The 115,343-nt window shown below is 40.7% G+C and carries 101 protein-coding genes and 5 tRNA genes (2 of these 106 cut by a window edge); 40 read left to right on the forward strand and 66 right to left on the reverse strand.

Features of this window, described 5'->3' with window-relative positions:
* Positions 1–167, reverse strand: the start of a protein-coding gene (locus ACOFKR_RS12940; RefSeq protein WP_419801227.1) for a response regulator transcription factor. The gene continues 511 nt to the left of window position 1, outside the view; 167 of the gene's 678 nt are visible here — the first part of the coding sequence; it begins with the start codon at positions 165–167; the stop codon falls past the left edge of the window.
* A gap of 363 nt (positions 168–530) precedes the next feature.
* Here ACOFKR_RS12940 and ACOFKR_RS12945 point away from each other — a divergent pair, with 363 nt between their 5' ends.
* A complete protein-coding gene (locus ACOFKR_RS12945) occupies positions 531–959 on the forward strand; it encodes a PepSY-like domain-containing protein (protein WP_419801228.1) in 429 nt (142 codons plus the stop codon).
* Between the two features lie 1,319 nt (positions 960–2,278).
* Here the strand turns inward: ACOFKR_RS12945 and ACOFKR_RS12950 are convergent.
* Positions 2,279–4,039 (reverse strand): glycoside hydrolase family 9 protein, encoded by a 1,761-nt coding sequence (locus ACOFKR_RS12950; protein WP_419801229.1) that lies wholly within the window; start codon positions 4,037–4,039, stop codon positions 2,279–2,281.
* A gap of 81 nt (positions 4,040–4,120) precedes the next feature.
* Here ACOFKR_RS12950 and ACOFKR_RS12955 point away from each other — a divergent pair, with 81 nt between their 5' ends.
* Complete coding sequence (locus ACOFKR_RS12955; RefSeq protein ID WP_419801230.1) at positions 4,121–4,453, forward strand: cupin domain-containing protein; 333 nt, start codon at positions 4,121–4,123, stop codon at positions 4,451–4,453.
* A 252-nt stretch (positions 4,454–4,705) separates the two neighbouring features.
* On the opposite strand, the gene glf is transcribed toward ACOFKR_RS12955, so the two are convergent.
* The 19 genes from glf to ACOFKR_RS13050 all read right to left on the reverse strand — a co-directional run bounded on the left by glf (position 4,706) and on the right by ACOFKR_RS13050 (position 22,214).
* Positions 4,706–5,803: a UDP-galactopyranose mutase gene (glf, locus tag ACOFKR_RS12960; RefSeq protein ID WP_419801231.1), complete on the reverse strand. Its 1,098-nt coding sequence runs from the start codon at positions 5,801–5,803 to the stop codon at positions 4,706–4,708.
* A gap of 377 nt (positions 5,804–6,180) precedes the next feature.
* Positions 6,181–10,467, reverse strand: a complete 4,287-nt coding sequence (gene rpoC, locus ACOFKR_RS12965) for a DNA-directed RNA polymerase subunit beta' (RefSeq protein ID WP_419801232.1) — start codon at positions 10,465–10,467, stop codon at positions 6,181–6,183.
* Positions 10,468–10,637: 170 nt separating this feature from the next.
* Positions 10,638–14,441 carry a DNA-directed RNA polymerase subunit beta gene (gene rpoB, locus ACOFKR_RS12970; RefSeq protein WP_419801233.1) on the reverse strand — a complete coding sequence of 1,268 codons (3,804 nt, stop codon included), beginning with the start codon at positions 14,439–14,441 and terminating at the stop codon, positions 10,638–10,640.
* 310 nt (positions 14,442–14,751) lie between these two features.
* Complete coding sequence (rplL, locus tag ACOFKR_RS12975; RefSeq protein ID WP_419801234.1) at positions 14,752–15,132, reverse strand: 50S ribosomal protein L7/L12; 381 nt, start codon at positions 15,130–15,132, stop codon at positions 14,752–14,754.
* 68 nt (positions 15,133–15,200) lie between these two features.
* Positions 15,201–15,719 carry a 50S ribosomal protein L10 gene (gene rplJ / locus ACOFKR_RS12980; protein WP_419801235.1) on the reverse strand — a complete coding sequence of 173 codons (519 nt, stop codon included), beginning with the start codon at positions 15,717–15,719 and terminating at the stop codon, positions 15,201–15,203.
* Between the two features lie 2 nt (positions 15,720–15,721).
* Positions 15,722–16,420, reverse strand: a complete 699-nt coding sequence (rplA, locus tag ACOFKR_RS12985) for a 50S ribosomal protein L1 (protein ID WP_419801236.1) — start codon at positions 16,418–16,420, stop codon at positions 15,722–15,724.
* A 22-nt stretch (positions 16,421–16,442) separates the two neighbouring features.
* Positions 16,443–16,886 carry a 50S ribosomal protein L11 gene (gene rplK, locus ACOFKR_RS12990; RefSeq protein WP_419801237.1) on the reverse strand — a complete coding sequence of 148 codons (444 nt, stop codon included), beginning with the start codon at positions 16,884–16,886 and terminating at the stop codon, positions 16,443–16,445.
* 100 nt (positions 16,887–16,986) lie between these two features.
* Positions 16,987–17,529, reverse strand: coding sequence for a transcription termination/antitermination protein NusG (gene nusG, locus ACOFKR_RS12995; protein WP_419801238.1), 543 nt, complete (start codon positions 17,527–17,529; stop codon positions 16,987–16,989).
* A gap of 9 nt (positions 17,530–17,538) precedes the next feature.
* Positions 17,539–17,733, reverse strand: coding sequence for a preprotein translocase subunit SecE (secE, locus tag ACOFKR_RS13000; protein WP_419801239.1), 195 nt, complete (start codon positions 17,731–17,733; stop codon positions 17,539–17,541).
* A 22-nt stretch (positions 17,734–17,755) separates the two neighbouring features.
* Positions 17,756–17,826, reverse strand: a tRNA-Trp gene (locus ACOFKR_RS13005).
* Positions 17,827–17,894: 68 nt separating this feature from the next.
* Positions 17,895–19,082, reverse strand: coding sequence for an elongation factor Tu (gene tuf, locus ACOFKR_RS13010; RefSeq protein ID WP_419801240.1), 1,188 nt, complete (start codon positions 19,080–19,082; stop codon positions 17,895–17,897).
* A 53-nt stretch (positions 19,083–19,135) separates the two neighbouring features.
* A tRNA-Thr gene (locus tag ACOFKR_RS13015) sits at positions 19,136–19,207 on the reverse strand.
* Between the two features lie 70 nt (positions 19,208–19,277).
* A tRNA-Gly gene (locus ACOFKR_RS13020) sits at positions 19,278–19,350 on the reverse strand.
* A gap of 8 nt (positions 19,351–19,358) precedes the next feature.
* Positions 19,359–19,439 (reverse strand) — tRNA-Tyr (locus ACOFKR_RS13025).
* 30 nt (positions 19,440–19,469) lie between these two features.
* Positions 19,470–19,542 (reverse strand) — tRNA-Thr (locus ACOFKR_RS13030).
* Positions 19,543–19,708: 166 nt separating this feature from the next.
* Positions 19,709–20,047, reverse strand: coding sequence for a ribosome hibernation-promoting factor, HPF/YfiA family (hpf, locus tag ACOFKR_RS13035; protein WP_419801241.1), 339 nt, complete (start codon positions 20,045–20,047; stop codon positions 19,709–19,711).
* A 13-nt stretch (positions 20,048–20,060) separates the two neighbouring features.
* Positions 20,061–20,939: a tyrosine-type recombinase/integrase gene (locus ACOFKR_RS13040; RefSeq protein WP_419801242.1), complete on the reverse strand. Its 879-nt coding sequence runs from the start codon at positions 20,937–20,939 to the stop codon at positions 20,061–20,063.
* Between the two features lie 77 nt (positions 20,940–21,016).
* Positions 21,017–21,208, reverse strand: coding sequence for a 30S ribosomal protein S21 (gene rpsU / locus ACOFKR_RS13045; protein WP_419803640.1), 192 nt, complete (start codon positions 21,206–21,208; stop codon positions 21,017–21,019).
* 127 nt (positions 21,209–21,335) lie between these two features.
* On the reverse strand, positions 21,336–22,214 hold the full coding sequence (locus ACOFKR_RS13050; protein WP_419801243.1) for a ComEA family DNA-binding protein: 879 nt from the start codon (positions 22,212–22,214) through the stop codon (positions 21,336–21,338).
* An 84-nt stretch (positions 22,215–22,298) separates the two neighbouring features.
* Here ACOFKR_RS13050 and ACOFKR_RS13055 point away from each other — a divergent pair, with 84 nt between their 5' ends.
* Entirely contained in the window at positions 22,299–24,053 is a 1,755-nt protein-coding gene (locus ACOFKR_RS13055; protein ID WP_419801244.1) for a lysophospholipid acyltransferase family protein, read from the forward strand.
* Positions 24,054–24,120: 67 nt separating this feature from the next.
* Here the strand turns inward: ACOFKR_RS13055 and ACOFKR_RS13060 are convergent, their stop codons facing one another.
* From ACOFKR_RS13060 to rpsT, 7 genes are all read right to left on the reverse strand, one after another.
* Complete coding sequence (locus ACOFKR_RS13060; protein WP_419801245.1) at positions 24,121–24,621, reverse strand: hypothetical protein; 501 nt, start codon at positions 24,619–24,621, stop codon at positions 24,121–24,123.
* Between the two features lie 71 nt (positions 24,622–24,692).
* A complete protein-coding gene (gene rny / locus ACOFKR_RS13065) occupies positions 24,693–26,255 on the reverse strand; it encodes a ribonuclease Y (RefSeq protein WP_419801246.1) in 1,563 nt (520 codons plus the stop codon).
* A 178-nt stretch (positions 26,256–26,433) separates the two neighbouring features.
* Positions 26,434–26,727: a cell division protein ZapA gene (locus ACOFKR_RS13070; protein ID WP_419801247.1), complete on the reverse strand. Its 294-nt coding sequence runs from the start codon at positions 26,725–26,727 to the stop codon at positions 26,434–26,436.
* Between the two features lie 22 nt (positions 26,728–26,749).
* The gene (locus ACOFKR_RS13075; protein WP_419801248.1) at positions 26,750–27,040 is read right to left on the reverse strand and encodes a hypothetical protein; all 291 of its coding nucleotides are present in this window, start codon (positions 27,038–27,040) and stop codon (positions 26,750–26,752) included.
* An 84-nt stretch (positions 27,041–27,124) separates the two neighbouring features.
* Positions 27,125–29,521: a phenylalanine--tRNA ligase subunit beta gene (gene pheT / locus ACOFKR_RS13080; protein WP_419801249.1), complete on the reverse strand. Its 2,397-nt coding sequence runs from the start codon at positions 29,519–29,521 to the stop codon at positions 27,125–27,127.
* Positions 29,522–29,848: 327 nt separating this feature from the next.
* Complete coding sequence (radC, locus tag ACOFKR_RS13085) at positions 29,849–30,547, reverse strand: RadC family protein (protein WP_419801250.1); 699 nt, start codon at positions 30,545–30,547, stop codon at positions 29,849–29,851.
* Positions 30,548–30,649: 102 nt separating this feature from the next.
* Positions 30,650–30,904: a 30S ribosomal protein S20 gene (gene rpsT / locus ACOFKR_RS13090; RefSeq protein ID WP_419801251.1), complete on the reverse strand. Its 255-nt coding sequence runs from the start codon at positions 30,902–30,904 to the stop codon at positions 30,650–30,652.
* A 170-nt stretch (positions 30,905–31,074) separates the two neighbouring features.
* On the opposite strand from rpsT, the gene ACOFKR_RS13095 reads away from it, so the two are divergent.
* Positions 31,075–32,046, forward strand: coding sequence for a zinc dependent phospholipase C family protein (locus tag ACOFKR_RS13095; protein ID WP_419801252.1), 972 nt, complete (start codon positions 31,075–31,077; stop codon positions 32,044–32,046).
* A gap of 26 nt (positions 32,047–32,072) precedes the next feature.
* Here ACOFKR_RS13095 and ACOFKR_RS13100 read toward each other — a convergent pair whose 3' ends face one another.
* The 10 genes from ACOFKR_RS13100 to ACOFKR_RS13145 all read right to left on the reverse strand — a co-directional run bounded on the left by ACOFKR_RS13100 (position 32,073) and on the right by ACOFKR_RS13145 (position 40,157).
* Complete coding sequence (locus ACOFKR_RS13100; protein ID WP_419801253.1) at positions 32,073–32,729, reverse strand: DedA family protein; 657 nt, start codon at positions 32,727–32,729, stop codon at positions 32,073–32,075.
* 62 nt (positions 32,730–32,791) lie between these two features.
* Positions 32,792–33,508: a DUF4397 domain-containing protein gene (locus tag ACOFKR_RS13105; protein ID WP_419801254.1), complete on the reverse strand. Its 717-nt coding sequence runs from the start codon at positions 33,506–33,508 to the stop codon at positions 32,792–32,794.
* 53 nt (positions 33,509–33,561) lie between these two features.
* A complete protein-coding gene (locus tag ACOFKR_RS13110) occupies positions 33,562–34,257 on the reverse strand; it encodes a DUF4397 domain-containing protein (protein WP_419801255.1) in 696 nt (231 codons plus the stop codon).
* Positions 34,258–34,347: 90 nt separating this feature from the next.
* A complete protein-coding gene (gene dnaN, locus ACOFKR_RS13115) occupies positions 34,348–35,472 on the reverse strand; it encodes a DNA polymerase III subunit beta (RefSeq protein WP_419801256.1) in 1,125 nt (374 codons plus the stop codon).
* Between the two features lie 36 nt (positions 35,473–35,508).
* On the reverse strand, positions 35,509–37,200 hold the full coding sequence (gene gldG, locus ACOFKR_RS13120) for a gliding motility-associated ABC transporter substrate-binding protein GldG (protein ID WP_419801257.1): 1,692 nt from the start codon (positions 37,198–37,200) through the stop codon (positions 35,509–35,511).
* Positions 37,194–37,916: a gliding motility-associated ABC transporter permease subunit GldF gene (gene gldF / locus ACOFKR_RS13125; protein ID WP_419801258.1), complete on the reverse strand. Its 723-nt coding sequence runs from the start codon at positions 37,914–37,916 to the stop codon at positions 37,194–37,196. The genes gldG and gldF overlap by 7 nt, the downstream gene beginning before the upstream one ends.
* Positions 37,917–38,024: 108 nt before the next feature.
* A complete protein-coding gene (locus tag ACOFKR_RS13130; protein WP_419801259.1) occupies positions 38,025–38,732 on the reverse strand; it encodes an ATP-binding cassette domain-containing protein in 708 nt (235 codons plus the stop codon).
* Positions 38,733–38,768: 36 nt separating this feature from the next.
* On the reverse strand, positions 38,769–39,119 hold the full coding sequence (locus ACOFKR_RS13135) for a DUF5615 family PIN-like protein (protein ID WP_419801260.1): 351 nt from the start codon (positions 39,117–39,119) through the stop codon (positions 38,769–38,771).
* Positions 39,116–39,355, reverse strand: a complete 240-nt coding sequence (locus ACOFKR_RS13140) for a DUF433 domain-containing protein (protein ID WP_299284521.1) — start codon at positions 39,353–39,355, stop codon at positions 39,116–39,118. Before ACOFKR_RS13140 ends, ACOFKR_RS13135 begins: the two co-directional genes overlap by 4 nt.
* A gap of 79 nt (positions 39,356–39,434) precedes the next feature.
* Positions 39,435–40,157: a hypothetical protein gene (locus ACOFKR_RS13145; RefSeq protein WP_419801261.1), complete on the reverse strand. Its 723-nt coding sequence runs from the start codon at positions 40,155–40,157 to the stop codon at positions 39,435–39,437.
* Between the two features lie 70 nt (positions 40,158–40,227).
* On the opposite strand from ACOFKR_RS13145, the gene ACOFKR_RS13150 reads away from it, so the two are divergent.
* From ACOFKR_RS13150 to ACOFKR_RS13170, 5 genes are all read left to right on the forward strand, one after another.
* Complete coding sequence (locus ACOFKR_RS13150) at positions 40,228–41,964, forward strand: glycine--tRNA ligase (protein WP_419801262.1); 1,737 nt, start codon at positions 40,228–40,230, stop codon at positions 41,962–41,964.
* Between the two features lie 66 nt (positions 41,965–42,030).
* Complete coding sequence (locus tag ACOFKR_RS13155) at positions 42,031–42,336, forward strand: Dabb family protein (RefSeq protein ID WP_419801263.1); 306 nt, start codon at positions 42,031–42,033, stop codon at positions 42,334–42,336.
* Between the two features lie 207 nt (positions 42,337–42,543).
* A complete protein-coding gene (locus tag ACOFKR_RS13160) occupies positions 42,544–42,825 on the forward strand; it encodes a hypothetical protein (protein WP_419801264.1) in 282 nt (93 codons plus the stop codon).
* A gap of 220 nt (positions 42,826–43,045) precedes the next feature.
* The gene (locus ACOFKR_RS13165; RefSeq protein WP_419801265.1) at positions 43,046–43,750 is read left to right on the forward strand and encodes an exonuclease domain-containing protein; all 705 of its coding nucleotides are present in this window, start codon (positions 43,046–43,048) and stop codon (positions 43,748–43,750) included.
* Entirely contained in the window at positions 43,737–45,641 is a 1,905-nt protein-coding gene (locus tag ACOFKR_RS13170) for a DUF294 nucleotidyltransferase-like domain-containing protein (RefSeq protein WP_419801266.1), read from the forward strand. The genes ACOFKR_RS13165 and ACOFKR_RS13170 overlap by 14 nt, the downstream gene beginning before the upstream one ends.
* Positions 45,642–45,794: 153 nt before the next feature.
* On the opposite strand, the gene ACOFKR_RS13175 is transcribed toward ACOFKR_RS13170, so the two are convergent.
* From ACOFKR_RS13175 to ACOFKR_RS13185, 3 genes are all read right to left on the reverse strand, one after another.
* Positions 45,795–46,496: a T9SS type A sorting domain-containing protein gene (locus ACOFKR_RS13175; protein ID WP_419801267.1), complete on the reverse strand. Its 702-nt coding sequence runs from the start codon at positions 46,494–46,496 to the stop codon at positions 45,795–45,797.
* 174 nt (positions 46,497–46,670) lie between these two features.
* Complete coding sequence (locus ACOFKR_RS13180) at positions 46,671–48,992, reverse strand: esterase/lipase family protein (protein ID WP_419801268.1); 2,322 nt, start codon at positions 48,990–48,992, stop codon at positions 46,671–46,673.
* A 42-nt stretch (positions 48,993–49,034) separates the two neighbouring features.
* The gene (locus ACOFKR_RS13185) at positions 49,035–49,610 is read right to left on the reverse strand and encodes a DUF6252 family protein (protein WP_419801269.1); all 576 of its coding nucleotides are present in this window, start codon (positions 49,608–49,610) and stop codon (positions 49,035–49,037) included.
* Between the two features lie 157 nt (positions 49,611–49,767).
* Here ACOFKR_RS13185 and ACOFKR_RS13190 point away from each other — a divergent pair, with 157 nt between their 5' ends.
* The 3 genes from ACOFKR_RS13190 (at position 49,768) to ACOFKR_RS13200 (ending at position 51,512) form a co-directional block, all read left to right on the forward strand.
* On the forward strand, positions 49,768–50,970 hold the full coding sequence (locus ACOFKR_RS13190) for an MFS transporter (protein ID WP_419801270.1): 1,203 nt from the start codon (positions 49,768–49,770) through the stop codon (positions 50,968–50,970).
* Positions 50,971–51,163: 193 nt separating this feature from the next.
* The gene (locus tag ACOFKR_RS13195; RefSeq protein WP_419801271.1) at positions 51,164–51,346 is read left to right on the forward strand and encodes a hypothetical protein; all 183 of its coding nucleotides are present in this window, start codon (positions 51,164–51,166) and stop codon (positions 51,344–51,346) included.
* 10 nt (positions 51,347–51,356) lie between these two features.
* Positions 51,357–51,512 (forward strand): hypothetical protein, encoded by a 156-nt coding sequence (locus ACOFKR_RS13200; RefSeq protein ID WP_419801272.1) that lies wholly within the window; start codon positions 51,357–51,359, stop codon positions 51,510–51,512.
* Between the two features lie 232 nt (positions 51,513–51,744).
* Here the strand turns inward: ACOFKR_RS13200 and ACOFKR_RS13205 are convergent, their stop codons facing one another.
* The 3 genes from ACOFKR_RS13205 to ACOFKR_RS13215 all read right to left on the reverse strand — a co-directional run bounded on the left by ACOFKR_RS13205 (position 51,745) and on the right by ACOFKR_RS13215 (position 56,000).
* On the reverse strand, positions 51,745–54,465 hold the full coding sequence (locus tag ACOFKR_RS13205; RefSeq protein WP_419801273.1) for a TonB-dependent receptor: 2,721 nt from the start codon (positions 54,463–54,465) through the stop codon (positions 51,745–51,747).
* A gap of 156 nt (positions 54,466–54,621) precedes the next feature.
* The gene (gene lpxB, locus ACOFKR_RS13210; protein WP_419801274.1) at positions 54,622–55,740 is read right to left on the reverse strand and encodes a lipid-A-disaccharide synthase; all 1,119 of its coding nucleotides are present in this window, start codon (positions 55,738–55,740) and stop codon (positions 54,622–54,624) included.
* Positions 55,737–56,000, reverse strand: a complete 264-nt coding sequence (locus ACOFKR_RS13215) for a hypothetical protein (RefSeq protein WP_419801275.1) — start codon at positions 55,998–56,000, stop codon at positions 55,737–55,739. The genes lpxB and ACOFKR_RS13215 overlap by 4 nt, the downstream gene beginning before the upstream one ends.
* A 75-nt stretch (positions 56,001–56,075) precedes the next feature.
* Here ACOFKR_RS13215 and ACOFKR_RS13220 point away from each other — a divergent pair, with 75 nt between their 5' ends.
* Positions 56,076–56,642 (forward strand): hypothetical protein, encoded by a 567-nt coding sequence (locus ACOFKR_RS13220; protein ID WP_419801276.1) that lies wholly within the window; start codon positions 56,076–56,078, stop codon positions 56,640–56,642.
* Position 56,643: 1 nt separating this feature from the next.
* Here ACOFKR_RS13220 and surE read toward each other — a convergent pair whose 3' ends face one another.
* Entirely contained in the window at positions 56,644–57,420 is a 777-nt protein-coding gene (surE, locus tag ACOFKR_RS13225) for a 5'/3'-nucleotidase SurE (RefSeq protein WP_419801277.1), read from the reverse strand.
* Between the two features lie 38 nt (positions 57,421–57,458).
* Between surE and ACOFKR_RS13230 the strand changes: the two genes are divergently transcribed.
* Positions 57,459–58,016 (forward strand): Uma2 family endonuclease, encoded by a 558-nt coding sequence (locus ACOFKR_RS13230; protein ID WP_419801278.1) that lies wholly within the window; start codon positions 57,459–57,461, stop codon positions 58,014–58,016.
* A gap of 52 nt (positions 58,017–58,068) precedes the next feature.
* Here ACOFKR_RS13230 and ACOFKR_RS13235 read toward each other — a convergent pair whose 3' ends face one another.
* The 6 genes from ACOFKR_RS13235 to ACOFKR_RS13260 all read right to left on the reverse strand — a co-directional run bounded on the left by ACOFKR_RS13235 (position 58,069) and on the right by ACOFKR_RS13260 (position 61,846).
* A complete protein-coding gene (locus tag ACOFKR_RS13235) occupies positions 58,069–58,251 on the reverse strand; it encodes a CsbD family protein (RefSeq protein WP_419801279.1) in 183 nt (60 codons plus the stop codon).
* A gap of 492 nt (positions 58,252–58,743) precedes the next feature.
* Positions 58,744–58,851 carry a type II toxin-antitoxin system YoeB family toxin gene (locus ACOFKR_RS13240; RefSeq protein ID WP_419803641.1) on the reverse strand — a complete coding sequence of 36 codons (108 nt, stop codon included), beginning with the start codon at positions 58,849–58,851 and terminating at the stop codon, positions 58,744–58,746.
* Positions 58,811–59,002 (reverse strand): type II toxin-antitoxin system YoeB family toxin, encoded by a 192-nt coding sequence (locus tag ACOFKR_RS13245; protein WP_419801280.1) that lies wholly within the window; start codon positions 59,000–59,002, stop codon positions 58,811–58,813. Before ACOFKR_RS13245 ends, ACOFKR_RS13240 begins: the two co-directional genes overlap by 41 nt.
* Entirely contained in the window at positions 58,993–59,205 is a 213-nt protein-coding gene (locus ACOFKR_RS13250; protein WP_419801281.1) for a hypothetical protein, read from the reverse strand. The genes ACOFKR_RS13245 and ACOFKR_RS13250 overlap by 10 nt, the downstream gene beginning before the upstream one ends.
* A gap of 66 nt (positions 59,206–59,271) precedes the next feature.
* Complete coding sequence (gene acs, locus ACOFKR_RS13255) at positions 59,272–61,179, reverse strand: acetate--CoA ligase (protein WP_419801282.1); 1,908 nt, start codon at positions 61,177–61,179, stop codon at positions 59,272–59,274.
* Positions 61,180–61,252: 73 nt separating this feature from the next.
* Positions 61,253–61,846, reverse strand: coding sequence for an acetate uptake transporter (locus ACOFKR_RS13260; protein ID WP_419801283.1), 594 nt, complete (start codon positions 61,844–61,846; stop codon positions 61,253–61,255).
* A 233-nt stretch (positions 61,847–62,079) separates the two neighbouring features.
* Between ACOFKR_RS13260 and rpmB the strand changes: the two genes are divergently transcribed.
* The 11 genes from rpmB (at position 62,080) to ACOFKR_RS13315 (ending at position 69,481) form a co-directional block, all read left to right on the forward strand.
* Positions 62,080–62,313 carry a 50S ribosomal protein L28 gene (gene rpmB, locus ACOFKR_RS13265; RefSeq protein WP_419801284.1) on the forward strand — a complete coding sequence of 78 codons (234 nt, stop codon included), beginning with the start codon at positions 62,080–62,082 and terminating at the stop codon, positions 62,311–62,313.
* Positions 62,314–62,397: 84 nt separating this feature from the next.
* Positions 62,398–62,580: a 50S ribosomal protein L33 gene (gene rpmG / locus ACOFKR_RS13270; RefSeq protein WP_157567070.1), complete on the forward strand. Its 183-nt coding sequence runs from the start codon at positions 62,398–62,400 to the stop codon at positions 62,578–62,580.
* A gap of 88 nt (positions 62,581–62,668) precedes the next feature.
* Positions 62,669–62,839: a DUF4295 domain-containing protein gene (locus ACOFKR_RS13275; RefSeq protein WP_419801285.1), complete on the forward strand. Its 171-nt coding sequence runs from the start codon at positions 62,669–62,671 to the stop codon at positions 62,837–62,839.
* A gap of 120 nt (positions 62,840–62,959) precedes the next feature.
* Positions 62,960–63,928, forward strand: coding sequence for a signal recognition particle-docking protein FtsY (gene ftsY / locus ACOFKR_RS13280; protein WP_419801286.1), 969 nt, complete (start codon positions 62,960–62,962; stop codon positions 63,926–63,928).
* Between the two features lie 65 nt (positions 63,929–63,993).
* Entirely contained in the window at positions 63,994–64,206 is a 213-nt protein-coding gene (locus ACOFKR_RS13285; RefSeq protein WP_419801287.1) for a hypothetical protein, read from the forward strand.
* A gap of 1 nt (position 64,207) precedes the next feature.
* The gene (locus ACOFKR_RS13290; protein WP_419801288.1) at positions 64,208–64,474 is read left to right on the forward strand and encodes a type II toxin-antitoxin system RelE family toxin; all 267 of its coding nucleotides are present in this window, start codon (positions 64,208–64,210) and stop codon (positions 64,472–64,474) included.
* Between the two features lie 11 nt (positions 64,475–64,485).
* Entirely contained in the window at positions 64,486–65,856 is a 1,371-nt protein-coding gene (rimO, locus tag ACOFKR_RS13295) for a 30S ribosomal protein S12 methylthiotransferase RimO (RefSeq protein WP_419801289.1), read from the forward strand.
* A 2-nt stretch (positions 65,857–65,858) separates the two neighbouring features.
* Positions 65,859–67,454 (forward strand): bacillithiol biosynthesis cysteine-adding enzyme BshC, encoded by a 1,596-nt coding sequence (bshC, locus tag ACOFKR_RS13300; RefSeq protein ID WP_419801290.1) that lies wholly within the window; start codon positions 65,859–65,861, stop codon positions 67,452–67,454.
* Between the two features lie 132 nt (positions 67,455–67,586).
* Positions 67,587–68,669: an Ldh family oxidoreductase gene (locus ACOFKR_RS13305; RefSeq protein WP_419801291.1), complete on the forward strand. Its 1,083-nt coding sequence runs from the start codon at positions 67,587–67,589 to the stop codon at positions 68,667–68,669.
* Positions 68,670–68,799: 130 nt separating this feature from the next.
* On the forward strand, positions 68,800–69,036 hold the full coding sequence (locus ACOFKR_RS13310; protein WP_419801292.1) for a UPF0175 family protein: 237 nt from the start codon (positions 68,800–68,802) through the stop codon (positions 69,034–69,036).
* Positions 69,026–69,481: a DUF3368 domain-containing protein gene (locus ACOFKR_RS13315; RefSeq protein WP_419801293.1), complete on the forward strand. Its 456-nt coding sequence runs from the start codon at positions 69,026–69,028 to the stop codon at positions 69,479–69,481. The genes ACOFKR_RS13310 and ACOFKR_RS13315 overlap by 11 nt, the downstream gene beginning before the upstream one ends.
* 373 nt (positions 69,482–69,854) lie before the next feature.
* On the opposite strand, the gene ACOFKR_RS13320 is transcribed toward ACOFKR_RS13315, so the two are convergent.
* The 6 genes from ACOFKR_RS13320 to ACOFKR_RS13345 form a co-directional block, all read right to left on the reverse strand.
* Complete coding sequence (locus ACOFKR_RS13320; RefSeq protein WP_419801294.1) at positions 69,855–70,514, reverse strand: hypothetical protein; 660 nt, start codon at positions 70,512–70,514, stop codon at positions 69,855–69,857.
* A gap of 217 nt (positions 70,515–70,731) precedes the next feature.
* Entirely contained in the window at positions 70,732–71,844 is a 1,113-nt protein-coding gene (lepB, locus tag ACOFKR_RS13325; protein ID WP_419801295.1) for a signal peptidase I, read from the reverse strand.
* A 34-nt stretch (positions 71,845–71,878) separates the two neighbouring features.
* Complete coding sequence (gene dapB, locus ACOFKR_RS13330; RefSeq protein WP_419801296.1) at positions 71,879–72,628, reverse strand: 4-hydroxy-tetrahydrodipicolinate reductase; 750 nt, start codon at positions 72,626–72,628, stop codon at positions 71,879–71,881.
* Positions 72,629–72,863: 235 nt separating this feature from the next.
* A complete protein-coding gene (locus ACOFKR_RS13335; protein WP_419801297.1) occupies positions 72,864–73,511 on the reverse strand; it encodes a DUF5683 domain-containing protein in 648 nt (215 codons plus the stop codon).
* On the reverse strand, positions 73,512–74,426 hold the full coding sequence (locus ACOFKR_RS13340; protein WP_419801298.1) for a ParB/RepB/Spo0J family partition protein: 915 nt from the start codon (positions 74,424–74,426) through the stop codon (positions 73,512–73,514).
* Complete coding sequence (locus tag ACOFKR_RS13345; protein WP_419801299.1) at positions 74,423–75,232, reverse strand: ParA family protein; 810 nt, start codon at positions 75,230–75,232, stop codon at positions 74,423–74,425. The genes ACOFKR_RS13340 and ACOFKR_RS13345 overlap by 4 nt, the downstream gene beginning before the upstream one ends.
* A 323-nt stretch (positions 75,233–75,555) precedes the next feature.
* On the opposite strand from ACOFKR_RS13345, the gene ACOFKR_RS13350 reads away from it, so the two are divergent.
* The 3 genes from ACOFKR_RS13350 to ACOFKR_RS13360 all read left to right on the forward strand — a co-directional run bounded on the left by ACOFKR_RS13350 (position 75,556) and on the right by ACOFKR_RS13360 (position 76,877).
* Positions 75,556–75,726, forward strand: coding sequence for a hypothetical protein (locus tag ACOFKR_RS13350; RefSeq protein ID WP_419801300.1), 171 nt, complete (start codon positions 75,556–75,558; stop codon positions 75,724–75,726).
* 68 nt (positions 75,727–75,794) lie between these two features.
* On the forward strand, positions 75,795–76,316 hold the full coding sequence (locus ACOFKR_RS13355; protein ID WP_419801301.1) for an NADPH-dependent FMN reductase: 522 nt from the start codon (positions 75,795–75,797) through the stop codon (positions 76,314–76,316).
* Positions 76,317–76,334: 18 nt separating this feature from the next.
* Positions 76,335–76,877, forward strand: coding sequence for a DUF4142 domain-containing protein (locus ACOFKR_RS13360; RefSeq protein ID WP_419801302.1), 543 nt, complete (start codon positions 76,335–76,337; stop codon positions 76,875–76,877).
* Between the two features lie 21 nt (positions 76,878–76,898).
* Here ACOFKR_RS13360 and ACOFKR_RS13365 read toward each other — a convergent pair whose 3' ends face one another.
* The 5 genes from ACOFKR_RS13365 to ACOFKR_RS13385 all read right to left on the reverse strand — a co-directional run bounded on the left by ACOFKR_RS13365 (position 76,899) and on the right by ACOFKR_RS13385 (position 83,281).
* Entirely contained in the window at positions 76,899–77,183 is a 285-nt protein-coding gene (locus ACOFKR_RS13365; RefSeq protein WP_419801303.1) for a hypothetical protein, read from the reverse strand.
* Between the two features lie 42 nt (positions 77,184–77,225).
* On the reverse strand, positions 77,226–77,915 hold the full coding sequence (locus ACOFKR_RS13370) for a lipid-binding SYLF domain-containing protein (RefSeq protein ID WP_419801304.1): 690 nt from the start codon (positions 77,913–77,915) through the stop codon (positions 77,226–77,228).
* A gap of 44 nt (positions 77,916–77,959) precedes the next feature.
* Positions 77,960–78,709: an MBL fold metallo-hydrolase gene (locus ACOFKR_RS13375; RefSeq protein WP_419801305.1), complete on the reverse strand. Its 750-nt coding sequence runs from the start codon at positions 78,707–78,709 to the stop codon at positions 77,960–77,962.
* Between the two features lie 113 nt (positions 78,710–78,822).
* On the reverse strand, positions 78,823–79,089 hold the full coding sequence (locus ACOFKR_RS13380; protein WP_419801306.1) for a hypothetical protein: 267 nt from the start codon (positions 79,087–79,089) through the stop codon (positions 78,823–78,825).
* A gap of 193 nt (positions 79,090–79,282) precedes the next feature.
* Positions 79,283–83,281, reverse strand: a complete 3,999-nt coding sequence (locus ACOFKR_RS13385) for a two-component regulator propeller domain-containing protein (RefSeq protein ID WP_419801307.1) — start codon at positions 83,279–83,281, stop codon at positions 79,283–79,285.
* 155 nt (positions 83,282–83,436) lie between these two features.
* Here ACOFKR_RS13385 and ACOFKR_RS13390 point away from each other — a divergent pair, with 155 nt between their 5' ends.
* From ACOFKR_RS13390 to ACOFKR_RS13440, 11 genes are all read left to right on the forward strand, one after another.
* A complete protein-coding gene (locus tag ACOFKR_RS13390) occupies positions 83,437–86,685 on the forward strand; it encodes a SusC/RagA family TonB-linked outer membrane protein (protein ID WP_419801308.1) in 3,249 nt (1,082 codons plus the stop codon).
* A gap of 22 nt (positions 86,686–86,707) precedes the next feature.
* Positions 86,708–88,615 carry a RagB/SusD family nutrient uptake outer membrane protein gene (locus tag ACOFKR_RS13395; RefSeq protein ID WP_419801309.1) on the forward strand — a complete coding sequence of 636 codons (1,908 nt, stop codon included), beginning with the start codon at positions 86,708–86,710 and terminating at the stop codon, positions 88,613–88,615.
* A gap of 24 nt (positions 88,616–88,639) precedes the next feature.
* Positions 88,640–89,341, forward strand: a complete 702-nt coding sequence (locus ACOFKR_RS13400; protein WP_419801310.1) for a DUF3823 domain-containing protein — start codon at positions 88,640–88,642, stop codon at positions 89,339–89,341.
* Positions 89,342–89,798: 457 nt separating this feature from the next.
* The gene (locus ACOFKR_RS13405; protein WP_419801311.1) at positions 89,799–91,637 is read left to right on the forward strand and encodes a glycoside hydrolase family 2 protein; all 1,839 of its coding nucleotides are present in this window, start codon (positions 89,799–89,801) and stop codon (positions 91,635–91,637) included.
* A gap of 118 nt (positions 91,638–91,755) precedes the next feature.
* Positions 91,756–93,720: a beta-L-arabinofuranosidase domain-containing protein gene (locus ACOFKR_RS13410; protein ID WP_419801312.1), complete on the forward strand. Its 1,965-nt coding sequence runs from the start codon at positions 91,756–91,758 to the stop codon at positions 93,718–93,720.
* A 153-nt stretch (positions 93,721–93,873) separates the two neighbouring features.
* Entirely contained in the window at positions 93,874–96,333 is a 2,460-nt protein-coding gene (locus ACOFKR_RS13415; RefSeq protein ID WP_419801313.1) for a glutaminase domain-containing protein, read from the forward strand.
* 250 nt (positions 96,334–96,583) lie between these two features.
* Complete coding sequence (locus tag ACOFKR_RS13420) at positions 96,584–97,765, forward strand: sialidase family protein (protein ID WP_419801314.1); 1,182 nt, start codon at positions 96,584–96,586, stop codon at positions 97,763–97,765.
* A gap of 16 nt (positions 97,766–97,781) precedes the next feature.
* A complete protein-coding gene (locus ACOFKR_RS13425) occupies positions 97,782–98,864 on the forward strand; it encodes a cellulase family glycosylhydrolase (protein ID WP_419801315.1) in 1,083 nt (360 codons plus the stop codon).
* A gap of 164 nt (positions 98,865–99,028) precedes the next feature.
* Complete coding sequence (locus ACOFKR_RS13430; protein ID WP_419801316.1) at positions 99,029–100,051, forward strand: glycoside hydrolase family 43 protein; 1,023 nt, start codon at positions 99,029–99,031, stop codon at positions 100,049–100,051.
* 165 nt (positions 100,052–100,216) lie between these two features.
* Positions 100,217–101,383 (forward strand): aldose epimerase family protein, encoded by a 1,167-nt coding sequence (locus ACOFKR_RS13435; RefSeq protein ID WP_419801317.1) that lies wholly within the window; start codon positions 100,217–100,219, stop codon positions 101,381–101,383.
* Positions 101,384–101,581: 198 nt separating this feature from the next.
* Positions 101,582–103,696, forward strand: coding sequence for a hypothetical protein (locus ACOFKR_RS13440; RefSeq protein WP_419801318.1), 2,115 nt, complete (start codon positions 101,582–101,584; stop codon positions 103,694–103,696).
* 195 nt (positions 103,697–103,891) lie between these two features.
* Here ACOFKR_RS13440 and ACOFKR_RS13445 read toward each other — a convergent pair whose 3' ends face one another.
* A complete protein-coding gene (locus ACOFKR_RS13445; protein WP_419801319.1) occupies positions 103,892–107,443 on the reverse strand; it encodes a VCBS repeat-containing protein in 3,552 nt (1,183 codons plus the stop codon).
* A gap of 228 nt (positions 107,444–107,671) precedes the next feature.
* On the opposite strand from ACOFKR_RS13445, the gene ACOFKR_RS13450 reads away from it, so the two are divergent.
* Positions 107,672–108,994: a vanadium-dependent haloperoxidase gene (locus ACOFKR_RS13450; RefSeq protein ID WP_419801320.1), complete on the forward strand. Its 1,323-nt coding sequence runs from the start codon at positions 107,672–107,674 to the stop codon at positions 108,992–108,994.
* Between the two features lie 58 nt (positions 108,995–109,052).
* Here ACOFKR_RS13450 and ACOFKR_RS13455 read toward each other — a convergent pair whose 3' ends face one another.
* The 3 genes from ACOFKR_RS13455 to ACOFKR_RS13465 all read right to left on the reverse strand — a co-directional run.
* A complete protein-coding gene (locus tag ACOFKR_RS13455) occupies positions 109,053–111,293 on the reverse strand; it encodes a glycoside hydrolase family 2 protein (protein ID WP_419801321.1) in 2,241 nt (746 codons plus the stop codon).
* A gap of 235 nt (positions 111,294–111,528) precedes the next feature.
* Positions 111,529–112,968, reverse strand: coding sequence for a SusD/RagB family nutrient-binding outer membrane lipoprotein (locus tag ACOFKR_RS13460; protein WP_419801322.1), 1,440 nt, complete (start codon positions 112,966–112,968; stop codon positions 111,529–111,531).
* Between the two features lie 5 nt (positions 112,969–112,973).
* Positions 112,974–115,343 carry the 3' portion of a SusC/RagA family TonB-linked outer membrane protein gene (locus tag ACOFKR_RS13465; protein WP_419801323.1) on the reverse strand. The gene runs 819 nt beyond the window's last position, so only the last 2,370 of its 3,189 coding nucleotides appear in the window; the start codon falls outside the window, past its right edge; the stop codon is at positions 112,974–112,976.

Genomic DNA, 115,343 nt, shown 5'->3' on the forward strand with positions numbered 1-115,343 from the left:
CCGGGCAAAGTAATATCCAGCAAAATGCAATCATAACGGTACAGGTTTATTTTTTCCTGTGCGATAAAAAAGCTGGCCGCTGTTTCGCAAATGTTTCCGGCTTCGGTAAAGTAAGTTTCTATACTTTCACGCAGCCCTTTTTCATCTTCAATAATCAATAGCTTCACCCCGGTAAGTTATAAATAGAAACTGAAGAAATCCTGTTTAAATAACGATGCTTCTTTTACACCTGTAAAATTGGTGCGGTATTGTTTTAAGTTGTGTTTTTCAGGCAGATCGAAAAACAATAGCGCGTTTAAAATTTATGCCGAAAAAAAACACCATACTTCTTTTATGCCCGTAAATTTTGTTTTTCAGATTTAGGCCGATAAAAGAAACATGGAAAATAAACCGGATAAGATTTTAAACAGGCCCTAAATAAAACAGGATAAATTATTTTTAATTGATAAAGAATCGAAGGATTTATAAACGGTTGCACCAACAGGATTTACACAGAATGTTTATTTACAATTGTTTATAAAATCAAAATCATGAAAAAGATCATTTTAAGTACATTATTGTTTCCGGCCATAACAGGGCTTGCTATGGCGCAAAAAGTAAAAAGTGCCGCTGTTCCCGCTGCTGCAAAAACTGCTTTGATGAAAAAGTATCCGGCAGCCAGCCATATCACCTGGGAAAAGGAGAAAGGAAATTTTGAAGCTAACTGGGGAGGAAAATCCGGCGAAGATATGTCTGTTCAGTTTACGCCAGCCGGTGAGTTTTTAGAGCAGGTTGTGGCAATTTCCCCCAATAAACTGCCCGCCGGTGTTGCTGTTTATGTTAAACAACATTATAAGGGTGCCAAAATAACCGAAGCCGGAAAAGTTACCGATGCCAAAGGTGCTACTATGTACGAAGCCGAAATAAAAGGCAAAGACTTGGTTTTTAACGAAAAAGGAAGTTTTTTGAAAACAGATTAATCAAAAACCGGTATTTGGATAAAAGACCATTCGTGATGAATGGCCTTTTATGTTTTAAGTAGCAAGTTTAATCGCTTGGGGCCTGTTTAAATTTTGTTTAATATATTTTCTATGCTTCTTTTACCACGAGGTTGTTTAAACTTTTGTTTTCTTGTTAATTCTTTTGAGCAAGAATACCGAAAAAAGCCATCCAATGCGTTGCTGTCCGGTTCATAGTCAGCACATCATAACGGACAAGCAGTGCTTTGTAACTGTCCATCCAGGCGTTGCCCTGTTACCGTCCTTCTTTTATACAGCCCTTCATCAAGGTACTGGTCTTCAATATCGTTGCCTTTATGGTCACGTGGGTTTGGTCTAATGTTGGCTTGGATTTCCTTTTTCCACGCAGGCCTTCCTGGGTTCTTGACCATCAAAACCGGCATCGGCGTTTAAAAATTGCCCCTACTGTCTATAGCCGCCTATTTAGTACTACACAAAGCCGTGTAAAGGGAACTTTTTTTTCATACAGGCCATGGTGCTGTCTTTCTTGAGGCTTGGATAAGGCAAGCACCTGGCCAGTACTGTCCTCAAAAAACTGTGCATTACTGGTTTTTAGGGCCTTCCTGCCCTGGCAACCTACTACGCCCGCCCGCCCCATTTTGTAGGCGTGTGGCTGCCATCTAATTGAATCGAAGATAGGTCTAAATGGCATCGGTAAGGATGTAAAGGCCCTGTCCATACTGAACACTATGGACAGTCCATGCACCATTTGATAAAACGACAATAAACGCCAAAGCCCTGCCGGCTTAACGAAGCACCCACTATAAACCGCTTTAATGGCAGCCCGCGCCACTGGCAGCCTGTTCTTGACCTGAACAATATAGCCTGTACTGCCTGGGAAACAGGTGTTTTACACCGAAAACTACGTTCCCCTCTGCTTAAATGAGGCACTAGTATTTTCCCTACCGTGCCTTTGTCCACGTCCCCCCTGAAAGTCTCCTGTTTCATGATCTACCGCCACTAAACCCCAACCCTTTCCCAGAATCCCCTTTTGTTATGCTAAATAAGTTTAAATAACCTCAACTATTAAAACCACAAATTTTGTAGTTTACAAGTTACAAGTGTAAAAATATGTGGGCAATCGACTGCAAGTAAATCAAAAAACTTTTTTGAAAATTTAACTTAAAAAGTTTTTGTTAATATTCTTGAAGGCATTCTATACAATACATTATCACTAATGAAGTTATTTTGAATGATTGCTGTACTTCTTGTTTACAGTGATCATATTTCAGGTGATAAAAGAAGCATCGAAACAAGCTACGAATTAACTCAAACAACTTTTAAAATTTCCACTGCAAAGCTTCCAAAGCATTGATCAGATAAGCAAAAGGCGCATTCCAGTTGATGGCGATTTCGTTGGCAGCATAAGCGCGGTCATCATCAATATAGGCCAAATTTGGCACGGTCGAAGGGTAATTTACACCGTCTTGTCTGCCCGGATTGGCACCACCAACCAGTAATCCCGGCACAGGCTCAACCACGCCATCTGCAACCGAAGGCCGGTGGTGCGGGTGCATAGGCGTTTTGCTACCGAAACCGGTTAAAAAACTATAACCAGTTGCGTTTTGGCCAAGCAAATAATCCAGATTGGTCAATGCAGCATTCAAATATTTTTTGTTTTGGCTAAGTTGATAGGCTTTGATCAGTGCAATTCCCTGGTTTGCAGCGACAGAATTGCTTCCCCAGCCAAAATCATTTTCTGTTTTACCAAAAACGGTGTGATAAGCACTTAAACCTTTCAGTAAACCATCTGCAAAAGCAGTTAAGCGTTTTTTGATTTCCGGCAAATCCGTTTTTGCTTTTCCGGTCAGTTTCTTTTGATTTTGCGTGAGGGCATAAAAACCCAGTAATTTCACCTGCGACCAACCCGGAAGCGGCATCGCTGGATCAGCCAGAACATTTACCGATTGGTAATATTGATCGTTGCCTGTCGAAATCGTCAGTTCGCAGGCCGCCCACAAAAATTCATCGGTAAAAACAGCATCGCCATAACCGCCTGTCGTAATTTTTGGAGCGAAGTTTTTGTTCATCTCATTCTGATCATACACCAGATCCGGATTTTTCTGCGCCCAGGACCAGGCTTTTTTAGAAGCAGCCAAACACGAATCCGCCAAACCCGGAAACTGCTTCGGGAACGCTTTATAAATCCTGGCCGCCTGCGCAGCTACGGCAGCAAAATCCAGCGTGGCCGCAGTGCCTTTTTGCACCACATAGCGCGGCGTTTTATCTTTATCGGGCATTTCCATTGCATCAAAATTGGTATTGGTAACCTTGTTGTACACGCCGCCATCCGCCGGATCCTGCATGGTCAGCAGCCAGCGTAAATTCCATAAAACCTCGTTCAAAATATCCGGAACGCCATTGCCGGTTTCGGGGATATTGGTTTGCACCGAAGCCATGTGCTGCGGAAAATCCTCGTATAAAGAAAGCAGCGTACCGGTGGAAATGCCTGAATTAACCACGTATTTATTATAATCTCCGGCATCATACCAGCCGCGCGTAGCCGAAATTTTGGTTCCGGCCGGTCGGTTTGCGCTTGCTGCGGAAGGATGAACAAGCACCTGATCATCCGGATGACCTTCGGCACGGTGCCATTTTCCGGCATATTTTTCGGGCAAACCGGTAGAAGCACGCTGAAAATAAAACGCTTTGAGGGAAGCTTTTGCTGCATCTGCATAAACATTCGGTTTGATTTTAAACGGATAAGAATCCGGCAAACCCTGCACCGAAACCACAAAATTACCGCTTTGCCGCAACGCACTGAAATTGGCAGATGCTGTTTTTACGCCATTAAAATCAGCAACGCCGGAAGCTTGCAATTTCCCGCTGAAAACCACTTTCCCATTCATGTTTTTTACTAAAAACCTACCACTTACTTTACCGATAACGATAGCTATTTTAGGCGCATCCGGCAAAAAACCTACCTGGTTTACCGCAATGGGAGGTTGGTTTTGTGCCGATGCTTTCATGCAAAACAAACCGGCCAACAACAGCAGGGAAGCGGTTTTCAGGATGCTGTTTTTATCGATATAAAATTTCATTGATTTGGGTAGAATTGATGTTGCTATTAAAGAACAAATCTGCATATTGCTGACTTAATTTACCCTAAAATTAACTTTGTCATGGAAGATATTTTTCAAAACTTTGCCAATATCCCAACCAAAACTATTGCGCCCGGCTACTCGGCCAAACTTATCCACACGGCAACTAATACGTTAAACTTTCTGGAGGTGAAAGCAGGCAGCAGCATCGGCGCGCACCGCCACCACCACGAACAATTGGCTTTTGTGCTTGAAGGTAAATTTGAACTGACCGTAAACGGCGAAAACCGCATTTTAGAACCCGGTATTTTCGCTATTATCCCGCCAGATGCAGAACATAGCGGCACAGCAGTAACAGATTGTAAGCTGCTGGATGTGTTTAGCCCAGTCCGGGAAGATTTTAGGGCGTTATGAAAAATTATGTCGATAAGCTTTTTTGATCCGCAAAGAGCGCGTTTAAACTTTATCCGATTTATTTTCCATGCTTCTTTTATCGGCCTAAAATTGGGAAAGCAAGATTTATGGACATAAAAGAAGCATCGTCAACTTACTGATGAAAAATTTAAACAGGCTTTAACAACTGTACCTTATTTTTAAATTTAACAATACTTCTTTTATCTGCTAAAATTTATCAGCTCCGTTTCAAAAATCAACAATACACTACAACTAACCGAAATGTGTTTCTACTTTTTTCAAAGCTGAGCCGATAATTTGGTGCATGTCATAATAGCGGTACTCGGCCAAACGGCCTCCAAAAATCACATTGCTTTCCTGATCCGCTAATGCTTTATATTTTTTATAAGTATCATTATTTAACTGATCATTAATTGGGTAAAATGGTTCTTTGCCTTCGTCCCATTCTGCCGGAAATTCATGTGTGATAACCGTTTTTGGCTGTGTGCCAAACTCGAAATGTTTATGTTCAATAATACGGGTAAACGGGATTTCGCGTTCTGTATAATTGACCAAAGCACTTCCCTGATAATTGTCCATATCCAGGGTTTGCTGCTCGAACCTTAAACTACGATATTGTAATTTACCAAACTGATAATCATAATACTGATCAATTTTACCTGTAAAAACAATTTGAGGTGCCAAAGAATTATAGTATTCTTTATTGTCGAAATAGTTTTCGTTCAGCCTGACTTCAGTTCCTTCCAGCAAACCTTCTGTTAGTTTGTTATAACCTCCGTTTGGGATACCCTGATACGTATCGTTAAAATAGTTGTTATCAAATGTGAAACGAACGGGCAACCTTTTGATGATAAATGCAGGCAAATCTTTCGCTTCCCGGCCCCACTGTTTTTCGGTGTAGCCTTTAATCAGTTTTTCATAAATATCCGTTCCAACCAAAGATAAAGCCTGTTCTTCCAGGTTCTGCGGATCCGTAATGTTCAAATCTTTAATCTGATCGGCAATCACAGCTTTGGCCTCAGCCGGGGTTTTCACTTTCCATAACTGATAAAAAGTGTTCATGTTGAAAGGTAAGTTGTAAAATTCACCTTTGTAATCAGCAACCGGTGTGTTGGTATAGCGGTTAAATTCAACAAAAGAATTTACATAATCCCATATCCTTTTATCATTTGTATGAAAGATGTGCGCGCCGTATTTGTGCACATTAATCCCTTCTACACTTTCATTATAAATGTTACCGCCTGTATGATCTCTTTTATCTATAATCAGGCATCTTTTACCTCTTTTTTTAGCTTCGTAAGCAAACACAGATCCAAATAACCCGGATCCTACAATCAAATAATCGTACATAAATCAAACATATTTCTATTCTGTAAAAGTGTAAATTTTTTAGCAATTTTTTGTGCCCGGGCAATTATTTTAGTTTTAAGCAGATGCTTCTTTTATCAGTATAATTTCAGGATTTGTTCTGATTTTTAATAAATTTCTTTTATAACGCTTCTTTTATCGCCTAAAAAACAGTGAAGCCTTTTGCTTTTCATAAAGGTTAAAAAATAGTTGCTAAAAGAAGCATTAGGATTGTTTTTGAAACGAGTTTTAAACTGGTTATGAGAATTGTTCCCCTTTAGTTTGAATAGGTAAACAGAACAAATTGCATATGCTTCTTTTAGCACATAAAAAAGCCCGGACACTTTACAATGCCGGGCTTTACTGATTTTTTAGTTTTATTATGCTTCTACTTCTTCTGATTTTGAAGCCATCAAACGATCAAATTCTTCCTGAGAACCAACGCGGACGTTATCATAAGCACGCAAGCCAGTCCCTGAAGGGATCAGGTGGCCAACAATTACGTTTTCTTTTAAACCAAGCATTTTATCGCGTTTGCCTGCAATGGCTGCTTCGTTCAGCACTTTGGTTGTTTCCTGGAAGGATGCAGCCGAAATGAATGATTTTGTACCCAATGAAGCCCGGGTAATGCCCTGCAACATCTGGCTGGAAGTAGCCGCAATGGCATCACGCGCCTCAACCAACTGCAAATCCTTACGTTTAAGCATTGAGTTTTCATCACGCAGCTTCCGGACAGAAATAATCTGGCCAGCTTTCATATTGGTAGAACTTCCAGACTCTACAACAACTTTTTTGTCGTAAATTTCATCGTTTTCCATCATGAAATCCCATCTGTCAACCGCTTCCCTTTCTAAGAAACGCGTATCGCCAGCATCTTCAATCGTAACTTTTTGCATCATCTGGTGCACAATCACTTCAAAGTGTTTATCGTTGATTTTTACACCTTGCAAGCGATAAACTTCCTGGATACCGTTTACCAGATATTCCTGAACCGCAGCCGGCCCTTTAATTGATAAAATGTCAGCAGGCGAGATCGAACCGTCGGACAGCGGCATACCCGCTTTGATAAAGTCATTATCCTGAACCAAAATGTGTTTGGACAATGGCACTAAGTATTTCTTAACCTGTCCGTCTTTTGATTCAATTGTGATTTCCCGGTTTCCCCGTTTAATCCCGCCTAAAGTAACCACACCGTCAATTTCTGTAACAACTGCCGGATTTGAAGGATTACGCGCCTCAAACAACTCGGTTACCCGTGGCAAACCACCTGTAATATCGCGGGTTTTTCCGGTAGAACGCGGAATTTTAGCAATAACCTGTCCGGTTTGTACTTTTTCACCTTCATCAACTGCAATGTGTGCACCAACCGGAATATTATAACCCTTAACAACGTTTTTACTGCTGTCAATGATTTGAATAACCGGGTTTTTGGTTTTGTCGCGGGTATCGATAATTACTTTTTCACGGTGACCGGTTTGTTCGTCAGATTCTTCGCGGAAAGTGATTCCTTCCTGAACAGCTTCAAACTGTGTTTTACCGGCAAACTCAGAAATAATTACTGCGTTGTAAGGATCCCAAGAACAAATACGGTCTCCTTTAGAAATTTGTGTATTATCTTTAATGTACAAGTAAGAACCGTAAGGGATATTATTGGTCATAATTACCTTGTTGGTATCTTTCTCAATAATCCTGAATTCTCCGGAACGACCTAATACCACATCAACTTCGCCTTCTTCAGTTTTGTAATGTACCGTACGAACGTTTTCAAATTCGATAAAACCGTCAAACTTTGCATTGATCTGGGATTCTGCCGCAATGTTAGAGGCAGTACCACCTACGTGAAAGGTACGCAGCGTTAACTGCGTTCCCGGTTCACCGATAGATTGTGCAGCAATTACGCCAACTGCTTCACCACGCTGAACACGTTTGCCGCTTGCTAAATTTCTTCCGTAGCATAAAGCGCAAACACCTCTTTTAGCTTCACAAGTCAAAACGGAACGGATTTCGATACCTTCTAACGGAGAATTTTCTATTCTTCTGGCAATTTCTTCGGTGATGTCATTTCCTGCTTCCAACAATAATTCATTAGTTAAAGGGTCATGAACATCATTTAAAGTAGTACGGCCTAAAATACGATCATATAATGGCTCAACAATGTCTTCGTTGTCTTTCAAGGCAGTAGTATAAATACCTCTTAATGTACCGCAATCTGTTTCGCCAACAATCATGTCTTGTGCAACATCATGTAAACGACGGGTTAGATAACCGGCATCGGCTGTTTTTAAAGCTGTATCTGCCAAACCTTTACGTGCACCGTGAGTGGAAATAAAATATTCCAATACCGATAATCCCTCTTTAAAGTTAGACAAGATCGGATTTTCAATAATTTCACCACCAGAACCAGATTTTTGAGGTTTTGCCATCAAACCACGCATACCGCAGAGCTGACGAATCTGCTCTTTGGAACCACGTGCACCTGAATCCAACATCATATAAACAGAATTAAAGCCCTGATTATCGTTGGACAAAATTTCCATTACATTGGCTGTCAAACGATTGTTGATACGGGTCCAGATATCGATGATTTGGTTGTAACGCTCATTATTGGTAATGAAACCCATATTGTAGTTATTCATTACTTCTTCTACTTCTTTTGAAGCGTGATCAATCAGCGTAACTTTCTCTGCAGGGATATTCAAATCCTGCAGGTTGAAAGACAGACCACCACGGAAAGCCATCTGGAAACCTAATTCCTTAATTTCGTCCAAGAACTGGGCAGCACGTGCCATACCGGTGTTTTTAACAACTTCTCCGATAATATCACGTAATGATTTTTTGGTCAGCAACTCATTGATATAACCTACTTCTTCAGGAACATGCTGATTAAACAACACACGCCCGACCGTAGTATCAATTATCTTACTTGCAATTTGTCCGTCTGCTTCTTTTATTTTTGCTTTTACTTTGATAAAAGCATGTAAATCTAGCTTCTTCTCATTATAAGCAATGATTACTTCTTCTGCAGAATAAAAAGTCAAACCTTCTCCTTTTACAACACGATCAGCATCCGTTTTACGGCCTTTAGTGATGTAATAAAGACCTAAAACCATATCCTGAGATGGAACAGTAATTGGTGTTCCGTTTGCCGGATTCAAAATATTATGCGAAGCCAGCATCAGGATTTGTGCCTCCAGAATTGCTGCGTGTCCAAGCGGGACGTGTACAGCCATCTGGTCACCGTCAAAATCCGCGTTAAATGCAGTACAGGTTAATGGGTGAAGTTGAATTGCTTTTCCTTCAATCAGTTTTGGCTGAAAAGACTGGATACCCAAGCGGTGCAAAGTTGGCGCACGGTTTAGCAATACCGGATGTCCTTTCAATACGTTTTCCAAAATATCCCAAACAATCGGATCTTTCCGGTCAACAATTTTTTTAGCTGATTTTACTGTTTTTACGATACCTCTTTCAATCATCTTGCGGATAATGAACGGTTTAAACAGTTCGGCAGCCATATCTTTAGGCAAACCACACTCGTGGAGTTTCAAGTTCGGCCCAACAACAATTACAGAACGGGCAGAATAATCAACCCGTTTTCCTAATAAGTTCTGGCGGAAACGGCCTTGTTTACCTTTTAAAATATCTGATAATGATTTTAAAGCACGATTACCTTCGGTTTTAACTGCATTTACTTTACGTGAGTTGTCGAATAAAGAGTCAACAGCTTCTTGTAACATGCGTTTTTCGTTACGTAAAATAACTTCAGGAGCTTTAATTTCGATCAGTCTTTTCAAACGATTATTTCGGATAATCACCCGACGATACAGATCATTCAAATCAGAAGTTGCGAAACGGCCACCTTCCAAAGGAACCAACGGACGAAGTTCCGGCGGGATAACCGGAACAATTTTTACGATCATCCACTCAGGATTATTTTCAATCCTTGTTTTAGAATCGCGGAAAGCCTCAACAACCTGTAAACGTTTCAAAGCTTCGTTTTTACGTTGCTGGGAAGTTTCATTAGCAGCCTGGTGACGAAGATCATAAGATAATTGATCCAAATCAAGATTTTTCAGCAACTCTTCCAATGCCTCTGCACCCATTTTGGCTACAAATTTCTGCGGATCTTTATCATCTAAATATTGATTTTCTTTTGGAAGTGTATCTAAAATATCCAGATATTCTTCTTCCGTCAGAAAATCCATTTTTGAAATCCCGTCTGCTTCTTTTATGCCTGGTTTTATTACAACATAACGTTCGTAATAAATAATCAAATCCAGTTTTTTAGTTGGAAGACCCAACAGGTAACCAATTTTATTTGGTAATGAACGAAAATACCAAATGTGCGCAACGGGTACAACCAGGTTGATATGTCCCATACGCTCACGGCGAACCTTTTTCTCTGTAACCTCAACCCCGCAACGATCACAAACGATACCTTTATAACGGATGCGTTTGTATTTACCACAATGGCATTCATAATCTTTTACCGGGCCGAAAATACGCTCACAAAATAAACCGTCTCGTTCTGGTTTATAAGTCCGGTAATTAATTGTTTCCGGCTTTAGCACTTCACCACTTGAACGTTCCAAAATGGATTCTGGAGAGGCCAGACTGATTGTAATTGTGGTAAAATTACTTTTGATTTTATTATCCTTTTTATACGACATAGTTCTTTTTTAAATTTTTTAAGAGCTAAACTTAAATGCTTCTTTTATCAACTAAAATTTGTTCTGATTTTTGTATGGTAAAAGAAGCATTGCAATTGTTAGCTATTGATAACAGAGAAAATTTGTGAGTGATAGATTTTAATAAAACACTCACAAATACCTTTTCGAACTTATTCTAAAGTAATATCCAAACCTAAACCTCTTAATTCGTGAACCAATACGTTAAAAGATTCAGGAACTGATGGTGTAGGCAGGTTTTCACCTTTAACGATAGCTTCGTATGTTTTAGCACGACCGATCACATCATCTGACTTAACTGTGAGGATTTCCTGCAAGATATTAGCTGCACCAAATGCTTCCAATGCCCAAACTTCCATTTCACCAAAACGCTGACCTCCAAACTGGGCTTTACCGCCCAAAGGCTGTTGTGTAATTAAAGAATATGGCCCGATAGAACGCGCGTGCATTTTATCGTCAACCATGTGGCCTAATTTCAGCATATAAATAATCCCAACTGTAGTCTGCTGGTCAAAACGATCTCCGGTTAAACCGTTGTACAAATAAGTTCTGCCAGATGCCGGAACTTTGGCTTTAGATACCCACTCTTCTACTTCTGCATGAGATGCACCATCAAAAATTGGCGTAGCAAATTTCATCCCCAACTCTTTACCGGCCCATCCTAAAACAGTTTCGTAAATCTGTCCTAAGTTCATACGGGAAGGCACCCCAAGCGGGTTTAAAACGATATCAACAGGCGTACCGTCACTTAAAAACGGCATATCTTCATCACGCACAATACGCGCAACAATACCTTTGTTACCATGGCGGCCGGCCATTTTATCACCAACTTTTAGTTTGCGTTTTTTAGCGATATAAACTTTGGCCATTTGAACAATACCGGAAGGCAGCTCATCGCCTACGCTAATGGCAAACTTATCACGACGGTAAGCACCCAATTCTTCATTCACTTTAATATTATAGTTATGAAGAAGCAGTTTGATCATGTCGTTTTTTTCCTCATCAGTAGTCCATTTGGTTGGATTGATATTGTTGAAATCTAATTCTACCAAAATCTTCTGAGTAAACTTGACACCTTTTGCAACTAACAGTTCCTTATAAACATTAAAAACACCTTGTGATGTTTTACCGTTTACAATTTCAAATAATTTTTCAATTAAAGAGTTTTTAAGGTCTTTAATGTTTTTATCGTGTTTGTTATCTAATTTTTCTATTGCAATTTTTTCCTCTGCTTTAGAAGTTTTTTTAGCACGGGAAAATAATTTTGTATCAATAACTACGCCGCTGATTGAAGGAGGTGTTTTTAGAGATGCATCTTTTACATCGCCGGCTTTATCCCCAAAAATAGCACGTAATAATTTTTCTTCCGGTGAAGGGTCAGATTCGCCTTTTGGTGTGATTTTACCAATCAATATATCGCCTTCTTTTACTTCTGCGCCTACACGAATGATTCCGTTTTCGTCCAAATCTTTTGTAGCTTCTTCAGAAACATTTGGAATATCCGGCGTTAATTCTTCTTCACCACGTTTGGTATCACGTACTTCCAATTCAAATTCCTCAATATGAAGAGAAGTAAAAATATCCTGAGAAACCACCCGTTCAGAAATTACAATCGCATCTTCAAAGTTATAACCTTGCCAAGGCATAAAAGCAACTTTCATGTTTCTGCCCAAAGCAAGTTCACCGTCTTGAGTTGCATAACCTTCGCAAAGCACTTGTCCTTTCTCAACCCGCTGACCCTTAGTAACAATAGGTTTTAAATTAATGGTTGTGCTTTGGTTGGTCTTTTTAAATTTGATTAAACGATAAGTTTGTGTATCGCCTTCAAAAGAAACCAAACGATCATCATAATTACGATCATATTTAATTTTGATTTCATTGGCATCAACATATTCAACTAGACCATCACCTTCAGCATTAATCAATGTACGCGAATCTTTTGCCACGCGGCCTTCCAAACCTGTACCAACAATTGGTGCTTCCGGGCGTAACAAAGGAACTGCCTGTCGCTGCATGTTAGAGCCCATTAAAGCACGGTTAGCATCGTCATGCTCTAAAAATGGAATTAATGACGCAGCAATAGAAGTAATTTGATTTGGAGCAATGTCCATATAATCTAATCTTTCCGGTTCAATTACCGGAAAATCACCTTCAAACCGGGCTTTAACACGTGATGTTTCAAAATTTCCTTTGTCATCGTATAGCGCATTTGCCTGGGCGATGGTTTTTCCGTCTTCGTCTTCTGCAGAAAGATAAATAACCGGTTCATCTACAGAAACTTTACCATCAACAACCCGTTTATAAGGCGTTTCAATAAAACCAAGATTATTGATCTTTGCATGAACACAAAGTGAAGAAATCAAACCAATATTTGGCCCTTCAGGAGTTTCAATAGTACATAAACGACCGTAATGGGTATAATGCACATCACGGACTTCAAAGCCTGCACGTTCTCTGGACAAACCGCCGGGTCCAAGCGCAGATAAACGGCGCTTATGTGTAATCTCTGCCAATGGATTGGTTTGATCCATAAATTGAGATAGTTGATTAGTGCCAAAGAAAGAATTAATTACAGATGATAAAGTCCTGGCATTGATCAGATCAGTTGGTGTGAATACTTCGTTGTCACGAATGTTCATCCGCTCACGAATGGTTCGCGCCATGCGGGCCAAACCTACACCAAACTGTGCATATAATTGCTCACCTACTGTACGGACACGCCGGTTGGATAAGTGGTCGATATCATCAACTTCTGCCTTAACATTTATCAACTTGATCAGATACTTTACGATCGCGATAATATCTAGCTTGGTTAAAACTTTAGTTTCATAAGATGTATCCAGTTTTAATTTACGATTGATCCGGTAACGACCGACATCACCTAAATCATATCTTTTATCAGAAAAGAACAAACGGTCAATAATGCCGCGTGCGGTTTCTTCATCAGGTGGTTCCGCATTACGTAATTGTCTGTATATATGTTCAACCGCCTCTTTTTCTGAGTTGGAGGTATCTTTTTGTAAAGTATTGTATATAATGGTATAATCACCGCTGGTTGCAGCATCTTCTTTGTTTAAGATGATACTTTTTACGCCAGCATCAATGATCATGTCAATATGCTCATCTTCTAAAATGGTTTCCCGCTCCAGAATAATTTCGTTTCGGTCAATAGAAACTACTTCACCTGTATCTTCATCCACAAAGTCTTCTACCCATTTTTTTAAAACTCTTGCAGCAAGCTTTCTGCCGATGAATTTTTTCAAACCGGATTTACTGACTTTCACTTCATCTGCCAATTCAAATAATTCTAAAATATCTTTATCAGAATCGTAGCCAATAGCACGCAGTAAAGTAGTAACCGGAAATTTTTTCTTTCTGTCAATGTAAGCATACATCACGTTATTAACGTCTGTAGCAAATTCAATCCAAGAACCTTTGAACGGAATTACACGTGCAGAATATAGTTTTGTTCCGTTAGTATGTCGGCTTTGGCCAAAAAATACTCCCGGGGAGCGGTGTAACTGGGATACAATTACACGCTCGGCACCATTGATTACAAATGTCCCTTTTGGTGTCATATATGGGATTGTCCCCAAATAAACATCCTGGACAATTGTTTCAAAGTCTTCATGTTCTTCATCATTACATGATAAACGAAGCTTCGCTTTTAATGGAACACTGTATGTTAATCCGCGCTCTATACATTCTTGGATATCATAGCGGGGCGGATCAATAAAGTAATCCAAAAACTCTAAAACAAATATGTTCCTGGAATCTGAAATAGGAAAATTTTCTGCAAAAACTTTAAACAAGCCTTCTTTATGGCGATTGTCTGAAGTGGTTTCTAATTGAAAAAATTCCTGAAAAGATTGCAATTGCACATCCAGAAAGTCAGGGTAATCAATTACATGCTTACTTGTTGCAAAGTTTACTCTTTGATTATTTTTGTTTGCCAAGGGATTAATTTTTTAGTTTATGAATAAACTTTCACTTGTTTGAAGAAAGTTGTGTTTTGGAACCTGTTTAAATTTACTTCGAAAAAACACCGTGCTTTTTTTATGCCCATAAATTTTGTTTTCCAATTTTAGGCCGATAAAAGAAGCATGGAAATTTTTGTTTTTTATATGATAAATGAAGCATTAAAAATAGATCGGATAGATTTAAACAGGTTCTTAAACTTCAAACAAAAATGGGTGTGTTATAAACAACAATAGACCCCGGCCAAAACAGGCCGGAGTCTTTAAATAACGAACGGAAAGTCTAAGGTTATTTAACCTCAACTACTGCTCCCGCTTCTTCTAATTGTTTTTTAAGTGTTTCAGCTTCTTCTTTAGTAACACCAGTTTTAACTTCTTTTGGTGCGCCATCAACTAAATCTTTAGCTTCTTTTAAACCCAAACCTGTCAAATCTTTCACCAATTTAACAACCGCTAATTTAGAACCGCCAGCTTCTTTCAATATTACATCAAAGGCTGTTTTTTCTTCTGCAGCAGCAGGGGCATCGCCACCAGCAGCAGGACCTGCAACTGCAACAGCTGCGGCAGCTGGTTCAATACCATATTCATCTTTCAAAATCTGAGCTAACTCGTTAACTTCTTTTACTGTCAAGTTTACCAATTGCTCAGCAAACGCTTTTAAATCTGCCATTTTATTTAAAATTAAATTTTAATAGTTTGTTTTTGTAATAGTTTTTTTCAGAACTTTTTGGTGTCTGATCAACCTCTTTCTTCTAAAGTTTTTAAGATACCGGCTAATTTGTTTCCACTCGATTGCAGGGCAGAAACAACATTTTTAGCAGGAGACTGCAACAATCCAATAATATCACCAATCAATTGTTCCTTCGATTTCAAATTAATTAAAGCGTCTAATTGGTTATCACCAACAAAAAACGATGATTGAATATATGCTGCTTTTAGCAATGGTTTTTCACCAGTTTTCCTGAGTTCCTTGATCAACTTTGCCGGAGCGTTCGTTGATCTGGAAAACATGATAGAAGATGATCCCTTTAAAGCATCGTACATAGGGGTAAAATCCCCGCCAATCGTTTCTACTGCTTTTTTTATCAATGAATTTTTAGCAACTTGAATCTTAATATCACTTTCGAAACATTTTCTGCGAATTGCATTAATTTTTGCAACAGTTAAATTTGAAGTATCAGTAATATAAAAATTACCATATTCTTTTATCTGTTCGGTTAATGCATTAACTACTTCGTATTTTTCTTCCTTCTTCATGATTAAATACCTGCTACTGATTTAGTTTCAATTTCTATACCCTTAGACATTGTAGAAGAAAGGTGGATACTTTTAAAGTATGTTCCTTTTGCTGAAGACGGTTTTAATTTAGAAATAGTTTGGATCACTTCCATCGCATTATCAAAAATCTTATCCGGGGAAAAAGAAACCTTTCCGATTGATGCATGAACGATGCCTGTTTTATCTACTTTAAAATCTATTTTACCACCTTTAACTTCTGTAACTGCTTTCCCGACTTCCGGAGTCACTGTACCTGATTTTGGATTTGGCATTAAATTACGCGGACCTAAGATACGGCCAAGTTTACCAACTTTAGCCATAACACTTGGCATGGTGATGATAATGTCAACATCTGTCCAGCCAGCTTCAATCTTTGTAATATATTCATCCAAACCTACATAATCTGCACCTGCTGCTTTAGCTTCTTCTTCCTTATCAGGCGTACACAAAACCAAAACACGAACAGTTTTACCGGTTCCGTGAGGCAATGTAGCAATACCACGAACCATCTGATTAGCTTTACGTGGATCAACCCCTAAACGAACATCAATATCAACTGATGAATCAAACTTAGTAGTTGTTATGTCCTTCACTAAAGAAGCGGCTTCCTGTAAAGAATATAATTTGTTCGCCTCAACCTTGGAAAGTGCTGCCTTTTGATTTTTTGTTAATTTAGCCACTGTCTTAAATTGAATTTAATTGTTAATTATTCCAGGGTGCATTACCGCTAACGGTAATCCCCATACTGCGTGCTGTGCCTGCAACCATTTTCATTGCTGATTCAACGGTGAAAGCATTTAAGTCAGTCATTTTATCTTGAGCAATGGTTTGAACCTGATCCCAAGAAACACTGGAAACCTTTTTTCGGTTAGGTTCTGCAGAGCCGCCTTTTAATCCGGAAACTTCCAGCAACTGGATAGCAACAGGAGGCGTTTTAATGATAAATTCAAATGACTTGTCAACATATACAGTAATAACCACAGGCAAAACTTTGCCTGCTTTATCTTGTGTGCGAGCATTAAACTGCTTGCAAAACTCCATAATGTTCACTCCTTTTGCACCTAATGCAGGACCAATAGGAGGTGATGGATTTGCAGCACCGCCTTTTACTTGCAACTTGATTAGTGCACCAACCTCTTTTGCCATTTTATTCTATTAATTGATAACAAATGTTATAATGTGGAAGCAATGTAACATTTAAGCTCTTTGTAGTAGTGAGACATTGTTTATACAATGCTTCTTTTACCTATTCTTTTTCTACTTGCATATAGTTAAGTTCTAATGGAGTTCTTCTTCCAAAAATTTTAACCATAACTTTTAATTTCTTCTTTTCTTCGTTGACTTCTTCGATTACACCGTTAAAACCGTTAAAAGGACCGTCCATCACTTTTACATTTTCACCGGCATAATAAGGAACACTCATGGTTTCCGTTTGAACTGTCATTTCATCAACCTTACCTAAAATACGGTTAACTTCTGCTTGCCGTAAAGGAACTGCATTGCCTGCCTTGTCACCGAGAAAACCAATCACACTATTTGTATTTTTGATGATGTGCTCCATTTCTCCATCCAAAGCTGCTTCAATCAAAACATATCCGGGAAAATAGTTGCGTTCTTTAGCTATCTTTTTTCCTTCACGCATTTGATAGTATTTCTCCATGGGGATTAAAACCTGCGGAATTTGATGAGCAATGCCTAAACGATTAACTTCTGCTTCAATATATTGCTTTACTTTTTTCTCTTTTCCACTAATGGCTCTTACTACATACCATTTTAATTGATCGCTCATATTCAAATATTATGCAAGGGATTTGTAAAAATACTTGAGCAAGTTTCCTACAGACTCGTCCATAGCTAAAATAATTAAGGCAATAATGATTGAAGCGATCAAAACTAAAACAGCACTGCTTTGCAACTCACTCCATGTTGGCCAAGTAACTTTTTGAGTTAACTCGATATAAGACTCCTTAACGTATTCAATTACTTTAGCCATTATAATAAAAATTCTTTATTTGCACGGGCACAAGGATTCGAACCCTGATCAAAGGTTTTGGAGACCTCTATTCTACCATTGAACTATGCCCGTGTATTTACAGGAAAACATAAGCCTGAACAAACAAGCTTATGTTTTCGCAATTAACCTTTTTTGAGATTTTATTTTAAAATTTCCGTAACCTGACCGGCACCTACAGTTCTGCCACCTTCACGGATTGCAAAACGAAGACCTTTTTCCATTGCGATAGCATTGATCAATTTTACTGTGATAGTAACGTTATCACCTGGCATAACCATTTCTACACCTTCTGCCAATGAAATTTCACCAGTTACATCAGTAGTACGGAAGTAGAATTGCGGACGGTATTTATTAAAAAATGGTGTATGACGACCGCCCTCTGCTTTCGATAAAACATAAACTTCAGCTTTGAAATCTGTATGAGGCGTAACAGAACCTGGTTTGCAAATAACCATACCACGACGGATAGATTCTTTTTCAATACCACGTAACAATAAACCTACGTTATCGCCAGCTTCGCCTCTATCAAGGATTTTGCGGAACATTTCAACACCAGTAACAGTTGATTTTAAGTTTTCTGCGCCCATACCTAATATATCCACCTGTTCGCCAGAGTTGATAATACCTCTTTCAATACGGCCAGTTGCTACTGTACCACGACCAGTAATTGAGAAAACATCTTCTACAGGCATTAGAAAAGGAAGTTCGGTCAAACGCGGAGGAATAGGGATTTGTGTATCTACAGCATCCATCAACTCCATAATTTTATCAACCCATTTTGGCTCACCATTCAAGCCACCTAAAGCAGAACCTTGAATAACAGCAATATCATCACCTGGGTAATCGTAGAAAGATAACAATTCACGAATCTCCATTTCTACTAATTCAAGTAATTCCGGATCATCAACCATGTCCACTTTGTTCATAAAAACAACCAATGAAGGTACACCTACTTGGCGAGCCAACAAGATGTGTTCACGCGTTTGTGGCATTGGACCATCGGTAGAAGCAACAACGATTATTGCACCATCCATTTGGGCTGCACCTGTAACCATATTTTTTACATAGTCAGCGTGCCCAGGGCAATCAACGTGCGCATAATGACGGTTTGCAGTAGAATATTCTACGTGTGCAGTATTGATTGTAATACCACGTTCTTTTTCTTCAGGAGCGGAGTCAATTGAATCAAAAGAACGAGCTTCTGAAAAGCCTTTATCGGCTAATACTTTTGTAATAGCTGCAGTAAGAGTAGTTTTGCCGTGGTCAACGTGACCAATTGTACCGATGTTTAAGTGCGGTTTACTACGGTCAAATTTTTCTTTTGCCATGATTTTTATATTGTTATTAGGTTAATTTACTATTTTATACACTTTTAAATGCGAGCCAACGATGGGACTTGAACCCATGACCTCTTCCTTACCAAGGAAGTGCTCTACCGCTGAGCTACGTCGGCTGATAATTTACGCTTGCCGATCAGGATTTATAAATTCGCAATCGTCAATCGTAGCTCATAATCAATTAAGAGCGGAAGACGAGGTTCGAACTCGCGACCTATAGCTTGGAAGGCTATCGCTCTACCAACTGAGCTACTTCCGCTTAAAAAGTGGGGGGAGAAGGATTCGAACCTTCGTAGCCGAAGCAACGGATTTACAGTCCGTCCCATTTGACCGCTCTGGTATCCCCCCATCTAAAAAGAACAATCAATATCCTTTTAGAGCCTCCTATCGGGATCGAACCAATGACCTACTGATTACAAGTCAGTCGCTCTACCAGCTGAGCTAAGGAGGCATTTTATACGTATATTAAAAGAACAAACCGGATTGTAAAGCTGTACCTAACACTTCTGAAAACGGAATGCAAATCTACACTTTTTATAGATTCAACAAAACTTTTTTTATAAAAAAAGCCGACAAATATTTTTGTCGGCCTGGTAGCAGGTTTACACCTTTAAAATTTATACTATATTGTTGTTAACAGATTCTTTATAACTGGTTTCATGTGCTCTATTCTTCTGTTTGTGCTTCTCTAATTGCTTACGTAAACTTTCAATTGCCAAATCAGTGGCTTCTTCAAAAGTTTTACACTTTTCTTTTGCAAATAATTGATTTCCGGGGATCAGTAATTTTATTTCAGAAATCTTATTAGCCTCGTCTTCTACTTTTTCTACCTTTAAATAAACTTCTCCGCTGATGATCTGATCAAAAAACTGATCCAGCTTGTTTGCTTTTTTCTGAATAAAATCCACCAATTTACTGTCAGCAGTAAAGTGTATTGCCTGAACCGTAATTTTCATTTTTCCTCCTTTTTTACGCCTTTGGGTGGGCTTGTTTATAAATTAGTTTTAATTTTTCTACCGAATTGTGTGTATAAATCTGCGTTGCACTCAAATTTGCATGGCCTAAAAGTTCTTTGATAGCGTTTAAATCAGCCCCGTTGTTTAATAAACTGGTTGCGAAAGTATGCCGGAGAATATGCGGGCTTTTTTTATTTTGAGTGGTAATATAGCTGAGGTATTTTTGCACAATCCGATAAATTAGCTTCGGGTAAGCATCGCTTCCGGTATGGGTAACGATCAATTTTAAAGAATTGTTATCAAAAATCTCACATTTTTTAACAACAAGATACTGTTTAATCAACAATTGCAATTCTCTGTTAAGCGGTACAATCCGCTCCTTACTTCTTTTACCCAGTATTTTTATAGTGTTTTCATACCAGTTTATATCTGTTTCTTTCAAACTTAATAGTTCGGCTAAACGCAGGCCGGTTCCGAATATAATTTCGATCACTAATTTATCCCGGATACCGGCAAAATTTTTTTCAAAAATATCCTGATTGTTTAAAAGGATGCTCACATTTTCTTCACGGATGATAACCGGAAGTTTCTTGCCCAATTTCGGACTTTGGATTTTGGACATCGGGTTCTCAGAAACCAGATCCTCCCGAACCAGAAATTTAAAGTAAGTTTTAAGTGAAGTGATTTTCCGCTTTACAGAACACGGATCAATTTTTTGATCCATCAACTGTACAATCCAGCTTCTGATCAAAAAAACATCGGTAAAAGAAGCATTGCCATTTGCTTCAACGTAACAAAAATACTGCAGCAAATCTGTTTTATAAGCTGTTAAAGTATTGACAGAGAAGCGTTTTTCGTATCGGATGTAATTATAAAAAAGGTCTAAATGCATAAAAACTATTTGCTTCTTCTTAAAATTGAAGATACAAATAGTTTTCACATCAGCTTCAAAGCAAAAGTTAAAAAAACTTATGCGTTATCTGCAAACATATTTTGCTTGTAAACAGCGTGTTTAACAACGTTTCTGCGGGTTACAGATCTTTTTTCATATGCCTGGCGACTACGTAATTCTCTTAAAACACCGGTTTTTTCAAACTTTTTCTTGAAACGTTTCAGCGCTTTATCTAAAGATTCGCCGTCTTTTACATTAATAATAATCATAATTCCTACAATACCTCCTTTCAGGGAAGGCAAAAATACAATAAAATTTCAGATTGTAAAATTGAATTATAGGCTTTAATGCTTCTTTTAATAGGATAAATATGGTTCTAATTTTAGGATGGTTTCTTCATTCAAAATCAACACGTTTTTTAAATCGCTCGTTGCTTCTAAAATTACCGTGCTGCTTGCGGTATTGAATGATAGCGTTCATCTGCTTAAAACTCAAATAAGGGTTTCGCTTTAAATCATCAAAATCACAAGTGTTTATGTTGATTTTTGTAATTTCAGTGGGATTGATTTCTACTTGTTTATAAATTTCCTCGTACTTGATTGAATCCAAACCATACACTTCCATTAGTTGTGTTTTACGATAAAAACCGCCTAAACGGTTCCGGTACTTCAAAATCCTGTTCGCAAATGCAGGCCCAATGCCTTTAATCTTTGTTAGTTGTGCAGAATCAGCCTGATTTAGCTCAACCATAACAGCAGGCTTTGTATGAAAAGCTATAGCTCTGTCCGGAAAATCTTTATTAAAATTACGCTCCGGTATTACAATATAAGGCGAAAGCCGGGCATAATCTGCTGCCGTTACAGAATATATTTTTTGCAGGTCTTCCTTCTTATAAAACCGTCCGCCTTTTGCTTCATAATTCAGGATTACCTTGATTTGCCGTTCGCTTAAGCCAAGTTTTTCCCACATTTCTTCCGGTAAATGGTTTGGGTTGAACTTGAAATATTCAGCCTTTGATTTTATGCTGCTAAAAGAAGCATTATGTGGATAATTTGCCGGCTTATCCTTTATACCATATTCGGTTTTTTCTATAACTGCCTGATCCAAAATTACTTGTGCTTCTTTTATCCGGGTAAAATCAACCGCATCCGGCTTTTTGATCAATTGATATACATCCGGCGCAAGCAGTACAGCAAGAATCAGTACAACTAAAACAAGCATCCCGTTCCACTCTTTTTTGGTAATTGTAAAGTAGTTTTTAAATACTGATAGCATGTAAAAGCGGTTTAGTTTAGAAAGCTAAGCATAATTATATGATATTTACTTTTTAAATTGAATATTTAATCAGCGTTATATAGGATGAAAGTAATTACCACAGAAGAATTTGCCAAGGCTACCAAAATTGATAAGCTGAAAATGCCCGGTCTTGCTGCTTTTTTGATGGAAATTATGAAGATCAACGATGTGAACAAACTGTTTGCACAAGCGCAGCCTAAACAAGGCCCTGAATTTGTGGATGCCATTTTAGCAGGTATGGGCGTTGAAATAGAATTTGACCCGGCCGAACTGAAAAATATACCAACTTCCGGTGGTTTCGTGGCCATTGCCAACCATCCTTATGGTGGTGTTGAAGGAATGGTTTTGCTGAAAATTTTGTGCATGGTACGGGCTGATGCAAAACTGATGGCCAACTTTTTGCTCAAAAAAATCCCAAACCTAAGTGATTATTTCATAGCGGTAAACCCTTTTGAAAATATTGAGCATTCATCCAGCATCAGCGGAATAAAAAACACGTTGGAATTATTGCGGAACGGCACACCGATCGGAATTTTTCCGGCCGGTGAGGTTTCGACTTATAAAATTGAAAACCAGGGGGTTACCGACAGGCAATGGCATCCGGTTGTTGGCAAGCTGATTGCAAAAGCCAAAGTTCCAGTAGTACCTATTTATTTTCATGGCAACAACGGTTTGCTTTTTAATTTGCTGAGCTTGATCCATCCAACGCTGAGAACGGCATTGCTTCCGGCAGAGTTATTTAACAAAAAAGGGCATAAAATCAAGCTTAGGATCGGGAAGCCAATCCATTTAAGCGAAATTCCGGATGCCGGAAATACAACCAAACTACTTAACTTTCTTCGTGCCAAAACCTACGCTTTAGGAACAGGATTGGAAGGAGAAAGAAAAATTTTCAATCCGCGTAACCTTTTCAAAATCAACAAAACACCCGAACCTATTGCGTTGCCGATCCCTGCAAATTTAATTGAGCAGGAAGTGGAAACACTGCGAGAAAACTATTCGGTTTGGGTAGAAAAAAATTACGAGGTTTACATTGCGCCGCCTTCCCTGCTGCCAAATACACTTAAAGAAATTGGCCGTTTGCGGGAGATTACTTTTCGTGAAGTGGGAGAAGGATCAAACAAAAGCTCTGACCTGGACGAGTACGATATTTATTATAACCATCTGTTTATCTGGGACATAGAAGCTAAACTAATTGTTGGTGCTTACCGGATTGGCAAAGGCGACGAGATTTATTACAGCATGGGCAAAAACGGTTTTTACACTGCCGAACTTTTCAAAATTAAAGGTGGGTTTACGCCGGTCTTGAAAAAAAGCTTAGAGTTAGGCCGGTCTTTTATCCGCAAAGAATACCAGCAAAAACCATTGCCGTTGTTTTTACTTTGGAAAGGGATCCTGAAATATTTGATTGACAATCCGCGCTACCGATATCTGATCGGGCCGGTAAGCATCAGCAATAGTTTTTCAAAATTTTCTAAATCACTGATTGTAGATTATATCAGCAAAAACCATTTTGACCATGAAATGGCGCAGTATGTAAAACCGCGGAAAAAGTTTAAAGTTGATTTTGCCAAAATTGATACAGAGCTTCTTTTAGCAGGTGAAAATTCATTTAAAGTTCTGGATAATTTGATTTCGGAAGTAGAAAGCCGAAATATGAAAATCCCGGTTTTACTTCGCCAGTACATTTCCCTCAATGCCAAAATTATTTGCTTTAACATTGATCCTAAGTTTTCTGATTGTTTGGATGGCTTTTTGGTTTTAGACCTTGAAAAAGTGCCGCAGGAAATGCTCGAAAAATTAGGCAAAAATTTGTAGGATAATCTATTTGCAATGCTTCTTTTATCAGGCAAAATTTAGGTCGATAAAAGAAGCATTGTCCGGCTTAAAACCTGATCTTTAATTTTTTCAGCATTAAACTTAAAATCCAGATCGGGCCAATCCAAATAAAACCAACTTCGATTTTTACAGGATTATTGTTGCTGATTGTTTTATTATACTGATAATGAAGCAGTAAAAATAGCAATAAAATCAACCCGAACACTTCTCCCATCAACAGATGATTTGGAATTTGCCTCTCGATAACGGATATCAGATAAGTAAAAATCAGTGCTAAAAACAGCATTAAATAAGAAAGCAAAGGCGATAAATTAGAATAATAATAAATACCAATGGCGATTATGAACGAAGCCCAATTGAAAAAACTATTGTACTGACCGAGGAAACTTAAATGCGGAAAAGGCAATGCCCAGCTTAATCCCAAAATTGCCAAACTGATACCAAGCGCGCAAAACCCTTGTACAATTTTACCGCTTTGCTTTGGATATTTTTTGTTGTAATAATCCAGGTAAATATCCAACTGCCGTTGCTGGTTTTTTCCGGTCATGGTCAGAATTTGGTTAATAAAAAAAGCGGTGGGCAACCCATCGCTTTAAAGTTATTTATTTAAGCTGTTTTTTATTTTGCAAAAGCCACCGAACGCGTTTCACGGATCACGGTAACTTTGATCTGGCCCGGGTAAGTCATCTCCGTTTGGATACGATTGGAAATATCAGCAGCCAAAACTTCTGATTGTGCATCTGTAATTTTTTCACTTTCAACCACAACCCGTAATTCGCGGCCTGCCTGTATGGCAAAAGTTTTTTCAACTCCAGGATAAGACAAAGCCAAAGCTTCCAAATCTTTTAACCTTTTGATGTAGCTTTCTACCACTTCACGCCTTGCGCCCGGCCTTGCACCAGAAATTGCATCGCAAGCCTGAATGATTGGCGAAATGATTGATGTCATTTCCACTTCATCGTGGTGCGCACCAATAGCGTTGCAAACTTCCGGGTTTTCTTTATATTTTTCTGCCAGTTGCATCCCCAAAATTGCGTGCGGCAACTCTGGGTTATCATCGGGCACTTTACCAATATCGTGCAGTAAACCAGCGCGTTTTGCAAGTTTAACGTTCAATCCTAATTCGGCGGCCATAGTTGCGCAGAAATTGGCCACTTCGCGAGAATGTTGTAGCAAATTCTGGCCGTAAGAAGAACGGTAACGCATCCGGCCAACCATCCGGATCAATTCGGGATGCAAACCATGGATACCTAAATCAATTACGGTACGTTCGCCAATTTCTACAATTTCTTCTTCAATCTGCTTGCGTGTTTTGGCAACCACTTCTTCAATCCTGGCCGGATGTATCCTGCCATCTGTAACCAAACGATGCATGGCCAAACGTGCAATTTCCCTTCTCACGGGATCGAATCCTGAAAGAATAATTGCTTCAGGCGTATCGTCCACAATAATTTCAATACCGGTTGCCGCTTCTAAAGCACGGATATTCCGCCCTTCCCTGCCGATAATCCGTCCTTTGATTTCGTCGTTTTCTATGTTGAAAATAGAAACCGTGTTTTCAATCGCACTTTCTGTAGCTGTGCGCTGAATAGTTTGGATAACTACTTTTTTTGCTTCTTTGGTTGCTGTTAGTTTAGCTTCATCCACAATATCTTTAATCTGGCTCATGGCCTTGGTGCGTGCTTCTTCACGCAAATTATCCACAAGCTGGTTTTTGGCTTCTTCCGCCGTTAATCCAGCGATAGATTCGAGTTGCTGCACATGCTGCAATTTCAAATGTTCAACCTCTTCCTGTTTTTTTACGGCAGTTTCTGTTTGCTTTTCCAGGTTTTTGCGGCTGTTTTCCAACTCCTGATCTTTGCGATTGGCATTTTCCAGCTTTTGATTAAGCGATTGCTCTTTTTGTTTTAAAGAATTTTCACGCTGATTGATAATATTGTTCTTTGCATTTACTTCCTGCTCATGCTCGGATTTTAACTGCAGAAAATTTTCTTTTGCCTCCAAAAGTTTGTTCTTTTTTAAAATTTCGGCATTGTTTTCTGCATCTTTTAGTATTTTTTTAACTTTAGTTTGCGCCGCAACTTCCTGACTGGTAAATAGTTTACGCAATAAGTAGCGGCCAATTACAATGCCAAGCCCAATGCCCAGCAATAACCCGATGATGGTATATAGTACGTCCATTTTGATAATAATTAATTAATATAAATAAAAAAAACCGTTGTCAACTTTAAGTTTTGCAGGTAACGTTATGCAAATGATCTTCAGATGAACCGATGATCAAATTCAATAATTGGTTACTAAAAACAGCAAAACTTAAACTTAAAAACGGCTACACCTTATGCTTTTTTTACACGATAAATTATGAGTTTGAAAAGAAATCCGACAGCAGCTTGTCCAACTGATAAACTTTTTCGGTAACTTCCGTATCTTCGATCATTACCTGTTTTTCTGCTTTCAGCGAAGTGGTTGCATAATGCAAAACACACATCGAAAGCAAATCCTGTTTATCTTTTACTGCATAATTTTCCTGATAATCCTTGATCCGGTCATTAATCAGTTTGGCTGCCCTGCGTATAATTTCCTCTTCTTCCATGTTCACCTTTAGCGGGTAAACGCGGTCTGCAATATTTATTTTTATGGAGATATCTCCCATTAAGCTACTTTAAATTAAGTCGTTACTTTTTTAGCAACACAATGCACTTATCAATTTCCCGCACAAAATCGTTAATTTTTTGCTTGATATCAAGGCTTTTTTCATTCGTTTCCGAAAAGCTTTTGGCCAGTTTCAATACACGAAGCTTATCTTCCAGTTCCTTGTTTTTTTCTTTGCCCGATTCCAGCAGCGCATTTAACGATTGGTTTTCAAACTTCAACAATTCATTTTCTTCCTGCAAAGCTACACACAAACCAATCAAACGTTCGGTTTTTTCAACAACTTTAACTAATTGCTCGGCAACTACAGACATTTAATTTTGAATAGTTAAAAAGTTTAAAGTTATCAATTTAGATTAAAAACCACACTTAAATTTGCACAACAAACCGGATAAATGCTATTTCCTGACTTCTGCCGATGCTTCTTTTAGCAGGTTAAAAATCACTTTTTGCATCACCGCATCAATTACTTTATCTGTAAGCGTTTTTTCTTCGTCCTGCAAAACAAAGCTCAGCGCATAAGATTTTTTCCCTTCGGGGAGTTTATCGCCTATATAAACATCAAAAACATCCACAGCTTTGATCAGTTTACGGTCAGTTTTTAAAGCAATTTGTTTAAGCTGATTAAAAGTGACCTGCTCATCAACCAGTAAAGATAAATCCCGTTTTACGGCCGGGAACTTGGGCACTTCCTGATAAATAATTTTATTTCTGCCGATCTGCTTCAGCAATAAACCGAAATTAAAATCAGCATAAAAAACAGTTTGATCCACATCGGTTTTCTTCAGTTCCGATTTGGATACATTTCCGAAACCGACTAAAACTTTATTTCCAATCTTATAAACCAGCCCAAAATCCAGTTCTGCCAACGCTGCATCTTCCACCGTAAAATCTTTTATACCGGCTTTGTACAACAAAGTATCTACTGCTGCTTTTAGCTGGTAAAAACTGACCGGTAACTCTTTTTGGTTCCATTGTCCGGGCTGATCATTTCCGCTTAAAAACAAGGATAAATGATGCTTTTCTTCAAACTTTCCGGCGTAATGATGATATACTTTTCCAAACTCATACAACTTCAGGTTCTGATTTTTTCTGTTTTGATTATAACTGATCGCTTCCAAACCAGAAAACAACAGCGTTTGCCGCATCACATCCAAATCCCCGCTTAAAGGGTTTAAAATTTTTACGGCCGTTTCTAAATCATTTGTGTAAGAAGATTTAGTAAGCGAATTGGCCAATATTTCATTAAACCCATTGGCCGTCAGCAAGTTGGCCAGCATGTTTTGCACAGCATCTCTGTCTGGCCTGGCCGCATTATTTAATGAAGCCCTGATTTGCGTAGGAATTTCGATGTTGTTATAACCATAAATCCGCAAAATCTCCTCAATCACATCCACTTCACGCGTAACATCAACCCGGTACGGCGGAATTTCCAAAGTAAGTCCTTCTTCATTTTCCGCAGTGATTTTAATGTCCAGGACTATTAAAATTGATTTGATTTCTTTGGAAGGAATTGTTTTCCCGATCAACCGGTTTACATGTTTGTACAAAATTTGCACGATAAAAGAAGCAACCGGTTTCGGATAAAAATCAGAAATTTCGGAAGAAACTGTTCCGCCAGCCAGTTCCTGAATCAGCAATGCAGCAAACTTTAAAGCAAAAACAGTTATATTTGGGTCAGTACCGCGTTCAAACCGAAACGAAGCATCCGTTTTTAAACCATGCCGTTTAGCCGTTTTACGAACAGAAACCGCATCAAAATAAGCACTTTCCAGGAAAAGATTTTTAGTTTGATTGGTTACGCCCGAGTTGATCCCGCCGAAAACACCGGCAATCGTCATCGGCTCTTCTGCGTTACAAATCATCAGATCATCCTCAGAAAGTTTGCGTTCCACACCATCAAGTGTTTTAAACAGCGTTCCTTCGGCACAGGTTTTTACAACTACTTTATTGCCCTTAATTTTATCGGCATCAAAAGCGTGCATGGGCTGGCCTAAAGAATGCAGCACATAATTGGTTGCATCCACCACATTGTTGATTGGCCGTAAACCAATAATGCTTAATTTTTGCTTCAGCCATTCCGGAGATTCTTTTACTTCGATGCCGGAGATTGTTAAGCTTGAATATCTCGGACAAGCTTTCTCATTCAAAACGCCAACAGCAATCGGCAAAGTCAAATTTTGTGTGCTAAAAGAAGCAACATCCGGCAAGATTATTTGCGTTTTCAAGTAAGCGGCAAGATCTCGCGCGGTGCCCAAATGCGAAGCTGCATCTGCCCGGTTTGGCGTTAAACCAATTTCATACAGATAATCATCTTCCAGCTTAAAATAGGATTTGGCAGGCATCCCGATTTGGGCAGAATCATCCAAAACCATGATCCCTGCATGATCTGTGCCCAAACCGATTTCATCTTCGGCACAAATCATCCCTTCAGAAACTTCGCCCCTGATTTTTGATTTATTGATTTTAAAAGGCTCGCCCACAGTAGGATAAACTGTAGTTCCAGCGGTTGCCACAACTACTTTTTGTCCGGCTGCCACGTTTGCCGCACCGCAAACGATCTGCAATTCTTCGCCGCCGGTATCTACTTTGGTGATCCGCAAACGATCGGCATTTGGGTGCTGTGTACATTCTTTTACATAACCGATCACCAAGCCTTCCAAACCGCCCGGAAGTGCCAAAACTTTTTCCAATGATTCTACTTCCAGACCGATCCCGGTTAAAATTTGCGAAATTTCCTCAGGAGTTTGGGTTGTATCTATATATTGTTTCAGCCAGTTGTACGAAATTTTCATGCTTGATCAGAAAGAAAAAGCACAAAGATAGGAAAAGCGGCGAAAGGTAGAGTGGACAACGAAATTAAGGTAGCGGATGAAGACGATCGAATGTGCGTGATAGCATCTTTATCATTTGATCCTTGATTAAAAAGGTATTTAATTTTAAATGCTTCTTTTATCGCCTAAAACTTGGTGATTTTAAAAGTTTTTTTACCGGCATCAACTATAAAAACAAAAATTCAGGCGATAAAAGAAGCATGGCAAACTTATCCGCAGAAATTTAAACAGGTTTTAAGTTTTGGGCTTTAATCCTTTTAACTTCCAACCATTTATCTTTTACTTACCTTACAATAAGCCTTCATCTGCAAAACTGAAGTAGTGTTTATCGGTAAAAATAAGATGGTCTGGCACGGCAATATCCAGCATCTGGCCTGCGTTGCGCAATTTTTTGGTAAGATCGAGATCTGCCTGACTTGGTTTTAAATTACCTGAGGGATGATTGTGGGTAAGAATGACAGCAACTGCATGATGTTCGAGGGCGGTTTGAAAAATAATTTTCGGATCAGCAATCGTTCCTGCCTGGCCGCCTTTGCTAATTAAATGACGGGAAAGCACTTTGTTGGCCCGGTTCATCAGGATAATCCAGAATTCTTCATGGTTTAGATCTGCAAAATAGCGGTGCATTAAATGAAAAATATCTTTACTGCAACCAATTTTTTCTGTTTGTTTATGTTCGGTTTCTTTTCTTCGCCGACCCAGTTCCAGTGCCGCAATAATAGAAATTGCTTTGGCTTCGCCGATACCTTTAAACTTGGACAGATCATTAACAGAGGCTTTACCCAGACCGTTTAAATCGCCAGAAAAATGATGTAAAATCCGTTTACTCAAATCCACTGCCGATTCATTCAAACTACCGGAACCAATCAAAATAGCCACTAATTCAGCATCACTTAAAACACGCCTGCCTTGCAGAAGCAGCTTTTCGCGTGGCCGGTCTTCTTCTGCCCAAGATTTGATATTTATTTTCGATTCGTAATTTTCCATCAGCTAAATATGAAAATTATTTAACTATAAAGAAAGTGTTATTTTATAAAAAAAGCAGTTAGTGTATAACTGCTTTTTTTATAAAAGAGAAAAATTATGCGCTTATGCTAATGTATTTACAAATTTAGTAAGCTTTGATTTGTTATTTGATGCTTTGTTTTTATGGATTACGTTTTTCTTGGCCAAACGATCAAGCATGGAAATTACCCTTGGCAACAACCCTGCAGCATCTGCTTTAACGGTTGTCCCCCGCAATCTTTTAATTGCGTTTCTGGTAGTTTTTGCCTGATATCGGTTGCGCAAGCGCTTTGCAGCATTAGCCCGGATGCGTTTGATGGATGATTTATGATTTGCCATTGTTTAGCGGGTATTCTTCTTTAAAATTAAGGTTGCAAATATAGTTGGATTATTTGATAAATCAAATCTGATTTTCGAAAATAACAGATTGTAAAATCAGAAAAAAATAATTCTTAAATAATTAAAATGATATTTTATTAATTATTAATTAATTATTATATATTTGCTATGTGAAGTTTAACAAATCCAGAGGTTTTAAATTAGTAACTTTATTTTTATTGGCTTTGTTACTGTGCAGTTGGGGTTTCTTCGGCCACAAAACAATCAACCATAATGCTGTTTTTACCTTACCAAAAGGGATGATCGGGTTTTACAAAAACAACATTACCTACTTAACAGAGCATGCGGTTGACCCAGATAAGCGCCGATATACCGACCCGTATGAAGCACCTCGGCATTTTTTGGATGCAGATCATTATGGTAATTTCCCGTTTGACAGTTTGCCGCAAAAGTGGGATGCTGCTGCGGCTAAGTTTTCTGCCGATACTTTGAATAAATATGGAACTGTGCCGTGGTCGATACAACGAAATTATTATCGACTGGTGCAGGCTTTTAAAGAACTGGATTCAGTAAAAATCCTAAAATATTCTGCGGATTTAGGTCATTACGTTGCTGATGCACATGTACCACTGCATATGACGAGCAATTACAACGGACAGAAAACCAATCAGGTTGGTATTCATGCGTTTTGGGAAAGCAGATTGCCAGAATTGTTTGCCAATCAATATAACTTTTTTACAGGAAAAGCTGTTTATGTTAATGATCCGCTGAAAAAAGCGTGGGAAATTTGCCAACAAACCTACAATTGTTTGGATTCTGTTTTGAAGATGGAAAAGCAAAACCGCGCCAATTTTCGTCCGGACCAGCAATATACTTTCATAAAAAACGGCAATAAGCTGATCCGCAATTATGCAGAACCGTATGCTGGTTCTTATCATCAAATGCTGCATGGAATGGTAGAAAAACAAATGCGCGCCTCTATCGTGGCGGTTGGCAGTTACTGGTTTTCGGCCTGGGTTGATGCCGGACAGCCGGATCTGAAAAAAATGGTAAAACGGGAATTATCCGCAGAAGAAAAAATCAAGGAAAAACTGGAAGAATATCATTTTCAAAACGGAAAAATTTTAGGCCGGGAGTTTTAGACAATGCTTCTTTTATCGACCTAAATTCAGGCTGAAGTAGTTTTTTTAGTTGATCGGCTTTTGATAGCGGCAATTATCGGCGGAACAACGGAAATTAAAATAATCAAAATCACTACAATGGTAAAGTTCCGCTTTACAACCGGTATTCCTCCGAAGAAATAACCTAAAAACAAAAACAAAGTAATCCAGGCAGCACCACCGATAAAATTATACAACGTGTATTTGCCTAAAGGCATTTTGCCAACACCGGCAACAAATGGCGCAACCGTTCTGAATATTGGCAGGAAACGGCTGAAAATGACTGCTTTACCACCATGCGTATCAAAAAATTCTTTGGTTTTGAGGTAGTATTCCAGCTTCAAGATTTTGTTTTCCGGCTTAAAAACCTTCAACCCGAAAAATTTCCCCAGTTCGTAATTGGTGGTGTTGCCCAAAACGGCTGCCACAATCAAAATCAGCAATAATAAATAAATGTTCAAACCCGAATTGCCATGTGCAATCAGTGCGCCGGCAGCAAAAAGTAAAGAATCCCCGGGCAAAAAAGGTGTGACCACAAACCCGGTTTCGGCAAAAATGATAAAGAAAAGGATGAGGTACGTCCAGCCTTGATACTGCTGTGTGATTTCAATCAGGTGCTTGTCAATGTGCAGGATAAAATCTATAATGGTTCTAATAATCTCCAAAATGTGTGAGTTTAATTTTCAAAAGTAAAAATATAGCCGATAAAAACAGCATCGCACTACTGCTACTTTATAGCCGGCAGCAAATTAGCCATTACGGTTAAACTAAATGCCGCATTTACAGCAGTTGATGTTGTTAAACCGGCGGCGTAAAGTGTATAAACTTTTCCATCTGCCAAAACCTGATTGGATAAAGTTGCCAGCGTAGTGCCCGTTATGCCGGTTTTCATCGCCTTAAACTCATACGTACCGGCCGGAACTTCAACAAAAGGCGCAACGCTTTTGTAAGCAATTTTGCTGTAAATACCTGTGCCATTGATGGTAATGTCCAACGCTCCGGCATCCGGGGCTACGTTCACAAACCTGATTTTTGCCCTGGTATTGGCCGGATTGGTCAAAATATCATTGACTTTCAGCAGACTGTAATTACTGGTTGAGCCGGTCAAAAAAACAGAATAACTGCTATCGGCAGTCAGGTTTAAATGTTGTTGTGCAGTGTCTCTGGTAGATAAATTGGTTGTAGAAGCCGATGTGATAAACCGGATATAATTTGAACCCGGGGAAACACTGATATAACCGGAAGAACCGGGAAAAGTAATAACAGAAGTGTTTTTTTGGGTAGAATTTAAACTGAAATTAATTGGCGTACTGCCCGCCAAAGCATTGATTACCTGCAAGCGCGAATGATGTGCCGGCGATACACCCGAAGTATTGCACGAAAGGACAATCAAGCTGAAATAGCTGATGATCAATCCGGCAAATAATGTTTTCAGTTGGTTCATGCTGCAAAATTACATTATAAATTGGTGTGATTTTGGCCGAACTGATACTTCTTTTACCGGGTAATAATTTGGGTTGATAAAGCTGTAATGCCGCTTCCTTTTATAGTGCCACCGCACCAAATGGTGTAGGTTTTACCATTGTCCAACCGCACATTCGGCAGGTTTAACAAAATGCTGTTGCTGCCGTGCAAACGCAAATCAAAGTTGTAAGTTCCGGCTTTTAATTCCTGATAAACCCCAATCGAACCAAAACTGACACCGGAAGCCAGCTCCGGACCGTTGGTGATCAATAAATCTGCGGATGAAAGTCCGGCCGATAGATTTACCAGCCTGATTTTAGAATTACCGAATGAAGGGGTGCTTAAATCATCATAACTGGTTGTTGCTTTGACCGTATTATTGGCTTCGTACACAAAAAAACTGTAGCTTGAATCCTGCTTTAGCCGTATTGTATTTGTGGCAAGCAGTTTATTACTCAAATTAGCTTTGATTTGAATTTCATGTGAACCTGAAGTTATGGTTTGGTAACCGGTTGTGTTGCCATAAACTAAAGGTACGGTGTTGAGCTTGTTGCCACTGTCGTAAAAATTTAAAGCTGTAGCATTGGGTGCTGCATTTACCAGCAATAAATGGGCATTGCCCACAGGTGTATCCGTAGGGACATTTGTTTTACAGGACGAGAAACAAGTGACGGATGCTGCAAAGGCAATCAACAGGTTTCGTTTGCATAACTGCAGAATTGTCTTCATAAAAAAACCGCTCGATTTCGTAAAGCTTACGGAGAATCAAGCGGTTTGTTACACTGAAAATACCTCGATAAAAAAAGTATCGTCTATTTTTTATGCGTACGAATTCAGCATAACCGGCATCACCAACATCAGCACATCTTCGTTTTCATCACCACCTTGCGGCAATAACAATCCGGCACGGTTTGGGGTCGACATTTCCAGCGATACTTCTTCGCAACTTAAATTACGCAGCATTTCAATTAAAAAACGGGCGTTAAAACCGATTTCCAAATCTTCGCCTTCGTAAGCACAAGTCAGTTTTTCGTGGGCTTCGTTGGAGAAATCAATATCTTCCGAAGAAATATTAAGTTCGTTTCCTTCAATTTTTAACCGTACCTGATGGGTGGTTTTGTTGGCGTAAATGGCCACACGGCTTAACGAACCTAAAAACGAAAGGCGGTCAATAGTCAGTTTATTGGGGTTGTTCAACGGGATAACCGCATCATAATCCGGGTAACGCTCATCGATCAAACGGCAAACCAGATTAATATTTCCGAATTTAAAAAATGCGCTGGTATTGTTGTATTCTACCGAAACATTTACATCTTCTGACGGCAGCGACGACTTCAATAAATTCAATGCTTTTTTTGGCATGATAAAAGAAGTGGCTTTTTCTGAATGTGCATCTTTACGGCGGTAACGGACTAATTTATGCGCGTCTGTAGCTACAAACGTAAAATGCTGCGGCGAAAGCTGACAGTAAACGCCCGTCATGGCGGGCCGCAATTCATCATTACTAACCGCAAAAATGGTTTTGTTGATCGCTTCTGCCAAAACCGAGGCAGGCAGGTTTACGGACGAAGCGTTTTCTACCACCGGGATTTTCGGGAAATCTTCACCGTTTTCACCGCTTAATTTATAGCTTCCGTCGCCGGCTTTAATTTCTACCCCAAATGTTTTGTCATCCACCGAAAACGTAACCGGCTGCTCTGGCAATGATTTTAGAGTGTCCAGCAAAATGCGCGAAGGAATGGCGATACGGCCGTTTTCCTGCGTTTCTACTGGTAAGGAAGTGGTCATGCTGGTTTGCAGATCGGTAGCAGAAATAGTTAAATTTCCATCCTGTATGCGGAACAAAAAGTTTTCTAAAATTGGCAAAACGGTGCTGCTGCTCAAAGCCCCGCCCACAGCCTGCAACTGTTTGAGCAAGGTTGATGTAGAAACAATAAATCTCATAAAAATTAAAAAATTGATCTACCAAAAGTAGAAAATTTAAGCGGCATACTTTCTCCTGCGGAAATATTGTTGAAAAATAGCATATAAAAGAAGCATCACTATCGGAAGCACGGTGTTGATGAGTTGCCAGTACAGTTTTGAGCTTTTGATTTGTGCGCGGTCAAGCAGGCGGATCTTGATTTCTTTGTTGCGCAGACTGATCAAACCGGAATCATCCGTTAAGTAATCGGCAATGTTGAGCAGCAGGTTTTTATTGCCGTAAGTTTGCTGTGTGTATCGGTCAAAACCCAGCGGAAACGGCGATCCGTCTGCTTCGTTGATCTGGTTTTTAAACACATCGCCATCGCTGATGACAATCATTTTGGTGGGTTTACTTTGCGGTAACACAGCAATTTTTTCTGTAAAACCTTCCGGGACAGGTCGGTTTTTGAAATCAGATTTGAATTTTCCTTCCAGCAAAACGGAAACTGTTTTTGGCGTGCTTTGAAAATCTTTCGGGTCGGGTTCCTGCTCCAGCATTTGCAATGAAATTAAGTGCGGCGTAGTGATTTTTTGGTTGTAAGGCGACGAAGCCAGCAGTACCGTTTTTTTGATTCCGGGAACGGCAATTGTATCTATAGAACTGACAAATTCTGTACGGATGCCATTTAGGTTTTTTACCAGCGGATGTTTGGAAACCGGCATCAGAACCGGGTAAAATAGCCAGGGAAGCAGCTGGATTTGCCCCTGGCCAGCCACGTTGCCCGTATTTACCGGAATCTGTGCGCAACTGATATCGGCAATCAAATCAAAATTTAAGCGGATACCGTAACTGAAAAGCTGATCGTCCAGGTTCAGTTGTTTGTTGAAAGCCAATTGCTCGCCGCCGTGCCCGCGCAGGCTGTCCATTTCGGCAGTAACCGGATCAATGGTCCACAAAATCCGGCCGCCACGCATTAAATATTGATCTATTTTGAATTTTTCCAGTTCGGTAAATGGCAGGTCCGGTTTTGGAACGATCAGCAAACTTAATTTTTCGATATTGGCAAAAGGGATTGTTTTGAGGTTTACGCGGCCAACTTCAAAACCATCAGACAAAGAACGCAAGGCATCATTCAACTGTAAATCAGATAGTTCGTGATGGCCTTCTGTAAAACCAATGCGAGGTTTGCCACCGCTCGATGCTTTTTTTATGGCAGAAGAAAAGGCGTATTCCAGGTTTTGGATTGAATTGTTCAGCACTTCTTCGGGTGATAAACCGATGCGGGTTTGCAATAATTTAACGGGGATTTGCTTGTCGCCGCACTTTACCAACGCCGCCGGAAAAATGATTTTTTGGGATAATCCGCTTTCCGTTTTTATGCTAAGGTTGGTTGGCTCGATGCCTTGACTTTGTAAATCCTGTAGAATTTTGGTTTGTTCATCCTGATTTGCGCCAGCCAGCGGATCAACAAATTCTACTTTTAAACGATCATGGCCAAAGGCATTATAATCATCCAGCAAATCCCGGGTGGCGCGTTGTAAGCGTTTAAATCCGGCCGGAAAATCGCCCTGCAAAAAAACGGTAATGATAACCGGCTTTTTCAAACTGTCCACCAAATTTCGGGTGATGGGCGAAAGTGTAAAGCGTTTCTCGGAAGTAAAATCAAAACGGGTGAAAAAATAATCAGAAAAAATGTTCGATAAAAGAAGCATCAGCAGCACAAAGCCAACTTGCAGCAAATCTTTCTTCTTGCGGAAGCTTACCATTTTCTTCCTCCCAGAACGGTTTTAGTCAGCAATAAAAACAAACCGCTTACACTTAAAAAATAAACCAGATCGCGCGTATCCAAAACGCCGCGACTGATGGCCTGGTAATGTTCGTTGATGCCAAAATTTTGTATTTCGGAGTTTTGAAACGACAGCAATCCGCTAAAAGAATCAAATCCGCTGAACAAAAAAAAGCATATAAAAACAGTAACCGTAAAGGCAATAATCTGGTTTTTGGTGATAGAAGAAGCGAATATGCCGATTGCCACAAACGTACCGCCCAGCAAAAACAAACCGATATACGAACCGATCACGGCACCGGAATCCAGGTTTCCAATCGGGTTTCCCAACTCAGAAACTGAATAAACGTAAACCAAAGTTGGGACCAAAGCCAGCAAAACCAGCAGCAAACAAGCCAGATATTTACCTAAAACAATCTGCCAGTCTGTAATCGGGCTTGTTGCGAGCAACTCAAAAGTCCCTTCTTTTTTTTCTTCCGCCAGCGAGCGCATCGTGATGGCCGGAATCAAAAACATGAATAAATAAGGCGTGGTATTGAACAGGCTGCCGAGATCAGCATAACCGTAATTGAGCACGCTGGTATCCGGAAAAACCCACAAAAACAAGCCTAAAACAAGCAGAAAAACGCCGATAGTAACGTACGCAACCAGCGAACTGAGGTAAGAAGTGATTTCTTTTTGAAGGATCGTTAACACCGAAAAAAATTGAATGTCGAAATTAGGCAATTAACCGCAAAGCAAAAAGCTTGTGCCAACAGCTACGAAAACTAAATTTTATATGGTAAAAACAGCATCAGGATTGTGCTAATTGGTTAATTTAATGAAAATTTGTTCCAGCGTTTGTTGGGGATATTGTTGATACAGGTTTGGCAAAGTTTGATCGGCCACAATTTTGCCTTTGTTGATGATGACCACCTGATCGCAAACGGCTTCTACTTCCTGCATAATATGGGTGGAAAGAACCACGGTTTTGTTTTTGCCTAATTCTTTAATCAAATTTCGGATACCGATTAACTGATTCGGGTCAAGGCCGGAAGTTGGTTCGTCCAAAATCAAAACCTGCGGGTTGTGCAAAATGGCCTGCGCCAAGCCAACGCGCTGTTTGTAGCCTTTGGATAGTTGTCCGATTTTCTTTTTCTGCTCTGGGCCGAGGCCGGTTTGCTCAATTATTTCGGCAATCCGTTTTTCAGGTTCATGGATTTTATGGATCGAAGCCACAAATGCCAATGCTTCTTTTACGTACAAATCCTGGTAAAGCGCGTTGCTTTCCGGCAGGTAACCAATTTGTTGGCGCACTTGCAATGCTTCTTTTATCGTATCAAAACCACTAACCATTGCCGTACCGGAAGTTTGTGGGATAAAGCACGTCAGGATTTTCATCGTGGTTGATTTACCTGCGCCGTTCGGACCTAAAAAACCTAAAACTTTCCCTGGTTCTGCGGAAAAAGAAATAGAATCAATGGCTTTTTGCGTGCCGTAAATTTTAGTAAGGTTTTGGACTTGGATGCTCATTTATGGCTATTAGCTTTAAGCTTTCGGCTATCAGCTTCAACGAATAACAACTCCGTCAGCACTAAGTTCAAGAAAATCATAACTTTCAAAAAGTGATTCTATCAAAGCCAAATTGTTTCTTATCAAATCGAATAAAATCCGATTTCTGGTATTACCTGTGGTTATCAGTAAAAGTTTCGAAGGTTTTTTATACATCACATGAGCGTAATAAAAGTCATAATCTTTAGTGACCATTACGCGACTTTCTTCATCAGCAAAACCCATAATAATATTGTCTGGAGTAAGTGTTCCGATCAGTAATTCTCCGACGTGTTTAGTATTATAACCTTTTTGCTTCAATATTTCACATAGTAATGGCGAAATGTGTGCATCAATCAGAAACTTCATGCAAGAACTGCAGAAACAAATTTCACCCGAAGCAATTTCGCTGCAAAAGCCAAGCAAGCTAAAATATCTTCTTCTTGCAATTCTGGAAAATCTTCTAAAATCTCCTGATTAGTCATTCCGGAGGATAATAAATCTAAAATTACTTCTACCATGTACCGTCTGTTACGGATCGTTGGTTTACCATGGCAGATTTCAGGATTGATGGTAATTCTGCTTAAGAGCTCTTTTTCGTTCATGGCTTTGCGGATTTTGGTAATACACAAAACTACACATTGTTTCATACTAAATCTTAGTTCCAGAATATTAGCACAAGCATTACTGCAATTCTGATAACTTTTCAAAAGTTTGTTTGCTTTTTTTTCTTTGTCCAAATAAGTTTAAGGTAAGCATCACAACAAAGAAAAAGAAAAGAACATCCTTTTTAAGAACCATAGGATGTGTTAAACGATATATTAAATCAAAAATCACTAACAAAATTGGCAACCAAAACAAATAAACTCCAATTTTTGAAGCAAAAAACCCAGGTAAAAGAATGATTTTATTTTTATCATTTGTCTGCTGCCCGTTGTACTTGCTAATATGCTGACAAATTAAAACTATTACCGATTCTTCATTTACCGCATCATATAAATTCCAAGAATCAATAATTTCAAACTTAAAATTACTACCGCTTTTACAATGTATTTTCACTACAAAACCTTTTCCCGAAAGTGCTTTAAAAGGCCGTATCCGGTAGCTTGCTATTTCATCCCAATTGATAATGGTATTGTCTTCTTCGTCAGTTTCGTGCACTTCAAAACCAAGTTTATTTACTACAAAACTTGCGTTTCTTGTACACATCTTTTTTATAAATGGAAAGCAGATAAAAGGAAAAGCGAAGAAGCTAATTGCACCAAAAACACATGATGCATATGTTCCATGAAAAATATAAGGGAAAACCATCGCAATTGGTCCGGAAACACAAACAGCCAAAATATACAGAAGAACTCCTTTTGGTGTGTTAAAAAGAGTAACTGGTTTTGCAATTTCGTTTTCCATACCAATACTAAGCTTGTTCTTTAACAAATCTACAAATTCTTGATTCCTAAAAATTATCTTTGCCTTTGTTATGAGCAAAAACAACGACGAGCTTTTTAAGGATGTGATTTCCCACGCCAAGGAATATGGATTTGTGTTCCAGTCCAGCGAAATATATGATGGTTTAAGTGCCGTTTATGATTATGGCCAGTACGGATCGGAACTGAAAAACAACATCAAAACCTATTGGTGGAAAGCCATGGTGCAATTAAATGAAAATATTGTAGGCATTGATTCTGCTATTTTTATGCACCCAAAAATATGGGAAGCGAGCGGACACGTGGCCGGTTTTAACGACCCGATGATTGATAACAAGGATTCTAAAAAACGTTATCGCGCAGATCAGTTGATTGAGGATAAAATTGAAAAGTTACTTTCAAAATCTTTTGAAAAAGCGGAAAAATATTACAAAGAATTGCATGGAACTGATATTAATGATGATAAGTTCATGCTTACAGATTCAAACGGCTTAGAAAAGGAATTTTATCCTTACAGAGTTTTCAAAGCTGAATTCGGCTTTTCATTCGATAAAGCAAGTTCTCAAATAAATACTCCATCTTGGGATTGGTCTGAGACATTCAAAAAGGAAGATGTTATTGATGATTTGAATATAATGAAGTTTAACATAATTCTTTTAAACAATGTCCCTGAATATGTAAAAGCTTGGAATGTTTTCTATAAATTTCAATCTGCTCTTGAAGAAAATGATTTAGCAAAATTAAAGGAGATAATCGAAGAAGAACAAATCGCTGATCCGGTTTCCGGAACACGTAACTGGACGGAAGTCCGCCAGTTTAACCTCATGTTTTCCACACAATTTGGGGCGATGGCAGAAGGTTCTGACCAGGTTTATTTACGCCCGGAAACGGCGCAGGGCATATTTGTTAACTTTTTAAACGTGCAGAAATCCGGCCGGATGAAAATTCCGTTTGGTATTGCACAAATTGGTAAAGCCTTTCGGAATGAAGTAATTGCGCGTCAGTTTATTTTGCGGATGCGCGAATTTGAGCAGATGGAAATGCAGTTTTTTATCAAACCAGGAACCGAAATGGAATGGTTTGAACATTGGAAAGCCGCGCGTTTAAAATGGCATTTGGCTTTGGGCACTTCTCCCGAAAAATATCGTTTTCATGATCATACCAAACTGGCGCATTATGCCAACGCCGCAACAGATATTGAGTTTGAGTTTCCGTTTGGGTTTAAAGAAGTAGAAGGCATCCATAGTCGTACAGATTTTGATCTTTCCCAGCATGAAAAATTCTCCGGGAAAAAACTGCGTTTCTTCGATCCGCAGGAAACTGACAAAGACAAGCAAAGTTATGTGCCGTATGTGATCGAAACTTCGATTGGTTTGGACCGCATGTTTTTATTAACGCTGATCAACGCGTACGAAGAACAGGATTTAAGCGAAGGCGATAAAAAAGACAGGCGGATTGTACTGAAGTTCCCTCCTGCTTTGGCTCCAATTAAGGCCGCGATTTTACCTTTGACCAAAAAAGACGGCTTGCCCGAAAAAGCGCGGGAAATTATGGACAAACTGAAATTGGATTTTAATATGCAATATGATGAAAAAGATTCTATCGGGAAACGTTATCGCAGGCAAGATGCAATCGGGACGCCATTTTGCATCACCATAGATCATCAAACTTTGGAAGATGATTCGGTAACTATCCGTCACCGTGATACAATGATTCAGGAACGTGTTAAAGCGGAAGATCTGGAAAAAATTATTGGTGATTTGGTGAGTTGGAAAAAGGTTTTGGCATAAGGGTAAACCATTTTTTAGCCGATAAAAGAAGCATTGCAATAATTACCGTTAAATAAAACACAAACCATGTTCATACACCACGTTTTTTTCTGGCTGAAAGATAAAAACAGCAATACAGACCGAGCGGATCTGTTGAAAGGATTGCAAACTTTGGCTTCCGTCGAACCAAAGAAAATGATACATATTGGCGTAAAAGCCAGCACGAATCGGCCGGTTATTGATACTACTTATGATTTTTCTTTACTGCTGATTTTTAACAGTTTAGAAGATCATGATGCCTATCAAATCCATCCAACACATCAGGATTTTGTAAAAAACTGCTCGCACTTGTGGGAAAAAGTTACCATTTATGATTCGGTAGATGCTTCGTAAACGATACTTCTTTTATGATACAAAAAACCGCCTTTAAAATAATTAAAGGCGGTTTTTTTATTTTGAACAAAATTAAATCTGCGACAGATTTATACCGGTAAAAACAGCATCAGCCAAAAAACCACTTTTAAACACAACAAGTATTAAAACCCCGGGCCGTAACATTCTGCAAAACGCAACCGTATAAAACCGGTAGAGTTTAGGACAATGAAAAAATCAGACTATTTCTATTCGGTTTTTTTTATAGGGGTTTTTTCGCTGATTATTTATGGGTTTATAAATTATTTTTGGATGATGGCCGGTTTAATCGTTTTTTCAAGCACTTTTAATTTCTTGGTTTTTTTAATTCAAACACGCATCAAAACACCTGTTGCAGATGCAAAATCATTGGAAGAACCAATTGAATTTTATACGGCCGGAAGCCAGACGACTTATTATCAAATGCGTTACAACCCGGAAGAACTGAAACAGGCCAGCGGCGGCAATTAGTAGCCCGCTTTAGTTTGTTTGGATAATTGATACGGCAAAAAACTGCCGCATTTGCCTGATGCTGTTTTTACCAGCCTGAATTCAGGGTTTGTTTATTTTCATTACTGATAATTTCCCGGTAGAAAACATACTGTTTTTATCGGGTATTTTTTTGCTTATCCGTAATTCCTTGTAATTTTAAAGCGCCAATAAATCCCTTTCATGCGTTTTATTTTTAGATGTGACCGATAACCTGCTTTTTATTGATACAGAAGCTTCCGGACTGCCTAAAAAATGGAACGCACCACTTAGCAAACCTAAAAACTGGCCGTTTGCAGTCCAGATTTCCTGGCTGGTTTACAACCGCCACGGGCAGCTGATCAAGCAGGAAAATCATTTTATCAATGACAATGATTTTAAGATCACGCTTACTGCACAGCAAATACACGGTTTTACGCCCGAATTTTTAAAAACCCACGGCGAGCCTCGTTTTGAAGTGATGCAGTTGCTGGCCCGCGACATGGAAAAATATCAACCTTTGCTGATTGGCCATTTTATGGAACTTGATTATTGCGTGATCGGGGCAGATTTTTACCGTTCGGGCGTGGAAAACCCGGCATTAAACCTTCAAACTTTTTGCACTATGCTGGCAACCAGGCATTTAATTAATCATCCGCAGAACAAATATTTACGACTGGGCGATTTGTACCAATTGCTTTTTGATACACCTTTATTGCATCAGCATAATGCTTTAAATGATGCAACTGCAACGGCAGAAAGCTTTTTTGAACTGCTTAAACGAGGCGAAATAGACGACGAACTGATCCAAAACCAGCATTCGTTAAAGTCGTACGTCCATCCTTTTAATCATTTTATCGGCTGGCTTGTTGTATTATTGATACTTCTTTTAGTGATCATTTTATTTATTTATCGTGGAGATACTTGAATTTTTAAAAACGACAGTACCTTTTAGTTTGCTGCCTGCCGAAGTTCTGGAAAGCCTGCCCCAGCAGATGCAAAAAATAACCTACAGCCAGGAAAACGTAATTTATCAGCAGGAAATTACAAAAATGAAAGGCGTGGATTTGATCATGTCCGGCAGTTACCAATCTTTTATTTACGATAACTTGCACAATATGCGGCTGGCAGAAACGCACACGGCCGGTTTTTGCTTTGGCGGCCAGTCTATCCTGCTAAACCGGAACCGCTCTTTGCGCACCGTAATTGCCCGCGAAGGAACAGTTGTTTATTTTCTGCCGCGAAAAAACTTTAAAGCATTGTGCCAAACGTTCGATGCTTTTTTTCAGTTTTTTACAATAGATTTTGGCCGAAGGATGATGAACGAAGAGTTTGCCAACTTTTTTAAAAATCCTTCTTCTTTTGCCGAAAACAGTGGTGCCACGGATCAGATCTATTCTAAAAAAATCATCGATATTGAGCAGCGCAAAATCATTTCCTGTAGTTACGATACGCCGATTTACCAGGCAGCCGCACAGATGGCAAAAGCCAAAGTAAGCTGCCTTTTTGTAAAAAACGAGCAGGGCAAAATCGAAGGTTACATAACCGATATTACCATCCGCGACAATGTGGTGGCCAAACAGGTTGACGCTGCCGGACCAATCATCAGTGTGATGGACAATCCTGTTGTTTCCATCAACACGCAAGCTTATGTTTATGAGGCTTTGCTGATGATGTTCCGCACCAAAACCCGCTACTTGCTGACAGAAGAAAACGGCGAATATGTAGGTTCTTTAAGCCGCAATAAACTGCTGAGCGAGCAGGCGCAATCGCCGCTTGTATTTATCCAGTCGGTCAAATCGGCCTCTTCTGTAACCGAATTAAAGCAGAAATGGCAGCGTGTGCCCTTGTTTGTCATCCAACTGCTGGACCGTGGCGTGAATGCAGAGATTGTCAATCAGGTGATTACCACTATTGCCGATACGATTGCACTAAAAGTGATCGAATCGGCCATTGCAGAACTGGGCACGCCGCCGGCCAAATTTGTGTTTATGGCTTTAGGAAGTGAAGGCCGAAAGGAACAATCACTGAAAACCGACCAGGACAACGCCATTGTTTACGAAGACAAAGCCAACGAACACCGCGAACTGGTGCGCGGTTATTTTTTAGCTTTTGCAGATATTGTTTCCGAACGCTTAAACACCATCGGCTTTGTGTTTTGCAGCGGTGGTTTTATGGCAAAAAACCCGAAATGGACGCATTCTTTATCGCATTGGAAACGCAATTATACCGAATGGATGGAAGAATCGGTGCCGGAAACGATCATCAACTTTTCTACTTTTTTTGATTGCCGGTTTATTTATGGCGAGGTTTCGATCATGAATGATTTGAAATCTTTTTTGGACGATGCCTTGAAAAAACCGATGGAGAAAGTATTTTTCCACATGGCCAACAATGCTTTGCAGTACGAACCGCCGCTTACATTTTTCCGGAATATCCGCACCATCACCAAAGACAAGCAGGAAGTTTTCGACATTAAAAAAGCGATGACACCAATTGTAGATTTAGTGCGGATTTATGCGTTAAAAAACCGTGTTTTTGAAGTGAACACCGGCGAACGCTTAAAAGCTTTGCAACAAAAAGGTGTTTTTACCGAAGCCGAAGTGCAGGAACTATCGCAGTCGTATTATTTTTTGATGAGTATGCGCTTGAAAAACCAGGCCAACCAGATTATTCACGATAAAACAGATCCTGATAATTATATTCCTATTGAAAAACTTACCACCATTGAAGAAGCTACTTTAAAAGAGATTTTCAAGATCATCAAAAATTTTCAGTTGGGTATTAAAGTTAGGTTTACCAATCGGTTGTTGGGTTAAAATTTGGTGATGCTTCTTTTATCGGCATAAAATCGGAATGTATTCTTCCGCTTAAAACCGTAAATGCTTCGACCCCAAAAATGCGAATGCTTCTTTTATCGGCATAATTTTGTCGGTTTATTTTATCCTTTATTTACTTGCTTTTAATCGAAATTAATTAATTACAATTTGTTTTTGGTCTGTTTTCTTATCATGCTTAATATGCAGAAAATAAGTTCCTCGTTCCAAATCTCTTACATCAAGCATTGCTTCAGCCTTTATAGATTTGCCTGAACGTAAAGCTTTTCCTTTGTTGTTGTATAAAATGTAGTCAAAATCATTAGGGGGAATTCTTTTCCCATTAGCCTTTGCTTGTGCACTTTCTTGCACAGGCGATATGCGTAAATAGTCTGTGGTTGGATTAGGATAAGCACGATAAGAATAACTGCCACTACATAATCCCCAATAGCTATCATAAGCACCGCTGCTTAACCCACAATCTGTAACTGCAAAACAACTAAGGTTATGATCACCGCACTGCCAGTTTCTGGTTTCTAAATAGGGGTCAGTTGTAGTTTCAATCAAAGTATTATCACTATACCACTTGTAACTTGTAGCTCCATATACGGATTGTCCTTGGGCAATAAGTGGTTCGTTTGTCTGCGGGTTACTATAAATCATCGTAAGAGGCGCCGGGCCGGGACTGCATGGAGTAAAGCATTGCTCACTAAATTGTGATACCCCACAACCTGAATAATTTGCCCTAACCTTTATTGTACCACCATACGAAGCACTAATTGTTACTTGTGAGCCCGCGCCATTTAAAGAGGTACTTGATCCATTAATCAATACGTCGCCTTGTAGCTTGCCAGTCATAATACAAAGATCCCTGTGCATTTGCTGTAACCGTAGCTGTTGAGCAATCTGTACCGTTAAAAGTATAAACAATAGACGGTAGAGGTACAGCAGTAACAGATAAATTTACAGGGTAGGCAATAGATGTACATCCCGGCCTGGTTAAAGTAGCTGCAAGTGTAATCTTACCAGAGTTTAATGATATAATATGTATTTGATTTGTTCCTTGGCCTTTGGTTTTGATATAATATGTATTTGATTTGTTCCTTGGCCAGAAACAATAACAACACCAGCCTGAGCAGACCAAGAGATGCCTACCCCTGGTGGAAAATTGTTCATGGTAACAATTTGGTCTGCGTTTTGGCAAAAAGCAGTTGTAGGAGTAAAAGTTGGTGTAGACGAACAAAGGTCATTACAATTGAAATTAGGAACAGAACCGTAAATTTTGGTAGTAATAAAATTGGCTATAGCAGGTGTAATGGCCAAATGCTCCAAATTGCTATTTGAAAAGATTACATCCTGAAAAGGTGTTATTTGGTTAACTACTACATTTCCTGTTGATACGTTAAAACCTGCATTATGGGGTAAATAACTCCCGTTTAAGCCGTAGGACTGATTATTTAGGTTTAACGCCGAAACAGTAGGAACAAAAGAGTAAGCGTTTATCCCAAAATAATTAATCGTTGTATTTACTCCGCTGGCTTTTAGCCCGGCCAAAACTCCATTGCCATAAGATATATGTGCATCACTTGTACTGCCGGGGACAGGTTCTAACACATAAGGTGTAGCAAAGCTTGCCCTACTTGTTAAATTGCTTAAACCTTTAATTCCTAAAAAAGGGGCAAGCCCACCATTATGAAAATACATAATTTGAGAATTGGTTGTATTGGTTGCCCAAAACCTTTGTTGCTGGTTAAAACCAAACTTTTTTGCATTTATATCCAACATCTGTGAACCACCGCCATAACCAAGCCCTATTGCATCACCTCTCCCATCAGCTACTGCATAATTGTTACAATTGACTGGAAAACCGATGGCAGCGTAATTGGCCGCAAAGCTTGCATGTGAATTTGAAACATCACTATAATGAAAAAGCAGCAATTGTTTGGCTGCAACCGAATTCAATGCATCAAAAACACGTTGATATAAAGGGTCTTTTCTGATATCTCTGGTTGCCCTGCCTGCCCTGTCTAGTAAGATTTGTAAACCGAGGGGAACATTTGCGCCCTCATGTGGCGAATCATAAGATATATAATTTTGGACATTATGTGCTACATTGCGACTCTCCATACTTTTTAGACAGTATTTTGTAACCAAGCCGCCCATGCTCAAGGCTACGATGTGCAATTTTTCTGTACCTGTTTTGGTATTATTTACCCTCACTATCAATCTTTCCAAGGCTGCTGCATTATCATAGATACTTGCATGGTTCTGTGTAAATTTTACCACCAATATATCATAGCCTAAGCGTTGAAGATTATTAAGAAACGAGTTACCGTTATTACGGTTCAACCTATCAAATATTTCACTTGCAGAAGGATCTTCATCTACAACCAAGCCTTCAACAATTAGTATAGGCTTATTCAATACCTGGTCGCACCCAAGATATTGTGTATAGTATGCTTCGGGAGCAGGCGGGACACCATTTGTGTGAACCAGGCCGTTTGTACTGTTATTATTGCCTAAAGATATGTTTTCCTGAGTGCCTGAATTATAAATTTCGCTTTTTGTAAAGTTGAATTCGGATATGGAAACCATGTCTTCGATTTTAATTTTTATCGTTTTAATACCGGAAGAACTGTATTGGACACTTACCGGGCTACTTACCTGAATTGTTCTGTATCCTTTCCCATCTCCAAAATCAGCCTCCAAAGGCCCGCCTGTTGTATCCCTGATAAATAATTCGTTCGGAAGTACAAATCGGACCTCTCCTGTAGAAGTATAAGTTTTGTTCAGCCAATAGGTGCTGTTTACAAACAACCTGCTTGTTGTATAGGGCGATGTAGTTCTTGAAGGGTTATCGTACAGTTGTGTACTATCCGCATTAGTGGTAAAAAGACCTGTTAAAAGCGCGTCGTTTTTAATACGCTGATAGGATTTATTGATCAAAACTAAAGGGATTTGACCTTGCCGGATGTAAAAACCTGTCCTGGTACTAATAGAGTCAGGATCCGGAAGGTTAGCGTTTCCGTTTACATTAGAACCCTGTAACCTTGTATAAAGGCTAAACCATCCTGATATATTATGGACGGTAGAATCATTACTGTTTTTACCGTCATAAATTTCTGAAACAAATGCGTTTAATGATTTATCCAGTAGATAGCCGGAACTGATGCTTTGGAAGTTTAAATTGCCAAACACAAAATTAGAATATTCATCCTGGGTAAAATATAAGGAATCTGTATATTGAATTCCGTTTTGAGTATAGTTGCTCACTCGTAAATTTTGTGCATAAGATAAATCTACAAGCAGATATACAATGCCTATGAGCATAAAGGTTTTGGTAAATAATTTCATAACTTACTGGATTAGGTGTTAAAATTATTTGCATTTGTAGGATTACATACAGAAGTCAAACTGAAGGTCAAACCTGCCTTCTGTAGCTTCATGTATTACGTTAGTATCATTATTTTTTATGGTGAAAGCAAACTGGCCGGATACTATATTTTTAGCCCTGTCAAACCGGGTAATGGTAAGGGCGCCTTTCGTTACAGTAGGAACTGAAAGTGGTGAAGTCTCATTTCCAAGCCGTATATAACAACTAACCCTTGCTGCATTTGTTAAATCATAAGTACCGGTACCAGTTATATTTTGAATGTTGATTTCAATAATATCATTACCTCTTTTCCCCGTGATTGTGTTATCTCTCCAGCATGTGATGTTCAGTCTTTGGGTATCATCATACCGCACACATAACCGTGTTGGGTATAATTCAAACCTGTTTGTAGGCAGCCACAAAGTACCGTCAACATAACAGCCGAATGTGTTTTTGCCTTCCTGGGTAATATCCGGTAGTTTCGGCGGTGTGGGATTGGTCTTTTTACTACAGGAAAGTAATAAAAAGCAAGCAAAAAAATAAAGCATTGAGCATGACCCAGCTTTTTTGCCAATAACGTTTATGTACAAAGTGCTCATACATTAATAATTTAGGATGATGTTTATGTTGTTTGGCTTATTTATGTAAAGTTAAATTATTTTTAAATCAATTTCTTTTTGTAAGTCAGAATTTTTTGCCAAATTTTAACGCTATTGTTTTCCCAAAAACTTGGTTGACAATAATTGTTTATCTGGCATGAATGAAAAAAATACGGCTGAGACCAACCCCGGTTTAAGCAAACTAACTTTATGGGTGATGACGGTTGCCACCGGACTGGTTGTGGCCAACTTATATTACAGCCAGCCGCTGCTTGACGATATTGCCCGCACTTTCCGGGTAAGCAACGGTTCGGCCGGTTACATTGCCATGCTTACCCAAATTGGTTACGCCACGGGCATGTTGTTTTTGATCCCGCTGGGCGATATGCTGAAACGCAAAAAACTGATCATGGTCGATTTTGCACTCATTATTGCTTCCCTCCTGCTTACTGCTTTTGCAAAAAGTTTTTTGGTGCTGATGATGGCCAGCTTTTTAATCGGTTTTACGTCTATCATCCCGCAGCTGATTATCCCGATGGCCGCACATTTATCCAAACCTGAAGAACGCGGAAAAACGGTTGGCCAGGTAATGAGCGGTTTGCTGATCGGGATTTTACTTTCGAGAACGATCAGCGGTTACGTCGGCGCGCATTACGGCTGGCAGGTAATGTTTATGATTGCTGCCGGGATGATGCTTCTTTTATGGGTGATAATTTACTTTTTGTTCCCCGAAATCGAGCCGCAATACAAAGGCAATTATGCAAACCTGATGCGCTCCCTCATCACCTTAATCAAAACAGAACCGTTGCTGAGATTGGCATCTATTCGCGGTTTTTTATGTTATGCCTGCTTCGGTGCATTCTGGACAACCCTGATTTTCCTGCTCCGCCAGCCGCAGTTTAATATGGGCAGCCAGGCAGCCGGTTTGTTCGGCTTGGTTGGTGCTTTTGGTGCGCTCGGTGCTGTTTTTATGGGCAAAATCAGTGATAAAGGCAATCCTTATCAAGTCACCACGTTTTCGGTTTTGCTGATTGTGGTTTCCTATATCGTGTTTTTTGTTTCGGCCAAAAGCCTTGCCGGTTTAATTACCGGTGTTATTTTGCTGGATTTGGGCGTTCAGGCCACACACATCTCCAATCAGACCATGATTTTTACACTTTCTGCGGAGGCGCGTAACCGGTTAAACACCGTTTATATGGTTTCGTATTTTATGGGAGGCGCAACCGGGACATTTTTGGCCAGCCGTGCCTGGAACGGATTTGAGTGGAAAGGTGTAACGATTATTGGGCTGGCTTTGGCCGTTGCAGCATCATTAGTGCATCTGTTTTACCGGAAAACTGTACAGTTACAAATGAAGTGATGCTGTTTTTATACACTAATTTTTAAAGAAGCCTGTATTTTTCATCAAAAAAAACTTTATTTATTTTAAAAAAATATATTTAAGGTTGATTTTCAAGATTTTACCTGCTAAAAACAGCATTATTTGTTTTTTTACTTCCGAAGAAAAAATACTGGCATTAAGTTGGGACTGCAATTATTAGCAAGATGAAATTATGATTACTGACAACAGCATTCCAGATAAATCTTCCGAAGAAAAAGATTGGGCCGATCCAACAAATCCGGAAAAACCAGGCGACAATCGTGATGAAGAACAATTTACAAGACAAGTAAACGAAGCCAAACGCAGAAAAAATAATTTAACAGAAAAAGACCACATTGATAAACCCAAAAAGTAACCAAAATATTATGAAAACCAACTTACCTTCAGTTAATAAAATGCTCAAAAAGTTTGACGCAGAATTAAAAGCTTTGTTATTGAGTGATTTGAAAGTCAGCAAAGTAAACATCAAACCAGCAAACAACATCAGCTTTGCAAGCCAGAACAAATTAAGATTTTCTTGACAAAATATTACCTCCAAAAAAGGCTTAGTCATTTCCGACTAAGCCTTTTTTATTTTCTGTTAAGAGCTTGTTTAAATTTTATCCAATCTATATTCAATGCTTCTTTTATGCTATAAAAAACAGAAATATCCATGCTTCTTTTATCGGCCTAAAATTGAAAAAGCAAAATTTATGGGCATAAAAGAAGCATGATGTTTTTTTTCGACATAAATCTAAACAGTACCTAAAAATCTTATTTCAAAAGCTGATCAAATAACAAAGAAATATAATAAACCGCGCCGATTTGCGGGTTGCCGTAAGACGTTACATAATACTTGTTCAGCACATTGGAACCGCCAACTTTCAATGTACATTTTGCAGCAGTGATTTTGTAAGATACCTGTGCGTCCACCGTTCCGAAAGCCGCAACCACTCCGGTTGCAAACGGCGATTCCCATAAAAACCGGTCCTGCCAGCGATACTGCGCATTAAAACCGATATTTTTATAAATATTACTGCTGTTGACGCCTAAATTATAACGATACTTTGGCGTATTGTATTGATTGATCAAACCATTGCTGGAACTGTTCAGTTGATTGTAAGATACGTTTCCGGTCAGGTTAAATTTATACAAACGATAATCCGCACCAACCGCAAAGCCGTTGGTTTTAACTTTTGCCGGGTTGTTTACATAAGTTGTATAAACCTGATAATTTGCCAGGCCGGCCGGGTTTCCGGGCGTTGGGTTTTGGATCAGGATCTGGTTGGAAATAAAGTTTTTATACCGGTTAAAATAATAGTAAGCATCCAGCAAAAGTTTATCGGTTACCAAACCTTTGTAGCCAATCTCGTAAGCTTGTACGCTTTCCGGCTTAAACTTACTAAAAGTATATTGCTGCAAAACGGCCGGGTTTCCGGTTGCGCTAAATTGCCTGAAACTTTCTAAAGTATAAGCTTTGTTGGTGTTTAAATTGTACTTATCCAGAATTTCCGGCAAGCCGCCAATAATCCTGGTGTTTGGGCGAACCAGTAAATCAATATACTGGTTTTGCGTGGTTGGGTTACGGTAACCGGTTTGATAAGACAAACGGATGTTATTGTTCGGCAAAAAAGTATAAACACCCGAAATACGGGGCGTAAAACGTCCTTCAAAATTTTGGTTTTTATCATAGCGGACAGAACCGGTCAGCTTCAGTTTGTCATCAAAAAGCTTTTTGACCACTTGTGTGTAGGCACCAACTTCATTAATATTGATGCTTCTGCTTAAATCATCAAACAAAGTGCCATCTGAATGGAGTTTGTAAACCCGGTAATTGGCACCAACCAAAACATCAACCACATTATTAAGTAGTTTAGAAAAATTGTACATGCCTTCTGCATTGTACAAATTTGATTTATCGTTAAACTTGGCACCGCCGCCAGGGCCGATGGTTTTGCCGGTTACCTGATCTTTCAAAGCTTCAAACGCAGAAGAACCCGGCTGTGGCCGACCATTATCTGCAACTGAACGTGCAATTTGTTGCGCCACGGCATCACTTTGCGGACCAGTTAAACCAGCAGGCATCAACACTGCCGGACTACCCAAACGCGCACCGTTATAAGCTTGTGCAAACTGGGTAAACCAGGTAGTTGATGGTTTCCAGTATTCGTTGATCAAAGTTCCTAAAGCGGTGGCGTTATATGCATCACCAGAACGTTCCTGCGTTGTGTATCCGCGTAAAAAGAAATCGGCCCCTTTCAACTCCAGTTTGTATTGGCCCAGCGTAAAGTTTTTAAGTGAGTACCGGTCAGAACCTGTATAAACCGAAGTACCGATCCCATAATTTCCCTGTGCAATCAGTTCTAAATTATCGTTGAATTTGTAATGCAACGCAGCCAAAGTTTTAATAGATTTGGTGCCATAATCCACCAAAGTATTTTCATTATAACCGGTGCGCGAAACCGTTTGCCCATTCAGCAAGCCTGCCGTGGCACCAAAAGTGGTATTGATTTCATCGCCATAAACATTTACTCCGTCATAATTGGGGTCAGTTGTGCGTGTTCCGGTTTTGGTCATGCTGTTTAAGCGGTTGTAATCTGTGTAATTTCTGGCCTGCCAATCGTTTGCTTTTAAGTAAGAAAAATCAACCTTAAACGCAAACCTGTTGTTAAAAGCTTTGGCATAACGCAAACTGTAATCATTGTAAACAGCTGCTTTTTGCTGATCATCGTTTACGTGGTTTACGCCGGTTTTCAACAAAACACTCAAACCCTGATGCGTAAACGGGCTTTTAGAGGTGAGCAGCAAAGTGCCGTTGATTCCGCCTGCGCCATACAAAGCGGAAGATGCGCCGGGCAGCAACTCTGCATTGTCCACGTCCAGTTCGGAAAGGCCCACAATGTTACCGATGGAAAAATTCAGTCCCGGTGCCTGGTTGTCCATTCCATCTACAAACTGGTTAAAACGCTCATTGCCATTGGTATTGAAACCGCGCGTGTTTACAGATTTAAAAGTTAAACTTTGCGCACTCAGTTCCACGCCTTTCAGGTTGGCCAAAGCATCATAAAAAGACGGCGCGGCCGATTGCCGGATGGCCGTTGTGCCCATGCGTTCAATCGAAACCGGAGATTCCAGGATCCTTTCCGGCGTGCGGGAAGCGGCCACAACTACTTCCTGACCTAAAATGCCCTGTTGCTGCAGTTCAAAATTGAGGTTGGCCGATGAACCGCTGATCTGCTGCTCCAGCGTTTGGTAACCGATGTAAGAAACAATCAGCATAAAGGGCTTTGGCCGAGTGGTTTTAAAGCTGAAATGACCAGCCGCATCTGTTGAAGTGCCAGTGCCGCCCCGCAAACTTACGCTTACGCCAATCAGTTTTTCGTGGGAATTTTTATCGGTAACAGTGCCAGAAATGGTGGTTTGTGCAAATACCTTGGCTGTTGAAAAAACAATAAGCAGGAACGCACAAATTTTGTGTGTAAAAATTTTACGCATAAATAATCAGGTTTAGGTTGAATGGAGCTTATGCTCAAAAAAGTTTCAGCAAAAAAAGAGAAAAAATTTTGTTGATAAAAGAAGCATCAGCAAAAAAGATTTGATTTTTTGCGTTGATAATAAAGTGTTTACAATGCTTCTTTTAGCACTGTTTTTTCAGGCTGGCTGTTTTTGCAGATAGCCGATCATCAGTTCTGCGGTTTTTGCAGATGCGCCGGGTTTGCCCATTTTCCTATTTAAAACAGCGTAATTGGCAAGCATGGTTTGCCGGTAATGCTGATTATGCAGCAACCGTTCGAGCTCATTACTGATTTTTTGCGGCGTGCAGTTTTCCTGGATCAGTTCTTTCACAATTTCACGGTCCATAATCAAGTTCACCAGCGAGATAAACCGGATTTTGATCAGCATTTTGGCAATGCCGATCGTAATTGCATTACCTTTATAAAGCACCACTTGCGGCACATGGAACAAAGCCGTTTCCAGCGTGGCCGTGCCCGAAGCCACCAAAGCTGCGCTGGCGTGTTGCAGCAAATTATACGTTTGGTCAAAAACGACCGGCACCAATTTTTGGCCGATAAAAGAAGCATAATCCTCCGCAGCAAACGATGGCGCACCGGCAATAACAAACTGATGGTTTGGGAACTGATCGGTTATCGCCAGCATATCGGGCAAAATACCTTTCAGTTCCTGCCTGCGGCTGCCCGGCAGCAAAGCCACAATCGGTTTTTGACCCAGGTTATTTTGGCGGATAAAGTTTTCGTTTTTTTGGTGGATAAAAACAGCATCCAGCAGCGGGTTGCCAATGTAATCCACTTCCATGCCCCAGGATTTATAAAAATCAACTTCAAAAGGCAAAATGCAGAACATTTTGTCCACCACTTTTTTGATTTTTAAAACCCGTTTCTGGTTCCAGGCCCAAACTTTTGGCGAGATATAATAAAAAACAGGCAAACGTTTTTCTTTACAAAAAGTGGCAATTTTTAGGTTGAAGCCCGGGAAATCGATCAAAATCACCACATCCGGCCGCCATTTTAAAATATCATTTTTGCAGGTTTTCATGTTTTTAAGGATGGTGCGCAGGTTTAAAGCCACTTCCAAAAAACCCATAAAAGCCATTTCGGCATAATGTTTCACCAGCGTTCCGCCTTTGGCCTGCATCAAATCTCCGCCAAAAAAACGAAACTCGGCCTGCGGATCGCGGGCTTTTAAAGCAGCCATCAAATTGGCACCATGCAAATCTCCGGAAGCTTCGCCGGCAACCAGATAATATTTCATCGGAGTTTTATTTTAAAGATAAAGGCCAAAACCAGTACCACAAAGCAGATCATCAATATCCCGATCGCCGTTCTGTCGATTTTTGCCTTGTAAAGGAAACGTATCAAAACCAAATTTATACCAACCGCAATCAAATACGGCGCGCCGGGTTTGGCAGGAAAAAGCTGATTTTTAAAAGCAATTTCAGCCAAAAAAAACGTCGATAAAGGAAGTATCAACCCTAAAAGCAGCCCAACAACAAGATTATTTTTTACCTGCATCGGCCAAAATTAAAACATTGACAGAAATAATCAGAAATACTTTTTTTATCATCCTAAAAACAGCAGTTTTAAATTATGAAAATGTTGTTTGTTGTTGCCTTGGATTTTTGCTTAAACGTATCGGTTTTTGCGCAGAAATATGTCCCGCAAATTAAAACCGGAACGGTACTGAATTACACAGCTTATCACAAAGCTTTTGGCCAGGAAGTGCCTTTAACGTTGACCGTTTTAAGTACAACTGCACCGGTCCAGCTTAAATTTTATGTGCCGCAATTAGGGACCGGGACTTTTGAAATGTCGGCAAAAGCAGTTGAAAGCGGTAAAAAAATGGCGATCAAAGAACCTTCTATGGATGATATAACCCGGTTGAAAGACGATGAAACGCTGGCCATTTTATCCAAAACCACTTTCAATAATTTAAAAACCAATAATTCTTTTGAACTGAACGGGCAAACTTTTACCGTTGCTGCGGATGCAACACCCTTTAAAATCAACGATAAAGAAGCAGATGTTTTTTACGCCGCAACAGCCAACGGGAAAACCAAATTATGGATTTTGAACGATCCGGATTTTCCGCTGATCTGCAAATTAACCGGTGGCCCGCAAGGGATTGACCTGAATTTACAAAGTATAAAAGAATGACCTAAGCCTCAAATTTCCAGCTGTTTAGCGTTCCGATAGCGTGGTGTGCCGTCATATCAAACTGCACCGGGACAACCGAAACGTAGTCATGTTCTAAAGCCCAAACATCCGTGTCTTCGCCCAGATCGTTTACCTGGAAAACGCCGGTCAGCCAGTAATATTTCCGTTTCTGCGGATCAGATCGCTCATCAAATTCTTCAGCCCATTTGGCGTTGGCCTGTCGGCAGATTTTAATACCTTTTAAATCTTTGGTGTTGGGGAAGTTGACGTTCAGTAAAGTTGCTTGTGGCAAACCGTGATCTAAAACCTGCAAAGCAATTTGGTTGATGTATTTTTTTGCGGCCGAGAAATCTGCTTCCTGTGTGTAATCATCCAGCGAAAAACCAATGGAAGGAATGCTTTCGATGGCACCTTCTACCGCGGCAGACATGGTGCCGGAATACAGTACATTGATGGAATTATTTAAACCGTGGTTGATCCCGGAAACGCACAAATCCGGTTTTTTGCCTTTAAAAATAACGTTCACGGCCAGCTTCACACAATCCACGGGCGTGCCGGAACATTTGTACATTTCCACGCCTTCGTACAGATCAACCTTATCCAAACGCAGCGGTTTGCCAATCGTGATCGCGTGGCCCATGCCCGATTGCGGACTATCCGGCGCAACCACAATTACTTGCCCGATTTCCTGCATCACTTCCAGCAAAGCTTTGATGCCCGGTGCAGTAATTCCATCATCATTAACCACTAAAATGGTTGGTTTTGTTGCTTTTGCCATGCGGCGAAATTATAAATAAGATTTTTTATATTTGATAGATGCTGACCACGGAAACAAAAAACAAATACACCGAAAAAGATTATATGCTTTTGGAAGAAGGTGCGCCTTTTCAGTTGATAAATTATGATTTGATTATGTCGCCTTCACCAACCTCAAAACACCAATTAATTTCGATGAAATTAACCGGTTTTATTTTAGATTTTTTGAGAAACACCAACAACAAAGGTCTTTTTTTATCGGCTCCGATGGATGTTAAATTAGATGATGGTAATATTTTTCAGCCTGATTTAATTTATGTAACTGCAGAAAGAAAAGAAAAATTATTGAAAGATCGGATTGAAGGTGCGCCCGATTTAATAATAGAGATACTTTCGCCTGCTAACGGTTATTACGATCTTCGCCAGAAAAAAGACATGTATGAAAAATATGGCGTTGCAGAATATATTATTATTGATCCGTTACAATTAAGCGTTGAAATTTATGTGCTAAAAGAAGCATTGTATGTTTTGGATCAAAAAGTTAAGCAACCGGAAACTTTCCATTCTACCGTTTTAAATGGTTTTTCTGTTGAACTAAAAGAACTTTTTGCACAATAAAAAAGGAAGCCTGCACCCAGACTTCCTCAATTTTTATAGGATAAAAGAAGTATTACAAGCTTTCTAACCAACTTACAACTTCGTCTCGGCTTTTGCCTGTTTTAGTTTGCAACTTGCCCAACAGTTCATCGTCTTTACCTTCTTCGTGCGTTAAATCGTCATCGGTTAAATCGCCATAAGCTTGTTTTACTTTGCCTTTTAACTGGTTCCAGTTTCCTTTTAAATTAAGATCCATAATTGTAATTATTTAAGTAAAATGATAAAGTAAATATATTCAGAAAAATCAAAATTTAATTTCTTTGCTTAAAATATGCTTGTAAAAGAAGCATGAAAATAATTTTTTTAAAAAAGCTTTACTCTTTTTCGATTCTGCTTTATATTTATATGAAAAAAGGAGGAGGAATAAAATAATAAATTGAAAGGTAGCCGTTCGTTATGGGATATGATTAAATCAACAGCCTGGGTTTAATATTAAGCCGGCATTAAGCAGGGATAAATAATAAATTAAGTAATTAATACTTATGAAATATTGTCATTAGTTTTTATTGGAGGGAATTTGCTTTTAGAAATTTACCGAACAATTAAAATAGAAAATAACCTTAAACTCCCTATTTAAATTAGGGAGTTTTTTGAATTTACACTACAAAGCCCCTTATTTAATTTTCTCTACTACAGCCGTATCAATCAGAGTGATACTATCGCTTAAGTTTAAGTAAAAACCTACAGATCAATAATGATAACGCAATTGAGCTATAAAAATAATGTCGTTTTCAATTTTATAAACTAAACGATGCTCACTTGTAATTCGTCTCGACCAAATATCCCAACCACTTATGCTTTAGTGCCTCTGGTTTGCCAATCCCTTCAAAAGGCGTTTGCTGAATTTCTTTGAGCAGATGCTCAATTTTCCCGGATACATTTTTATTCCCTCTTTTCTTCCAATATTGTAATTCTTCAATTGCACGAGGCGAAAATATTATTTCCATAGATCCTCTAAGGATATTTTCACCCCATTACCTGCATTTAATTGCGCAATGTTTTCATCCAAAGCTTCATAATTGGCTTTACTTGACATTAAATACTCCGTTTCGTCAAACTCCTTTTCGTATTTTATACTAAAAGCCTCAAAAATTGTTTTAAGTGCTTTTTCCTGTGCTTCGTCTTTTGGATGTATGGTAAGTATTGCCATTGCCTTAGGTGTTTCTCTTTATCATAAATTTAATATTTTTCTTTGTATTAATACAATACTGGCTTGCTACAACGCACCTTCCTTAATTTCTTCCACCACACCAGGGTCCAATAATGTGGACGTATCGCCCAGATTCCCGGTATCCCATTCTGCAATCTTCCTTAAAATCCTTCGCATGATTTTGCCGGAACGCGTTTTTGGCAAACCGCTTACAAACTGTATTTTATCCGGTTTGGCAATCGGGCCGATGATGCGCGAAACCGTCATGGTTATATCTTTTCGGGTAAGTTCGTCATCACCGTGCTTATTCGGACAAACTACATAAGCATAAACGCCCTGGCCTTTTATTTCATGCGGGTAACCAACCACTGCAGATTCGACTACATCCGAGTGCATGTTGATCGCATTTTCTACTTCGGCAGTACCAATACGATGGCCGGAAACGTTGAGCACATCATCAACCCGGCCAGTGATTTTATAGTAGCCGTCTTCATCCCGTAGGCAGCCATCACCGGTAAAATACAGGTTTGGGTAAGTGGCAAAATACGTAGTGCGACAGCGTTCATGATCGCCATATGTGGTACGCAACATGCCTGGCCACGGAAATTTGATACACAGGTTTCCGCTTACGCCGTTGCCTTCAATTTCTTTTCCGTTTTCATTTACCAAAACCGGCTGAACGCCCGGAAGCGGCAGTGTGGCATAACCCGGCTTGGTTGGCGTTACGTTACAAATCGGTGCAATCATTAAACCACCGTTTTCCGTTTGCCACCAGGTATCGGCAATAGGGCATTTATTATGGCCGATTTTATCGTCAAACCAATGCCAGGCTTCTTCATTGATCGGTTCGCCTACAGAACCTAATTTGGTCAACGAACTTAGGTCTTTTCCCTCTAAGGGTTTATCGCCAAAACCCATCAGCGAGCGGATGGCCGTTGGCGCAGTATATAAAATGTTGACTTTATGTTTTTGTACGATGTCCCACATCCGCCCGGCATCGGGCCAGGTTGGGATGCCTTCAAACATCAGCACTGTGGCACCTTGCGAAAGCGGGCCGTAAACGATGTAAGAATGCCCTGTGATCCAGCCGATATCTGCAGTACAAAAATGCACTTCGCCCGTTTGGTACTGAAAGACATTGGCAAAAGTATAACCGGTATAAACCATGTAGCCGCCGCATGTGTGCACCACGCCTTTTGGTTTGCCGGTTGAGCCAGATGTGTACAAGATGAAAAGCATATCTTCCGCATCCATTTCTACTGCCGGGAAATCGGTTTTTCCGCTGGTTTCTACTTTTTTAATTTCATCTTCCCACCAAACATCCCGCCCTTTCAGCATCGAAACCGGAGTGCGGCTGCGGGTTAAAACAATTACTTTTTGTACCGATTTGCACTGCACCAGCGCATCATCAATTACAGATTTCATCGGCGTTTCTTTGCTTCCGCGGAAACCGCCATCAGAAGTAATCACGAGCGTACACGTTGCATCATTGATCCGGTCTGCAATGGATTGTGCCGAAAATCCACCAAAAACAACCGAATGGATGGCACCAATACGCGCACAAGCCAAAACGGCAATGGCCAGCTCAGGAACCATAGGCATATAAATACAAATACGGTCGCCTTTTTTAGCACCATTATTTTGGAGAACGTGCGCAAACTGACAAACTTTTTGATGTAACTGCTTATAAGTTAAAGTACGATGATGTTCTTCCGGATCGTTTGGTTCCCAGATGATTGCGGGTTGATCGCCTAAATTTTCCAGGTGGCGGTCCAGGCAGTTTTCGGTAATGTTCAATTTCGCACCGGAAAACCATTGGATTTTGGGTTCTGTAAAATTCCAGTTCAGCACTGTGTCCCATTTTTTACGCCATAAAAAGTTTTCGGCAATTTCCGCCCAAAATTTTTCAGGTTCGGTTACGCTGTAATCGTAGGTGCTTTTGTACTCTTCGAAAGATTTTATTTGCAGGTTCATTGGATAGATTATTTACGCCTTCTCGCGGTAAAACTATAAAATCTGTTTTGCAGAAAGCCTATGCGGTACATAATTATTTTGTGATTGAACCAACCGGCCAGAAGTTCCGGCCATAAACCTCATTCAGCAAAGTTGCGGAACCAGTATAAATAGCCGAAAAACCGCAGATCAGACCTTCGTAACCAGCCAAGTGCGTAATGGATTTATTACCGGTTGCATCGCCGGCGGCCAGTAAAAAAAACAGGATGGTCAAGGTGGCAAAAACAAACTGTAAAGCACGGTTTATCTTCAAGGTTCCGATAAATAACAAGCCTGTAAAAACGCCCCACATGGCCAGATAGGAAGCCATTGCAGTTTCTGATGCGGCAATTGTCCAGCCTAATTTCGGCATCACGATCAGCCCAACTAAGCTAAGCCAGAAAAAACCATAAGATATAAAAGCTGTCATTCCAAATGTATTGTTTTTTTTAGACTCTAAAATCCCGGCAATCACCTGCGCGGTCCCGCCGTAAAAAATCCCCATGGCAAGGATCATGGAATTGAGTTCAAAAAAGCCGGCGTTGTGCAGGTTTAATAAAACGGTGGTCATGCCGAAGCCAAACAGGCCGAGCGGACCAGGATTGGCAGAAGAATCCCGTACGACGAGTTCGTTAATTTCTTTCATCATAATAAATTATAAGTTGATAATTGGTTTTTCAATCTAATGATTGAGCGGCTTAAATTAATGATTTTGAGTTCAAAATCATTATCTGTAACAAATTTTTTTTGGAGAAACGGATACTGTTTTTATCACCTAAATTTTATCAAACTAAATTTGAAAACGCTATTGGTTTTTTTGATTGGATTGCTGATATTTGCAAACTCTTTTTCGGAGGAGAAGAGATAACAAAAGATTTCATCATGTCTAGAATTTGCGATTTAACCGGTAAAACTTCCATGAACGGATTTAACGTTTCCAACTCGAACGCTAAAACCAAACGTAAGTTTCACCCTAACCTGAAGCTGAAAAAGTTTTTCATCCCGGAAGAAGATAAATGGATTACACTGAAAGTTTCTACTTCAGCGATTAAAACTGTTAATAAAAACGGTATTTCTGCCTGCATCAGCAAGTTTGTAAAAAAAGGATACATTTAATTAGTTGCCGGTTTCCTGTTGTAAGTTGCCTGTTTTGGTTTTTAACTTACGACTTATAACTCACAACTTATAATTCATATAAAAATGGCAAAAAAAGGCAATAGGGTTCAGGTAATTTTAGAATGTACCGAACACAAAACCAGCGGAATGCCGGGCATGTCCCGTTACATTACCACCAAGAATAAAAGAAACACTACTGAAAGACTGGAATTAAAGAAATTTAATCCGGTATTGAGAAAAGTAACTGTTCATAAAGAAATTAAATAGCAATCTGGTTTATGGTTGATAGGTCATAGTAGCTGAATTTCGCATTTACTATGAACTATTAACTATCATCTATCAACTTAAAAAAAACATGGCAAAGAAAGTAGTTGCAACCCTGAAAACCGGAAAAGGTAAAGAATACTCCAAAGTGATCACGATGGTAAAATCCCCTAAAACCGGTGCTTATTCTTTCAAAGAGATTATGGCACATAACGATCACGTTAAAGATGCAATTGCTGTAGCAAAAGCTGCTAACCAGTAATCAAAATCTTTTTAAAACAAGAAAGCCGTTCCGATTTTACCGGAAGGGCTTTTTTTTGTTGACATCTAAATTTATGCCATAAAAGAAGCATTGGCTTTTCAGCTTAATTCCAAATAAATTATGGGCTTATTTGATTTTTTCAAGAAGAAAGAAACCACAGTAATTGAGCAGCAGGAACTGGATAAAGGTTTGGAAAAAACAAAAGATAGTTTTTTATCTAAAATTACCAAAGCTGTTGCCGGAAAAGCTACCGTTGATGAAGAAGTGCTGGATGACCTGGAAGAAATTTTAGTCACTTCAGATGTTGGCGTAACCACTACACTAAAAATCATCAAGCGGATTGAAGAGCGTGTTGCCCGCGATAAGTACCTCGGCACCAATGAACTGAACGGAATTTTAAAAGAGGAAATCCAGGCTTTATTGGCAGAAAACAATAGCAACGATTTTCATAATTTTGAGTATGGAAACCATAAACCATACGTAATTATGGTGGTAGGCGTAAACGGCGTAGGCAAAACCACCACAATTGGCAAACTGGCTTACAAACTTAAGCAAGCTGGAAATCAAGTCGTTATTGGTGCGGCAGATACTTTTCGTGCAGCGGCGGTTTCGCAAATCCAGCTTTGGGGCGAGCGTGTAGGTGTGCGTGTTGTGGCGCAGGCAATGGGTTCCGACCCGGCTTCTGTAGCTTACGATACGGTGAAATCTGCGGTTTCCAACGGCGATGATGTAGTGATAATCGACACTGCAGGCCGTTTGCACAACAAAGTTGGTTTGATGAACGAGCTGACAAAAATCAAAACGGTCATGCAAAAGGTAATCCCGAACGCACCGCATGAGATTTTATTGGTTTTGGACGCTTCGACCGGGCAAAATGCGATCGAACAGTGCAAACAATTTACTCAGGCAACAGATGTAAATGCTTTGGCTTTGACCAAATTGGACGGAACTGCAAAAGGCGGCGTGGTGATCGGTATTTCCGATCAGTTTAAAATCCCGGTAAAATATATTGGTGTTGGAGAAGAAAAAGATCAACTGCAGTTGTTTGACCGGAAAGCTTTTGTGGATTCGTTGTTTAAGAATAATTAGTCATTCAGTTTTCAAATTGAAGCTTGAGTTTTATCTCCATCATAATTAATTGTAATTTTAGGTTTATGGAAAGTATCGTTATTCATCCTAACAATAAAAAAGATTTGGACTTATTACAATATCTTGCACAAAAGATGGGACTTAAAACTCAAATTCTGAATCAATCAGAAAAAGAAGATATAGCGATGATGAAAGCCATACATGAAAATGATCCGACAGAAAATCTAACTATAGAAAATGCAGTTGCTTACTACCGAACTTTAGATAAAGCAAAATAATGTGCAGCTAATCTATAACAAAAAGTTCCTGAAAGATCTGGCTTCAATTCCTTCCAAACAGAGAATTAAAGTTGAAAAACTGATTTTTCAGGAAATTCCAACTTACAAGGGCTTCTCAGAAATAAAAAATTTAAAGAAACTACAGGGTTACGAATTATATTACCGCATCAGAACCGGAGATTACCGAATAGTTATAAAATATCAAAATGACACTTTAACCTTGGAACGAGTACTTCACCGGAAAGACATTTACAATCTATTTCCTTAATTTCAGATTTTTTGAAAACGAAAATATCAACATTAAACACTACCAAAAAACCACGTGTAAACGTAGTTACTTTAGGTTGTTCTAAAAACATATACGATTCTGAAATATTGATGGGTCAGCTGAAAGGCAACTACTTTGATGTGGTGCACGAAAGTGAAAAAGTTGGCCGTAACGATATTGTGGTAATCAATACCTGCGGATTTATCGATAACGCCAAGCAGGAATCTATCGATACCATTTTACAATACAGCGAGCTAAAAGAAAAGGGGAAAGTTGGAAAATTAATTGTTACCGGCTGTCTTTCAGAACGTTATAAACCAGAATTAGAAGCAGAACTACCTAACGTTGATGCTTTTTTTGGCACAAATAATCTGCAGGAAATCTTACAAAATATCGGTGCCGATTATAAATATGAGTTACTGGGCGAGCGGATGTTGACCACTCCTTCTCATTTCGCTTATTTTAAAATTGCGGAAGGCTGCAACCGGCCATGCTCCTTTTGCGCCATTCCGCTGATGCGCGGCAAACATGTTTCCACACCGATGGACGAGCTTGTTTTACAGGCAAAAAAACTGGCTGCAAATGGTACGAAAGAACTGATCATGATTGCGCAGGATTTAACTTATTACGGTTTGGATTTATACGGCAAACGCAATCTTGATGAGTTGTTGCGCCGGATTTCCGATGTGGAAGGCATTGAATGGATAAGGTTGCAATATGCTTATCCTTCTGGTTTCCCGATGGAAATACTGGATGTGATGAACGAACGCAGTAATGTTTGTAATTATCTGGATATGCCGCTGCAACACATTACAGACAACATGTTGAAGTCGATGCGGCGCGGAATTACCAAGCAAAAAACGATTGATCTGATTAGCCAAATCCGGGACAAAGTTCCCGAAATAGCTTTGCGAACCACTTTAATTACCGGTTATCCTGGTGAAACCGAACAGGATTTTGAAGAAATGCAGCAATGGGTGATGGACACAAAATTTGATCGTTTAGGCTGTTTTACGTATTCGCACGAAGAAAAAACACATGCGCATAACTTGGTGGATGATGTTTCGGAAGAAGTAAAACAGGAACGTTCTGAAGCAATTATGGAAGTGCAGCAACTGATCTCCCACGAAAAAAACCACCAGAAAATCGGACAAACATTTAAAGTTTTGATCGATAAGATTGAAGGTGAATATTTAGTTGGGCGGACTGAATTTGATTCGCCGGAAGTGGACAATGAAGTTTTGATCGATGCACGCGAACAATATGCCGCCCCGGGAAGTTTTGTTGAAGTGAAAATTGATTCGGCAGAAGATTTTGATTTGTATGGAAGCATCGTTTCCGCAGAAAAAATTTCAAAATTGGCCGAACCGAGCTACTTGTAAAAATGGATGCCACTTATATCGATTATGCTGAAACCGGAAGTTTTTCCCCAACGGTCGTCAACTATCTAAAAAATGATGAAAGTTTAAAACCTTTTTATGGTTTCAGGCCAGACTTGGACGGTTTCCGCCAATTGCTTCAACACAAAAAAAACACCTGTAAAAGAAGCATTTTAATAGAAGTTTTAAATGCACAATATAAAAAACTACCGGTAAAAGAAGTATCGGATTTAACCCGGACATATCTTGATCTGCTGAACCGGGAAAACACGTTTACCGTTACAACCGGCCATCAGCTTAATATTTTTACCGGCCCGCTTTATTTTATTTTTAAGATTGTTACGGCAATTAATTTAGCCAAAGACTTAAAGATAGAATTTCCTGATAAAAACTTTGTCCCGGTTTATTGGATGGCTTCAGAAGATCATGATTTTGTCGAGATCAACCATACGCAAATTGGCGGTAAAAAAATAGCATGGAACGAAGAAGTTTCCGGTGCGACAGGTCGCGTTTTGACCAAAGGAATCCGCGAAGCACTGAATCAATATAAAGGCATTTTAGGCATTGTTGAACATGCTGATGAACTTTCTGAATTCGTTGAAACCGCTTATGCCAAGTTTGAAAAACTGGCCGATGCCACGCGTTATTTGGTCAATGCGTTGTTCGCCAGGTTTGGTTTGATCATTATTGATGCAGATGATCCACGTTTAAAAAAAGAATTTGCGCCAATTATTGAATCGGACATCATCAATCAAAATAGTTTTAAAAACATTTCGGAAACCAATGAAAAGCTGGAAAAAGCTGGCGTTCATATTCAGGTCAACCCTCGGGAAATCAACTTTTTTTACCTGCTAAAAGAAGTACGCGAACGCCTTGTTTTTGAAGAGCATCGATACAAAGTTTTAAATACAGCTATTTCTTTTTCGGAAGAAGAACTGAAAACTGAAATTGCAGATTTTCCGGAAAGGTTTAGTCCGAACGTAGTGATGCGGCCGCTTTACCAGGAAGTCATCTTACCAAATATTGCCTACATCGGCGGCGGCGCGGAAGTAGTTTACTGGATGGAACTGAAATCTAATTTTGATTTTTACAAGGTCGATTTTCCAATTTTGATTTTGCGGAATTCAGGCTTAATTGTATCCAAAAGATCGGCAGAAAAAGCTGCAAACATGGGTTTAACTTTGACTGATTTTTTCCAAACTACCAACATTTTGAAAAATGATTGGATACAAGTCAACAGTCAAAACCAGTTGCAGTTGAGCGGATTTCAGCAGGAATTGAATGCTGTTTTTAGCAGGTTAAAATTGCATAATATTAAAATCGACCCAACTTTGGGACCATCAACAGAAGCAATTCAAAAAAGACTGGAACATGCTGTTTTTAACCTGGAAAAAAAGTTGCTCAAAGCTGAAAAACGCAATTACCAAGTTCGGTTAAACCAGATTGACCAAATCAAAGCAGAACTTTTTCCCGGCGGAAATTTACAGGAACGCAATGAAAACTTTGGCTTGTTTTATGTGAAACTTGGATCCAAGTTGATTGATGGACTCATTGCAAACTTCAAACCTTTGGATTTTAAGTTTACAATTTTAACGGAGTAACAGATATTGTTGCATTGATAAAATTCTGTGATTTCGACCGAAGGGAAAAATCTTATTCTAAATTACTAATCAATTGTTCGTTAAAGAACATCCCTCCTATCTTCGGGACGAGAGAAAAATAATACCAATTTTATGCTGATAAAAGAAGCATCGCTACGAAAATTTACCGAAAATATTTTTCAAAAAATCGGCTGTAGTTTGGACCACAGTAAACTCGCTGCCGATGTTTTGTTGCGCTCCGATCTGCGCGGGATTGATTCGCACGGCGTTGCCCGTTTAAGCGGTTATGTACGTTTGTGGGAGAAAAAACGCATCAACCCAAAACCCAACATTAAGATTGTACACGAAACCCCAACCACGGCAACCGTTGACGGCGATGCCGGTTTAGGTTTAGTGGTTGCTCCTTTTGCCATGCAAGTTGCAATGGAAAAAGCCGGGAAATACGGTTCGGGCTGGGTTTCTGTCCGCAATTCCAATCATTTTGGCATTGCCGGTTATCATGCTTTAATGGCTGTTGAAAAAGACATGATCGGTTTCGCCATGACGAACGCGAGTCCACTCGTGGCACCAACTTTTTCCAACGAACGAATGCTCGGCACCAACCCGATGTGTTATGCTTTCCCCGCCGGGAAATATCCGCCACTGATTGTAGATATGGCAACTTCTGCCGCAGCAAATGGCAAACTGGAAATTGCACAACGCGCCGGGAAACCGGTTCCGGAAGGTTGGATTCAGGATGAAAACGGCGATTTTACCACTGATCCTCATGCTTTAAAATTTGGTGGTTCTTTGCTTCCATTGGGTAGCGACCGTGAACATGGCAGCCATAAAGGTTTTGGTTTAAGTGCTACGGTTGACATTCTTTCGGCCGTACTTTCCGGTGCTAATTATGGTCCTTGGGTTCCGCCTTTTGTGGCTTATTTAGATCCTGCGCTAAATCCTGTGGGAACCGGAATCGGGCATTTTTTAGGAGCAATGCGTGTAGATGGTTTTCGGCCGGTTGATGAATTTAAACATCATTTAGATAATTGGATTGAACGTTTTAAGTCGGCAAAAACAGTATCACCAGATCAAAAAATAATTATTCCCGGCGAGCCGGAACTGGAAGCTGAATTGGACCGTAAAGTAAATGGTATTCCTTTGGTTGATGCGGTTGTGCAGGATTTGAATGATCTGGCGGGTAAGTTGGGCGTGGAAGGGTTGAGTGAGGTTTAAAATAATTGCTAATGATGGATTAGGAATCAACAGCTTAAAGGACGGAGTTACAAACTTAGACAGCAGAAACAATTAGAAGAATCGTCTAATCACTGTGCCATAATTTTAATCAAATTCTTATATTTATATCATGACAACGATGATATTACAAGTTCCCGATGCGCTTGAAAAAGAACACGATGAAACCGTTCGTTTGATTGCAGCTAAGTTGTATGAATCAGGCAAACTATCTTTAAGTCAGGCGGCAGAAATGTGTAGCATGAAGAAGTGGGACTTTGCTGAAATCCTGATTAATTATGGTGTTCATTATCTTGATGTAAGTGCTGCTGCAGATTTAGATGACTTTAAACATTCCTTTGGAAAATAAAACTGTTATAACGGATACCAGTTGTTTTATTCTGCTGGAGAAAATTAACGCGCTTCATATATTGCACCAGTTGTTTGCAACGGTATATACTACTCCGGAGATCGCAAAAGAATATGGTAAACCATCACCAAACTGGATAATTATTCAAGCTGCAAATCAAATTTTACAAGAAAAATTTTATCATGATGTTGATTTAGGCGAAGCGAGTGCTATTGCTTTAGCTTCTGAAATTTCCTGCGATTACATCATTCTTGATGATTTAGCAGCGCGAAAATTAGCTAAAAAACTGGGTTTAACCATCATGGGTACTGTAGGCGTATTGTTAAGTGCTAAACAAAAAGGTATTGTGCCTTTATTTCGTCCTTACCTTGATTTGATTCAACAAACCAACTTTAGGTTGTCTCAACAATTAGCTGAGGAGTTTATCAGAGCAGCAGGCGAATAAAGAGAACAATCAGGCTGGCATTTTGAACCCAGGTTAGCAGACGGATTTAAATTTAATTGATAAAAGAAGCATTGCTTTTTCTGTACAAGATTGCAGATTTCAAGTTAAAGGTGTGGAAATTTAAAGTAAGTTGGTATTGCTGGATTAGAAATCCATAGCTTAAAAGGTCGGGATTGCAAACACAGACCAGCTGGGAGCTTAAATTTAATCGATAAAAGAAGCAACTTTCACTTATTTACAAGATTGCAGATTTCAAATTAAAGGTGTTGGACGTTAAAGTAAGTTGGGTATTGTTGGATTGGAAATCCAAAGTTCAAAGGGCGGGATTATAAATCCCGACCAGCAAGTATTTTTTAAAATATTTCTAATCCGATCAGTTATAAATTACGTTTTCGCTATAACCGTGCTGTATCATACTTAATTTTCCATCCTTAAAATTTAGTCTGACTGACGATGTGCCTGTCAATCCTGATTTGATGTTTTTGGTGAAAGTAAAGTACCATTCGTCATAATTACCCATATCAGCATCAAACGGCTTTTTTAAAGTCTTATCTGGTAGAATGATTTGGTAATTACTATAAGCTTGAACTTTATATATAGCTTGCAATTTGGCATAAATCGAGGCAACAGCATCATCTTTATGAATTGCCGTTTCATCAGGCAGGTCCTGCGGCCATTTACCGACCTCAACAGGCAAAGCATCAATAGCTGTAACTTTTTCACCATTAAACTTTATGATAGCGCGATCAATACGTTCCCCGTTGCTTTGTAGGGTGATGGCCTGATAAAAGCTTAACTGATTTTGAATTTGCTCCGGCTGAGTAGAGGGTTTGCGGTAAACAATAGCAACCTCGTCAAAATTATTTTCAATTCCCGCTTGTTGAAGCTGGACAAATACTTCGGCAGGTGTACTACCAATTTGAATTCCCCATTTTTCCCCTTTAGTAATCCTTTCATTAAAAGAAGGGGAATTTTCTTTTTTACAGGACAATAGCAATATTATAGGGATAATAAGTAAGAATGAATGTTTCATGTTTTATTTATTTTATAACCTGTACGTGTTTTTAACGCTAAACGATACACCCTCCTTGCTGGTAAAGATTTGTAATATTCGCTATTTCGTCCTTTGAGCTTAGGATTTGCGATCCTACCTATTAATTCAACAATTTTTCATGTTGATTTTTATTTTAGGCAAAAGGCGTAACCTTTCCGATTACACCTTCCAAATTTACACCGATAAAAGAAGCATTCTACCTAATCCCCATAAACAACCGGCTCCATCTAATTTTATGCAGAAAAGAAGCTTGCTCGTCCCAGCTCATCCAAATAAATAAAGCTTTACCTACAATATGGTCTTCGGGCACAAAACCCCAGAAACGGCTGTCTAAAGAGTTGTGGCGGTTATCGCCCATCATCCAGTAATAATCCATTTTAAAAGTGTAACTATTGGTTTTCGTTCCGTTGATGTAAATATCGTTTCCTCGTTTTTCCAGCTTGTTGTTTTCGTACAGCTTGATAGCACGTTCGTAAATCAGATAGTTGGTCGAATCCAGCGTAACCGTCCAGCCTTTTTTCGGGATGATGACAGGGCCATAATTATCCACGTTCCATTTCAGCTTCGGATCATGCGGAAAAACCTGCAAATCTGCCTGTCCGGGCGGCTGGATGTAGGGCGCAATGTAGGTGATGTTGGAATAGCTTTTTAAAATCGGCACACTTGCGCGCGGCATTATCCATTCCAAATCTGTTGCGTTTACCTGCCCGTGCGAAGGATCAATGTGCAGATCGTACAAAACATCCGGGTTCAGTTCCTGTCCGTTAGTACGGACAAGGTACGAAGTCTGGCTTTCTTTCGGTGTTTCCTCAGCTTTACCGTTCACATAAACCTGTGTATTGATTAGTTTCAACGTATCGCCCGGCGTGCCCTGGCAACGCTTGATATAGTTTTCGCGCTTATCAACCGGACGATATAACGGCGAATCCGCATCCATCGGATAATTAAAAACCACCACATCACCTTTTTTTACGTGGCTTAATCCCGGCAAACGGTAATAAGGCAGTTTGATGCCGTCCCAATAAGATTTTACGTCAAAAATGGGCATGGTATGATGCGCAAACGGAAAGGAAATGGGCGTCATCGGGGTGCGCGCACCGTAATTTATCTTGCTCACAAACAAAAAATCGCCTACCAAAAGCGAGCGTTCCATCGATGGCGTTGGGATGGTAAAAGCTTCGATAAACAAACCGCGGATCAGTGTGGCGGCAACAACTGCAAAAATAATGGCGTCGAACCATTCCCGTGTCGCACTTTTCTTTTTTTTCTTTGGATCAGCAGTAGTTTTGTTCCAGAATTTCCAGCTCATTGTTTTGATTATTGAAGGCGTGAAAGTAGTGTTTTTAAGCGTTAAAATTAAACAGATCGGAAGCTGTAAAAAAACCTTTACGATCTTTAACCCACTCGGCGGCCAGCACCGCGCCCAAGGCAAAACCACTGCGGTTGTGCGCCGTATGTTTAAATTCGATCGTATCTACTTCCGAACCATAAATAACGGTATGCGTACCTGGAACGCTTTCAATCCGTAAAGATTCTATTAACAATTGGTTGGGTTTTATTTGATCGTTATCGTCTTTATCATCGGTTGTCAAAACGTTTACCCATGCTTCTTTTACCGGTATATTTTCGATGATCCCTTCGGCAATCGTGATCGCCGTTCCGCTTGGCGCGTCCAGTTTTTGGGTATGGTGGATTTCTTCTACCTGAACTTCGTAATCCGGAAAACGGTTCATAACCTGAGCCAGCATTTTGTTGATGTGGAAGAAAATATTCACCCCGACACTAAAATTAGAGGCATAAATAATGGCCGCATTTTGCTCCAGACAAGCGTTTTTTACCTCCGGGATTTTTTCGTACCAACCCGTAGCACCAACAACTACCGGGATACCGGCATCCATACAAAGTTTAATATTGCCCAAAACCGTGTGCGGCGTACTGAATTCTATGGCCACATCCGCTTGCTGCAGGTTTGCCAGAGTGAGATCGTACAAATTATCATGATCAATTTTTAAAACAATTTCATGTTTGCGTCCGAGGGCAATCTGTTCGATCATTCTGCCCATTTTTCCGTATCCGAGTAAAGCTATTTTCATTGAGGTATAAGGTATAAGCTGTCAGGTATCCACTTTCAGCATTCTTTCTAAATTTTATATTGTTAAGGGCCTGTTTAAAATTTATTTCAACAAAAATGCAATGCTTCTTTTACCCTATAAATTTTGGTGTCTGCATAATTTTAAAACAAAAAACCTGTCATTTTTTAGGTGATAAAAGAAGTATATATGTTAAATAATCTGCAAAAAAGCAGATGACTGATTGTTAACGGCTTCTTCATCTCATCTTCATTACCAGCTTCAATCCCGGTGCAAAACCGCCGTAAGCCAAAGCAGGCGAATTGATGATTTCCGGCAAAATTTTAAAACTAAGGTTATTGTCCATCGTGTAAGAATGCTGAAACTTGGCCGCAATGTAAGCATCAATCGCCTGGATTCCCCAGAAAGCAACTGTGCCAATTATGGTCAAATCGCGGTTGCGGTGATAAAAATCTTTGTAAACAATGATAGTTTGAAGCGATGCCGTCCCAAATTTTTCTGTATCGCCCAAATCTCCCCGCTGTAGTGCAACGGCCTGTTTCAGATAATCTTTGTAATTGGTTTGCGCCACATAAAACGAATAAGCCAAACCGGCAAAGCCGCCATAAACGATCGGCAGTTTCCAGTATTGTTTATTATAAATCTGGCCCGTTCCCGGGATGGTCAACGATTTGATGATGGCTTTATGCGGACTATGCGTACTGTCCGGATGATAAACTTTGTCCTTAGGCTGCTCTGCCCGCGGTTTGAACGGGACAAGCACCGATGTGGTATCGCCCCGCGTATTCACCGTGTCGCGCTTGTTTTTAAGCGGTTTTTTCTGGGCGAAAATTGTTCCGGCACAAAAAAACAGCAGTAAAAACAGTATCAGCGGTTTGCGCATCATTTACCAGTCCAACATTTCTAAAATCCGGCCTAAATCATCTTCCGATAAAAACGGGATTTCGATACTGCCTTTCCCGTTCTGCCCAACTTTTAGTTTTACGGGAGAATTGAATTTGGAAGTCAAATCCGTTTGTATCTTCTGCATCTGGAAAGATGGCGAACTTTCCTTTTTGGCGATGCTGTTTTTACCGGGTGTTTTTTGGAGTTCGCGCACCATATCTTCCACCTTTCGTACAGATAGCCCTTTTTCAATGATCTGATGATGAATATAGAGCAACTTGGCCGCATCTTCCACAGCAATCAGCGCACGGGCGTGGCCCATCGTAATTTCGCCGTCGCGGATGGAAGATTGCACCACCGGCGGCAGTTTTAGCAAACGCAGATAATTAGTTACGGTTGATCGGTTTTTGCTCACACGGTCGCCCAATTCTTCCTGCTTCAAATGGCATTCGTCAATCATCCGCTGAAAACTCAAAGCCATTTCTATCGCGTTCAGGTTTTCCCGCTGGATGTTTTCGATCAAAGCCATTTCCAGCATCTGCTGATCGTTGGCCGTGCGCACGTAAGCAGGGATTTCTGTTAAACCAGCTAATTTAGAAGCACGCAGACGCCGTTCACCGGAAATCAACTGATAGCTATTTTTGCCGGTTTTCCGAACGGTAACCGGCTGAATCAAACCCTGCACCGAAATTGAATCGGCCAGTTCTTTTAAAGCTTCTTCATCAAATTCTGTTCGTGGCTGGAAAGGATTTACTTCAATCTCTTCAATTTTAACAGCGTTTACCGATTTTAATCCGTCCGTGTCCGACTGCTCTGTTCTGTCATCGTTTTTTTTGGAAGCAGAATTTACCTGCACAGAATCATTCAGCAAAGCACCCAAACCCCGGCCTAAAGCATTTCGTTTATCTGCACTCATTTTTTTACGCTTAATTTTGCCTGGTTGTCATCCTCTTTCACCATTCCGTTGTTACGCAAAATTTCGCGGGCCAGGTTAAGGTAATTAATGGCACCTTTGCAGGTTGCATCGTGCATAATTACAGACATGCCAAAGCTTGGTGCCTCGCTTAAACGTGTATTCCGCTGGATGATCGTGTTAAAAACCAGGTTCTCAAAATGCGTGCGCACTTCTTCTACCACCTGGTTTGATAAACGCAGGCGAACATCGTACATCGTCAGCAAAATACCTTCAATATCCAACGCCGGGTTCAAACGGTTTTGTACGATTTTGATGGTGTTCAGCAATTTTCCCAAACCTTCCAGCGCAAAATACTCGCACTGAACCGGGATAATCACAGAATTTGCGGCCGTTAAAGCGTTGATCGTGATCAAACCCAGCGAAGGCGAACAATCCACAATAATAAAATCGTACTGATCTTTGATCTTTTCCAGCACGGCTTTCATTTTATATTCGCGGTTGCTGAGGTTGATCATCTCAATTTCTGCCCCAACCAGATCAATGTGCGCGGGCAGCAAATCCAGGTTGGGCGTTTCCGTTTTCTGGATCGCATCAACCGGTTCTACCTCATTGATAATGCATTCGTAAATACTGTTTTTGATCGTTCTCGGATCAAAACCAATGCCCGATGTTGCGTTTGCCTGCGGATCTGCATCAACCAGCAGGGTTTTATATTCCAGCACCGCCAAACTTGCTGCCAGGTTTATGGAAGAAGTGGTTTTGCCCACGCCACCTTTCTGGTTAGCCAACGCGATTATTTTACTCATTATTAATCCTCAGTATAAATTAAAAAGCAAAATTTTGTGCCTTAAAAACAGTATTTCAAACTTGTTTTGATACTGTTTTTACCATACAATTTTCGCTTTAATTAAAGGTGCAAGATACCTACAATTTTGCAATTAGTGTTCAACCAGATTTCCACATATCCATCCTGATATCCACAATCAAAGCAGCATTTTTTGGCTGCAATGATAATTATTACGATAACGTTTTTTTAACAAAATCGTATCCGGCAATTTTTTTTATGCTGATTATTTCAAATCAAATCAGCCCGAATAATGTTAAGCTTGCAAACAAAAAACCTATTATTATGACAAACCGCGTTTACGAAAAAGGCGAAAAAGTGATTACCAAAGATGGCGAAGGCGTGGTAAACAAAGCCCAGCAAAAAAAGGATGATGATATTGAGGTAAAACTGAATACCGGCGAAGTGAAAACTTATCCTGCTGCAGATGTTTCTGATGATGCCGATGCGGGATAATTTGCAAATTGTATAGTTTGTTTTTTTGCTGATGCTTCTTTTATCAATCATTTTTAACTAAAACTATTATGCTTTCCATCATTGCCGGCACCAACAGGCCGGGCAGCAGCACACTAAAATTAGCACGCTATTACCAACAAAAACTGACCGAAAAAGGCGTTGAAACTGTGCTTGTTTCTTTAGAGGATTTGCCTGACAATTTTTTAAACTCAGATTTATACGGTAAAAGAAGCATTGGTTTTGAGCCGGTCTTGAAGCAAATTAACAACTCTGATAAATTTATTTTCATCATCCCGGAATACAACGGAAGCTTCCCTGGTGCCTTGAAAGTTTTTGTGGATGCCTGCGATTTCCCGGAAAGTTTTTATGATAAAAAAGCGGCTTTGGTAGGCATTTCTTCCGGCAAATACGGCAATATCCGCGGTGTAGATCATTTTACGGGCGTTTGCAATTATATGAACATGCACGTTTTTTCGTTAAAATTGCATATTCCTTTTATCCGAAAAGAATTGGATGCAAATGGAAATTTAACCGAAGCTGATACCATTAAATTTACTGATGAACAGATGAACCGGTTTATCAACTTTTAAATTAACCTGAATTTTAAAATGAAATACTGTTTTTACCTCCTGTTTTTTGGTGTAATGCTGAGCCAGGTTTCCTGCAGCAACAATCAGCAAAAAAGTTCATCGGCAACACAAACTTCTGCCAAAAAACAATTGGACACGGCAGATGCACATCTGGCAACTGACCTTTCTGTGTTTTTTACAAGCCAGGTGCAGGCCGCAAAACTGATAGAAACAAAAAGCACCAATAAAAAAGTGACCGATTTAGCCAGCCAAAACGAACAGCTTTATACGCAGTTAAGCACTCGTTTAAATACTTTATCTGATGAATACACTATAGTTTTACCGGCAAAACCTGCCGACCAAGCCGGGAAAAATTTAGTTGCTTTAAGGGTTGCAAAGCTAAGTTTGCTGGATCATGCGTATCTGCTGCAAATGCTTAAAGATCATAATGTTATAATCCGTGAAATCAATGCCGCTAAAAATACCCAATGCGTTCCGCTAAAAGCTTTTGTGTTGAGTAATCAGGCAGACATTATCAAACAGGCTTATGCGCTTTCTGCGTTAAAAGATGAAACGCCGTAGCTGCTTAAATACGGCCTAACATCACATTTTCCGGCTGTTGGCAATGTAAAATTCCAAAGCCAGTTCTTTAACGCGTTCGTTTTTTTCGCCCAAAACTTCTTCTGTATTTTTGTCCTGCAGCAAAGCCAGAAGTTCTACCTGCATCCGGAAAATCATTTCCACTTTAGCACTGTTGATCCCTAATTCCCTGATCAAAATGGTGTTGATGTCAAACTCGGTATTGGCACTGGTTTGGCTCGCAGTGGTTTGGTTTTCACTGGTTTGGCTGGCGTTGGTTTGAGGTGTATTTTCTGGTGTTTCGTTCATGATGCTGTTTTTATCGGTATAAATTTGGGTTTTCTGCGGAAGTTATTTCCGGTACAAACCGTTTAGCGTTTGTTTCAACGTTTTAACCGCAGGATCTGCAGATGGTTTTTTATTGGCAAATATGGTTGCGGCATCATCCGTATCACCATAAAAACTATCATTGGCATTTTGGTCAACATCCAGCGCAGAACCGCTTAAACTGATACCTGCAAAAAGTCCTTTGCTGCGCGAATACGAATAAACTTCGGATTCTAACTTGTAATCCGTGCCGGCAGAAGAAGTGCGGCCAACCGGACCGGCAGCTACAGAAATATCGCCGCCCAGTGTAAAACTGCTTTTACCAATGTCCTGAAGCGAAGATTTATTAAGGAAAACCAGCACCAGATCAACCGATTGTATGCCGATCTGGAAACCCAGGCTGCCGCCCGTCATGGTCAGAAAAACCGGGTTACTCCAGGTTCCGTTTTCATTTTTAACCATGGCGATACCTTTTCCGCGCTTGCCGCCGATCCCAAATCCGGCGTTGATCAAGCCCGGGATAATGATGATCCCTTCCGTTTTTTGCAGCAGTTGCTGCGGGATGGTTTCGCGCAGTTTGCCAAATTCCTGTATCACTTTTACCGATGCGTCCAGTTTTTGCGTTTGCTTGTTTTGCGCCCATACAGAATCTGCAAGTAAAAAAATAACCGATAAAAGAAGTATGCTTTTTTGTATGGAAGCCCGGATTTTCATGTATTGAGTTTTTTGTTCAAACTGATAACCAATACAAGCCTTTTTTATTGTGCTGCGGTGTACCAGTTGCGCAAACGTACATCTATTTTCGGGTTTCGGTCGTTCACCAGTTTTTTAAACAGCTCGATATCGCTAAACTTATTGCCCGGCTGGCGGTAATGGTACGGGTAAACCACGGCCGGTTTAAAAGCCAGAACGGCATCGGCAGCAGGCACAACATCCATGGTATAGGGCGGGTTCATGCACACAAAGGCCACATCAATATTTTTGAGCGAACGCATATCCGGCGTGCCGTCCGTATCACCCGAAAGGTAAACACGCTTTCCGCCAAAAGTCAACACATAACCATTGCCTACACCTTTTTTGTGGCGCGCAGTTTCTTCGGGGATGTTGTATGCCCCTATTGCTTCTATTTTAATATTTTTATAAGTATAATTCTGGCCGTTTGGCAAAACCGTAATTTTGGCAAAAGTTTTATTTTTTAGCTGATCTATTACTTTTTGAGGCGCGATCAGTTCAGTTTTTGTGAGGTCTAACCCGGCTAAAGTTGCTTCGTCCAGGTGGTCGCCATGTTCGTGGGTAATTACTATCAAATCCGGCATTTTCATGTTTTTATAACGTTCTGCACCGCCATACGTGTCAGCATAAACCGTAATGCCGTTCCATTGCATCACCAAAGCTGCATGGAAAACCGGTGTAATTTCGAGGTTGCCTTTTTTTGTTGAGAACGTTTCCGGTTGTGCATAAGCCCAAAAAAAGGGCAGTAAAAACAGTATCGTCAATAATTTTTTCATGCTGAAAGATTTGGGTTGACAACAGCCTGACCGGTTTTTAGTTTATCCAAATCCTGTTGAAACCAAAAAAGCCGGAAATATACTTTCCGGCTTTAAAAATTCAACAGTAACCCTTACATTTTTGGGGAAGCCGTTTTGTTGGCTTTGTAGCGTTTGTCTGGCGTGCCGTCTTTTTTCATCGGGCCGGCTTGGGCTGGTTTTTCTGCCTTGTTCATTTTGTAGCGTTTGTCCGGCGTGCCGTCTTTTTTCATGCCAACACCTTTTTTAGTGTTTTGGGTAGTTGTGTGCATTGTACCCGTGCTGCGCGGTGATGTTGTTTGTGCAAATGTGGCTGTGCTCAAGAAAGCAACCAGCATTAATAAACTGAATAATTTTTTCATGTTTTTTTGATTAAAATGACGCCTTGAATTTACAACAGTTTTTGAATATCCAAACAACATCTTTTTTATAATCCGGACTAAAATAAAAGTATTGGTGCATGTTTAAATCCCTGTTGACAAATTTACAATGCTTCTTTTATGCCATAAATTTTGCCTTAATGATTTTTGGGTTGAAAAGATTGATTCATTGCACCTACATTACCTTCTTTTTACTTTGCTGATATTCTGTTGGCGTGGCACCAAACTGTTTTAAAAAGTTCCTTCCCAGGTGCGATTGCGAACTGTAACCAACCATATCGGCAACTTCATAAATTTTATAATGGCCTTCTTCCAGCAGTTTTGCGGCCACTTTTAACCGGCTGATGTTGATCAGTTCATTGATGGTCAGGCTGGAAATTGCTTTGATTTTTCGGTACAATGTTGGCTTGCTCATGTTCAGCAGGTTGGCCACCAGCTCCACATCCATATCCGGGTTCTGGATGTTTTTGTAAATAACGGCATTCATTGTTTCTAAAAATTCTTCGTCGGATTGCGAATGGGCCATACTTTTGATATGTACCAGCGGCGAATTGGCAAAATACTCTTTGACTTTACTTCTGTTCATCAGTAGGTTAGCTATCTGAACTTCCAGAAATTCCGGTGAAAACGGTTTTTCAACATAGGCATCGGCACCCACTTCCAAACCTTCAATTTTGTTTTGCATGGTGTTTTTAGCGGTCAGCAAAATTATTGGTACATGGCTATGGTCAAATCCGGTTTTTATTTTCCGGCACAATTCAAAGCCGTCAATGCCGGGCATCATCACATCGCTGATGATCAGGTCCGGGTTTTCCGTTTCCAAAACCTTTAACGCTTCGGCCCCGCTCTGTGCTTTTTTTACGGTATATTTTTCGGTCAAACCATCTGCAATAAAATCCAGTATTTCGGGATTGTCATCCACTAATAAAATTGTTTGTTTCATGGTCGGGGCATTTAGGGTTGTCCGGTTTGATAAATTGATCGTTTCATCTTCGTTGGGATACAGGTCAAATTCTTTTTCCTGATGAATGGGCAGCGTTAAAATAAAGGTGTTCATCTTCCTGTCCGGCTTTTTCAAAGCTAAAAAACCTTTGTGCAATTCGGCAAGCGAGCGCGAAAGCGACAGGCCGATACCGGTGCCAACATGTTTTTCGGTTTCCTTCAACCTAAAAAACGGCTCAAATATTTTTCCGCTCATTTCCGGTGGTATAATGTGCCCATCGTTCCTGATTTCAACAGAAAAAGTACAACTATCCGAAGTGAAGGCCAGCAGTTCTATCTCAACCATTGTATCGGCATATTTAATGGCGTTGTTGAATAAATTGCTCAAAATTTTGTTAACAGCCTCAGTATCAATGTAAGCAAAAAGGGTTTCTGTTGGATATTTTAAAGAATAATCCAGGTTTCTTTGCTCGGTGATTGGTTTAAAGCTGATGAAAACATCTTCCAGCAACTCATTGATGTTTTGTTTAACGAAGTTGAGGTTGAACGTATTGGTTTCTGTTTTCCGGAAATCCAGCAACTGGTTGGTCAGATCAAGCAGCCGGTTGGTGTTTCTTTCCATAATTTTCAGGTTGTTCTGGATGTCGGGCACCAGTTCCGAGCGGCGGATCACTTTTTCCATCGGCCCTTTGATCAGCGTTAAAGGCGTGCGTATTTCGTGTGCCACATTGGTAAAAAACTCGATTTTGGCATTGTATATCTGCTTTTCCTTGTCGTTTTCCAGCAGTTCGATCAGGCGGTTGTTTTTTTCACGCGTTCTCCGGTGATAGCGTCTCACTGCATAAAAAAATGCCAGTAAAAGAAGCATCACATACACTAAATAAGCATAAACACTCGCCCAAAAAGGTGGCGAAATTTCAATTTCCAGCCGGGCTTCGCGGTCGTTCCAGCGGCCGTTATTGCCTGCGGCATTTACTATAAATGTATAATGGCCGGGCGAAAGCTGCGTAAAATATATTTTCCGGTTGGTTTTCAGGTACGTCCAGCGGTTGTCCAAACCCTGCATTTTGTACTTGTACTGTGTCATTTCCGGCGAAGAAAAATCCAGTGCGGCAAAATCCAAACTAAAAGATGACTGATCATGTTTCAGGTTGATTTGATGCGTGTAAAGGATGGATTTGCTTAACAACGGACTATGGTTAACCATAATTTCCTTGTTAAAAACCTGCAAACCGGTGATGTAAACAGGTGCTTCAAAATTGTTCGGGCGAAAAGTGTCAGGGTTGAAACCGACCATGCCTTTTACGCAGCCGAAATACATTGTTCCGTCTGCATCTTTAAAAGACGAGTTGTAATTAAACTGATCACTCAGTAAACCGCTGGCTTTGGTATAAATTTTCAGGTTATGGTCGGCCAGGCTCAGGCTTACCAAACCGCGTGTTGTGCTGATCCACAGGTTTTTATGATCGTCTTCTTCTATCCTGAAAACAAAATTTCCGGGCAAACCGCTGCTGGTGTCAAACCGGCGACAAATATTTTTCTGCGGATCATAAAGCCACAAACCCGAACCTTCTGTGGCAAACCAAAGCTGGTGCCGGCTGTCTTCAAACACATCGTTTATGGTGGTATTTTTCAATGCTTCTTTTATCGCATATTTTTTGGTGTCTTGCTTTGTTTTCAGGTTGAAGGAATGCACGCCATCATGCATCGTACCAATCCAAACATTGCCCTGATGATCTTCCGTAAGCGAAGAGATAAAATTATTGGCCAACAGGTTTTCGGTTACGTTAAAACTGCCGGTTTTGGGCTGATAGCTGTACAGCCCTCTGGAAGTGCCGACCAAAATCAAACCTGTTTTGGTTTTAAGAAAACACACCACAAAATTGCTTTTCAGTTCGTTGGGCTGCGGACCGGCGAAAAAACGACGTATAATTTTGCCGGAAGCAATGTTCATGATATCCAAACCACGATCAAACGTCCCCACAAACAGGTTTTCGCCATCGGCCAGCAAACCCTGGATGTTGCTGTTTGACAAGCTGTTTTTACCGCCCGGATTGTAGTGCGTCCAGGTTTTCTGGTCGGCACTTAATTTATTGAGGCCGTTGTCTTCCGTACCAACCCACAAATTGCCGTACTGGTCTTTGCAGATTTCGCGCACCACGTTCCCCATCAGCGCGTTCTTGTCTGTCCGCGGATAGAATTTATTAAAGGCAGAATACTGTTTCGGATAATAATTTAAGCCGCCAAAATATGTGCCTGCCCAAATACCGTCTTCTGCATCTTTAAAAAGCGTGTAAACGGCATTGTCAGACAAGGAATACGGATCGTTGTACTGCTTGTTTAAGTTGCTAAAGGTGCCGTTTTGAGTGTTGTAGATAAAAATGCCGGATTCTGTGGCAATCCAATATTCATGATCATTGACCTTTAAAAAATCCCTGACAAATATTTCTGTTTTGTTTTTGTTGTAAGTGAGCACATCCTGATAAGTGCCTGTTTTTATATCAAAAATCTTAAAGCCTTGTGCAGAAGTTCCGATAAAGATTTTTTGATCTGATGTGCTGTAGATTTTCTCGATATAATCGGAAGAAACCTTTTTTGAATGTGCAAAAACATTAACAGAGGTAAAGGTTTTCGTTTCAGGGTTCAGCTTTTCCAGCGTTCCTCCGGTTGATGAAACCCAGATTTCCCCTGTGTTGCCAATGGTGATACTGGTTGCGTCAAACCGTTGAAAAGGTTTATAACTGATCAACTTGCCGCTGATTTTTTGGTAGCTAAAAACAGTATTGTTGCCCACAAACCAGCAGTTGCCGTATTTATCATTTACAATACACCTTACCTCATTGGCCGATGCTGTTTTTATTGGTATAAAACTCTCGTCCTGGGCGTTGTAATTGTAAATACCTGCTGCAGTGCCAATCCATAAAATACCCTTTTTGTCGAGATAAAGTGTTTGGATAAAATTATTGCCGATGCTTTTTTTGTTGCCGTTATCGTGCCGGAAAGTTTTAAAAGTATAGCCGTCAAACCGGTTTAAACCATCCTTGGTGCCAAACCACAAAAAGCCCTGTTTATCCTGAACGCAGGCATAAACCGTGTTGTTGGACAATCCGTTTTCTACCTGGTAATGCTTAAAATAATAAGGCTGCCCAAGGCAAAATTTAACAGATAAAAACAGTAATAAACTATATAATCGTGTAGGTTTCAAAGTGGTTTGCAGCACAAATATATCCAATAGTTAAATTATCTGTAATGAAAATGATACATTTTAACTAACAATTGATAGCATTTAGCTAATCATCTGCATAAAAACCTTATTTCTTTACAGAATATTTTAGAAGTGTTAACTTAACATTTATAGAATACTACTTAACCAATTATTTATCATTTATGAAAAAAGTTTTACTTCTTAAACAGGAAGGCAGGCCCTTCCTGAAATGGAAACCCATCCGAAAAGGGCTTAGCGGAACTTTAGCTTTCCTTTCCATCCTGGTCTGCTTATTTAGCCCGGCTTCGTTATTTGCCCAAACCAAGCAAACAGTAAGCGGAACAGTAACAGACGACAAAGGGCAGTTATTAGTTGGCGTTGGGGTTAGGGTCAAGAACACCAATACCGGTACTTCTACCGATGTTCAGGGTAAATTTAAAATCACCTTAACCGATGCTAACAGAATATTGGTGTTCAGTTACCTTGGTTTTAGCGGCCAGGAAATCCCTGTAAGCGGCAAAAGCACTATCAATGTAAAATTACAAGCCACAAATTCTACTTTGCAGGAAGTGGTGGTTACAGGTTACGGCACGCAGAAACGGGAATCCATTACAGGTGCCATTTCGAGTGTGACCAGCAAGGATATTGACCGAGTACACGGCGGTTCTACAGTTAGTACCGGCCTGGCCGGTAAGCTGCCCGGCGTAACTTTCAGGCAGGCAGAAGGACGCCCCGGTGCATCTGCCAGCATCCAGATCCGTAATATGGGCACACCGCTTTATGTTATTGATGGTGTTCAGCAAGACGAAGGCCAGTTTAACAATCTTGCGCCAAACGATGTGGAAAGCATTACCGTTTTAAAGGATGCATCTGCAGCGATATATGGTGTGCGTGCAGGAAACGGTGTGGTGGTTGTAACCACCAAAAGAGGTTCCGGCGAAAGCAGGATCAATGTGGATTCTTATCTGGGCTTTCAGTATTGGGACCGTTTCCCCAACGTGCTAACCAACTCTTATGATTATATGAAAGCCCTGGCAGCAGCCCAGGTGGTTACCAACGGCAGTACAGCGATAACACCCGCCGAGTTGGATAAATATAAACAAGGCACACAGGTTGGCTATCAGAGTTTTAACTGGAAACCTTTTGTTTTGGCCAATAAAGGTGCCCCGTTAAATTCGTTCCATGGCGATATTACAGGCGGAACCGACCGGGTTAATTATTATGTGGCCGGAACTACCTTATATCAAAATGACGAAGCCGGTTCTGAATATAATTACCGCCGTACGAATATTCAATCCAATGTGCGGGCCAAAGTAGCATCCGGACTGACCGTTAACATGAACATTAACGGACGGGTGGAAACCCGTGAAAACCCGGGCGTGCCCGGAGGTGATGATTATTTTTTGGCAAGGCTGGGTATTTTGGAAAATACACCTTTAGACAGGCCTTATGCAAACGATAACCCGGATTATTTAAGGGACAACGGCCCGCATACGGAAGCTAACTATGCGTTCCTGAATAAAAAAATTGCAGGTGTGTATCATCAGGACTGGCGGGTATTGCAGGCAAATTTTGGTGTTGAGTACGAAATCCCGAAAATAAAAGGACTGGTTGCAAAATATAACTATTCTTATTATATCGCCGATGAACTGTTAAACAACCACGAGTACACTTATAATGCTTACACTTATAACCAAGGCACAAAGAATTATGACATTACACACTCGGTTACCAATCCCTGGAGAGAGCGTGAACAACGTAAAGAATTGAATATCACTACTCAGTTTCAGTTAAATTACAATAATTCTTTTGGTAAAAGTACGGTTGGCGGAACCTTTGTTGCAGAACGTATCCACTTACAGCATTTAAGGAACTGGCTTCATGCAAGCCCGATATCAAATAATTTACCTTTGATCTATTTACCAACTGTGGATACCTATCAGGACAATGATGATTCTGAAGCACGTATTGGTTATGTTGCTCGTTTAAACTACAATTACGATAATAAATATTATTTGGAAGCATCAGGCAGAAGGGATGCATCCTATCTGTTTGACCCTGCGCATCGCGTAGGTTATTTTCCGGGTGTGTCCATCGGATGGAGGATTACTCAGGAAGGTTTTATGAAGAACCTGCTGGGTGATAAAGGCATACTTACGGACTTAAAATTCAGGGGATCATACGGTGTGTTAGGGGATGACAGAAACCCTGATCCGAATGCTCCAAGAGATGTTTATGGAAATATCCCACCAATTGTTGGTACTTACGCTTACCTTCCCGGCTATAATTATAATACAGGTGCTGCCGGCAATATTGCTATCCTGGATGGCAATGCAGTTTCTACCTCCCAAAACAAAGGTGTTCCGATTAGTACAGTGAGCTGGTTAAGGAATAAAATACTGGATGTTGGTGCTGATTTCAGTATGTTTGGCAGCCACTTAAACGGTAGTATCGATTATTTTAACAGGTCTCGTACTGGTTTGGTTGGCACAAACTTCAGCGTAGTTTTACCGCAGGAAACAGGATATAGCCTGCCGGGTATTAATGAAAACAGTGATTCGCAGCGCGGCGGTGAAATTTCGCTGGCTTACAATAACAAAGTAGGGGCTTTAACTTATAATGTAGGCGGAAACGTTTCTTATAGCCGTCATTATACCAATATCAATATAACAGCACCTTTTGGCAATTCTTTAGATCAATATCGCAATTCCGGGGTGAACCGATTGGCTAATATCAACTGGGGCTATCAGGTTATCGGTCAATTTACCTCAGTTGACCAAATCAATGGATATAAAGTTAATGAAGACGGTAAGGGCAACAGTTCAGTTTTACCAGGCGATTTAATTTATAAAGACCAGAATGGAGATGGGAAAATAGACGGAAACGACCAGCGTCCTATTGGTTATGGTACCAATGCTCAGCCAAACCTTAACTTAGGGCTTACTTTTGGGGCTGCTTATAAAGGCTTTGATTTTCATGCCGACTTTTCCGGTGGGTCCGGTTATTCCTGGGAACAAAACTATGAGGCAAGATGGGCTTTCCAGAACAACGGTAACCTGAACACCATTTTCCAGGATAGCTGGCATCTAAATGACCCTTATAATTTAAACAGTGGCTGGGTTGAAGGTAAATATCCGGTAAACAGAAATAACGTAGGGGGCAACCATTACGATTATAATGCCAACTCCTCCTTCTGGGTACATAATGTTAAATATATCAGGGCAAGGACAATTGAATTAGGTTATTCGTTGCCTGCTGCATTATTAAGCAAGGTTAAAGTAAAAAGAGCCAGGTTTTATGCCAACGTTTATAACTTGTTTTCGATTGATAATCTGCATGAATACGGGATAGACCCGGAAATTAGTGACAATAACGGATTGCAGACACCGCAAAACAGGGTTTATAACTTTGGGGTTAATTTAACCTTCTAAAAAAATTTTATTCAAATATTTGATGAAAAAGATATTAGCAATAGGCATTGTTTCTACACTTTTAAGTATAGGATCATGCAAAAAAGACAGTGATTTTTTAAATGTACCACCAAAATCGGTTATCACTACAGACATAGCATTTTCGGACCCGGCGTTAGTATTGTCAGCTATAGGTGATCTTTACAACAGGCAGGTTGATTTTTCCAGCCTGGATGATGGCTGGCGAACTTTTGCAGATTTTGGGGAATCATTTCCTTCTGATAACGGCTCTTATGATATAGTTCAGAATCGTACTTGGAATTACGGTTCATGGGCAATATGGGATTATGGTTACATACGCGATATGAATATTTTTATCGACAATGTAACTGCTTCAACCAAGTTGCTTCCTGCTGATAAAACCCGCTTTCTGGCAGAAGGGCGTTTTTTACGTGCCAATTATTATTTTGAACTGGTTAAAAGGATGGGCGGTGTCCCGCTGATCACCAAAACCTTGACTTATGATAACGGCGGTTCTGTAAGCAGTTTACTTACCCCACGGGCAAAAGAATCTGATGTATATGATTTTATAATCAGTGAAGCCGAGGCCATCAAAGGCTCTTTACCTTCCGATCCGTCCGAAAAATCAAGGGCAACACAGGCAGCAGCCCTGGCCATGGAAGCACGGGCAGCCTTATACGCAGGCTCTATTGCCAAGTATGGTGCCAAAACCCCGCAGGTTTCACTTCCGGGCGGCGAGGTTGGTATCCCGGCAAGTATGGCAGCAGGTTATTATACCAAGGCTTTAACAGCAGCAAAAGCTATTATTTCCGGCACTGCCGGAGGCTATAAACTGTACCAGGTGCTTCCAAACCTGTCTGACAATTTTGCAGCGGTTTTTTTAGATAAAAGTTCTGTTAACCAGGAATCGATTTGGGTAGAAGATTTTAAAGCACTGGCAGGTAAAACCCATGGGTTTACAACGAGTGATCAGCCATATTCTGTTTCAGATGAAGCTACAGATGCCGGCCGTTTAGACCCTTCCTTAAATTTAGTTGAATCTTTTGAAAAACTGGACAATACTTTTGCCCCGATACCCACAAAAGATGCTTCCGGGAATCAAATTTATTATACCGACCAGCAAGACCCTTTTGCAGGCAGGGACGCCAGGCTGGCAGGCACCGTAATGTTGCCTCACTTTTTTTGGAAAACAGCCTTTATTGATATTTGGGGTGGTTATCTCCTTCCGAATGGAAACATCATCAGCAGTGATGATGCAACACATTTAACTACCCTGCCCGGAGGTTCTGCACAGGTGCAGGTCGTTGGAAAAGACGGCCCTACCCCTACCGGCGAACCGCTTAGAACCCAAACCGGTTTTTACATCCGTAAATACTTAGACCCGGCAACAGGTTCAGGCCGCAGAGGGCGTGGCAGTGATGTCAACTTCATCCGTTATCGTTATGGCGAAGTGCTGTTAAATGCTGCCGAGGCTTCTGCAGAATTGGGTGATTTTGCAACTGCATCAACCTACATCAATCAGGTACGTGCAAGGGCTGGTTTAACCATACCTTTAGTTTTGACCACAGCAAATTATTTTGACCGGATTGTGCATGAGCGCCGTGCAGAGCTTTCTTTTGAAGGACATATTTTATTTGATATGAAACGCTGGAGAATAGCCACACAAGTTTGGGACGGTAACACAGAATCATTGGCAGATTTGACCAGTAACATCGGTTCTGCCACAAAAAGAAATACACAGCCCTGGGGTTTGTATCCTTACAAATACTATAACCCGGGCGGGGCAAATGATGGCAAATGGGTTTTTAGAGAAGTTCTGCCATCAAACGTAACAGGTGTACTTAATTTCAGGCTTGGTAATTATTATTCTCAAATTAATGACGGGATTATTTCTGCCAACCCTAAAATTATCAGACAACCTAACCAATAATTTATAATATTTTAATTAGAAATTATGAAAATCAAATTTCATCATACCCTCATACTTTCCCTTATGCTGTTGAGTACAGCATGTAAATTGGATAATTTTAGTCCGCCGTCGGTTACTTTAAAAGGGCAATTAATGTACAAAGGCACTCCGGTTAATGTTGAATACAACCAGGTCCCTTTTCAAATTTTCCAATCAGGCTTTAAAGGAAACACGCCTATATCCGGAACTTTTGATCAGGACGGGACTTACTCTGTACTGACTTTTAACGGCAATTATAAATTTACGATACCAGGTGGTCAGGGCCCTTTTCAATGGAAAGAACTTCCTTCCGGTGGCAGGGACAGTATAGCGATTAATCTTAGTGGCGATCAAACTGTTAATATTGAAGTTACCCCTTATTATATGATCCGAAATGCACAGCTGGCAGCTTCTGCGGGTAATGTAACGGCTAAGTTCAGCATAGAAAAAGTTATTACCGATGCTACGGCCAAAAACATACAAACGGTAAGTCTTTTTGTGAACAAAACCCAATTTACATCAGCAGCAGACCATGCCGCAGAAGCAGATCTGGCCGGAACGGCAATTACCGACCCAACTAATGTAAATTTAAGCGTTGCCATTCCTAAATTTACGGTAACCCAAAATTATGTTTATGCGCGTGTAGGCATCAGGATAGCAGGTGTAGAAGACATGATATTTTCCCCTGTACAAAAAATCAGTTACTAAAAACCTTATTGCCAGGGGCCAATCTTTAACAGGCTGGCCCCTTTTTTACAGGTTATCGTTATCCATCTGCAATCTTTCAGATAATCTTAATTTGCTAAATGATTACCAACGGGTTGAACAATCATCAATGCTTCTTTTATCCCATAAAAATTGTGCTGAACGATTGATCGTATCCGGTTTATATTTTTAACAAGCTTATAATGCTTCTTTTATGCTTGTAAATTTTGCTTCCTTATTTATTGAGGTGAGAGATTTAAAAACACTAATTTTTAGGTGATAAAAACAGTATATAAAAAAACCTGATCACTATTTAAACACGACTTTAACAATTACGATCGGCTTGACGATTTTTAGGTGCTAAAAGAAGCATATAGATTTGAGTTTACAGCATTAAGCAACCTTGATTGCTGCTGTTTAATAAAATTTAAAAGTGTGTTAACTGTATTACAAACTTCTGATGAAAAAAAAATCCCCTTTAATATTTCTGATTTTCTTGTATTTTTCTGTAAACGCCCAGCAACAGCAATGGCATTTATTGACCGACAAAATCACCACGCCCTGGGCCCGGAAAGTAGATCCGAAAGCACCGCTGCCAGAATATCCCCGGCCGCAATTGGTACGCGGCAACTGGCAAAACTTAAATGGCCTTTGGAGTTATGCCATTATCCCAAAAAATCAAAATGAACCTGCTAAATATGAAGGGCAAATTTTAGTACCTTTTGCCGTAGAGTCAGCTTTATCCGGTGTAGGCAAAACAGTTGGGAAGGACAGTTTATTATGGTACAAAAACACCATCAGCATCAATAAAAATTTAAAAGGCAAAGAAATTTTACTGCATTTTGGGGCTGTTGACTGGCAAACCGAGGTTTTTGTAAACAGCAAAAGTGTGGGTATGCATGAAGGCGGTTATGATCCTTTCACATTTGATATAACGCCGTTTTTAAAAAGCGGTGCCAAACAGGAAATCAAAGTACGGGTTTGGGACCCGACAGATGACGGCCCGCAGCCGCGCGGCAAGCAACTCAAAAAACCCAATGGCATTTGGTACACGCCGGTAACTGGCATCTGGCAAACCGTTTGGCTGGAAGGTGTGGCCAAAACTTATGTAGAAGCAACCAAACAAACCCCTGATATTGACAAACAAACCTTGTCTGTTTCTGCTGAAGTAGCAAATGCCCGGCCAGGTGATAAACTGCGGATTACGGCCATGGATGGCCAGAACAAGGTTGATGAAAAGGTAATAGAGGTAAACGGAACAGCGGAGTTGAACATTCAAAACCAGAAACTATGGTCTGGCGACAGTCCGTTTTTATATGATTTGAAAGTAGCTGTTGTCCGGAGCAATAAAACCATAGACGAAGTAAAAAGCTACTTCGCCATGCGCAAAATTTCCCTTGCCCCTGATGCCAACGGCGTGCAGCGGATGATGCTGAACAATAAATTTGTATTTGAGTATGGCCCGCTCGATCAGGGCTGGTGGCCGGACGGCTTATACACCCCGCCAACAGAAGAAGCATTGAAATTTGATATTGATAAACTGAAGGCAATGGGTTTTAACATGATCCGTAAACACATCAAAGTAGAACCTGCCCGTTATTATACTTATTGCGATAAAACCGGTATGTTGCTTTGGCAGGATATGCCAAGCGGCGATCTGGGCAATCACTGGGAAAACCGCCCGGGCGTTTACGATCGTGCTACTGATAAAGACCGCAGCCCCGAATCTGAAAAATATTACCGTAAAGAATGGAACGCCATTATCAATGCTTTGTATAATCATCCCTGTATTATCGTCTGGACTCCTTTTAACGAGGCTTGGGGACAATTTAAAACAGTTGAAATTACCGAATGGACGATGAAAAAAGACCCTTCCAGACTGGTGAACAGTGCCAGCGGCGGAAACTTTTATGATACCGGGAATATCGTCGATTTGCACAATTATCCGCAACCGGCGATGCCGCGTGCCGAAATTTTCGGCAAAACAAAAGCGGTAGTGTTGGGCGAGTTTGGCGGTTTAGGATGGCCGGTTGAGAACCATACCTGGCAATCAAATAAAAACTGGGGTTATCAGAATTTTAAAAACGGGGAAGATCTTTTTAAAAGATATGACTCCTTTACAGACAGGTTGCTGGAATTGATCAGATTAGGTTTATCTGCAGCTGTTTACACACAAACAACAGATGTAGAAGGTGAAGTGAACGGCTTTATGACCTATGACAGAAAGATAATAAAAATGCCTGTTGAAGAGTTAAAAAAATCTAATGTCCGGTTATACGATCCGACATTGGTAAAATAATATTGATATGCAGGTAAAAAACAATTTTATTTTTCTTCATAAACAAATTTTTTTCACTGCTGCATTGGCTTGTCTGAGTGTGTTTTGTGCGTCTGCCCAAACCCGGGTTACGGCAATAATGGTACCCGAAGTAAATAACCAGCAGTCTAACGCGTATTATGTAAACAACCGTGCGCCATTACAAAAGCAGCATTTTATCAAGCTTCCGGTAGGCAGCATTAAAGCAGGCGGCTGGTTGAAAAAAGCTTTGGAACTGCAACGTGATGGCCTGACCGGCAATCTGGGTGAAATTAGCATTTGGTTATCTAAAACAGACAATGCCTGGCTAACTAAAGACGGAAAAGGCAAATACGGCTGGGAAGAGTTGCCTTACTGGCTGAAAGGTTATGCAGACATAGGCTATATGCTGAACGATCCGAAAATGATAAAAGCCGCTAAGTTTTGGATTGATGCCGTACTGAACAACCAGCGCGACAATGGTGATTTTGGCCCGGATGTACGCCGCAAAGGCAACCGCGATTTATGGACGAACATGCCGATGCTTTGGTGCCTGCAATCCTATTATGAGTTTACCGAAGATCCGCGGGTAATCCCGTTTATGACGAAGTATTTTAAATATGAACTCGCTGTTCCTGACAATGAGTTTTTAGAGGATTACTGGGAAAATAGCCGTGGCGGCGATAACATGCTTAGTGTTTATTGGCTTTACAACCGTACCGGTGATTCGTTTTTGCTTGATCTGGCTGCCAAAATAGACAGAAATACAGCCAACTGGCGACAAAAAGACAATCTGCCCAACTGGCACAACGTAAACATTGCGGAGTGTTTTAGGGAACCGGCCACTTTTTACCTGCAAAGTCACGATCAGAAAGATTTGAACGCCACCTATCATGATTTTAAGCTGGTGCGGGATATTTACGGTCAGGTTCCGGGCGGCATGTTCGGTTCGGATGAAAACGCGCGTAAAGGTTATGATGATCCGCGGCAGGCAGTAGAAACCTGCGGCATGGTGGAGCAAATGACTTCGGATGAAATACTGCTGCGCGATACCGGCGACCCAATGTGGGCAGAAAATTGTGAAAACGTAGCTTTCAATACTTTTTCGGCTGCGTTTATGCCTGATTATCGGTCGCTGCGTTATTTAACTGCACCAAATATGGTCATCAGCGATAGCAAAAACCATCACCCCGGCATTGCCAATGAAGGTCCTTTTTTAATGATGAACCCTTTTAGCAGCCGCTGCTGCCAGCACAACCATGCAGCAGGCTGGGTTTATTTTGCCGAAAACAATTGGATGGCTTCACCAGACAACGGTTTGGTTGCGGCACTTTATACGGAAGGAAAGGTAAATGCAAAAGTTGCCAACGGCACAGCGGTCAGCTTAACAGAAACCACACATTATCCTTTTGCAGATCAGATCAGCTTTACCATCAACACAAAAAAACCTGTTCGTTTTCCGCTTTATTTGCGCGTACCGAGCTGGTGCAAAAACGCTTCGGTTAAAGTGAACAATCGTTTGGTAAAAATAGATTCTAACGTTGGAAGTTACATCCGCTTAGAAAACAGCTGGAAAAACGGCGATCAGATTACCTTGCAATTACCGATGGAACTGCAGGTGCAAAAGTGGACAAAAAACAAAAACAGTATCAGTGTAAACTACGGCCCGTTAACTTACTCTTTAAAAATTGCCGAAAATTATACCCCTAAAAACAGTAAGGCAACCGCTATCGGCGATTCGGGATGGCAGCCAACCGCCGACCCGGAGAAATGGCCATCGTATGAAATCCATCCCGCTTCTGCCTGGAATTATGGTTTGCTGATCGATGAACAGCATCCGGAAAAATCCATTGAAATCATCCATAGAAAATGGCCTCAGGACAACAACCCTTTCACCAATGCCAATGCGCCGATTGAACTCAAAATAAAAGGAAAAGAAATACCCGCATGGACGGTTGACCAATATGGTTTGTGCGGTGTGTTGCCGCAAAGCCCGGTAAAAAGTGTGCAGCCCACTACGCAACTTACTTTAGTGCCGATGGGCGGTGCACGGTTACGGATTTCCGCTTTCCCGGTAATCGACTAAATATGATCAACAAGCAAGTATAAACTTAAACCAGCATACTTCTTTTACACTATAAAAATCATGATGATGGTTTTAGGGTTCATCGCTTATAGATAATAGAATTCAATACCAATTTTTACCTGGTAAAAGAAGCATCACAAAAACAGTATGAAAATGAAAAAACTATTCCTTCTTCTCGTTCTGACCGGAATGCAATATCTGGCAGTTACTGCCCAAAGTTTCCGGGCACCGGCTTATCCGCTCATCAGCCATGATACTTATTTTAGCATTTGGTCTACAACAGATAAACTGACCGGTTCGGAAACAAAACATTGGACGGGCACCAGCCAGTCTTTGACCGGTTTTATAAAAGTAGATGGAACAGCTTACCGTTTTATGGGCGACGAAGATAAAAGCTATAAAACCCTGATCCCAACTTCCGACGAAGAAAACTATCAAGCCAAATACACCGAAACCCAGCCTGCCAACGGATGGGAAAATGTTCAGTTTAACGATGCCGACTGGAAAAATGGAATAGCCCCTTTTGGTGATAACAGTGCCGACAAAACTTCCTGGAGAACAAAGGATATTTGGGTGAGAAGGGTTTTCGACTTAAAACAACTTAATTTCAACAAGTTGTACCTAAAAATCAGCCACGATGATAATGTAGAAGTTTACCTGAACGGCGAAAAAATCTATAATAAAACAGGCTGGATACACAAATTTGAATATATTGAAATTAATGACGCCGTAAAAAAAGACTTAAAAGCTGGTAAAAATGTACTGGCCATTCATTGTGCAAATACTGCCGGCGGATCTCATTTGGATGCTGGTTTGGTTACAGAACCGGTATCAACACAAAAAGCAACAATTTTAGTGGCCGATCAAACTAAGGTAGATATGAACGCTACGCAAACCATCTACAATTTCACCGCTGGTAAAATCGATCTTACGCTGACATTTACTTCACCATTATTGTTGAATGATTTGAATTTGCTATCACGCCCTATTTCTTATATTTCATACAAAGTTAAAGCAAATGATGGCAAGGCACACAACGTGCAGGTTTACTTTGGTGCTTCTACAGATATTGCGGTGAATGTCCCATCGCAACCGGTAACCACGCAAAAATATACTTCCAACAATTTGGCCATATTAAAGGCTGGAACGGTTGAGCAGCCGGTATTGCAGAAAAAAGGTGATGACGTGCGGATTGACTGGGGTTATATGTATGTTGCTGTACCTTCAACTTACGGCAGCAGCCAATATGTAAGCAGTTCTGCGGATGCTTTAAACAACTTTTTGCAAAAACCAACTTCAGCAAGTGTAAAAGAAGGAAAGCATTTGGTGTTAAATACGATTATTCCTTTGGGAAAAGTAAGCAGCACACCTAAAGAACAATTTTTGATGCTGGGTTACGATGATTTGTATCCGATCCAGTATTTCGGGCAAAATTTAAAACCCTGGTGGAAACTCGGTTCCGGAAAAACTATTGAAGGCGAACTGGGCGCAGCAGCAAAGGATTATAAATCGATCTTGAAAAGATGTATGGATTTTAACCAAAGTATGCAAAACGCCGCAGTGGCAGCAGGAGGCGAAGATTATGCCAGGCTTTGTATTTTAGGTTATCGCCAAAGTATCTCGGCACATAAATTAGTTAAAAGTCCGCAAGGCGAGATACTGTTTTTATCGAAGGAAAACTTTAGTGGCGGATTCATTAATACGGTTGATGTAACTTATCCGTCGGCCCCGTTATATCTCCTTTATAATCCTAAATTAATGGAAGGGATGATGAACGGTATATTTTATTTCAGCGAAAGCGGAAAAAATACCAGGCCTTATGCAGCACACGATTTGGGCACTTACCCTCTGGCCAAAGGGCAAACTTATGGTGAAGGTATGCCGGTTGAAGAATCCGGGAATATGCTGATCCTGACCGCTGCAATAGCCAAAGCTGAAGGCAATGCCGATTACGCCAAAAAACATTGGAAAACCTTAACAACCTGGGCAGAGTACCTGAACAAGGAAGGCTTTGACCCCGCAAACCAATTATGTACGGACGATTTTGCCGGACATTTGGCCCGAAATGCTAATCTTTCGGTCAAAGCAATTGTTGGGATTGGCTGCTACGCCAGGCTTGCCGAACAATTAGGCGATAAAGCAACAGCCGAAAAATACAGGAACAGTGCCAAAGAAATGGTGGGCAAATGGATGCAGCTTGCCGATGCAGGCAACCATTACGCACTCACTTTTAACGATAAAAACACCTGGAGCCAAAAATATAATATGGTTTGGGACAAAGTTTTGGGCTTGAAACTTTTCCCGAAATCGGTTTATGACAAAGAAATTAAATTTTATCTGACCAAGCAAAATGAATATGGTTTGCCTTTAGATAGCAGAAAAAGCTATACCAAATCTGACTGGATTTTGTGGACAGCATCGCTCACCGATAATAGGAAAGATTTTAACGCTTTGGTAAACCCGATTTATAAATACGCTACCGAAACTACCTCGCGTGTGCCGATTAGCGACTGGCACGAAACCACAACCGGCAAAATGGTTGGTTTTCAGGCACGAAGTGTGGTTGGCGGTTATTTTATGAAATTACTGGAAGATAAGTTTTCCAAAAAATAGGTTGGGCACTGGCAAACGTTTAAATGTTGTTTATCAATTCTGATACTTCTTTTATCGATATAAAATCCGACAAAATTATGTGGCTAAAAGAAGCATCGGGGTTTTAAGGTGTGAAACAATCTGGTTTTAAATGAAGTATATTTTGGGTTCATCTGCATTTCCATGCTTCTTTTATCGCCATAAAAACCACCCAATTTATATGCCTAAAAGAAGCATTGTAATTTCCGGGCCGAATTAAATTAAGTTCTGAATGAAGTATATTTTGACCGGATTTGTTTATGTTGCATCGTTGCCTGATTTGTTGTTGGGCCAGGTTTCAAAAAAACTTGATGAAACAACTGTTGCTCCGGCAAAAGCAATTGTTTGGGATCAATCAACCCTGAAAAAAGTTGCGCCTTTGCAGGAAGACGGAAATGCAGGTTATGCCCGGATGGTTCAATTGATCAATGGCAAACTGATTTGTGTTTACGAAAGGAAAGGCAATACAGAATGCGTTAAAAGTGCCGATCTGGGCAAAACCTGGTCATTACCCGTCACGATTGCTGCGGCCGTTCCCGGCATCAGCATGTCTGTCCCGGAAGTTTTAGCGTTAAAAGACCGTTCTTTGTTAGTTTCTTATAATCCGCGCCCGTACAAAATCAATGGCAATTGGGACACGACCAAGCGGTTTGCCATCTGTACCAAAAAAAGTTACGATGAGGGCAAAACCTGGACAGACGAGCGGTTGCTTTACCAGGCAGATTATCAGTTTGACAACGGTTGCTGGGAACCATCGCAAATCCAGCTTCCTTCGGGCCAAATACAGTTGTTTTTTTCAAATGAAGGGGTTTACATAGATTCAAACGAGCAGAATATATCTTTATTGAGATCAAACGACAATGGATTGACCTGGACAAAAAAACCGGAAATCGCTTCTTTCCGGCCAAACCACCGGGACGGAATGCCGGTTCCTATCCGATTAAAAGGAACTAATGAAATTTTATTTCCCATAGAGGATAATGCCGACGGACAATTTAAACCTTCTGTTGTCCGAAACAGCATCAGCCAAAACTGGCAAAAACCGGTAGGCCCGGACGACAGGAACAGGACTTTTGCCCTTTCGCCCCGACTGCCGGACAGCGTTTACGCCGGTGCGCCTTATCTGCGGCAATTGCACAGCGGCGAAACTATTTTGTCTTACCAAAGTACTTTAAACCGGATCAATAAATGGGATTTATCCTGTATGCAGGTTGCAATAGGAAATTCCGATGGAGAGAATTTCATCAATACAAACCTGCCTTTCAACATTCCGCTTGATAAACAAAGTTTGTGGAATTCGTTGTGCGTTTTAAACGACGATACAATTATCGCATTAACATCAACCAATGCTTACGGCAACCGCAACGAAGTATGGATGATAAAAGGACATTTAATAAACAGGATCAATCAATAAACTACACCTAAAATACATGCAAATTAAAATTAAACTAAAAGTAATAGCTGCGGCTATGTTCATGCTGATGAGCTTGCAGCTTTCGGCACAGAAAAAAACAACAAGAGCGGTTTGGACTGTACAGAAGGCCAAAACCTGGTATGCGCAGCACCAATGGCTGGTGGGAAGCGATTTTATACCGAGCACGGCCATCAACCAATTGGAAATGTGGCAGGCCGATACTTTTGACCCTAAAACCATTGATACAGAACTGGGTTATGCGCAAGGCATCGGTATGAATGTAATGCGTGTATTTTTACATCATCTGGCTTGGCAGGAAGACCCCCAAGGTTTTAAAAAACGGATGGACCGATACCTGGCCATTTCCAGCAAACATGGCATACAAACGATGTTTGTGTTTTTTGATGACTGCTGGAACAAAGTGCCGAAAACAGGAAAGCAGCCCGAACCTAAGCCGGGGATACACAATTCGGGCTGGATGCAGGACCCCGGTCAGCCTGCTTCAGAAAACCCTGCCAATTTTCCTGTTTTAGAAAAATATGTGAAAGATGTGCTGCGGCGTTTCGGAAATGATAAACGTATCTTGCTTTGGGACTTGTACAACGAACCGGGCAATTCCGACAAAGGCAACAAATCAATGCCTTTGTTAAAGCATACTTTTGAATGGGCCAGGGAAGTAAATATAACACAGCCGATCAGTGCAGGTATGTGGAACTGGTCTTTTGAAGCCCTGAACGCTTATCAGGTTGCCAATTCGGACATTATTACTTACCATGATTATGCGCCCGAGCCGGATCACTTAAAAACCGTGCAGTTTTTGAAAATGCTGGGCCGTCCGCTCATCTGCACAGAATACATGGCACGCCCGCGCAACAGTTTGTTTGGCACCGTTTTACCAATGTTGAAAAAAGAAGATGTAGGCGCGATCAACTGGGGGTTTGTATCGGGCAAAACCAATACCATTTACGCCTGGGACACGCCAATGCCGGACGGCAGCGAACCGAAATTGTGGTTCCATGATATTTTTCATAAAGATGGCACGCCGTACAAAGCTGACGAAACCGAACTGATCAAAAGCCTGACCAACAGAACTAAATAAAATTTCCTGAGAGTCTGTTTTAAATTTAGATCCAAAAAAATTCAATGCTTCTTTTACTCTATAAAATTTAGTGCCCACATCAATTTTAAATAAAAAAGCCACCATTTTTTAGGTGATAAAAGAAGCATCTAAAACAGATTGAAGAAATTTTAAACAGGCTGGTAATGAACAAAAAACGGTTTGGTAACCATCAGCGGCACTGCTTTTTGCTAATAGCGGCATTGTTGATCAATATAAACTGCCGGAATTTATATCGGCCAATAAGATCAGCGGCTGTTGCAAGTTCCGGGATAAATGTGGTGTTAGACCGTAATTTTGCTGATCCGACAGTTATTAAAGCAGGCAACAAATATTATGCTTATGCCACACAAAGCCGTGAAAATGGCAAAATGGTCAATATTCAGGTCGCTTCCTCTTCAGATCATCAGCATTGGCAATACGAGGGCGATGCTTTGCCGCAGAAACCTAAATGGGCATCAAACACACAAAGTTTTTGGGCACCTGATGTATTTTTTGATACAAAGCTGAATAAGTTCGTCCTGTTTTTTTCTGCTGACCCTAATGAACTGACGGGCAAATGTTTAGGTGTTGCTTATGCCGATAATCCGCTTGGCCCTTTTACAGATAAAGGCGGACCGCTGCTTTGCGGAAGCGGCTTTCGGGACATTGACCCAAAAGGTTTTATTGATCCGAAAACCGGCAGGCATTATTTGTATTGGGGTTCTGATTTTCAGCCTTTAAAAGTCCAGGAAATGACGGATAATTGGTCTGGATTTAAACCTGGCAATATTGGTAAAGCAGTAGTTTATCCCGGCAAAGACAAAACCTACAGCCATTTAATTGAAGGTTCCTGGGTTGATTACGATAAAGGCACTTACTATTTGTATTATTCCGGGGATAACTGCTGCGGCATCAATGCCAATTATGCGGTTATGGTTGCAAGGGCAAACAATCCTTTAGGGCCGTTTGAACGTTTGGGCGAAGCAAACCATTCACTCAACAGTGTCATTTTGGAAAAAGACAGCGTTTATTTGGCGCCTGGCCACAACTCGATATTTCAGGATGAAAAAGGCAAAAAATGGATCGCCTATCACGCAATCGAAAGAAGCTATCCGGAAAAAGGAAGGGTTATGTGCATCAACCGAATCGAGTATAAAAACGGCTGGCCGGTAGTGCTGAAACAATAAAACGAACAATGGGCGCATGCTTCTTTTATCAACTTAAAATCAGTATTTTTTATCTTTAAAGAAACATTGCACTTGCCAATTTTTATGCGATAAAAGAAGCATGAATACCGCTTTAACTAAAAAAATCTATCAACTAAAACAGCTATTGACCTTATCCCTAAAAAAATGAAAACAAATTATCTGCTGGCCTTGTCAACAGCTTCGGTCCTGGCCTTTACAGCTTGCAACAATACCTCCAACAAACAAACAACTGCCCAAACTGCTGATAATATGCAGCAAACGGTTTTGCCAGCTAAAATTGCTTTTGAAAAAACAATCGACAATAAAAAAATCGATTTGTATGTGTTAAAAAACAAGAATGGTATGGAAGCAGCCATCACCAATTATGGCGGCAGGCTGGTAAGTTTATTTGTACCTGACAAAAACGGGAAAATGACGGACGTGGTTGACGGTTTTGATAGCGTGGACGGTTACCAGCATTCTACCGAACCTTATTTTGGTGCAACCATCGGCCGCTACGGCAACCGGATTGCAAACGGCAAGTTTAAATTGGACGGCAAAGAATACACGCTTTTTAAAAATAACGGGCCGAATACTTTGCACGGCGGTAAAAAAGGTTATCAGGATGTGGTTTGGGATGCCAAGCAAATCAACGATACCACGTTGCAGTTAACCTATGTTTCCAAAGATATGGAAGAAGGTTTCCCGGGCAATTTGAACGTCAAAGTAACTTATGCTTTAACCGGCGATAATTGCCTAAAGATCAATTACGTAGCCACCACTGATAAACCTACCGTAGTGAACCTGACCAACCACGCGTTTTTCAACCTGAACGGTTCCGGAAGTGGCAGCATTTTAAACCATCAGGTACAAATCAACGCGGATAACTACACGCCGGTTGACAGTACGCTGATCCCATCCGGAAAAATTGAAAGGGTAAACGGTACACCTTTCGATTTTAAAAAACCAGCCACCATTGGTGCACGCGTGAACGACAACAACGAACAATTGAAAAACGGAAAAGGCTACGACCATAATTTTGTTTTGAACAAACACGGCATGAACACGCCGGTGGCTACAGTAAAAGGCGACAAAAGCGGCATTGTGATGGAAGTTTATACGGAAGAACCAGGCCTTCAATTTTACAGCGGCAATTTTATGCACAGTAAAAACAGCATGAAAGCCGGAAAAAAAGACGATTACCGCACGGCTTTTGCCATGGAAACCCAGCATTTTCCGGATTCGCCCAACCAGCCGCAGTTCCCTTCAACTGTTTTAAAACCCGGGCAAACTTACAAAACCGAAAGCTGCTACAAGTTTTTGTCGAAATAAGTAAAGGTAAAGCATAAATTATTAGCACCTGCTTTTTTTGATTTTAAGCTTATTTATATACTTCTTTTATCACCTAAAATTTGGTGGTTTATGATAGGTTTTCTGTCAACAGTTATTACAAAAGCAAAATTTTAGGTGATAAAAGAAGCATCGTAAAATTGTAAACCAAAATTATACAAACCCTTAAAAATTTTGAATATGGAACAGGCAATATCAGGCTTAAATTTAATCAGAAGATATGGCCTGTTCTTCTTATTTTCAGTTTGTTCTTTTTCAGCAAAAGCACAATTATTTCCTGTTGACCGTAAAGGGTATAACCAAAATTCAGGCGTAAAAATAGTATCTAACCGTGATGGCCTTGCTGTTACCTGGCCGGCAGGAAATACCGGAAATGGCCGATTGTTGTTGAACATGCAGAATGGGAAACCTTTATTTAGCAGCATTCAGCTTGGGAAAGAAGGTGCTTACCATATGATTATCGAAAACACCGACCCGGAATTTATTTTGACCAAAGGCAAGCGCGACCTAATTTCGCAAAACGGCTGGAACATTTTTTTTGACAGAGTGCCTTTAAAGCCGCATCAATCTTATAAAATCAATTTTAACAAGAAAACCGCAAGCGTAAGCACTTCCGGCTCGCGCACAGTAATCAGCATAAATGGACTTGAAGCACCAAACTTTAAAGGGAAATTAGAGATCACTTTATACAATGGGCAGCCGCTTTTTAATGTCGCAGCAGTTATTTCTACCCAAATTGATTCTACAGCGATTTTGTATGATGCCGGTTTGGTCAGCACGCAGCAGCCAGCAAAAAATATTTCCTGGAGTGATATTTATGATAAAATGCAGGCCTATAATCCCAAACTTGCGGATACTGCCCAAAATATAGCTGTTAAATACCGAACGATCATCGCCCAAAACCCAACCGGCAGTTTGGCCATTTTCCCGGCACCGCACCAGTATTTTTATCCGTTGGACGAAGCTTTTAACCTGAAGTTTGTGTGGTACGGCAGCAATTATCGTAAAATGCTGCCGGGCTTTGGTTTTGGCATCCGGCAGGATTTGTATGGCGATAACCGTTATGTTCCCTGGTTCAATTCGCCGCCGGGAACGCAGCAACGTTTAAACTTTTTCTGCCTTTTAAATACCGGCAATGCAACCAACCTGCTGACTGATGTAAAAAAATACACGCACAACGATAGCTATAAACCGCTGGCAGGATACAAAACCATGTCGAGTCATTTTCATAACGAGTTTATTTCGCGTGTCGTACTTGCCGGTAAACCTGTGCTGGATACGCCTTCTTTTATTAAGGTATTTGAAAAATTAGGGGTGAATATTGTTCACCTGGCCGAGTTTCACGGAACAGGCCATCCGCGCGGACCGGACGAACAGCGTTTATTAGAGTTGAAAACGCTGTTTGAGCAATGCAGACGCTTGTCCTCGGCAAATTTCCTGTTGCTTCCCGGAGAAGAACCGAACGAATTTTTTGGCGGCCATTGGCTGGAGTTTTTTCCGAAACCGGTTTACTGGATCATGTCGAGAAAAGCCGGTGTACCTTTTATAACTACCGATCAGGAACACGGAAAAATATATCACATCGGCAGCAAAGAAGACATGTTAAATTTATTAAAAGCTGAAAACGGACTGGCCTGGACGGCACATGCACGAACAAAAGGTTCTACCGGTTTCCCTGATGCATATAAAGAAGAAGCTTTTTACAAATCCGACCGTTTTTTGGGTGCCGCCTGGAAAGCTTTGCCGGCCGATCTTTCGCAACCAAGATTAGGAAAACGGGTGCTTGATTTGATGGATGACATGAACAACTGGGGTTTGCATAAAAAAGTGCTGGCCGAATCTGATCTTTTCTCTATCGAGCCGGAGAATGAAATGTATGCCCACGTAAATGTTAACTATTTGCAAATGAACAAGTTGCCGAGTTTCAATTCGGGCTGGCAACCAATCCTTGATGTGCTGCAAAGCGGAAAATTCTTTTCTTCAACCGGAGAAGTTTTGATACCGGAATTTACAGTTGATCACGCACAATCCGGGGAAACCATTCAACTTCCGGCCAATGACATGTGCGAAATCAGTTTTAAAGTTGACTGGACGTTTCCGCTAAATTTTGCTGAAATTATTTCGGGTGATGGCAAACAGGTTTATCGCGAAAAAATCGATTTAAAAGCTACTAAAGCTTTCGGAAATCAAACTTTCCATTTTCGCACCAATTTAAAAAATCGGAAATGGCTGCGTTTGGAAGTTTGGGACGCAGCGGCAAACGGTGCGTTTACACAAACGGTTTGGATAAAATAATTAGGGTTTGCGTTATTGATTGTTCCGGATGTTGATGCTTCTTTTATCGGGTAAAAATTGGTGAGCCTCACCCCGGCCCTCTCCAAAGGAGCGGGAGTTTAGCTGCACAAAGTTTTCAAAGTCCCTCTATTTTGGAGAGGGATTTTGGGTGAGGCCAACTTTCACTCGGTAAAAGAAGCATTCATTTTCAAAAACTTATTTCACCTTGCGTTTATTCCCTTTGTAATCTGTAATAGAAATCGATTCTGCATCTTTGTCCAAAGCCAGCTTACGGGAAGATTGCGATAAAAAAGTAGAGCCGTAATAAAATTCCACATGCTTTTTCCGATTGTTTTTATAGATTACATCCGCACAAAAATCAGTTGGTTTTAAGCTGATGTAACTGGTTTTTGATTTCGGTTTCGCAGCAAAAACTTTCAAACTATCCTGATTTTGGGTAGCTAAAAACAGCATATTTCCGTTAGCCTCATCAACGCAAGCCAAACCTTTTCCATCGCCTCCAACAAAAAAGCCACTGCCTGCAAGGGTATTTGCTTTAAAACCACCTTTGCCGTTTCCGTTTAAGTAAAGCCCGTTAAAAGCATCATGCCGACCGGTAAACGGTTCCATGCCGAAATCGTTGCCAACCATCAGCAAATCCAGTGCGCCGTCCTGGTTTACATCCCGGGCAACCATGCCGTAAACCGGTGCCGTTTGTGTTTCCATTGGCATTGGCCGGATAGCAAACCTGCCGTTTCCCTGGTTTTCGATAAAACTCGTGTTCATGTCGGTTGCTTTCAGGATGATTGCGTTTTGCCGGTCTTCCTTGCTCCACAAATCATCCATTGTGGCGCGGCCGAAACCGCTGTATGTTGGATATTTTTTACGGATACCGGCCACCTGACTGATCAAATCATCGCGCGTGTGCATCGGGAAAGGTTTGCGGCTGCCGTCTTCCGCCTTCATGTAGCAAAAAATCATGGCGTCAAAAGAGCCATTGTTGTCCACATCTTTACCGATAATCGTCATCGGTTCTGTAAAAGAAGCTTTGAAATTAGAGTTCTGGCCCAGGTTTCCGGCAATATAGTCCATTTTTCCGTCGCCGTTAAAATCCCCGGCAACCAAACTGTTCCACCAGCCAACATGCTGTTCCAAACCGGAAGTTCTTTTTACAAAACCGTTTCCGGTATTTCTGAAAAATGTAATCGGCATCCATTCGCCTGCAATAATCAGGTCAACCCGGCCATCGTTGTCAAAATCAGACCACAACGCATCGGTTACCATGCCCGGATGCTGCAAATCGGGACAAAGCTGTTTGGTGACATCCGTAAATTTCCCGCCATCGTTCCGCAGCAAATGGCTGTTGGGCGAAGTGGGATAAGCACCGGAAACCGATCTTCCGCCAACAAACAAATCCAGGTCGCCATCGCCATCAAAATCTGCGGCTTTAACGCACGATCCGTTGTCGTATTCAATCGGTACGGCTGCAAAATCCCGTTCAAACTGTCCTTTTTTATTGTTGATGTAAAGCCTGTCCTGTGCCGAAGTATGGTTTTTTTCAAACTCATAACTGCCGCTCACCACATACAAATCCAGAAAACCGTCATTGTTCGCATCAAACAAAAGTGCGCCCATATCTTCCTCTTCCTTAAAATCTTCGTGCAAAATCCGTTTTGTATCGATGTGGAACCGGCCGGATTTATCCTGCATAAAAAAAGCACCTTTATTGCCGGCCGAACCGCCGATATAAAAATCATCAAAACCGTTGTTATCAATATCACCCACCGCAACAGACGGGCCAAACTGACTTAATTTATGCGGCAAAGTGGGCTGAATGTTGTAATCTATTGCATCTTTTTCTTCATGTAGATAATTGATACCCAATTGCTTGGCTATGGATTGAAAAACCGGGTTTACTTTTGTAAGAATGCCCGGAGCGATTGAACCCATACTGTTTTTATAGGCTATTTTTAAGGTTTGGTTACTTTTGATGTTTTGCAGCAACTGTGTTTTGCCATCAGCCCAGCGGATTCTTAACGAATCGATTGTGGTTGCTGAGCCTAAGCCAAAATGCGCTTTTGCATCATCGGTAGAGAGATAACCGCGACAAGGCTGCTGCTCGTAAAACTGTTGTTTGCCGTCGTAATAAATACGGATTGCAGCACCGATGCCAGCCGTGTTTTGAGCCGTTCCTTCTAAAGCTACACTTAAATAATTGTGGTTTTTGGGAGCGGTTTTCTGGTTGTTCAGCGTATTTTCATAAATAAAAGCAGCTTCATCAATGTTGTTGATCACTAAATCCAGATCGCCATCATTGTCCAGATCAGCATAAACCCCGCCGGTTGAAAACGCCGGTTTGGTAATGCCCCAGTCTGCCGATTGGTTTTTAAACGTATAACCGCCAGCATTTTTATAAGCGTAACTTACTGTTTTTACCACCGGAAAAGAATCGGCACTGGCTAAAGATGTATTTTCTTTAACGGTACGGCCCTGCGCATTGCTGTAAAGCGCATGGTCCAGATCGGTTACATCGCGCGGATAACCGTTGGTAATCATCATATCGCGGTAGCCATCATTGTCAAAATCAGCAACTAATGGCGTCCAGCTCCAATCGGTTTGGTAAACGCCCGCCAAGTAAGCAATGTCGCTAAATTCTGTGTTTCCGCCCGGTGCTTTTCCCTGGTTCAACTGCAGCACGTTGCGGATATACTGCGGCTCGTAGTTATACTTTTTGTTGTCGATGTAAGTAATGTAATTATCGCCCATCAGCATGGTTTTTTTGCGTAGGTTTTCTTCGGGAAGCATTTCCAACGAAATCAAATCCTGCAAACCGTCATTATTGATGTCCACCATATCAGAACCCATCACAGACCAGCCCGTATGTTTAAAATATCCGGCAGCACGGTTGGTAAAAGTTCCGTTTTTATTGTTGATGTACAGCAGATCGTTGGAAATAAAATCATTGCCAACATAAATATCCGGCCAGCCATCTGCATTGATATCCGTAACAGCCACAGAATTGCCAAAACCTTCCATCACAATGCCAGCCTCTTTGGTTACATTGGTAAAAGTGTTGTTGCCATTGTTTCGGTACAAACGATCATTGTTGACTGCTTCGCCATGTGCCAGTTTTGGGCGATAAGCAACCGGCGTTCCTTTGTCCAGCACGTTGGTCAGCACGTAAACATCCAGCAAACCGTCATTGTTATAATCAAAAAAAATGGCCTGCGTGCTATAACCGTTATCATCCAAACCATAGCTTTTGGCTGATTCTTTAAAAGTTGGCACACCGTCTTTATTCAGTTTTTGGTTGATGTATAACATGTTTCGGCGTTTGTTCGGATCAGGGTCAAAAGAAGCACAAACATAAATGTCAGGCCAGCCATCTGCATTAATATCTACTACAGAAACACCTGTGCTCCAGCGGTTTTCGCCACCAACGCCTGCAGCATCCGTAATATCCTGAAACTTTAAACCGCCTTTATTGAGGTACAGTTTATTGGAAACTATGTTGCCCGCAAAGTAAATATCGGGTAATCCGTCATGGTTAAAATCACCGATGCCAACACCCGCGCCGTTGTACAAATACGGATGGTTCAAAATATTTAAACTGTCACTTTCGGTAATTTTGTTGTTAAAATCGATATTTGTTGACGATTCTGGCAAGAGCTTAAAAAGCGTGTTTACATTTTTTTCTTTGGAGCAGGAAGTCAGTACAAGAACGGCAAGAATAATTGGCCATTTTAGCCGGGTAAAAGAAGTAAACATGTTGGTTCTGTTGGTTTTAGCATCCGGATGATTGTTTTAATGATCCGCAAAATCATTAAGCTTTTATAGCTTTAGCCCTGTAAAGGAAATAGATTTTGAATATTAAAATTCGGCAAATCCTATCGAAAGTTCCCCATATCGTATCACATCCGGTTTGCAAATGATTATCGTTTGAATATCCATTAATTTTGGCTGATATTATAACCTTTTATTTGTATTTGCCCAACGATGTTTAGATTATGCTTCTTTTACGGCATGTTTTTACTGCTGTTCACTTCCTGCAAGAGCAACCAAAACTGGAAAAAACTGTCTGAAAACCCGGATTACATTCACCGCTCCATCAATGAAGTAACCGATGTAATGTTGTTTGATATTTACTCGCCGCCGGTTGCCAGTCGTGTTTACGCATACATCAGCGTGGCGGGTTATGAAGCGGCAATCAACGGGAACCCAAAATATCTTTCGCTTGCCGGGCAATTAAACGGATTGAAGAACCTGCCTAAACCTGATCCGCATAAAAAATACTGTTTTAATCTGGCAGCAGTGCAGGCAATTTTATCGGTTGGTAAAAAACTGGTCAATTCTGAAGGACGTATTGAGGCTTTTCACACTAAAATGATGGCCGAATTTAAGGAGACCGGAATGCCGGACGAAGTTTTTGAAAACTCGGTGGCTTACGGAAATCTGGTGGCAAAAACAGTATTGGGCTGGGCTGCAGAAGATCATTATAAACAAACGCGCTCGCTGTCTAAATATAACGTGATGACAGATGAGGGATCATGGAAACCAACTCCGCCCGCTTATTTTAAGGCAGTTGAACCGAACTGGAACAAAATCCGGCCATTTGTGATAGATTCTGCGGGGCAGTTTAAACCTTTGCCAGCGATAGCCTTTTCATCAAAACCAAACAGCGAGTTTTATAAAATGGCCAAAGCCGTACATGACGCCGGAACGAATATTTCTGCAGAAAACAAACAAATTGCTGATTTTTGGGAGTGTAACCCATTTACAATGAACACCAACGGGCACACCATGTTTGCGATCAAAAAACTATCGCCGGGTGGCCACTGGATCAATATCGGTGCGCTGGCGTGTAAAAAAACACACGCTGATTATATTAAAACCGCTGAAACTTACGCCTGTTTATCAGTGGTTATTGCAGATGCTTTTATCAGCTGCTGGGACGAAAAATACCGCAGCAAAGTGATCCGGCCGGAAACGTATATCAACCAGTACATGGATCAAAACTGGATGCCGCTGCTGCAAACGCCGCCTTTCCCCGAATATACCAGCGGGCACAGTGTTATTTCTATGGCTTCGGCGGTGATGCTGACGAAGTTGTTCGGTGATAATTTTAGTTTTGCCGATGATACGGAAGTGCCATTTGGCGTGCCGGTACGCCATTTTAAATCGTTTGAAATTGCGGCCAGAGAAGCTGCCATTAGCCGGTTTTACGGCGGCATCCATTATATGAATTCGATTGAAAACGGCCTTACCGAAGGAAATCAACTGGCAATATTTGCTTCCCAAAAAATTAAAACCAGAAAATAATAATGCTTCTTTTACCTGCCTAAATTTAGGCAGGTAAAAGAAGCATATAGAAACGGGACTATGGTTTTGTGCTGCTCATCACCGAAATACCGGCATCAATATACTGACCTCCGCCATCCTGATGGCAATGAATGGCAATTATGTTTTTTCCATTCGGGATCAGCGCATTCTTAGCGGCCTGGGTAATTTGTGAAATAGCATAACCGGATGTTGCGCCACCCAGATCAGCCGCTTTAACACCATTGATATACACCACTGCGCGATCATCATGGCTAACACTTAAAACCAGGTTATCTTTGATTTTAGAAAGATCGCCCATTGTAAATTCCTGCCTGATCCAGATATCGTGCGAAGTCCAATTGGTTTTTATTATTGCTCCCGGTGTTCCTGCAGAACCAAAACCAGCCTGTCCATTTTGCCAGTTGCCATCATCAAAGCCGGGTTTAAACCAACTGGCAGAATCTGGTTTTGTTAAGGAATATTTCCAGTTGCGTGCATTTTTTTCTGATGTTGGCAGCACTTCCGTGAGGTACAGATTTTTGTTGATGGCTGTATTGTTAGCGGCACGAATGGTCTCTGCCGGACCTTTAACCACCGCACGATCGTAAGTCAACAGGCCGTTCAGCTCAACCTCAACATCTGTAATTTCTGTATAAACTGCCGCACTTAAACCATTATTGGTTTTAAAAACAGCCAGATCGTTGGCAAAATCGGTGTACAGATCGGTGTATGCTTTCTGGTTGTCCATCATAATATAAGTTGGTCCAGATTTCCAGATATGGTTCGGGATGATGTAACCAATGCCACCATATTCGCCACAAGCCAACGCTTGCACTTTGTTGTTTTGCGGTGCGGCCGGCGGCGGGTAACTGTGGATATCGTACACATCCCCTACCCCAAAATGTCCGCCGCCACTGGCCTGATTGACCAACCGCGAAGGATCTAATTGATGCACCATGTTCACTAATTGCGGCGTGTTGTGCTGCCCCTGGCCTTCATTAAAAACCACCCACATAATGATGCTTGGCGAGTTCCAGTGCAGTTGCACCAGTTTGGTCAACTGCGAGCGAAAAGCGGCCGTATCCACCGGCGGCACATGTTCGGTATAAGAATTTGGCGACGGCATATCCTGCCAAACCATCAAGCCCAGCTTATCGGCCCAGTAATACCAGCGGTAAGGCTCTACTTTGATGTGTTTGCGCACCATGTTAAAACCAAAGTTTTTCATGGCCACGATGTCGGACTTTAAAGCTTCATCAGTTGGTGCGGTATAAACACCGTCCGGCCAGAAACCCTGGTCAAGCGGGCCTAATTCAAACAAAAATTTGTTGTTTAAAAACAGCTTTTTGTAGCCGTCCTGCTGCTCCACAGAAATTTTCCTCATCCCGAAATAGCTGGAAACGGCATCTGTTGTGGCACTTCCTTTTTTCAGGGAAATTTGCATATCGTACAAAAACGGACTATCCGGCGACCATAATTTTGCGTTTTTTACCGGAACGATGATTTCCGTATTCGGTTTTCCGGTGATGGTTTGGATGACCGAACCGCCGTCTTTTATCTGAACATTTACCTGATAACCGGCAGCATTGGCCGAAGTGATCACCAGTTTTACTACAGACTTGTCTATATCAGGCACAATTTTAATATTCTCGATACTGGTTTTTGGTACGGGTTCCATCCAAACGGTTTGCCAGATGCCGGTGGTGGATGTGTACATAATGCCTTGCGGATGCAGCGTTTGCTTGCCGCGCGGCTGTCCGCCATTGTCCGTCGGGTCAAAAACACGAACTGCTATTTCCTGCTCGCCGGTTTTGGTTAAGGCAGAGGTAATATCAAAACTGAACGGATCATAACCGCCGGTATGTATGCCCATGCTTTTGCCGTTGATAAACACTTCGGATTCATAATCCACTGCGCCAAAATGCAGCAAAATCTTTTCGCCCTTCCAGGAAGCCGGAACGGTAAATTTACGACGATACCAAATCCGGTCGTGCTGTTCCATCACCCCGGAAAGTGCAGATTCTACCGCGAAAGGCACTAAAATGGAACTTGCTAATTTGCCTTTTGGCATAGTTTCCTGTGCCGAAGTCCCGGGCTGATATTCCCACAAACCATTTAAGTTCAGCCATTTTGAGCGCACCATTTGCGGCCGCGGATATTCGGGCAATACATTTTTTGGCGATACGTTTTTAGCGTACTCTGTCATCAATTTTGCCTGTTTCGGCTCCCATTGCTGCGAAAATGCCAGAGAAGGCAAAATCATCAAAAATGTAAAACGTAAAAATTTTCCGGTGTTCATTAAAGCAGATTTAGTTAAGGATTTAGTTTTAAAGGTGGTTATAACCTGTGCTAAATTAAATAAATTGCTTTTTGTGCTGAATGCCAGGCAACAATTGATTGTATTTGTAGAAAATTTGAGGCTATTTGTGGCTTTACAAAAAAGTTAATAGGATTTTGGGGTGATAAAAACAGTATTGCAACTCAATGCTGTTTTTATCACCTAAAAAACAAGGTATAAAGTTTATACCCTGTTGTCAATATACATCAAACCAAAGTTTTGTAGTAAGTGCATCGGGCCCCTGCCGGGCAACGGCGGCGGCGTAATTAATGCCGTTCAGGGCTTGTTCTGTGCCGGGATAGATAAAGCGGACAGGGATTTTCCCGTTTAAAGCACCGGCCACCGCGGGCTGCAACTGCGGATAATCCAGGCGCCGCCATTCGGCAAAAGCTTCTAAACCTTGTCCGAAAAGGGCAATCCACTTTTGGTTGCCAATGGATTTTTTGAAGTTTGCCGCATCATACTGTACTGCCGGAAGAGCGGTGTAAATGGCCGCATCAGCATCTGCAATACCATATTGTTTTAAGGATGCGCCGATGGCCTGCGTGTAAAGTGAGGCTGCGTTTTCTGTTGTAAAACCACGTGCGGCAGCTTCTGCACGGTCAAACAAAACTTCAGCATAACTCATGATTACGGCCGGTGCCTGCGGTGCCAAAAAGTACGTGCCCGGCTTTGAAGTTTTGGTCAACCCAAAATTACTGGCATCACCAACCAGCAGCCCATTCGGCAGGCCTACGTACGTTTGCGGTGTGGCCACTTGTGTTTTGCTGGCGTAGATGGGCAGGCGCGGATCATTTAAAGCAAAAAGTTGATCAACCATGGTTTTGCTGATGCGGTAATCATCACGCGTATCAAACAAATTGCTGATCGGGTTTTGATTTGGCGAAGTTTGGTAAACCAATTGCGCAATTTCTGCATTGGAGCTGATATATGTACCGCCTTCTGTTTGGATATCGGCCAAGACCTGCTTGCTTTTTGCCGGTTCCCGATCAGCAATGCGCAATGCAATACGTAGGCGCAGCGAGTTGGCAAATTTTTTCCAGAGTGAAATGTTATTGTTATAAATGATATCGCCCCCAATCGGTTTTCCTGCAGGGTCAAGTGCTGTTTGGGCAGTTTTCAAATCGTCCAGCAAAGCAAAATAAACATCTTTTTGCGCATCATAAACCGGTGTTAAATACTGATCTATTGCTGCTGATTGCTTATAAGGTATATCACCATAAGCATCCGTAAGCAATAAAAAAACCCACGAACGCAGCACCAATGCCACACCTTTATAATTTGGGTTTGCCTGCGCATTTGCCAGTTGGATAATCTGGTTCAGGTTGATGATGCTTTTGGAATAACCAACTGTCCACAATTCCTGAAAAGCACTGTTTGTATAAATGTACCTGTCCGGATCGGTGTACTGGATTTTGGCCCAATGCTGCACAAAAAGCAAACTGGCGTCCATATTATTTGCGGTGCCCCAATAGGTATCAGCGGTAAGTTTGGTTGCGCCGGTAAGCAAATAATCCGGCTGGGCGTTTTGTGCGGCAGTTGGGTTTTGGTTAAGGTTGACCAAATCTTTTTTGCAGGATGAAACTGCCCAAAAAAAGGTGGCTAAAAACAGTATGGCAGTATATTTAAGTTTCATGATTGTTAAAATCTAAGGTTGAGGTTAAAACCAATATTACGTACAGTTGGCAGCGTAAGGTCTTCCAGACCCTGGCCGTTGCCGGTGTTGAAAGCTGTTTCCGGATCAATATTCGGAACGTTTTTATGGATAATCCACAAATTCCGGCCTACAACAGATAGGGTTGCAGCCTGCATCCCGGCAATTTTTGCCCAGCGTGCAGGGATGGTGTAGCCCAGCTTAACTTCACGAAGTTTTACGTAGGAAGCATTGTACACAAATGCTTCATCCACATTGGTAAAACCTTTATAGTAAGATTGTGCAGGCAAAATGGTGGTATTTTTGCTGCCATCGGCTTTTACACCATCAAAAACCATCCCGTCGTGATAAACGGTTTCCCCATTTGGCGCAGCAGCACCATTACTTACCTGAACTGCCGTGGCCGAACCTACATTGCCTGGATAATAATAACTCAGTCCGCCGTTTGCAGTGCCCCGGCCTGGCAGAGTAGAAGCCAAAACACCGGTATAAGTACCTGTGCGATTGGTATTTGAGTAGATAGAGCCTCCTGCTCTAACATCAACCAAAAAACTAAGCGACAAGCTTTTATAACTAAAACTGTTGTTGATGCTGCCCTGCCAGTTTGGTGTGTATTTGCCCAGATATTGTTTTGTATTGTTAATTACCGGTGTGCCATTAGCGCCAATGATAATTTGCCCGGCAGCATTACGGGTATAAGTTGTGCCAAAAAGTGTACCGTAAGGCTGGCCTAAAGCTGCCAGCACCTGCACCGTACGATCGGTCCCTAAAATGAAACTCTGCAAATTACCTTCTGCATAAAGCGAAATCACTTTGCTGCGGTTCATCGAATAATTGGTTGTGATATCCCAGGTAAAGTTTTTGGCTTTGATTGGCGTAATGCCTAACTGTACTTCCAACCCTTTGTTGTTAATTTTACCACCGTTGATCAGCTTTTGGCTGTAACCGGTTGTTGGGCTTACATCTACATTCAATATCTGGTTGATGCTGTTTGTATTGTAAACACTTGCATCCAGGTGGATCCTGTCCTGAAAAAAACCAAGTTCAAAACCCGCTTCGCCGGAAGTTGTTGTTTCCGGTTTTAAGTTTGGGTTAAGCTGGATGCTGTTGATACTTTGCTGCGGGTTAGCATTAAACGGTGCTGTAAAATTGTAAGTAGTAATTAATTGGTAAGGCATAGTTGCTTTACCTACCTGAGACCATCCGCCTCTTAATTTAACGTAGCTGATCGCATCACTTTTAAAATCCAGCGCATCAGAAAGCACCAAACTGCCGTTTACCGAAGGGTAAAAATAGGACAGGTTTGCTGCCGGCAACGTTGAGGACCAATCGTTACGGCTGGTTAAATTGATAAACGCATAATTACGGAAACCAACTTGTGCCGAAGCAAACAAACTATTGGTTTGCAGCTTGCCGTATTCATTAAGCGATATTAGCGGATCGCGCGAATTGCTTAACGTGTATAAACCCGCAACCGCCAGTTTTGGTGCAACCTGATCATTCCGTTCGTTTAAGATTGAACTGATGTTACCGCCGGCCAGTAAATCAAGCGAAAAATCTTTGTTCAGCTTTTTGGTGTATTGAAGCCGTGCTTCTGTGTTGGTTTCATTAACGGTATAAGCATCTTCTTCATAAGAGCCAAATGGCGTTCCGCTTGTGCCGTAGGCTATTTTGAGTTTACGGCGATCATTATAATAATCAGTGCCGATGCGGAAGTTGGCCGATAAACCATCAATAATCTTATAATTCAGTTCTACACTTCCGATCAACCGGTTTTTGGTTTGATTGGCCGTGTTTTCGTAAGCCAGAAAATACGGATTGCTGTAATAGCTGTTGTTCCAGTTAAATGTGTTTCCGTTGGCGTCGCGGTAGTTTTTTAATTGATTGATATCCACCTGGCGGCCAAACCACGTAAACTGCAGCATGGTACTGGTTGCCCGCCTGCCGCCTGCGCCCGGCAAGTTTGGCGCATCATCTTTTATGTAATTGGCAATGGTGGTCAGCGTTAATTTTGGGTTGAGTTTAAAACTGCTGTTCAACAAAAAAGAACTTCTGTTTTGAGATGAATTTGGCACCACTCCGCTTTGGTGCAGGTTGTTGTACGATATCCGGAAATCATATTTATCGCCATTGCCTGACAAAGCAACTCCATTGTTCAACGTTACCCCTGTTCTGAAAAAATTGCGCACATTATTTGGATGCGCCACAAAAGGCACCGCTTGTCCGTTAGAATAAAATTGCGGTATCAGCGAACCATCCAGTGCCGGTCCCCAGCTTTCGTCCACGCCATCATTGATGCCGCCGCCTTTGCCATCTACATAACTAAACTTACCGTTAGAACCTTGTCCATATTCGTT

Source organism: Mucilaginibacter sp. (assembly GCF_965201005.1).
Lineage (GTDB): Bacteria > Bacteroidota > Bacteroidia > Sphingobacteriales > Sphingobacteriaceae > Mucilaginibacter_A.

Excerpts from the sequence above, each read along its gene's own strand:
- ACOFKR_RS12945 (WP_419801228.1), top strand. The coding sequence starts at position 531 with ATGAAAAAGATCATTTTAAGTACATTATTGTTTCCGGCCATAACAGGG.
- ACOFKR_RS12950 (WP_419801229.1), bottom strand. The coding sequence starts at position 4,039 with ATGAAATTTTATATCGATAAAAACAGCATCCTGAAAACCGCTTCCCTG.
- ACOFKR_RS12955 (WP_419801230.1), top strand. The coding sequence starts at position 4,121 with ATGGAAGATATTTTTCAAAACTTTGCCAATATCCCAACCAAAACTATT.
- glf (WP_419801231.1), bottom strand. The coding sequence starts at position 5,803 with ATGTACGATTATTTGATTGTAGGATCCGGGTTATTTGGATCTGTGTTT.
- rpoC (WP_419801232.1), bottom strand. The coding sequence starts at position 10,467 with ATGTCGTATAAAAAGGATAATAAAATCAAAAGTAATTTTACCACAATT.
- rplL (WP_419801234.1), bottom strand. The coding sequence starts at position 15,132 with ATGGCAGATTTAAAAGCGTTTGCTGAGCAATTGGTAAACTTGACAGTA.
- rplJ (WP_419801235.1), bottom strand. The coding sequence starts at position 15,719 with ATGAAGAAGGAAGAAAAATACGAAGTAGTTAATGCATTAACCGAACAG.
- rplK (WP_419801237.1), bottom strand. The coding sequence starts at position 16,886 with ATGGCAAAAGAGGTTGGTGCACTAATCAAGTTGCAAGTAAAAGGCGGT.
- nusG (WP_419801238.1), bottom strand. The coding sequence starts at position 17,529 with ATGAGCGATCAATTAAAATGGTATGTAGTAAGAGCCATTAGTGGAAAA.
- secE (WP_419801239.1), bottom strand. The coding sequence starts at position 17,733 with ATGGCTAAAGTAATTGAATACGTTAAGGAGTCTTATATCGAGTTAACT.
- tuf (WP_419801240.1), bottom strand. The coding sequence starts at position 19,082 with ATGGCAAAAGAAAAATTTGACCGTAGTAAACCGCACTTAAACATCGGT.
- hpf (WP_419801241.1), bottom strand. The coding sequence starts at position 20,047 with ATGAAAATTACGGTTCAGGCAATACACTTTACTGCTGACAGTAAATTG.
- ACOFKR_RS13040 (WP_419801242.1), bottom strand. The coding sequence starts at position 20,939 with ATGCATTTAGACCTTTTTTATAATTACATCCGATACGAAAAACGCTTC.
- rpsU (WP_419803640.1), bottom strand. The coding sequence starts at position 21,208 with ATGATTATTATTAATGTAAAAGACGGCGAATCTTTAGATAAAGCGCTG.
- ACOFKR_RS13050 (WP_419801243.1), bottom strand. The coding sequence starts at position 22,214 with ATGCTATCAGTATTTAAAAACTACTTTACAATTACCAAAAAAGAGTGG.
- ACOFKR_RS13055 (WP_419801244.1), top strand. The coding sequence starts at position 22,299 with ATGAAAGTAATTACCACAGAAGAATTTGCCAAGGCTACCAAAATTGAT.
- ACOFKR_RS13060 (WP_419801245.1), bottom strand. The coding sequence starts at position 24,621 with ATGACCGGAAAAAACCAGCAACGGCAGTTGGATATTTACCTGGATTAT.
- rny (WP_419801246.1), bottom strand. The coding sequence starts at position 26,255 with ATGGACGTACTATATACCATCATCGGGTTATTGCTGGGCATTGGGCTT.
- ACOFKR_RS13070 (WP_419801247.1), bottom strand. The coding sequence starts at position 26,727 with ATGGGAGATATCTCCATAAAAATAAATATTGCAGACCGCGTTTACCCG.
- ACOFKR_RS13075 (WP_419801248.1), bottom strand. The coding sequence starts at position 27,040 with ATGTCTGTAGTTGCCGAGCAATTAGTTAAAGTTGTTGAAAAAACCGAA.
- pheT (WP_419801249.1), bottom strand. The coding sequence starts at position 29,521 with ATGAAAATTTCGTACAACTGGCTGAAACAATATATAGATACAACCCAA.
- radC (WP_419801250.1), bottom strand. The coding sequence starts at position 30,547 with ATGGAAAATTACGAATCGAAAATAAATATCAAATCTTGGGCAGAAGAA.
- rpsT (WP_419801251.1), bottom strand. The coding sequence starts at position 30,904 with ATGGCAAATCATAAATCATCCATCAAACGCATCCGGGCTAATGCTGCA.
- ACOFKR_RS13105 (WP_419801254.1), bottom strand. The coding sequence starts at position 33,508 with ATGAACCAACTGAAAACATTATTTGCCGGATTGATCATCAGCTATTTC.
- ACOFKR_RS13110 (WP_419801255.1), bottom strand. The coding sequence starts at position 34,257 with ATGAAGACAATTCTGCAGTTATGCAAACGAAACCTGTTGATTGCCTTT.
- dnaN (WP_419801256.1), bottom strand. The coding sequence starts at position 35,472 with ATGAGATTTATTGTTTCTACATCAACCTTGCTCAAACAGTTGCAGGCT.
- gldG (WP_419801257.1), bottom strand. The coding sequence starts at position 37,200 with ATGGTAAGCTTCCGCAAGAAGAAAGATTTGCTGCAAGTTGGCTTTGTG.
- ACOFKR_RS13130 (WP_419801259.1), bottom strand. The coding sequence starts at position 38,732 with ATGAGCATCCAAGTCCAAAACCTTACTAAAATTTACGGCACGCAAAAA.
- ACOFKR_RS13135 (WP_419801260.1), bottom strand. The coding sequence starts at position 39,119 with ATGAAGTTTCTGATTGATGCACACATTTCGCCATTACTATGTGAAATA.
- ACOFKR_RS13140 (WP_299284521.1), bottom strand. The coding sequence starts at position 39,355 with ATGAACGAAAAAGAGCTCTTAAGCAGAATTACCATCAATCCTGAAATC.
- ACOFKR_RS13145 (WP_419801261.1), bottom strand. The coding sequence starts at position 40,157 with ATGGAAAACGAAATTGCAAAACCAGTTACTCTTTTTAACACACCAAAA.
- ACOFKR_RS13150 (WP_419801262.1), top strand. The coding sequence starts at position 40,228 with ATGAGCAAAAACAACGACGAGCTTTTTAAGGATGTGATTTCCCACGCC.
- ACOFKR_RS13155 (WP_419801263.1), top strand. The coding sequence starts at position 42,031 with ATGTTCATACACCACGTTTTTTTCTGGCTGAAAGATAAAAACAGCAAT.
- ACOFKR_RS13160 (WP_419801264.1), top strand. The coding sequence starts at position 42,544 with ATGAAAAAATCAGACTATTTCTATTCGGTTTTTTTTATAGGGGTTTTT.
- ACOFKR_RS13175 (WP_419801267.1), bottom strand. The coding sequence starts at position 46,496 with ATGACTGGCAAGCTACAAGGCGACGTATTGATTAATGGATCAAGTACC.
- ACOFKR_RS13180 (WP_419801268.1), bottom strand. The coding sequence starts at position 48,992 with ATGAAATTATTTACCAAAACCTTTATGCTCATAGGCATTGTATATCTG.
- ACOFKR_RS13185 (WP_419801269.1), bottom strand. The coding sequence starts at position 49,610 with ATGAGCACTTTGTACATAAACGTTATTGGCAAAAAAGCTGGGTCATGC.
- ACOFKR_RS13190 (WP_419801270.1), top strand. The coding sequence starts at position 49,768 with ATGAATGAAAAAAATACGGCTGAGACCAACCCCGGTTTAAGCAAACTA.
- ACOFKR_RS13195 (WP_419801271.1), top strand. The coding sequence starts at position 51,164 with ATGATTACTGACAACAGCATTCCAGATAAATCTTCCGAAGAAAAAGAT.
- ACOFKR_RS13200 (WP_419801272.1), top strand. The coding sequence starts at position 51,357 with ATGAAAACCAACTTACCTTCAGTTAATAAAATGCTCAAAAAGTTTGAC.
- ACOFKR_RS13205 (WP_419801273.1), bottom strand. The coding sequence starts at position 54,465 with ATGCGTAAAATTTTTACACACAAAATTTGTGCGTTCCTGCTTATTGTT.
- lpxB (WP_419801274.1), bottom strand. The coding sequence starts at position 55,740 with ATGAAATATTATCTGGTTGCCGGCGAAGCTTCCGGAGATTTGCATGGT.
- ACOFKR_RS13215 (WP_419801275.1), bottom strand. The coding sequence starts at position 56,000 with ATGCAGGTAAAAAATAATCTTGTTGTTGGGCTGCTTTTAGGGTTGATA.
- ACOFKR_RS13220 (WP_419801276.1), top strand. The coding sequence starts at position 56,076 with ATGAAAATGTTGTTTGTTGTTGCCTTGGATTTTTGCTTAAACGTATCG.
- surE (WP_419801277.1), bottom strand. The coding sequence starts at position 57,420 with ATGGCAAAAGCAACAAAACCAACCATTTTAGTGGTTAATGATGATGGA.
- ACOFKR_RS13230 (WP_419801278.1), top strand. The coding sequence starts at position 57,459 with ATGCTGACCACGGAAACAAAAAACAAATACACCGAAAAAGATTATATG.
- ACOFKR_RS13235 (WP_419801279.1), bottom strand. The coding sequence starts at position 58,251 with ATGGATCTTAATTTAAAAGGAAACTGGAACCAGTTAAAAGGCAAAGTA.
- ACOFKR_RS13245 (WP_419801280.1), bottom strand. The coding sequence starts at position 59,002 with ATGGAAATAATATTTTCGCCTCGTGCAATTGAAGAATTACAATATTGG.
- ACOFKR_RS13250 (WP_419801281.1), bottom strand. The coding sequence starts at position 59,205 with ATGGCAATACTTACCATACATCCAAAAGACGAAGCACAGGAAAAAGCA.
- acs (WP_419801282.1), bottom strand. The coding sequence starts at position 61,179 with ATGAACCTGCAAATAAAATCTTTCGAAGAGTACAAAAGCACCTACGAT.
- ACOFKR_RS13260 (WP_419801283.1), bottom strand. The coding sequence starts at position 61,846 with ATGATGAAAGAAATTAACGAACTCGTCGTACGGGATTCTTCTGCCAAT.
- rpmB (WP_419801284.1), top strand. The coding sequence starts at position 62,080 with ATGTCTAGAATTTGCGATTTAACCGGTAAAACTTCCATGAACGGATTT.
- rpmG (WP_157567070.1), top strand. The coding sequence starts at position 62,398 with ATGGCAAAAAAAGGCAATAGGGTTCAGGTAATTTTAGAATGTACCGAA.
- ACOFKR_RS13275 (WP_419801285.1), top strand. The coding sequence starts at position 62,669 with ATGGCAAAGAAAGTAGTTGCAACCCTGAAAACCGGAAAAGGTAAAGAA.
- ftsY (WP_419801286.1), top strand. The coding sequence starts at position 62,960 with ATGGGCTTATTTGATTTTTTCAAGAAGAAAGAAACCACAGTAATTGAG.
- ACOFKR_RS13285 (WP_419801287.1), top strand. The coding sequence starts at position 63,994 with ATGGAAAGTATCGTTATTCATCCTAACAATAAAAAAGATTTGGACTTA.
- bshC (WP_419801290.1), top strand. The coding sequence starts at position 65,859 with ATGGATGCCACTTATATCGATTATGCTGAAACCGGAAGTTTTTCCCCA.
- ACOFKR_RS13305 (WP_419801291.1), top strand. The coding sequence starts at position 67,587 with ATGCTGATAAAAGAAGCATCGCTACGAAAATTTACCGAAAATATTTTT.
- ACOFKR_RS13310 (WP_419801292.1), top strand. The coding sequence starts at position 68,800 with ATGACAACGATGATATTACAAGTTCCCGATGCGCTTGAAAAAGAACAC.
- ACOFKR_RS13320 (WP_419801294.1), bottom strand. The coding sequence starts at position 70,514 with ATGAAACATTCATTCTTACTTATTATCCCTATAATATTGCTATTGTCC.
- lepB (WP_419801295.1), bottom strand. The coding sequence starts at position 71,844 with ATGAGCTGGAAATTCTGGAACAAAACTACTGCTGATCCAAAGAAAAAA.
- dapB (WP_419801296.1), bottom strand. The coding sequence starts at position 72,628 with ATGAAAATAGCTTTACTCGGATACGGAAAAATGGGCAGAATGATCGAA.
- ACOFKR_RS13335 (WP_419801297.1), bottom strand. The coding sequence starts at position 73,511 with ATGATGCGCAAACCGCTGATACTGTTTTTACTGCTGTTTTTTTGTGCC.
- ACOFKR_RS13340 (WP_419801298.1), bottom strand. The coding sequence starts at position 74,426 with ATGAGTGCAGATAAACGAAATGCTTTAGGCCGGGGTTTGGGTGCTTTG.
- ACOFKR_RS13345 (WP_419801299.1), bottom strand. The coding sequence starts at position 75,232 with ATGAGTAAAATAATCGCGTTGGCTAACCAGAAAGGTGGCGTGGGCAAA.
- ACOFKR_RS13350 (WP_419801300.1), top strand. The coding sequence starts at position 75,556 with ATGACAAACCGCGTTTACGAAAAAGGCGAAAAAGTGATTACCAAAGAT.
- ACOFKR_RS13355 (WP_419801301.1), top strand. The coding sequence starts at position 75,795 with ATGCTTTCCATCATTGCCGGCACCAACAGGCCGGGCAGCAGCACACTA.
- ACOFKR_RS13360 (WP_419801302.1), top strand. The coding sequence starts at position 76,335 with ATGAAATACTGTTTTTACCTCCTGTTTTTTGGTGTAATGCTGAGCCAG.
- ACOFKR_RS13365 (WP_419801303.1), bottom strand. The coding sequence starts at position 77,183 with ATGAACGAAACACCAGAAAATACACCTCAAACCAACGCCAGCCAAACC.
- ACOFKR_RS13370 (WP_419801304.1), bottom strand. The coding sequence starts at position 77,915 with ATGAAAATCCGGGCTTCCATACAAAAAAGCATACTTCTTTTATCGGTT.
- ACOFKR_RS13375 (WP_419801305.1), bottom strand. The coding sequence starts at position 78,709 with ATGAAAAAATTATTGACGATACTGTTTTTACTGCCCTTTTTTTGGGCT.
- ACOFKR_RS13380 (WP_419801306.1), bottom strand. The coding sequence starts at position 79,089 with ATGAAAAAATTATTCAGTTTATTAATGCTGGTTGCTTTCTTGAGCACA.
- ACOFKR_RS13390 (WP_419801308.1), top strand. The coding sequence starts at position 83,437 with ATGAAAAAAGTTTTACTTCTTAAACAGGAAGGCAGGCCCTTCCTGAAA.
- ACOFKR_RS13395 (WP_419801309.1), top strand. The coding sequence starts at position 86,708 with ATGAAAAAGATATTAGCAATAGGCATTGTTTCTACACTTTTAAGTATA.
- ACOFKR_RS13400 (WP_419801310.1), top strand. The coding sequence starts at position 88,640 with ATGAAAATCAAATTTCATCATACCCTCATACTTTCCCTTATGCTGTTG.
- ACOFKR_RS13405 (WP_419801311.1), top strand. The coding sequence starts at position 89,799 with ATGAAAAAAAAATCCCCTTTAATATTTCTGATTTTCTTGTATTTTTCT.
- ACOFKR_RS13410 (WP_419801312.1), top strand. The coding sequence starts at position 91,756 with ATGGTACCCGAAGTAAATAACCAGCAGTCTAACGCGTATTATGTAAAC.
- ACOFKR_RS13415 (WP_419801313.1), top strand. The coding sequence starts at position 93,874 with ATGAAAAAACTATTCCTTCTTCTCGTTCTGACCGGAATGCAATATCTG.
- ACOFKR_RS13420 (WP_419801314.1), top strand. The coding sequence starts at position 96,584 with ATGAAGTATATTTTGACCGGATTTGTTTATGTTGCATCGTTGCCTGAT.
- ACOFKR_RS13425 (WP_419801315.1), top strand. The coding sequence starts at position 97,782 with ATGCAAATTAAAATTAAACTAAAAGTAATAGCTGCGGCTATGTTCATG.
- ACOFKR_RS13430 (WP_419801316.1), top strand. The coding sequence starts at position 99,029 with ATGAACAAAAAACGGTTTGGTAACCATCAGCGGCACTGCTTTTTGCTA.
- ACOFKR_RS13435 (WP_419801317.1), top strand. The coding sequence starts at position 100,217 with ATGAAAACAAATTATCTGCTGGCCTTGTCAACAGCTTCGGTCCTGGCC.
- ACOFKR_RS13440 (WP_419801318.1), top strand. The coding sequence starts at position 101,582 with ATGGAACAGGCAATATCAGGCTTAAATTTAATCAGAAGATATGGCCTG.
- ACOFKR_RS13445 (WP_419801319.1), bottom strand. The coding sequence starts at position 107,443 with ATGTTTACTTCTTTTACCCGGCTAAAATGGCCAATTATTCTTGCCGTT.
- ACOFKR_RS13450 (WP_419801320.1), top strand. The coding sequence starts at position 107,672 with ATGTTTAGATTATGCTTCTTTTACGGCATGTTTTTACTGCTGTTCACT.
- ACOFKR_RS13455 (WP_419801321.1), bottom strand. The coding sequence starts at position 111,293 with ATGAACACCGGAAAATTTTTACGTTTTACATTTTTGATGATTTTGCCT.
- ACOFKR_RS13460 (WP_419801322.1), bottom strand. The coding sequence starts at position 112,968 with ATGAAACTTAAATATACTGCCATACTGTTTTTAGCCACCTTTTTTTGG.